Origin of the sequence: Microvirga mediterraneensis (assembly GCF_013520865.1) — a bacterium.
GTDB classification, from domain to species: Bacteria; Pseudomonadota; Alphaproteobacteria; order Rhizobiales; family Beijerinckiaceae; genus Microvirga; species Microvirga mediterraneensis.
Genome location: NZ_JACDXJ010000001.1, coordinates 624,317 through 732,851 on the forward strand (window position 1 = coordinate 624,317; position 108,535 = coordinate 732,851).

Below are 108,535 nucleotides of genomic sequence, written 5' to 3' on the forward strand. Positions count from 1 at the left end.
ACCAGATCGACCCGGAGCGGCGCTGGCCGCGCAAGCGTTACCTGACGGCGCTCGTCCTGTCGGTGGCCGCCCTCGTGGGCCTGTCCCTGCTCGCGGCTTACGACCGGCGGATCGCCCTGATGTTCGTGGGCGCGGCCACCGGGTCCTTCGTGCTCCTGCGCCTCGTGGCCATGGGGATCATGGCGCTCGCCCGCCGTCTGCCGCGCCCCCGCCGTACCGCTCCCCGGCTGGCGCTCGCCAACATTCACCGGCCCGGCGCGCTCACGCCGTCGCTCGTGCTCTCGCTGGGCTTGGGCATCACGCTCCTCGTGACGCTCTCCGTCATCGACACCAACCTGACGCGCCAGCTCACCCAGAGCCTGCCGGAACGGGCGCCGAGCTTCTTCTTCCTCGACATCCCGAACCAGCAGGCGGACGCCTTCGAGGGCTTCCTGAAGGGCCAGGCCCCGGAGGCCCATATCGAGCGCGTGCCGATGATGCGCGGGCGCCTCGTGACCCTCGGCGGGCGGCCCGTGCCCGAGGTCAAGGCGCCCGAGGACATCTCCTGGGTGCTGGAGGGCGACCGGGGCATCACCTACGCCAACAAGCCGCCGGAAGGCTCGAAGGTGGTGCAGGGCGAGTGGTGGCCCGAAGACTACCGGGGCAAGCCGCTCGTCTCCTTCGACCGCAAGATCGCCGAGGGCCTGGGGCTGAAGATCGGCGACGAGATCACCGTCAACGTGCTCGGGCGCAACATCGGCGCCACCATCGCCAACCTGCGCGAGATCGAGTGGCGCTCCATGGGCATCAACTTCGTCATGGTGTTCTCGCCCAACGCCTTCGCGGGCGCGCCGCACACGCATCTGGCCACCGTCACGTTCCCGAACGGCTCGGACGCGGCGCTGGACGCCCGCATCCTGCGCAGCTCCGCCCAGACCTATCCCATGGTCACGAGCGTGCGGGTGAAGGATGCCCTGGAGGCGGTGAACGACGTGGTCTCGCAGCTCGTCATGGCGATCCGTGGCGCGAGCTCCATCGCGCTGATCGCAAGCCTCCTGGTCCTGGCCGGGGCGCTGGCGGCCGGCCACCGGGCGCGCCTCTACGATGCGGTGGTGCTGAAGACCCTGGGCGCGACCCGGGCCCGGCTGATCGCGGCCTACGCGCTCGAATACGGTCTCCTCGGCCTCGCCACGGCTTTGTTCGGGCTCCTGGCCGGAACGTCGGCGGCTTATTTCATCATCACCCGCGTGATGTCCCTAAGCTTTACCTTAGACTTGTCGGGAGCCGTCCTGGCCTCTGCGCTCGCGGTTCTGGTGAGCGTGGGTCTAGGCCTCATGGGAACGTGGCGGATCCTAAGTCAAAAACCGGCGCTCTACTTAAGAAACCTTTAACGCTCCCTTGTCGCAAGAGCGGTATGAAAGAGTGCGCGAAACGGAATGAGGAGCAGCATCAACTCTGCTCCTCGTTTTTTCTTCCATCACGAAGATTTGAAGCTTGGCGTTGCCCCTTGCGCAACGCAGGCCGCCCCCTCATATTTTGCATGTCGCCGGATTCACGCGGCGGCCGAGGGCTGATTTTCGGCCATTCGAGGGAACACGGAACACCGCGAGAAAGGACTCCGATGCAACCGTATGAGCAAAACCAAAACGCCTATGGCACCGGCTTTGCCCGGACGGCGGCACAGGTCGACCAGGGCCTGCGCGCCTTCATGCTCGGCGTCTACAACAACATGGTCCTGGGCCTTGCCATCTCGGCTCTGGTCGCCCTTGGCATCAACATGCTCGCCACGACGAGCGATCCGTCTCAGGCGGTCGCCCGGATGGGTGGCGTCGGCCTGACCCAGTTCGGCGCGACGCTGTATGGCTCGCCCCTGATGTGGCTCGTGGCGCTGGCGCCCCTGGCCTTCATCTTCTTCTTCTCGTTCCGCATGGAGCGGATGACGGCGGCGGCGGCCCGCGGCACCTTCTTCGCCTTCGCGGCGGTGATGGGCGCCTCGCTCTCGACGCTTCTCATCCGCTACACGGGCGCGAGCGTCGTGCAGGTGTTCTTCATCACGGCCGCGGCCTTCGGCTCGCTGTCGCTCTGGGGCTACACCACGAACCGTAGCCTGTCGGGCATGGGCTCGTTCCTGATCATGGGTCTCGTCGGCCTGATCCTGGCCTCGATCGTGAACATCTTCGTCGCGTCGAGCGCCCTGCAGTTCGGCATTTCCGTGATCGGCGTCCTGATCTTCGCAGGCCTGACCGCCTACGACACGCAGAAGCTGAAGGAGATGTATCTCTACGGCAACTTCGACTCTGAAGCCGCCGGCAAGGCCTCCGTGTTCGGCGCCCTGACGCTGTATCTCGACTTCATCAACATGTTCCAGTTCCTCCTCGCTCTCGTGGGCAACCGCAACGAGTAAGGACGAACGGATCGGACGATCCCGAGCCCCGGCCGAAAGGCCGGGGCTTTTGTTTGTGATCACCCCTGCGCCGAGCGATACCCGAACCAGGCGCTCGCGACGGCAGCGGCGGCGCAGATGAGGGTCACCAGCCCGAACCCGCCAATCATGGCCGTGCCATAGACGTCCGCCGAAGTGTCGGCGGGCAGCCCGGCCATCGGCGGCCTTGCGCCGAAGCTCGCTTGGGCGAAGAGATCCGCCATGTCCGGCCTCGCCCATGCGGCGGCCCGGCGGAATCCCAGGGTGGCGACGATTCCGAGGCCCGCGACGGCGATGAGGCCGGCGACGCGCGAGATCGCGTTGTTGACCCCGGAAGCCACGCCGATGCGCGCGTCGGGCACGGCGTTCATCACCGTCGTCGAGAGCGGCGCGACCGTGATGCCCATGCCCAGTCCCATGACGGTCATGACAGGGACGACCGCGACCCAATAGCCGCCATGCAGGACGGCCGGGGCCAGGAGCGCGAAGCTCAGGCCCGTGACCAGCGGCCCCACGGTCAAAAGGAGCCGGGTGCCGAACCGGTCGGCCAGGGCGCCGCCGAGCCGGGACAGCACGGCCATCACCAGGGTGAAGGGCAGGAACACCGAGCCCGCCTTGGCGGCCGAATAGCCATGGGCCTCGATCAGCGCGGTCGGCAGGAAGAACAAGGCGCCGCCGAGGGCGAAATAGAGCAGCAGCGTCAGGGCGTTGACGTTGGCGAAGGCGGGGGCGCGAAACAGGTCGAGCGGCATCATGGGGGCGGCGCAGCGCTTCTCGTGGCGCAGGAACAGGCCGAGGAGCGCCAGGCCGGCGAAGATCAGCAGGATGGCGACGATCCGGTGGCTGCCCTGATCGCCGAGCGCCGTCAGCCCATAGGCGACGAGGCCGAGCGCCAGGACGGCAAGGACGCCGCCGCGCCAGTCCATGGCCGTCCCGCCGGAGACGGGACTTTCCGGCACCTGCCGCCAGCACAGCCAGAGCGCCAGCACGGCGACGGGCCCATTGATCCAGAAGATCGCCTGCCAGGGGCCGATATCGATGAGCCAGCCGCCGAGGATCGGCCCGAGGGCCGCCGCGATGGCGGAGGCGGCCGCCCAGGTGCCGATGGCCCGACCCCGCGCCTCTTTCGGAAAATGGGCGCTGATCAGAGCAAGCGATCCCGGCACCAGCAGGGCGCCGCCGATGCCCTGGAAGGTCCGGGCCGCGATCAGCATCCCGGCCGACCCGGACAGCCCGCACCACAGGGAGGTCAGGCCGAAGCACGCGATGCCGATCATGAACACCCGCCTGAGCCCATAGGCATCCCCGGCCGCACCGCCCAGCAGCAGGAAGGCGGAGAGCGTCAGCGCATAGGCATTGGTGATCCACTGCATTTCCGACAGGGAGGCCTGCAGGCTCTCGCGCATCTGCGGGATCGCCACGGTCACGATGGCCCCGTCGGCGAAGACCATGCTGGAGGCCAGGATGGCGGTCCAGACCACGATGGTTTGCGTCCTGCCCGGACTGAACTCGCTCATGCTCGGCCTTTCGGAGGCTCCATCATGGCAAGGCACGAGAGAGGTGGAAAGACAGCCTTCTCCAACCGGAATGCTGTTCCCTGCCTGTCCCGAATTGATCTAGAAATTCCCCATGAGCATTCTCGTCCGCCCGTCCGCCGAATCCGATCTCGATGCCCTCACGGCCATCTATGCCCATGCGGTGACGCATGGCACGGCCTCCTTCGAGCTCGACCCGCCCGACCGGGCCGAGATGGCGCGCCGCCGGGCCGCGGTCCTCGAGGGCGGCTATCCCTATCTGGTGGCGGAAAAGGACGGCGCGATCCTCGGATATGCCTATGCGGGCGCCTACCGGACGCGACCGGCCTATCGCTCGACCGTGGAGGATTCGATCTATGTCGCCCCGTCCGCCCAGGGTCAGGGCGTCGGGCGCCTGCTGCTCGCGGCGCTGATCGAGGAATGCGAGGCGCGGGATTTCCGCCTCATGGTGGCGGTCATCGGCGACGAGGAATCGAGGGGCTCCATCGGGTTGCACCGCAGCCTGGGCTTCGAGCCCGTCGGCATCCTCAAGGGCATCGGCTACAAGCACGGGCGCTGGCTTTCCACCGTGCTGATGCAGCGCCCCCTCGGACGCGGCACGACCGAGCCGCCGACGCAGCCCATCGCCTGAGATCGTCGATGATAGGGACGATCGTTCGTCTGCCGAAGACGGGTTTATGGCAGAATCCCGATTTCCTGCGGCTATGGGGAGCACAGACCCTTTCAGCCATCGGCGCGCGGTTCACCCGTGAGGGGCTGCCGATCATCGCCGCCCTGACGCTTGACGCTTCCGCAACGGATCTCGGCCTGCTCGTGGCCTTGAGCCTTTTGCCGGGCGTCCTGCTCAGCCCGTTCATCGGGGCTTGGATCGACCGTACGCGGCGTCGGCGCGTGCTTATCATGGCGGATCTCCTGAGGGCGGCTGCCCTCGCGACGCTTCCAGTCATGGCCTGGCTCGACGCCATCACGATCGGGCACGTGATGGGCGTATCGGCGGCTGTGGCTCTGTTGTCCATTTTTTTCCAGACAGCGGACAACGCCTATCTGCCGACCCTGGTGGACCGCGATCAGCTTCTCGAAGGCAACGCGAAACTCGCCACCACCGACTCGCTGGCGGAAATCGCCGGTCCTGCTCTGGCGGGAACTGCGATTCAGTGGCTCACCGCGCCCGTTGCGATCCTGTTCGATGCTCTCTCATATCTCTGGTCGGCCTTGCTGTTGGCCTCCATCAAGCGGCCGGAGCCACCTCTCGTCACCGGAGAGCATGCACCCGATCTGTGGCGCGAAACGAGGGAGGGCCTTCGCTTCGTGTTCGGGCATCCGGTCCTCAGACCTTTGACGCTGTGCTCCGCCAGCCTCTCGTTCTTCCTGAGTTTCTTTGCGCCGCTTTATGTGCTGTTCGCGGTACGCGACCTGAGCATTCAGCCAGGGATCCTGGGCTTCATCGTGGCGCTGGGCGGGATCAGCGCCTTGATCGGGGCGCAGTTCGCGGCCTGGGCCGGACAGCGCTTTGGCTTACGCAATCTGCTGATCGGGTCTCTGCTGATCTACAGCCTCATGATCTGTTTCATTCCGTTGGCCCAGGGTCCTCTGTGGGTGGCCGTTGCATCCTTGTGCATCGCACAGCTCCTGAGCGATGGTCTCTATGTGGTCTTCGCCACGAACGCGACCGTCTTGCGCCAGAAGATGACGCCAGACGCTTTGCGCGGGCGGGAAGCCGGAACACTGCATCTGCTGACGGGTGGCCTTGGCTTGATGGCCGCCTTAGGCGCCGGCTTTGCGGCCGATTGGGTCGGGATCCGAGCGGTCCTGTGGGTCGGAGCCCTCGGGGTGGTCGCATCGACCCTCTGGCTTCTGGCCCTGCCTAAGCACCTTGAGCCCTAAGCCGACACGACCTTCGGCTTGTCGAGCACCCGCAGCACGCGGGCGAGCTCGTGACCGCGCTTGAGGATCAGGCCCGTGGAGACGATGACCGAATAGGCTCCCTGTTTCTTGGCGAGCTTCGGGTCCTTCTCGATCCGGTAGAGGGGCATTTCGGACGTGCGCCGGAAGATGGAAAAGACGGCCTTGTCGGGCAGAAAGTCGATGGCGTAATCGCGCCATTCGCCGGCCGCCACCATGCGGCCGTAGAGATTGAGAATGGCCTGCAACTCGGCTCGGTCGAAGGACACCTGTCTCGGCGCGGCGGGGAAAGGAACGATGTGGGCCTGACCCTGCATCGAGCCGCCGCGCAACGGCTCCGCGATGTCACCTTCGCTCATGAAGCCTCCCATGTCTCGTTTTCATGGCCTGATGATGGGCTTCGGCGGCTAAGGGATCAACCCATGACGACACAATGAATCACGGGTTCTTCAGCAAATCTTATTCCTGCCCCAATCGCGCCGTGATGGAGCCGCACTGAATGCCGTTAATGCTCAAGTTGCCTCGACGGCCCGGCTCATCGAACGGCTTGGACACGTCAGCCCCCCAGCCCTCTGAGTCGGACGAAGGGCCGGGCCACCTCGAGGCACAGGGCTGCCTTCATGGCAGCCTTTTCTCTGTTCTGAAGGGCTTTGCGATGGTCCAGATCGCAAAGCCCTCTTTTTTGGTGAACGGGTGCTTTAATTCGCTCCCGACTGGCGCGACGCTCGCCACGTCATGGCCGGCTTTGTGTCGGCCATCCCGATTGCTTGAAGCGTCGTGCCTTTCCGATCGAGATCACCGGCACAAGGCCGAGGATGGCGTCAGCGGGTCGGAATGACCTCAGAACCCCGACAGGACGAGCTTGCCCCGCGTGCGGTTGCTCTCGACGAGGGCATGCGCGCGCTTGAGGTTGGCGGCGTTGATCGGCCCGATGACCTCGGCCAATGTCGTCCTGATGGTGCCTGCGTCCACGAGGCGGGACGCCTCGTTGAGGATCTCGTGCTGCCGCTCCATGTCGGCGGTCTGGAAGGTCGAGCGGGTGAACATGGATTCCCAGTGAATCGACACGCTCTTGCCCTTCATGAGGCTGATGTCGGGAGGCATCTTCGGATCGTCGATGAGGGCGAAACGGCCTTGCGGCGCAAGGGCTTTCGCGATCTCGGCGAAATGGTTCTCCGTGTGGGTGATCGAGAACGCGAAGGCCGGCGCGCCGATGCCCAGGGCCTCCACCTGCGCGGCGAGCGGCTTGCCATGATCGATCACGTGATGGGCGCCGAGCTTACCCACCCAGGCCTGCGTGTCCGGCCGCGACGCGGTGGCGATCACGGTGAGATCCGTGAGCTGGCGCGCGAGCTGGACCGCGATGGAGCCGACGCCGCCGGCGGCTCCCACGATCAGGATGGCGTTGGCGGCACCTTTCACGGGGCGCTTGACCTCCAGCCTGTCGAACAGGGTCTCCCAGGCGGTCAGGGTGGTCAGCGGCAGGGCGGCCGCCTCCTCGAAGCCGAGGGATTTAGGCTTCGCGCCAACGAGCCGCTCGTCCACCACATGGAATTCCGCATTGGTGCCCTGCCGCGTGATGGCGCCGGCGTAGAACCCCTCGTCGCCTTCCCTGAACAGAGAACCCTCCCGCCCCGTCCCTCGCACGATCCCGGCCGCGTCGAAGCCCAGGACCTTCCAGCCGCCCGGCTCGGGCTGCGCCCGCATGCGGACCTTCGTGTCGACCGGGTTCAGGGACACCGCCCTGATCTCGACGAGCAGGTCGCGCGATCCGGGTTCGGGTCGGGGCAGGTCGATGTCGACGAGGGAGGCGTCCTGATCGATGGCAAGGGATTGCTGGTAACCGACGGCGCGCATGGCGTGTCTCCTGTTCGCGCATCGTACGGAAAGGCGGATCCGGTTTTCTGGTCCTGGCGATGCGCATTCAAAAACCCGGCATCGGATGAATCCCAAAGTGGAAATCACTTCTGGTCCGATGCTTTTGGGATCATACTTGGGCATAGTGTCCGAAGCCGCAAGAACGCACAAAAACAGCCCATAGTGTCGAAAAGGATACCGTGATGCCGCAGAGGGCGCCGAGAATGCAGGGCTGCTCCGTCGAGAGGACGATGAGCCTGATCGACGGCAAGTGGAAGATCATCGTGCTCTACAAGCTCCTGCGCGGAACCTTGCGCTTCAACGAGCTGCGCCGGCTCATCCCTTCCATCACGCAGCGCATGCTCACCCACCAGTTGCGCGAGCTGGAGGCCGACGGCCTCATCGTGCGAACCGTCTATGCCCAGGTGCCGCCCCGGGTCGAATACACCCTCTCCGGGCGCGGCCGGTCGCTGGAGCCGGTGCTGACGGCCATGAAGGAATGGGGCGACGCGAATCTGTCGTCGGAGGGGGCAGAGGCAGCGTAAAGTGGCTGTGCGATGCAACAACTTTACCCTACTTTGTTCAGAACCTCATGCTTGTGTTGCGGAACCTGCCGCACTGTGGCAACGCTCCCGCGACCAGATATGTGAGAGGATGCGCGCATGAAGCTGGAAACCCCTACCGGCGGAAGCGAGTTGACGGCACAAGCCGTCGCCGTGCTGGAAAAAGGCCATAAGGCCATTCCGCCCACCTTCGTGCGCGATCTCTATGGGCGCGTCCCGTCCGAGGATCTCGCGTCCTACTCGCCGAAGACGCTGGCGGATCTCGCCGCGGAAGCCTTCGAGCACCTCAAGGCCTCCCGGACCTCCGACGGGGCGGATATCCGGCTCTTTGATTTCGAGATTGAGCGCGAGGGCCGGCGCCAGGACGTGACGGTGCTGGAAATCGTCAACGACAACATGCCTTTCCTGCTCGATTCGACCCTCGCCGAGGTCGTCGACGAGGGCTACGAGCCGCTGCTCGTCGCCCACCCGATCCTGGCGGTGGAGCGGGATGCGGGCGGCGCCCTCGTGCGCCTCGTGGGCGAGGCCACGGCCGCCCTGCGGCTCGGCGTGAAGCGCGAGAGCTTCATCCATATCCACCTGCCGCGCCTCGACGATCCCGAGACCCGCACGCGCCTGATCGAGGCCATGCGCCTCGTTCACAGGGACGTTTCCGTCGCGGTCCACGACTGGCCGGGCATGCGCTCCCGGATCGCCGAGATCGTCCACGATTACCGCCTCAATCCTCCCCCGCTGCCGGAGGACGAGGTGAAGGAAGCCATCGCGTTCCTCGACTGGATCGCGCGGGACAACTTCACGTTCCTCGGCTTGCGCGAATACCGCCTGCCGTCCGGCGACACGGCGGCCAATCCCGTCGAGGGCTCGGGCCTGGGTCTCCTGCGCGATCCGTCCGTGCGCGTGCTGCGCCGCGGCCGCGAGCTGGTTGCGATGACGCCGGAAATCCGCGCCTTCCTGGCGCGTCCGAAAGCGCTCATCATCACCAAGGCGAACGTGAAATCGCGCGTCCATCGCCGGGCGCATCTCGATTATGTCGGCGTCAAGCTGTTCGACGACAGCGGGCATCTGCGCGGCGAGCTGCGCATCGTGGGCCTGTTCACGGCGAGCGCCTACACCAACACCACCGGTGAGGTGCCCTATCTGCGCCACAAGGTGGCGAAGATCGTGGCGCGCGCGGGCTTCGACCCAGCGAGCTATGCGGGCCGCGCTCTCCTCAACGTGCTCGAAAGCTATCCGCGCGACGAGCTGTTCCAGATCGACGAGGACACCCTCTACCACTTCGCCATCGAGATCATGAACCTGTCGGAGCGTCCGCGGGTCAGGGCGCTCGCCCGCGTGGACGAGTTCGACCGTTTCGTCTCGGTGCTCGTCTTCGTGCCCAAGGACCGCTACGACACGCAGGCGCGCCAGCGCATCGGCCAGTTCCTGGCCGGCATCTATGGCGGCCGCGTCTCCGCCTCTTATCCGGATTATCCGGAGGGCCCGCTCGCCCGCACCCATTACATCATCGGCCGCGACGAGGGCGAGACCCCGGACGTGCCGCGCGAGGTCCTCGAGAAGGGCATTTCCGCCATCGTGCGCACCTGGAGCGACGCACTGCGCGATGCGCTCGACGAGAGCGTCGGCGGCGCCCGGGCCAGGGCCCTGGCGTCCCGCTACGGCGAAGCCTTCAGCGCGGCCTACCGCGAAGCCTTCGGGGCCGAGCAGGCCATCGCCGACATCGCCCTCCTGGAGCAGCTCTCGGAGGCCAGGCCCCGCGCCGTCGACCTCTATCGTCGCGAGGCCGACGACGAGACCCGCGTGAACCTGAAACTGTTCTCGCTCAACATGTCGCTGCCGCTGTCGGAGCGCGTGCCGCTTCTGGAGAATCTCGGCTTCCGGGTCGTCAACGAGCGAACCTACCGGGTCGCGTTCTCGGACGCGCACCGGGTGTGGCTCCATGACATGACCCTGGAACGCGCCTCCGGCGGAGCGATCAAGATCGACGAGATCCAGGCCCTCGTCGAGGCGGCGCTCCTCGCGCTCTTCCGGGGACTGGCGGAATCGGACGGCTACAACCGCCTCGTCCTGGAAGCGGGCCTCGGCTGGCGCGACGTCGCCATGGTGCGGGCCTTCGGCCGCTACCTGCGCCAGATCCAGGTCACCTACGCACAGGACTACATCGCCGAGACGCTCTCCCGCCACGGTACGATCACGGCCGATCTCGTCAAGCTGTTCTACGCGCGCTTCGACCCACGCAAGGACGAGGGACGCGCGGCCGCCGAGGCCGCCATCCGCGAGCGCATCGAGGACCAGCTGAAGGAAGTCACGAGCCTCGACGACGATCGGATCCTGCGCCGCTTCGTCAACCTGATCGAAGCCGCGATCCGCACCAACTTCTTCCAGCTCGAAGAGAACGGCCTGCCGCGCCAGACCATCGCGTTCAAGTTCGAATGCGCCCGCGTGGAAGGCCTGGCCCTGCCGAAGCCGCTCTACGAGATCTTCGTCTATTCGCCCCGCGTCGAAGGCGTGCACCTGCGCTTCGGCAAGGTGGCGCGCGGAGGCCTGCGCTGGTCCGACCGCCCGCAGGATTTCCGTACGGAAGTGCTGGGTCTGGTCAAGGCGCAGCAGGTCAAGAATGCCGTCATCGTGCCGGTGGGCGCCAAGGGCGGATTCGTGCCCAAGCACCTGCCGCCCGCGAGCGACCGGCAGGCCTGGCTGGCGGAAGGCACCGAGAGCTACCGCATCTTCGTGCGCACTATGCTGCAGCTCACCGACAACATCGTCGGCGACAGCATCGTTCCCCCGCGCGACACCGTGCGCCACGACGGCGACGATCCCTATCTCGTGGTCGCAGCCGACAAGGGCACGGCCACCTTCTCCGACGTCGCCAACGCGCTCTCCATCGAGAAGGGCCACTGGCTCGGCGACGCCTTCGCGTCCGGCGGAAGCCAGGGCTACGACCACAAGAAGATGGGCATCACGGCCCGCGGCGCCTGGGAAGCGGTGAAGCGCCACTTCCGCGAGATGGACGTCGACATCCAGACCACGTCCGTGACGGTGGCGGGCGTCGGCGACATGTCGGGCGACGTGTTCGGCAACGGCATGCTGCTGTCGCGGGCGCTCAAGCTAGTGGCCGCCTTCGACCACCGTGACATCTTCATCGATCCGAACCCGGATCCGGAAGCCGCCTATCTGGAGCGCGAGCGGCTGTTCAATCTGCCCCGGTCGAGCTGGCAGGATTACGACAAGGCGCTGATCTCGAAAGGCGGCGGCGTGTTCCCGCGCAATGCGAAGTCGATTCCGCTCTCGGACGAGATGCGCGCGCTCCTCGACATCGACAAGCCGCAGGCGAATCCCGTCGAGGTGATGAACGCGATCCTGAAAAGCCGTGTCGACCTGCTCTGGTTCGGCGGCATCGGCACCTATATCCGCTCCTCCAGCGAGACGGACGAGCAGGTGGGCGACCGCGCCAACGACGCGATCCGCATCACCGGCCCGGAGGTGCGCGCCAAGGTGATCGGCGAGGGTGCCAATCTCGGCATGACCCAGCGCGGGCGCATCGAGGCGGCGCAGAGCGGCGTACGCCTCAACACGGATGCCATTGACAATTCGGCGGGCGTCAACACCTCCGACGTGGAGGTGAACATCAAGATCGCGCTCACGACGCCGGAGCGTGACGGACGCCTCACGGAGGAACAGCGCAACGCGCTGCTCGCCGACATGACCGAGGACGTCGCCGCCCTCGTGCTGCGCAACAACTACCTCCAGACCCTGGCGCTCTCGCTCTCCGAGCAGCGCGGCGCCGCCGATCTCGGCTTCGCCCGCCGGCTCATGCACATGCTGGAGGCTCAAGGGCGCCTCAACCGCACCGTCGAGAACCTGCCCGACGACAACAACCTGACGGAGCGCGCCCGCCGGGGCGAGGCGCTCACCCGGCCGGAGCTCGCGGTGCTGCTCGCCTATGCCAAGCTGGCGCTGCACGACGAGCTGCTCGAGAGCCCGGTGCCGGACGATCCCTATCTCGGCAAGGAGCTCGACCGCTACTTCCCGGCCGAGATGCGCGAACGCTTCCCGGATGCGATCGCCACCCACCGCCTGCGCCGCGAGATCATCGCGACGCAGCTCGCCAATGCCATCATCAACCGGGGCGGACCGACCATCGTGGCCCGCCTCGTGGACCAGACCGGCGCGGACGCCCCGACCATCGCGGCGGCCTATGCGGCCACCCGCGATTCCTTCGGCCTCACCGAGATGAACGTCGCCATCGACGCGCTCGACGGGATCGTGCCCGGCGCGATGCAGCTGCATCTCTACGGAGAATTGCAGGATTTGCTGATGAACCGGATCGTCTGGTTCATCCGCAACGTGGACTTCGTGAACCATTCCCTCGACGAGATCATCGGCACCTACCGAGCCGGGATCGCCGAGGTGGAGCGCAGCCTCACCGACACGCTCTCGCCCGAGGCGCAGGAGGCGTGGCACGCGCGCACGAAGGCGCTGGTGGATGCGGGAACGCCGGAAGAGCTGGCACGCCGCATCGCGGCTTTGCCCGACCTCGTGGCCGCGCCGGACATCGTGCAGACCGCGCAGAAGACCGGCAAGCCCGTCAGCGACATCGCCTGCACCCACTTCGCCCTCGAAGCGTCGTTCCGGCTCGGAGCGCTCATCGGGGCCGCGCAGGAGATCACCGTCAGCGATTACTTCGACCGGCTGGCCCTCGACCGGGCCATCGACAGCATCGCCTATGCCCATCGCGGCCTGACGGCCGAGGTCGCGTCGCAGGATGCATCCGGCGCCGAGGCCGTGCGGGCCTGGAGCGACAAGCGCGGCGCCGACGTCAACCGCATCCGCACGGCGGTCGACGGCATCGTCTCGTCGGGCCTGACCCTGTCGAAGATCACCGTCGCGGCAAGCCTCCTCGGCGATCTCGCGCGGATGAGCTGAGGCGCCGGTCCGGACCCTGAAAGGCCCGGCGCTTCATGCAAACGGGATCACCGGCACGAGGCCGGTGATGACGAGGGAGGTTTGATTCCACGCGGAACAAACCCCTCTCGCCATTCGTCTCAATCACGGCAGAAGCCCGGGAGGTGCCGCATGCCTCGCCTGTTCACCGGCATCGAGATCCCGGCCGAGATCGGCCTCGCCCTTTCGGGCTTTCGCGGCGGCCTTCCCGGCGCGCGCTGGGTCGACCCAGAGAATTATCACCTCACCCTGCGCTTCATCGGCGACATCGACGAGCGCATGGCGGACGACGTCACGTCGATCCTCGGCGAGCGGCGCCAGCGCGCTCCGCTCGTCATCACCATCGACGGGCTCGACACCTTCGGGGGTGGGAAGCCCCGCGCGGTCTTCGCCCGGGTGGCCGGCAGCGGCGAGCTGAACGAGCTGCAGGCCGAACAGGAACGTCTCGTGCGTCAGGCCGGCCTGCCGCCCGAGACGCGCCGATTCACTCCGCACGTGACCCTGGCGCGGCTTCGCAACGTCTCGCCCGGCGACGTGGCGGATTACATCGCCACCCGGGGACATTTCCCGAAGCTGACCTTTACGTCCGACCGCTTCGTTCTTTACTCGTCCCGGGCTTCGGTGGGCGGCGGGCCCTACATCGTCGAGGCGGCCTACCCCTTAAGCTAGCTCGACGGTTCCGGCGGATTCCGTTACGTCTCGCCCATGGCTTCGCTCATCTTCATTACCCACCCCGAAGTGGTCATCGACCCCGCCCGGCCCATTCCCGAATGGCCCCTGAACGCCACCGGTCGCGCCCGCATGGAGCGCTTCGTGGAGTTGCTTGCGGACCGGGACGTATCCGCCGTCTATGCCAGCACCGAGCGCAAGGCCATGGACGGCGCCGCCATCGTGGCGGAGGCCCTCGGCCTGTCCTACGAGGCGGACGAGGATTTGGGCGAGAACGACCGGTCGGCCACCGGCTACATCGCGCCGCCGGAATTCTGGGACGTGGTGCGCGAGTTCTTCGGCCGCCCGCACGAGAGCATCCGCGGCTGGGAACGCGCCGTCGACGCGCAGACCCGCATCGTGAACGCCATCCAGCGGATCCTGCGCGAGGACGAGACCTCTGACGACATCGTCGTCGTCTCCCACGGGGCGGTCGGATGCCTGCTGACGGCGCATCTGCAGAAGGTCGAGATCGGCCGGGAAAGCCGCCCGCAGCATCCCGGCGGCGGCTGCTTCATCGTCATCGACCGCGATTCGTTCACGCTGACCCGGGACTGGCGGGCCATCGAGGACGGGTTCGCCGATTGAGCGAAGCCTCAGCGTCATTCCCGGCCGCCGGAGCGGGAATGATGTCAGGGCTCGAGTTCCTTGAAACCGCGCCGCCGTGCGTCATCGTCAAAGCATCGAACGCAAAAGGGGAGCCGGGAAAAGCGGATCCACTTTTGCGCACGACGCGTTAAGATTGTCCTGTCCCCACGATGAAGCGCGCCGATGCCCCGCCTGACCGAATCAGAACGTTCCGAACTCCTGCCGGCCCTCGACGGTTGGGCGATGGTGGAGGGCCGCGATGCGATTACCAAGCGTTTCGTCTTCGACGGCTTCAACGCGGCCTTCGGCTGGATGACCCGCGTGGCCCTCGTGGCCGAGGCCATGAACCACCATCCGGAATGGTCGAACACCTACAACCGGGTCGAGGTGACGCTCTCCACCCATGACGCCAAGGGCCTGACGCGCCGCGACATCGAACTGGCGCAGCGCATGGACCAGATGGCCGCTGGACTGGTGAAGGAGAGGCCATGACCGGGATGCGCATCCGCACGGGGGGCTGCGCCTGCGGGCAGCTGACCTTCACGACGCGAGGCGAGCCGAAGCGCGTGGGGCTCTGCCATTGCATGACCTGCCGCAAGATCAGCGGCTCACCCTTCAGCGCCTTCGTGATCTTCGCGGCCGATCAGGTCACGATCTCGGGCGAGTTCCGGGGCTGGTCGGCGACCCCGGCCGTCGAGGACTGCTTCTGCCCCGTCTGCGGCTCGCAGGTCTTCGACCGGGATTGCGACAGCGAAATCGAAATCAGGCTCGGCTCGTTCGACGAGCCCAATCTCTTCACGCCGACCTACGAGTCCTGGGCCAAGCGCCGGGAGCATTGGCTCCGCACCCCGGATCTCGAGAGCTTTCCCGAGAACCGGAGCGAAGGATCCTGAACGCCGTTATTTCGGCTGCATGCGCAGGGCTCCGTCGAGGCGGATGCCCTCGCCGTTGAGCATGTCGTTCTCGATGATGGCCTTCACCAGGGTCGCATATTCCTCCGGCCGCCCGAGGCGGGAGGGGAACGGCACGTTGGCCTCGAGCGCCTTGCGGTAATCCTCCGCGATGCCCTCGAAGAGAGGCGTGTGGAACAGGCCGGGCATGATCGTCATCACCCGGATGCCGAAGCCCGACAGGTCGCGGGCGACGGGAAGCGTCAGCCCGAGCACGCCGCCCTTGGAGGCCGCATAGGCGGCCTGCCCGATCTGGCCGTCCTGGGCGGCCACCGAGGACGTGTTGACGATGACCCCGCGCCCGCCGTCGGGCGTGACCGGATCCAGCCCTGCCATGGCCGTGGCGCATTTGGCGATCATCGCATAGGTGCCGATCAGGTTGATCTCGACCGCGCGGCGGAAGCTCGCCACGTCGTGGGCGATCAGCTCGCCGGTCTCGCGCTTCTTCGTGACCGTGCGCCGGCCCGGCGCGATCCCTGCGCAATTGACCAGGATGCGCTCGGTGCCGTTGGCGGCGCGCGCCGCGGCCAGCGCCGAATCGATGGAGGCCTCGTCGGTGACGTCCGCCTTGCAGAACACGGCGCCGATCTCGCGGGCAACCTCCTCGCCGCGCTCGGCGTTCATATCCAGGATGGCGACCTTCGCGCCGTTCGCGGCCAGCATGCGCGCGGTCGCCTCGCCGAGGCCGGAGGCCCCTCCGGTCACGACGGCCGCCATCAATTTGTCGAGCTTCATGGCTTTTCTCCCTGCATCCGGAGACGTCTTAAGCTATCCTCGACGTCACGGGAACGCACAGGATCGTAAGGAGCAGTTGATATGAGCGCACCCATCATGAAGCCTTTCACCAAGGCCGAGATGGAGGCCATACGCCAGGAGACCCGGGACGAGGAAGGCCTGAAGCGCCGGTTCTGGGCCAAGCTGAAGCGGGTTGCCGGCAAGATCCCCTTCGCCGAGGACCTCGTGGCCGCCTTCTTCTGCGCCACCGACCCGTCGACTCCGCGCCGTGTGAAGCTGATTCTCTTCGGAGCGATCGCCTATTTCGTCTTCCCCGCCGACGCGATCTCCGACTTCCTGCCGCTGCTGGGCTTCGCCGATGACGCAGCTGTTCTGGCCGCCGCGATCACCCAAGTGGCTGGTTCCATTACGGAAGAGCACAGGGAAAAGGCGCGCGAAGCCCTGGCGGATACACCGGATCAGGCTTAGCTTTCGCGATTTAGGATCTTATTCCAAAGAAAGAATATTGACTTATTGCAATGTTATTATAGATAGATTACTAAGATCTTGTTGCGTTGAAGTCATTTCCATCTCCTGGCAATTGCAAGACGGGTAAGCTTTATTCGTCCACCTCAGGGTCGCTTCGGCGACCCTTTTTATTGGGCCGCCGTTCAGGCAAGCGGGCCAGTCTGGCCTTGCCGCCACGTTTCGACGCATCGCCAACCCACCGGCGTAGCCTTAACGGAGATGGTGAAAAGTTCTTAACCATCCGCCTGTATGGTCCGCTCCATGATTACTGCATCTTTCCAGCGCGGCATCGCCGCGGGCATCCTTTCCGCCCTGTTCGTCATCGGAACCGGGCCTGCCGCTCTGGCACAGCCCCAGCGTGGGCAGCAATCGACACGACCGGCGCCCGCGAAACCGGCCGCCAAGCCTGCTCCCGCGGCGAAGACCAGCCCGGCGAAACCCGCCGCCGCAGCGGGCGCCGGGGCAGCCGCGGGCGCGGGTGCCGCGAAGGCGACGCAGGCTGCCACGGGTCCGGGCGGCGCCTCGCTCCTCACCTCCTATGGCGATTGGGGCGTCTACACGGCCCAGACCGGCCGCTCGAAGATCTGCTACGCGCTCAGCCAGCCCAAGGACCGGCTGCCGAAGAACCTGAGCCGGGATCCCGCCTATCTCTTCGTATCCTTCCGCCCGGCGGAGAACGTGAAGAACGAGGTCGCCCTCGTGCTCGGCTTCGCGGCCAAAGAGAACGGACAGGCGGAGGCCGCCGTGGGCAATGCCTCCTATGCCCTGATCACCAAAGCGACCAATGCCTGGCTCAAGAACCCCGCCGAGGAGGGCCAGGCCATCGCCACCATGGCGCGGAGCGGAACCGTGACCGTGAAGACCCAATCGGCCCGCGGCTCCAGCCTGACCGACCGCTATTCCCTGAACGGCTTCGGCAAGGCCCTGGAGCACGCCCGCAAGGAATGCGCGTCCTAAGTCCTGCGTTCGGTTGAAAATCGGCGCCTCAATGAGCATGTTCCGGGCTAAAGCATCGGACCCAAAAGTGGATTCCACTTTTGGGATGCATTCGATGCTCTGCTTTTTGAAGAGCGCATTGTTCTAGCGGAAAACCGGGGCCACTTTTCCGCACAATGCGCTTGCGCTCGGAATTTTGCTTTTGAGGCTCACGGTTTCGGCGCAATCGTGCTATAAGGCACGCCAAATCCCAACAACGAGGCACGAGATTTCCCATGGCGACGGTGCTCGACATCGCCAAGCGCAACCCCAATGCGGCCCCCGTGGCCGTGAGCGATGCCGCGCGCGCGGCCGGGTTCATCGAAAAGACCGCTGAGGTGACAGTGGCGGCGGGAGCCGCCCCCGGCGGCGCTTCGCTCGTCGGCCTCACCCGCGACCAGCTCAAGGATTCGCTGGCCGCCATCGGCGTGCCCGAGCGCGAGCTCAAGATGCGCGTCGCCCAGCTCTGGCACTGGATCTATTTCCGGGGCGCCAGGGATTTTTCCGAAATGACCAACGTGGGCAAGGAGCTGCGCGCCAAGCTCAGCGCCGCCTATACGCTCGCCCGCCCGCAGGTGGTCTCCGAGCAGGTCTCGAAGGACGGCACCCGCAAATGGCTGATCCGCATGCCCTCGACCGGCCCGCTCGACAAGGGCGCCGAGATCGAGTGCGTGTATATTCCGGAAGTCGACCGGGGCACGCTCTGCGTGTCGAGCCAGGTCGGCTGCACGCTCACCTGCTCCTTCTGCCATACGGGCACCCAGCGCCTCGTGCGCAACCTGACCTCGGCCGAGATCGTGGCGCAGCTCATCGTGGCCCGCGATTCCATCGGCGACTGGCCTGACGCCACGCCGCCGGAAGGTGCCTTCGTTCCCACCGACGGCGGACGCTTCGTGTCCAACATCGTGTTCATGGGCATGGGCGAGCCGCTCTACAATATCGGCGACGTGATTGCCGCCATCGACGTGATGTCGGACGGCGAGGGTCTAACCCTGTCGCGCCGCCGCATCACCGTGTCCACTTCCGGCGTCGTGCCGCAGATGGAGCGCCTCGGCGCGGAAGCCAATACCATGCTGGCCATCTCGCTCCATGCGGTGCGGGACGAGCTGCGCGACGAGCTGGTGCCGATCAACCGCAAGTACGACATCAAGCAGCTGCTCGACGCCTGCCGGGCCTATCCGGGCCTGTCGAACGCACGCCGCATCACGTTCGAATACGTGATGCTCAAAGGCGTAAACGATTCGGACGCGGACGCCCGCGAGCTTGTGCGTCTGCTCAAGGGCATTCCGGCGAAGATCAACCTGATCCCGTTCAATCCCTGGCCCGGCTCGAAATACGAGTGCTCGGATTGGGAGCGGATCGAGCGCTTCTCCGAAATCGTCTACCGGGCCGGCTATGCCTCTCCGGTGCGCACTCCCCGCGGCCGCGACATCCTGGCCGCCTGCGGCCAGCTCAAGAGCGAGACCGAAAAGCTGCGCGCCCGCGCCCGCATGATGGCCGAACAGGGCATCGGGGCGGAAGGCGTGTATGCGGTGGGGAACGGGGAGTAGGGCATCCAGGCCAGGAACATGTTATAGACCCCCGGCATGATCCGCTGGCTTCTCCTCATCCCCTTCGCCCTGCTCATCGCCATCGGCGCGAGCGGCACCTTTTTCCTCATCGCCAGCATCGTCGATCCTGTGATGGCGATGCTGACGGGCGACACGGTCTTCGTCGGGTTCTGGTCCCTGCTGGACGCCGTGTTCTCGGCGGACGATCCCGGGCCCATCGTGGCGGACGCGTTCCTGGCCGTGGGCCGGATCGTGTTCACGCTGCTCGTCTTCCCGCCCCTCATGATCGCCATCGTCAGCGAGGTGCTGGGGATGCGCAGCCTCCTCTGGTACACGCTCGCCACCGGAATCCTGACGGCCGCCGTGCCGTGGATCCTGCGCGGCGCCGCGCGGGTCGGCTCGCCGGCGGAGCTCCATGTGAGCCTCGTCCTCGGCCTCACCGGCGCCGTGGCGGGTTTCGTCTATTGGGCGATCGTCGGAGGGCGCGAGCCCAAGCGTCCCGCGCCTACCGCGCCGACGCCGTCAGGATCTTGATGGCGAAGGCCGAGAACAGGCCGGCGAAGGAATAATCGATCCCCCGCATCAGCTTCGGGTGCCCGCGCAGGAGCGCGACGACCTTGTCGGCCCCCAGGATCAGGAGCGCGCCCATGGGGGCGGTGAGCACGATGAAATAGAGGCCGAGGAACAAAAGCTTGTCGGCCGCGTGCGGATCGGCCGGGTCGACGAATTGCGGCAGGAAGGTCACGAAGAACAGGACGACCTTCGGGTTCGTGAGATTGATTCCCACGCCCATGCAGAAGGTTTTCCAGAACGAAATCTCCGCCCGCCCCTCCTCCTTCACGTGCAGGGCCGAGCCGTTGCGCACCGCGTCGAACGCCATCCAGAGCAGGTACAGGGCGCCGACGATCTTCAGCACCGTGAAGGCCGTGACGGAGGCCGCCAGCAGGGCCGAGAGGCCCAGCGCCGCCAGCAGCGTATGCACGCCGCAGCCCGCCATCGCGCCCAGCATCGACGCCATGCCGGCCCTGCGCCCGCCCGCCATGGTCTTCGCCAGGAACAGGCTCATGTCCGGCCCTGGTGTGATGAACAGGAGGGTCGCGGCGAGGGTATAGGTGAGCAGGGTACCGATGTCGGGCAGGAAGGCCATGAGACGAATCCGAACGGTGCAACGGCCGGATCATGCCTCAATCCCATGTGCACGGCCACCGAAAAGCCGCTTGTTGAAAGGCCGCCTCTGCTCCATCTGTTGATCCCGGCAAAGGTTCGTGGAACCATATCGCGAGAAGGACAGTCATGAAGGCCCTGCTTTTACCCACCCGGATCCGCGTCGCCCTCACGGGCGTGCTTCTGGCGTTCGGGCTGTCCGCCTGCGGAATCAACAATGTGCCGACCCTGCAGGAGCAGGCCAAGGCCGCCTGGAGCGAGGTGCAGAACCAGTACCAGCGCCGCGCCGACCTGATCCCCAACCTGGTCGAGACCGTGAAGGGCTTCGCCCAGCAGGAGCGCGAAGTCCTGACCCAGGTGACGGAGGCGCGCGCGAAGGCCACGCAAATCAAGGTCGACGCCTCCACGGTCACCGACCCGGAGAAGTTCCGGCAGTTCCAGGAGGCCCAGAACCAGCTCTCCGGCGCCCTCGGCCGCCTGCTCGCCACCGTGGAGCGTTACCCGGAGCTGAAATCCAACGCCAATTTCCTGGCCCTGCAATCCCAGCTCGAAGGCACGGAGAACCGCATCGCGGTGGCGCGGCGCGACTACATCGCGACCGTGCAGGCCTACAACACGGAGCTGCGCACGATCCCCGGCCGCTGGATCGCCGCCATCGTCTATCCCGACGCCAAGCCCATGGAGACGTTCACGGCCACCGCCGGCTCCGACCGGCCACCCGAGGTGAAGTTCTAAGGGGATGAGAGGCACCCGGTCTTTCGCGTCCGTCCTTGTGAGCGAGAGAGTTCAGGCGCTCTTCATCGCGTCGCTCCTTCTCATCCTCCTCGCCACCTTCCCGGCGCTCGCACAGACGTTCCCGCCCCTCAACGGCCGGGTGGTCGATGCGGCCAATCTCCTGAAGCCCGAGGAGCGGGCGGCCCTCGAGGCTAAGCTGAAGGCCCATGAGGACAAGACCAGCGACCAGGTGGTGGTCGCCACCGTGCGCTCCCTCGAGGGCTACCCGGTCGAGGACTACGCCAACCGCCTGTTCCGGCACTGGCAGCTCGGGCAGAAGAAGAACAACAACGGCGTCCTGCTTCTGGTCGCACCGCAGGAGCGGAAGGTCCGCATCGAGGTCGGATACGGCCTCGAAGGGGCGCTGACCGACGCGCTCTCCAAGGTCATCATCACGACCGCCATCGCGCCCCAGTTCCAGAAGGGCAATTTCGCCGGCGGCATCGATGCGGGCGTCGACGCCATGCTGTCGATCCTCACCGGCGATGCGGAGGAATGGCACCGCAGGGCCGAGGTGCGCGAGGACAACACCACGGGCATCGACCCCTTCGTCGCCTTCGTCATCCTCGTGATCCTGTTCTTCCTGATCTCGCGGATGATGGGCGCGGGCCGCGCGGGCGGCGTCAGGCGGGGACGCCGCGGTCCCTGGATCGTCACGCCCGGCGGGTGGTCGGGGGGAAGCGGATGGTCCGGCGGAGGAGGAGGCTGGTCCGGTGGAGGCGGGTTCTCGGGCGGCGGAGGCTCGTCGGGTGGCGGCGGCGCCTCGGGGAGCTGGTAGATGATGTCACCCGACGATCAGGCGCGCCTCGCCCAGGCGATCAGCGACGTGGAGGACGACACCTCCGGCGAGGTCGTGGTCGTTCTGGCCGAGCAGGCGGGCCATTACCGCGAGATCCCGCTCCTCTGGGCTCTTCTCGCGGCTCTTGTCACGCCCTGGCCGCTGATCTGGCTCACGGCGATCAGCACGTCGCGGATCTTCCTGATCCAGCTCGCGGTGGGGCTGGCGTTGAGCCTCGTCCTCTCGTGGCCCAGGCTGCGCTATGCCCTGGTGCCGCGCTCCATCAAGCGGACGCAAGGCCATGAGGCGGCCTCGCGCGAGTTCCTGCGCCGGGGGCTCACCCGCACCCGGGAGAAGACCGGCGTGCTGATCTACCTGGCGCTCGCCGAGCATCACGCGGAGATCCTCGCCGATACGGGGATCTCGGACCGGGTCGATGCGGAGATCTGGGCCGACATCGTGGCCGACCTGACCGGCGCGATCGGGGACGGGCGCATGACGGAAGGGCTCCTCGACGCGATCCGGCGCACCGGCGCGATCCTGGCCGAACATGCCCCTCCCCGCCTCGACGACGTGGACGAGCTGCCGAACAAGGTGATCGTGCTGATGTAGTTACAGGCCCGGGCCCTTCGCGGCCCCCAGGATGATTCCCGGGCGGGTCGCATCGGTGCTCTGGAGCAGCACCACATAGGTATCCCCGCCGCTGCGGGCGGTCTCGACCGGCACCTCGAACCGGGCCGAGCCGCCGAGCCATTCGCCGACACGGTTCAGGCCGCGCACCACATTGGCATAGGTGATCGTCTTGCCCCGGTTCTCGCCGCGCTCGATCGGCACCGTCTGCGCCTTCAGGACGGGCAGGACCCATAATTCGGCCGCCCGCTGCGCCGTGTCCGGGGTCTCCTCGACGAGGATCGTGACCCGGCCGTTCTGCTCATGGACGGTGACGTTCACCGGCAGGGTCTTGCGGCCCTTCGAGGTCGCCTGGATGGCCTTCTCGATCTGGCCCCGGTCGGAGCCGATGCAGGATTTCTTGCCGTTGACGATCATCTGCGGCGTGAAGACCTGCCGGTCGCTGCGGGAATGGGCATAGGCCTTCTGCCGCTCCGTAAAGGCCACGTGGGCGAGCGTGTCCTTCCAGCCGAGATAATCCCAGTAATTCACCGGCAGGGACAGGGCGATGATGTCGGGCTGGCGGGAATACTCGACCAGGAGCTCGTCCGCCGGCGGGCAGGAGGAGCAGCCCTGGCTCGTGAACAGCTCGACGACCGCGCGCGGCGGCTCCGCCAGAGCAGGCTGAAGGAGAGCGGCCAGACCTAGGGCTGCCAAAGTCAGTGTCAAACGGGACGCCATGGTGACGCTATCGAACACGAAATCGACCTTGAGGGAAACTCACGTTACGTTGAGCGTCAGCCGAGACGGGATCTAAGCCGATGCTTTGGCCGGAACGCGCCAGCGGCGGTGCATCCACAGCCATTGCTCGGGATATTCCCGCACCCATTCCTCCACCACGGCGGTCATGGCCTGCATGGCACCCTGCACGTTGATCTGCCCGTCGGGATCGCGGGGCAGATCGAGCGGCGGCGTGAGCTGCAGGCGGAACCGGTGGTTGGGAAGGCGGACGACCCGCACGCCGTGGACCGGGCAGTCGAAGCGGCGCGCGAACTTGCCGAGGATGGGATTCACCAGGGCCGGGCGGCCCATGAAGTTCACGATCACCCCGCGGGTGAAGTGCTGGTCGATGAGCATGCCGAGATGGCCGCCCTTCTCCAAGGCGCCCTGCATGGCGAAGGCCGCGCCCTGGCGGGCCGCCTCCAGGTTGCCCATGGTTTCGCTGCGGATCTCGTGCAGGACGCGGGCGATGGCCGGATCGTTGGGCGCGCGGAACACCGCCGTGGTGTCGAGCCCGAAGCGCGCCGCGCAGATGGCGGGCAGTTCCCAATTGGCGAGATGGGCCGAGAAGATGATCCCGGGCTTGCCGTCGTCCCGCAAGGAAAGGAAGTGATCGATGCCGTCGACCTCGGTGCGGCCGGGCATCGTGCTGTCCGGGTCGAAATCGAACAGGCGACCGAGATGCGGATATTCGCCCCCCGTGCGACCGAGATTGTCCCAGGCCGCGAGCGCCAAGGCCTTCACCTCGGCCTCGGACTTCTCCGGATAGGCCGCGCGGATATTGGCGAGCGCCGTCCTGTGCGCGCGCAGCAGCGGGCCGAAGGTGCGGGTGAGCGCAGCCCCCACGCCTCCCGAGCGCTCCGGGCCCAGCAGCCGCGAAAAGGCGAAGACGCCGCGCACGACGCCGACCATGACCGTTCCGATCAGTCGCGAGACGAGGTTGCGGGAGCGGTGGGGTTGGCGCACGTTTGTTCGGTTCCTGGCATGAAGAGCCGGCGGAAGTCCCGGCTTGAAAAAGAAAAGGCCCCGCGTCTTTTTCGCGGGGAGCCCGTTTCGTCAAGATCTGTGATGACGCGGCCGGGTAGACCGGGTCAGAACGTCACGATCACCTTGCCGAAGACCTTGCGGCCTTCGAGCCGCTCGAGACCCTTCTGGAACTCGTCGAGCGGGAAGACGGCGTCGATGACCGGGGTCATGCCGTCCGCCATCTTGCCGAGCGACTGCGCGATGTTCTCGATCCGGCAGCCGAAGGAGCCGAAGATCCGGTATTGCTGCTGGAAGAGCTGCATCAGGTTCATGGTGGTGGAGACGCCCGAGGTCGAGCCGCAGGTGACCAGGCGCCCGCCGCGCTTGAGGCACAGGAGCGAGCCGTTCCAGGTCTCGGCGCCCACATGCTCGAACACCACATCGACGCCCTTGCGCTTAGTGAGGCGGCGCACCTCGCCCTCGAAGCGCTCGGTGCGGTAGTTGATCACGTAATCGGCACCGAGCGCCCTGGCCTTCTCGCCCTTCTCGTCGTCGCCGACCGTCGTGTAGACCGTGCAGCCGATGGCCTTGGCCATCTTGATCGCCGCCGTGCCGATGCCCGAGCCGCCCGCGTGGACGAGGATCGACTCGCCCGGCTCCAGCTTGGCGTTGTCGAACAGCATGTGCTGCACGGTGCCGAAGCCGATGGGCGCGCAGGCGGCCTGCTCGAAGGAGACGCCCTGGGGCACCGGGATCACGAGACGCTCGGGGCGGTTGATCAGCTCGCGGGCGAAGCCGTCGATATGAAAGCCCATGATGCCGGCGACGTTCTCGCACAGATTGTCCCAGCCCTTGCGGCAGGCGGGGCAATGGCCGCAGGTCTCGGCCCCGTACATGGTCACCGGATCGCCTGCCTTGAAGCGCGTGACGCCCTCGCCCACCGCGGCGATCTCGCCTGACGCCTCGACGCCCACGGCCTGCGGCATCTTCCGCTTGGCGAAGGCCATGCCGCGAAAGCCCCAGACGTCGAGGAAGTTGAGCGCGAGCGCCTTGACCCGGACCTGCACCTCGCCGGCGGCGGGCGGCGGAGGCGGCTCCATCTCGGTGATGCGAAGGTCACGGTCGCCGAAGAGCTGAAGGGAGCGCATGAAAACCAATCCTGGTCGTGTGACGGCCTGCATCTCAAGGTGCAGGGTCACAGAGAAATTCTTTTCGGCGGCTTAAAGGGCGACGAGGCCGATGACAAGTTTTGTGTGATTCCCTGACAGAGGGCACGCTTGCATCATGATTTATTATTACATATACAATCAGAGGGTGTCAGAATATGGCTCCTACGGCTCGACTCACACAGAAGGCCACGGACCCTTCCATTGCAGATAGCTATGAAAAGACTTGCCGCTCTTGCTCTAGTTTTTGTTCTGGGCGGCTGCGTTAGCGCGCGGCAACTGCCAGACGACGCGAATCCTGCTCTCATGGTCGGAGAGGCAGCTTATCTCACGACTCGATGCCCTAAACTCAAGCAGGAGCGCCAGATGGATGCCCTCGTCGTTGCCTGCCTTTTGAATAAGGCTAATGGCATCGATTGCCCTACTGCCATGACGCGACACCTGGAGACAGATCTTCTGAAGGGCATGGTAAAGGCCAAACAGGAATTCGCTTCCATACCCGACGCACAAGTTTGCCGCACCGCCACTGAGCGCTACGGCAAGAACGGCTCGCGTTTCAAGAACATGCTCATCCCGAAATAATGCCGCTGATCGCCTATCTCGGTGGCGAAAACGTCTGACGATCCTTGATGTCGTGCCATTCCTAGCGGGCTGCAAGGGATGATGATCTTTACCGATGCACGCCGAGCATCGAGGTCAGGCCGCCGTCGATCGGCAGCACCGTGCCGGTGATGTAGGCGGCGGGCTCGGACATGAGGAAGGCGGCGAGGCCCGCGATCTCCTCGGGCTTGGCGAAGCGTCCGGCCGGGATCTGCTTTTCCATGTTCTCGCGATAGGCCGCGTAGGGCGCCATCATGTCCGTGTCGATGAAGCCGGGGGCGATCACGTTGACCGTGACGCCGCGCTTGGCGGTCTCGACGGACAGCGTGCGGCAATAGGAGATCAGCGCGCCCTTGGAGGCCGCGTAGGCGGCATTGCCGGGATTACCCTGAAGGGCCGCCACTGAGCCGATGGCCACGATACGGCCGGCCTTGGCGCGGATCATGCCGCGCATGAGGGCCTTGGCGATCCGGGTGAAGGACCAGAAGTTCACCTGCATGGCGGCTTCGGCCTTGTCCTGCTGCATCATGGCGGCAAGCGCGTCGTAGGGCTGGCCGGCATTGTGCACCAGGCCGAAGAGGCTCTCGCCCTCGACGGTCTCGCAGAAGGCCTCGAGAGCCGCCTTGTCGGCGAGATCGACCTCATGCGCCTGGATGCTCCGGCCCGGATGGGTCTGCATCAGCTCGCCGGCCAGGGCCTTCGCGGCATCACCCGAAGAGCGGTAGGTGAAATCCACATCGTGGCCGGCGGCGGCGAGCGCCCGCACGATGGCGGCACCGACACCCTTGCCGCCGCCCGTCACCAGAACCCGGGTCATGGTTCAAGCCCCTTTCGGCTCGGCCCCGAAGACGAGGCAGGTGTTCTGGCCGCCGAACCCGAAGGAGTTCGACAGCACGTAGTCGACCTTCGCGTCGCGGGCCACGTTCGGCACCACGTCGAGCGGGATCGCCGGATCGGGTACCTGATAGTTGATGGTCGGCGGAATGCGGCCCGTGGCCATGGTCAGGAGCGACATCACCGCCTCGACCGCGCCTGCGGCCGTGAGCGTGTGGCCGATCATCGACTTGTTCGAGGAGATCGGAAGGCCCGCCATGCGCTCGCCGAACACGGCGGTGCAGCTCATGGCCTCCATCTTGTCGTTCTCCGGCGTCGAGGTGCCATGGGCGTTGATGTAGTCGATGTCCTCAGGGGAAACGCCCGCGTCGTCCAGGGCCTGGCGGATCGCCGTGATGGCCGGCATGCCGTCCGGCGAGGACCGGGTGCGATGGAAGCCGTCGCCCTTCTCGCCGCAGCCGAGCACATAGCCCAGGATGGTGGCGCCGCGCGCCTTCGCGCTCTCCGCGTTTTCCAGCACGAGGGCGGCCCCGCCCTCGCCCATGACGAAACCGTCCCGGTTCTTGGAGAACGGCTTCGAGGCCGCTTCCGGGTTCTCGTTCTGGGTCGAGAGCGCCGAGAGCAGGGAGAAGCGGATGAGGGATTCCGGGTTCACGGATCCGTCCGTGCCGATGCACAGGGCCGCGTCGGCCTCGCCGCGGCGGATCGCCTCGACGCCGAGCTGGATCGCCGTGGCACCGGACGAGCAGGCGGTCGAGAGCGAGATCGGCGAACCCCGGGTGCCGAAGCGGTCGGCGACCCGATCGGCCACCGTGCCGAAGATGAAGAGGTCGTGCCAAGGCTTGAAGCGGCCGGACCCCGCGGCCTTCAGGAGGTCCTTGTAGGTGACGTCTCCATCCTGACCCGAGGCCTCGGCCAAGGCCATGCGCTGTGGCCATTCCATCTCGACCGGAGGCACCGCGATGAACAGCGCCCCGGGGAAATCCTCCCGGGCGAGGCCGGACTGGCCGACGGCTTCCTCGGCCGCCAGCATGGCGAGGCGCTCGGACAGCATGGGGGCGCAGAAGGGCTCCACGTCGACATGGTCGATGGTGCCTGCGATCGTGGTGCGCAGGCCGTCCGTCGGGAAGCGGTTGATGCGGTGAATGCCGGATTTGCCGGCCGTGAGAGCCGCCCAGGTGTCGTCCTTGCCCTGGCCGAGGGACGTGACCACGCCCATGCCGGTGACGGCGACGAGCGGACGGCCCTGTCTGTCGCGGAGTGCCATTGCCTTCTCCTCAAGCCTTGGTGAGCCGGACGGCGCCTTCGCCGCGCCAATGGCCGACGGAGGTCACGAGAGCCTCGCCGGCCTTGCCCTCCGCGATCAGCCCGGCGGCGAGCGCCACCCCGGTGGGAGCCTGCGCCTCGATGGTGTGGCCGACGAGGGCGCCGGTGGCCTGAACGGCCGCGCCGGGCGCGATGTCCTTCAGGGCCGCCTGCTCTTCTTCCGTGATGCCCTTGATGCCGGTGGCGCCGGACAGGACCACGTCGGGTTTGGCTCCGAGCTGCGTCGACAGGGCGTGGAGCGCCGACTCGACGCTGCCCGCCCGGCGGCGGGACCGGTCGGACGCCACGCCCGCCACGGCTGCGAGCGGCCTGGCGCCGCGCGCTTCCGCATGCTCGCGGGATTCGAGCACCAGGAAGCAGGCTCCGGAACCGAGGATCATGCCGCCGCCTTCGGCGGGACGCTCCCAGACGGACGCGTAGGGCTTCTTCCAGAGGAAGCCGCCCATCTCGTAGATCAGGAGCACATCGGCCCGCTCGGCATTGTAGGCGCCGCCGACGAGGAAGATGTCGTCCTGTCCCGAGGCGATCCGCTCTCGGGCGATACGCAGCGCGTCGACGCCGCTCGATTCCTCGCCCATGAAGGTGCGCGAGGCGCCCGTCACGCCGTGGACGATGGAAATGTTGCCGGCCAGGAGGTTGGACAGCTGGGCCAGGAACAGGGTTGGGCGCAGGTCGCCCATCAGGCGCTCGTTGAGGAAGACGCCCGGATCTTGAGCCTGCCGCAGTCCCGTGAGGATCTGCCCGTCGACCGCGTAATCCCGCTCGCCGCCGCCGGCGGAGACGATGAGCTGCATCCGGCCCTTCAGGGCCGCGTCGTCCTTCGCGCCGGCCGCGTCCAGGGCGAGGCCCGCCGCGTAACAGCCGAGCCTCTGCCAGGCCTCCATCTGCCGCTGGTCGGATTTCTTCGGGATCTGCCGGTCCCATTCCAGGGCCACGACCGGATGGACCGGAAAGGGCTCGAAGGTCTCGACATTCGTGTTCGGGGCGCCGCCGGCCGCGAGCGCCGCCAGATGCGCCTCCAGGCCCTCTCCGGCGCTGGACACGAGGCCTATTCCCGTGATGACCACATCCCGCATCAGACCGTCTCCTCCAGAAGGCCGATGCGGCGCGCCTGGGCGCGCATCTGGCCGTCCATGCCCTCGGGGAAAGGCATGATCCTGAACCGCAGCTCCGCATCGCAGATCGGCTTGCCCTCGGCCAGGATCTTGGCCTTGGTCACGGCATAGCCCGAACCCTCATGCTCCAGCTGGGCCTGGATCGTCAGCACCGTACCCGGTCCGACGAAGGTGCGAAAGCGGGCCTTGTCGACGGCCATGAGGAACGGCATGTGGGTGAAGCCCATGAGGCCGAGCACGAGATAACCGGAGGCCTGGGCCATGGTCTCGGTCAGGAGCACGCCGGGCACGAGCGGATGGCCGGGAAAATGCCCTTCGAAGACGGGGCTTTCCATAGGGACCGTGGAGGTCACCTCGATCCGCTTCGTCTCGCGGTCGAGGCCCGTTACCCGGTCGATCATTTCAAAATATTCGAGGCGCATCCCGATCCCGTACCATGTCGCTCCCGGCGGGTGAAACAGGAAAGGAATCCATGAGGCAGAGCCGCTGATGGATCGCCTCTTCGAGCCGGCCCTCAGGCCGGCCCGCCGGGATGGCTTGCTTGTCTTTCAGGCGTTTTACGCCTGCTTGGCGGCCACGAGGGCGTCGATGCGCGCCACGAGGTTCTTCAGGACGAAGTATTCCTCGGCCGGAGCCTTGCCCTCGTTCACTTCCTGCGTCCACTGCTCCAGCGGCAGCTTGATCCCGAAGGCCTTGTCGATGGCGAAGGCGATGTCGAGGAAGGCGAGGGAGTCGATGCCGAGGTCCTCGATGGCGTGGCTCTCGGGGGTAATCTGCTCGCGCGGGATATCGGCGGTCTCTGAAATGATGCCGGCGACGGTCTCGAAGGTGGACGACATGACGCCGCTCTCCTGAACTGCTTGTTGGTCTCAACGATCCAGCGCCGGCAAGCTTCTCTTAGCCCGGTGTCCAGCCGCTCTTTTCGTCAAGGAGGGTTGTTTCGAAACGCACCCCTTACACGACCGGCCGCAGACCGGCAACCGATTGGTTGCATTCCTCGACCTCCGGCCCGAGCCGGAGGCTTCCTTTCCGCCTGCGGCAACTACTTAAGGGCCATGCGATTGATTATTCGGCCCTCATCGCCGATAAGGGCCGCCTTCGGACGCAACCCGAATGATCTTACATTGACGACAGATTGCTTGGATCGACGTGTTCAACCGGTTCCTCAAGCCTGAAATCCGCTATGCCCGCCGCATGGCCCGCATCGCGCGCTGGGACCGGCCCGTCGAGGGCCTGGCCGGGCGCCTGCGCGCCTGGGCCCATATGCTCGTCGCCGATCACGGGGTTTTCCGCCTCCTCTACCTCAACAAGCACCGGGTGACCGACCGCCTGTGGCGCTCGGCCCAGCCCGCCCCGCATCAGATTGCCGCCCTCAAGGCGGAGGGCGTGCGCACGATCATCAACCTGCGCGGCGGCCGCGAGCACGGCTCCTGGCAGCTCCAGAAGGAGGCCTGCGAGCGGCTCGGCATCCATCTGGAAGAGTTCGTCGTCCGCTCCCGTGGGGCGCCGGACCGGGAAACCCTGCTGTCCGCCAAGGAATTCTTCGACAGGATCGAGTACCCGGCCGTCCTGCACTGCAAATCGGGCGCCGACCGGGCGGGCTTCGTCGCCGCCCTCTACCTCGTCGTCTACGAGGGCAAGTCCATCGACGAGGCCCAGCGCCAGCTCTCCATGCGCTTCGGCCATTTCCGCTTCTCGAAGACGGGCATTCTCGACGAATTCTTCGATCTCTATCGCCGCGAGGGCGAGGCGAAGGGCATTCCGTTCCTGACCTGGATCGAAACGCAATACGACGCCGAGACCCTGGAGCGGAACTTCCGCCCGAGCTTCTGGTCGAGCCTCCTCGTCGACAGGATCATGCGCCGGGAATAAGCGCCCGAAGGTCAGGCGCCGCGATCTCGTGGAACTCCCCCCGCCATCACCGGGCCCGTCCCGGTGATCTCGATCGGAAAAGCGCAGCCTTTCACACAATCGGGATAGCCGGCACGAGGGCGGCTATGACGTGGCGTGGGCAGGTCCTACGACACCGCCAGACTGGGCTCCTCGTCGTCGGAGAGCTGCAGGCGGTGGAGGCGGGCATAGGCGCCCTTCCTGGCGATCAGGGCCTCGTGCGAGCCGGTTTCGGCGATGCGTCCGCTTTCCATCACGACGATCTTCTCCGCGTTGCGCACGGTCGAGAGGCGGTGGGCGATGACCAGGGTGGTGCGGCCCTTCATGAGGCGCCGGATGGCGTCCTGGACCAGGCGCTCCGATTCGGAATCGAGGGCGCTCGTCGCCTCGTCGAGCAGCAGAATCGGAGCGTCCTTCAGGAACGCGCGGGCGAGCGAGATGCGCTGGCGCTCGCCGCCTGACAGGCGCCCGCCGCCGGGGCCGACCGAGGGATCGTATCCGTCCGGCTGCTTGAGGATGAATTCGTGGGCCGCGGCCGCCTTGGCGGCGGCAACGATCTCCTCCTCGGTCGCATCCGGCCGCCCGAAGGCGATGTTGGCCCGGATCGTATCGTCGAAGAGAATCACGTCCTGGCTCACCACCGCGACGGCACGGCGCAGGCTGGCCAGGGTCACGTCCCGCACGTCCTGCCCATCGATCAGGACGGCGCCCTGGTTGACGTCGTAGAGGCGCGGCACGAGGGACAGGAGGGTCGATTTGCCCGAGCCGGAGCGGCCCACCAGGGCGGTGGTCTGTCCGGCCTCGGCCACAAGGTCGACGTGGTCGAGCGCCACCGCCTCGCCGTCGTAGGAGAAGGTAAGGTTCGAGAAGCGGATCTCGCCGCCTTCGAGCACAAGCGGCCTGGCTCCGGGCCTGTCCTGGATTCGGGGCGTCTCGTCCATCACAGTGAAGGTCCGGTGGAGCGCCGCCGCCGCCTCCTGTACGATGGCGTTCAGGTTGCCGAGCGCCCGAATCGGCTGCGCGGCCATGACGAGGGCGCTGACGAAGCCGGTGAAATCGCCGACCGTGCTGTCGCCGGACATGATCCGGTGGCCGATCAGCATGAGCACGAGAGCGACGGCGACGCCGCCGCCGGTCTCGAGGATGGGATCCATCCGCCCGCGGGCATTGGCCGCCTTCATCTTGAGGTCGCGCACGTCGTCGAAGGTGCGGGCGGCCTTGGCCTTGAGATAGCGCTCGAGCCCATAGGTCTTGGCGATTCGCGTCCCGGCCAGACTCTCGGTGATGAGGCTCGCCATCATGCCCGTCTGTTCCTGGGTCGTGACGGCGACCCGGCGCAGCTTGCGGCCGATCTGGTTCACCGGATAGGCGAAGAAGGGTGCGATGACGGCCGCCACCAGGGTCAGGACCGGGTCGATCCAGAGCATTGCGGCAACGAGCGCGATGATCGTCGTGACCTCGCGCAGGAAAACCGTCGAGAGACGGGTGAGCGCCTCCCGGATGAAGGCGAAATCCGTGGTGAATCGCTGGGTCAGGGCCGCCGGGCTCTCGCGCCCGATCTGAGCGAGATCGGCCTCGATAAGATGGCCGTAGAGCGCCGTCTGCATGTCGGCCTCGATCCGCGTCACCACCTTGTTGGTGAGGATCGTCAGGGCGAGCAGCGAGAAACCCTTCACGGACGTGACGGCGATCACGAAGAGCGGCGCCAGCAGGATGGCCTGCGCATCCTTGGTTTCGAAGGCGTCGAAGGCCGCCTTGATCAGAACCGGGTAGAATCCCGTAGCGATCGACACCAGGGCCACCAGCAGGAGAACCAGGGTGAGGGTCTTCGCGTGCGGACGCATCCAGTCGCGCCACAGGCGGCTGATCAAGGGAAGGGTGTCGCCCCGAAGGAGGCTCTTGCGGGCCATGCTCTGCCTTAAGGAAGTTTCTTCTATCGGACGGCTCGCGGTTAGCACGCAAAGGCCCTGGGCGGCAAATTCCTCGCGGTCTGGCCATCGGCGGGCGCGGCCCTGTCGCGCGCGGCTAAAGGCTGCTCCTCCCTCTCGACAGGGCCGCCGATCCGTGGCTGCATGACGCAATCGTCGCACTGGATTCCGTCATGACATTCGAGACCTGGCTCGCCTTCACGGCCGCCTCCGCCGTGCTGCTCGTCATTCCCGGGCCGACCATCCTGCTGGTCGTGTCCTATGCCCTCGGGCAGGGCTGGCGCCCCGCCCTGCCTATGGCGGTCGGAGTCGCCCTGGGCGATTTCACCGCCATGACCCTGTCGCTCCTCGGCCTCGGCGCGCTGCTGGCCGCCTCGGCCACCCTGTTCACGGCCCTCAAATGGGCAGGCGCCGCCTATCTCGTGTGGCTCGGAATCAAGCTCTGGCGGGCCGGCGGAGCGCTCGACGCCAAGCCGCGTACCGATGCGACATCAGCGCTCAAGATGCTGGGTCATGCCTGGCTCGTCACGGCGCTCAACCCGAAGAGCCTGACCTTCTTCATCGCCTTCCTGCCGCAGTTCATCGATCCGAAACTCGCGCTTCTGCCCCAGGTCGTCGTTTTCGCCGCGACCTTCCTGATCCTCGCCTTCGCGAACGTGATCACCTACGCGCTCATCGCGTCGCGGGCGCGCAGCGTCGTGCAGAGCCCCCGGACCATGCGGGTGATCAACCGGACCGGCGGCAGCCTCCTGATCGGGGCCGGCGTCGCGACGGTGGCGTTGCGGGCCGGGCAGGGGTGAGCAGCGGTCAGGACTTCCGACCGCCTCGTTTCACACGGCCTTGAGGTGCCGAATCGGCCGGCCAGGGGCGATCATTTCGGCGGCCGCGATGATGCCCTGGGCGTCGATGCCGAAATGACGGTAGAGGTCCCTGATCGTGCCGGTCTGGCCGAAATGCTCGACACCGAGCGAGCGCGTGCGGTGGCCCATGACCGAGCCCATCCAGGCGAGCGTGGCCGGATGCCCGTCGATTACCGTCACCAGCCCGCAATGAGGCGGCACGTCGGCGAGCAGGCGCTCCACATGGGACCTCGCATGGACGAGCCCGCGCTCGCGGGCGCGCTGCGCGGCCGTCCAGCCGGCATTGAGCCGGTCGGCGGAGGTAATCGCGAGCAGGCCGATATCGCGCCGGTCCTCGGCCATGAGCCCCACGGCCTCGATGGCCTCCGGCGCGACCGCCCCCGTATAGGCGACCACCACCTGGGCGTTCGGCCCGGGCTTCCTGAGCCAATAGGCCCCGGCCATGACGTCTTCGGCCAGCTCGGCCGTCATCGCGCGCTGCGGCTGCTCGAGGCTGCGGGTCGACAGACGCAAGTAAACCGAGCCGCCGGTCTCGTCGCGCAGCCAGGTCGTCTCGTTCGGCTCCCCCTCGCCGTCGCGCTGCATGTAGTCGAAGGCCCAGCGCATGATCACGGCCAGCTCGTCGACGAAGGCCGGCTCGAAGGAGGCGAGCCCGTCCTGCGCCATGCCCACCAGCGGCGTGCCGATGGATTGATGCGCCCCGCCCTCCGGCGCCAGCGTCACGCCGGACGGCGTGGCGACGATCATGAAGCGGGCGTCCTGATAGCAGGCGTAGTTCAGGGCATCGGCGCCGCGGTAGATGAAGGGATCGTAGAGGGTGCCGATGGGCAGGATCCGCTCGCCGAAGAGCGAATGCGACAGCCCGAGCGCCGAGAGCACGATGAACAGGTTCATCTCGGCGATGCCGAGCTCGATATGCTGGCCCTTGGGTGAGAATTCCCAATTGTAGGTCGAGGGAATCCGCTCCTTCTTGAAGGTGTCGACCAGGCTTTCGCGGGCGAACAGGCCGCGCCGGTTCACCCAGGCGCCGAGATTGGTCGAGACCGTCACGTCCGGCGCCGTGGTGACGACGCGCGACGCCAGCGCGTGGTCGGAGCGGGCGAGCTCGTTGAGGATGAGCCCGAAGCCCTGCTGGGTCGACATGGCGGGATTGGCCGGGAAGGTCAGCGTCTCGGGGACCGGCACCTGCGGGGCGGTGTAGCGCCGCGTGCCCTTCTGGATGAACGGCACCTCGCTCAGGAAACGCTCGATCTCGGCCTGCGGAACCTCGAGTCCCTCGAACTTGTCCCATTCATGGCCCGGGCGGACCCCCTGGGTGGCGCGCCAGGCTTCCATCTGGGAGGGTGTCAGCATGCCGGAATGGTTGTCCTTGTGACCGGCGAGCGGCAGGCCAAAGCCCTTGATCGTATAGGCCAGGAAGCACACCGGTCGGTCGTGCTGCCGGGCTTTCTCGAAGGCGTCGAGCAGGCTCGGCAGGTCGTGCCCGCCGAGATTGGACATGAGCCGCGCCAGCTCCTCGCCCGAGCGATTCTCGATGAGGCGGGTGACCGGCCCCTGGTCGCCGAGATCGTCCAGAAGGCGCTTCCTCCAGGCTGCACCGCCTTGGTATGTCAGGGCCGAGTAGAGCTGGTTGGGGCAGGAATCGATCCAGGCCCGCAGGCGGTCGCCGCCGGGCTCCTTGAACGCCTCCTGCATCAGGGAGCCGTGCTTGAGGATCACCACGTCCCAGCCGAAATTGCGGAACAGGGCCTCGAAGCGCTCCCACAGGCCCTCGCGAATCACCGCGTCGAGGCTCTGGCGGTTGTAGTCGATGATCCACCACGTGTTACGGATGCCGTGCTTCCAGCCCTCCAGCAGGGCCTCGAAGATGTTGCCCTCGTCCATCTCGGCATCGCCCACGAGCGAGATCATGCGGCCCTCGGGCTTGTCCTCGGCCCAGCCATGGGCCTTCACGTAATCCTGCACCAAGCTGGCGAACAGCGTCTGGGCGACGCCCAAACCCACCGAACCGGTGGAGAAATCCACGTCGTCGATGTCCTTCGTGCGGGACGGATAGGATTGCGCGCCCTTGTAGCCCCGGAAGTTCTCCAGCTTCTCGCGGGTCTGGCGGCCGAAGAGATACTGGATCGCGTGGTAGATCGGGCTGGCATGGGGCTTCACCGCCACCCGGTCCTCGGGCTTCAGCACCGAAAAATAGAGGGCGGTCAGAATCGTCGAGAGGGAAGCGGAAGACGCCTGATGCCCGCCGATCTTCAGCCCGTCCGCGTTGGCGCGCAGGTGGTTGGCGTTGTGGATCGTCCAGGTCGAGAGCCAGAGCACCTTGCGCTCGAGGTCCTTCAAGATTTCAAGGTGCTTTGCATCAGCCATCGTGTTCTCCCAGGTTAAGTCGGATGCTGCATCCCCGCCCCAAGGCAGAAGTAGAACGGCATCAGGCTTCACTCGTGTTCAATCGTTATCAGAGGGGCTGCGCGACCGCTATTGAGACGGAAGACGCATGGCCCCTCAGGGCTCCTCGTCCTCATCCGCAAAGTCGCCGCCGAGCCGGAGTCCCTCGATCCAGGTTTCGCCCTTCCGCTTGATCACCCGCCGCGGAGGAACTCCGCCATAGCGTGAGATGGCATCGGCCAAAGGTTCGGAATGCGTCACGAGCCAGACCTGTGTGCGCTTCGACGCCGCGACGATCATGCGCGCGAGCGGCTCCAGCAGATCGGGATGCAGGCTCGTCTCTGGCTCGTTCAAGGCAATGAAGGGCGGGAGCCGATAAGATAGGAGAGCTCCCGCCAGCGCCAGGAAATGCAGCGTGCCGTCCGACAATTCGGAGGCCTGGAAGACGCGCTTCGGATATTCAGGAAAGATCACGCCAAAAGTGGCGAAGCGGTCAGGTTCAGGGATGACGAGACGCGCCCCGGGAAAGGCATCGTCGAAGGCCTGATCGAGATCGATGGTGTCCTGGCGGATATGGGCCAAGGTCGCGAAGACCGCCGCGAGATTCGCGCCGTCGGAGGCCAAAGTCGGGGATGTCACGGCCAGGGCGGGCCTTCGCAGGGGTGAGGCCGCGTCCGTGCGGAATCCATGGAAGAACCGCCACTCCAGCATCGTCCTGCGGGCAAGATGCAGATCGGGGAAGGCTGCTGCATCCTGAAGCGAGCCGAGCGCCGTTTCGGAGGGAAGGATCTCGGAACCCAACGGCCGCTTCATGCCGGCCTCGTCGAGGCAATGCCCTCTGGGACCGCGGCGTTCGAGCAGGGTTCTCGAACGGCCTCGTGCCTCATGGGTGAGGGTCTCCGCCTTGATCTGCGGTTCAAGGGCGAAGCCCGCGCCCAGGAGCTCGACCAATCCGGTCTCGACCCCATATTCCAGATCGTAATCGTCGCCTTCGCCCCTCAGGCTCACGCCGAGCCTGACGCGTACCGGGTCCCTGGCGCTCCTCGTGCCTGCCCAATAAACCGAATCGAACCCGCCTTCCGCTGCGAGATCCCGCGTGAGCGTGCCGGCGGCGGCCGATTGCAGGAGCTGCAACGCGCGGTAAAGGTTCGTCTTGCCCGTCCCGTTCGCGCCGACGAAGACGGACAGCGGCTCAACCGGAAAGCGGATGAGCCGGAGCGAGCGGTACCCGGCGGCAAAGACGTCTTGAATCGCAAGCATGAGGCTTAAGGGACGGAAGGAACAGGCAAGGTGAAGCGCCATCTTGGGCCGCGTCCCGAAGAGATGCAACCTTGTTCAAAGGCATCGCCACCGCCAAAACGAAAAGCCCGCCTTGCGGCGGGCCTTCGTGTCACTCTCATTTCTGAGAGAAATTGGAGCGGGCGAAGGGATTCGAACCCTCGACCCCAACCTTGGCAAGGTTGTGCTCTACCCCTGAGCTACACCCGCGCTCCGCGATGCCGTGGCATCGTTGCGAGGCCCGTGATGTGCCCCAAAACGTGGCGTATTGCAAGAGGGGTAGGCCGATCTTTTCGCGGCAGCCCTTGAGCCTGCTTCATCGGGTCGCTAGAACCCCGGCAGGTTTGGAGGATCGCCTTGGCCCATCTCTCTCCCCGGGAACTCCTGGATCGCCTGTCCTCGCTCGGCATCGCGGCCGAGACGGTGGAGCACGAGCCCGTCTTCACGGTGGCCGAATCGGCATCCGTCAAGGAGCGGATCCCGGGTGCCCATTCCAAGAACCTGTTCGTGAAGGATAAGAAGGGCCGCTTCTTCCTGATTTCCGCCAAGCACGACACGGCCATCGACCTCAAGCGCACCCATGAGGCCATCGGGGCCTCCGGCCGCCTCTCCTTCGGCTCGGCCGAGCAGCTGCGCGCCCTTTTGGGTGTCGAGCCCGGCTCGGTCACGGCCTTCGCGGTCGTGAACGATACGGAAGGCAAGGTCACGATGGTGCTCGATGCCAACCTCATGGACCATGAGCGGGTGAACTTTCACCCCCTGGTCAATTCCATGACCACCGGAGTCTCGCGGGAGGATCTGGTGACCTTCCTGCGGGCCACGGGGCACGATCCGCTGATCCTGCGCCTGCCGGAACCGCCGGCGGAATTGCCAGACGAGACTTAAGCTCCCATGTAAGGAGCGGCCCTGTTCACGACTCTCACCTTTCGAGGATCGCATGTTGTCCGATACCCCTGTTCCCTCCTCCGACGACCTCGTGAAGGACACCACCACGGCGAATTTCCGCCAGGATGTGCTGGCCGAGTCCATGCAGCAGCCGGTGCTGGTCGATTTCTGGGCCCCCTGGTGCGGCCCCTGCAAGCAGCTCACCCCCATCCTCGAAAAGGCCGTGCGGGCAGCAGGCGGCAAGGTGAAGCTCGTCAAGATGAATATCGACGAGCATCCGCAGATCGCCGGCCAGCTCGGAGTGCAGTCGATCCCGGCCGTCTTCGCCTTCCAGCGCGGCCAGCCGGTGGACGGCTTCATGGGCGCTCTGCCCGAGAGCCAGATCAAGAGCTTCATCGAGCGTCTCGTCGGACCGCTCGGGCCCGGCGCGGCCGAGGAGATCCTGGGCGAGGCCGACCGTTTGGCGGCCGAGGGCGATATCGGCGGGGCGGCCGAGCTCTATTCCGCCGTGCTGGCCCAGGACCCGGAAAACGTCGCGGCGCTTGCCGCTCTCGTGAAGCTGCATGTGGAGGTGAGCGACCTGGAAGGCGCCAAGCGCTTTCTCGCGATGGCGCCGGCGGCGAAAGCCAACGATCCGGCCCTGGCCGGCGCGCGGGCGGCCATCGAGCTCGCCGAGCAGGCAGGCTCCCTCGGCGACCTCGCGGATCTCCAGCGCAAGGTCGAGGCCGACCCGATGGACCATCAGGCCCGCTTCGATCTGGCCGTGGGCCTGAACGCCCTCGGGCGGCGCGAAGAAGCTGCCAACCACCTCCTTGAAATCGTCCGCCGCGACCGCAATTGGAACGATGACGGCGCACGCAAGCAGCTCGTCCAGTTCTTCGAGGCCTGGGGCCCGATGGACGCGATGACGCTGGCAGGGCGGCGGAGGCTCTCCTCGCTCCTGTTCTCTTGATGCGATCCGACAGGTTTTAGGAGATCGGGATGGGAATGAACGCGGTATACCGAGGGCCGGAGGATTGCCCGTCGGTCATTCCCGTCTTTCCGCTTCCCGGCGCCCTTCTCCTGCCGCGCGGGCAGATGCCGCTCAACATCTTCGAGCCGCGTTACCTCGCGATGGTCGACGAGGCGCTGAAGACCGACCGCGTCATCGGCATGGTGCAGCCCGATGCGGACAACGACCCGCAGGCGAGCGTGCCGAAACTCTACCGTGTCGGCTGCGCCGGCCGCATCACGCAGCTCGCCGAGACCGGCGACGGACGGTATCTCATCACGCTCATCGGCATCGCGCGTTTCCGCATCGAGGAGGAGCTGCCGCTGATGAACCTGTTCCGCCGGTGCCGGGTGACGTTCGAGCCTTTCGCCAGCGATTTCACCGCCCGCTCCGGCGAGAACGACGTGGACCGGGCGGGTGTGGTCAAGGCCCTGCGCGACTTCGTCAACGCGGTGCATGTGAAGGTCGACTGGCGCGGCATCGAGGAAGCTCCCAACGAGGCCCTCGTGAACGCCCTGTGCATGATGAGCCCGTTCGGCGTGCGTGAGAAACAGGCGCTGCTCGAAGCCCCCGACCTGAAGAGCCGGGCGGAGGTGCTCATCGCCCTGACCGAGATCGAGCTCGCCCGCGGCGGCGCCGGCACCGACTCGACCCTGCAATAGGAAGACCCCGATGGTTCCGGATTCCTCTCAGCCCGAAACGTCCCAACCCGTGGAGGCGACGCGGATCGATCCCAAGCTCCTGGAGCTTCTCGTCTGCCCGCTCACCAAGGAAACCCTCGAATACGACGCCGCCCGCCAGGAGCTGATCAGCCGCCGCGCCAGGCTCGCCTACCCGATCCGCGACGGCATCCCGATCATGCTGCCGGAAGAGGCGCGGCAATTGGCGGACTGAGCGAGGCGCTCCGCTGTCATCTCCGGCGGTCCGCAGGACCGGGAAGGGGATCCATGGCGTTGGGCCTGATCGTGGATTCCCCTCCGCTGCGCTTCGGCCGGGAATGACACCGGGGAGGCGACGACACTTACGTAGTTTGCTTCGATATCGCATCCGCCAGCGCCAATGTCCGCCTCGCCATCTCGGCATGAAGCCGCTCGACCATGCGGCCGTTGAGGCTGATGGCGCCCTTGGCCCTGTTCTCCGGCTGCTCGAAGGCTGCGGCGATCGTCCGCGCGCTCTCGATCTCATGTTCCGACGGCGCGAAGATCGCATTGGCTGTGCCGATCTGGTCCGGATGAATCACGGTCTTGCCGTCGAAGCCGCAATCGCGGCCCTGTTCGCATTCGGCGCGAAATCCGCTTTCATCGGACAGGGTGTTGTAGACCCCGTCGAGAATGTCGACGCCATGCGCCCGCGCGGCGGCGAGCGCCGTCATCAGCCAGGGCAGCATCGCGGCGCGCCCGGGCAGCAGGCGGCTGCGGGCGTCCTTGGCGAGATCGTTGGTGCCCATGACGAAGCAGGACAGGCGCGTGTCGACGTCGTGCGCCGCGCTCGCGATGGATTCCGCCCGGAGAATGGCAAGTGGCGTCTCGATCATGGCCCAGATCCGGGTGCGCTCCGCAGCGCCGAGCTTGCGCAGGCGCAGCCCCACCGCCGCGAGCGTTTCGGCCGAGGACACCTTCGGCACGAGGATCGCGTCGGGCGCGGCCGAGACGGCGGCCGCGAGATCGGCCTCTCCCCAGGGCGTCTCGAGGGCATTGATGCGAATCACCACTTCCCGCCGGCCATAACCTCCGGCCTGAACGGCCGCGCAGACATGCTCGCGCGCCTGCGCCTTCAAGTCGGGCGCGACCGCGTCCTCCAGGTCGAAGATCACCACGTCGGCTGCCAGCGTCTTCGCCTTCTCGATGGCGCGGGCATTGGATCCGGGCATGTAGAGGGCGCTGCGGCGCGGGCGAATCGGGATCATGGCTTGCTCCTCCTGCGGCCCATCGGTTTTAGGGGCGCTGCCTTGGGAAGAACAGGGGCATTCCCGGTCCGGGAGCAACGCTCTACAGATGAGGCCGAGGAGGCGACGAGCCATGTGGGTTGCGGGAATCGATGGCTGCCGAGCCGGGTGGATCGCGGTTCTGATGCGAGTGGACGATCCGGGCATCCACCGAATCGTGACGGCACCGACCTTCGAGGCCATCGCCGATGCGCCGGAGCGGCCCGCAATCATCGCCGTGGACATGCCTGTCGGCCTGCCGGACCGGACGGAAGGATCGGGCCGCCTGCCGGAGCGGCTGATTCGCCCCCTGCTCGGCGAGCGGCAATCCTCCGTCTTCGCCATTCCCTCGCGCCGCGCCGTGGAAACAACCGATTACGGAGAGGCCTGCGGGGTAGCCGCCGCCACCTCCGATCCGCCGCGAAAGGTGTCGCGGCAAGGCTTTGCCCTCTTCCAGAAGATTCGCGAGATCGATGCGCTGCTGCGGGCCCGGCCTGATCTGGTCTCCCGCGTCCATGAGGTCCATCCCGAACTCGCCTTCTGGGCGCTGAACGGTGGACGGGCGCTCGACCGGCCTAAGAAGGTGAAGGGGACGCCCTACGGGCCCGGCATGGCGCTTCGCAGCGACCTGCTGAGGCGATCCGGGCTTTGTCCCGGCAGCCTGATCGATGCGCCGCCGCCGCGTGGCGCCGCCCAGGACGACCTGCTCGATGCGCTTGCGGGGTTGACCGTGGCGCTGGATCTCGCGAGAGGTGGAGGACTGTCTTTTCCCGATCCGCCCGGCCGTGATGCGCACGGCCTGCCGGTCGCCATCTGGACGCTCCGCGAGCAGCCACAAGGTTGAGCCATGCCCATCACCCGCGCCGAGATCGAAGCGGCCCATGCCCGCATCGCCCCTCATATCCGCCGGACGCCCGTCCTGAACATGGCACACGCCTTCGGCCATGACGGGTCGGTGAGCCTGAAGCTCGAATTCCTGCAGCACGCGGGCTCGTTCAAGACCCGTGGCGCCTTCAACACCCTGCTGTCCAAGGACGTCCCCGCAGTGGGCGTCGCGGCCGCGTCCGGCGGCAATCACGGGGCGGCCGTGGCCTATGCGGCGAAGCAGCTGGGCGTGAAGGCACGCATCTTCGTGCCGGAGATCTCGAGCCCGGCCAAGATCGCCGTCATCCGCTCGCACGGAGCCGAGGTGGTGATCGGCGGCGCGCGCTATGCGGATGCTCAAGCCGCCTGCGATCTCTACGTGGAGGAGAGCGGGGCCCTGCGCGTCCATCCCTTCGGGGCCGAGAGCACCATGATCGGCCAGGGCACGGCCGCCCTCGAATGGGAGCAGGATGCGCCTGGCCTCGACACGGTCCTCGTGGCGGTCGGCGGCGGCGGTCTCATCAGCGGCGTGGCGAGCTGGTGGGCCGGGCGCGTGAAGGTGGTGGGCGTGGAGCCGGAAGGATCGCGCGCGCTCCATGCCTCGCTCGAAGCCGGACGGCCCGTCGACGTGGACGTGGATTCGGTCGCGGCCGATTCGCTCGGCGCGAAGAACACCGGCGATCTGGTCTATTCCATCTGCCGGGATACGGTGGATCACGTGGCGCTCGTCACGGACGCAGCGATCCGCGATGCGCAACGGATGCTGTGGCGCGATTATCGCATCGCATCCGAGCCCGGCGGCGCGGCCGCACTGGCGGCTCTCGTTTCGGGCGCCTATAAACCCCGCTCGGGCGAGCGCGTCGGCGTGCTTCTCTGCGGCGCCAATGTCGAGCTCGCCAAACTGGCCGAGATTACCCATCCTTGAAAGGAAGGACGCCCATGTTTCCCCAACGTCTGACCGATGGCTACCGCGCGTTCCTCGACGATCGCTTTCCGCGCGAGAAGAACCGCTTCGAGACCCTGGCCGAGAAAGGCCAGTCGCCGGAAGTGATGGTGATCGGCTGCTGCGACAGCCGCGTCTCCCCGGAGGTGATCTTCGATGCGAGCCCCGGCGAGCTGTTCGTGGTGCGCAACGTGGCGAACCTGGTGCCGCCGTTCGAGACGGGCGGCGATTACCACGGCACCTCGGCGGCGCTCGAATTCGCCGTGCAGGCGCTGCGCGTGAAGCATATCGTCGTGCTCGGCCATGCCCGCTGCGGCGGCATCCGGGCCTTTGCCGACGACACGGCCCCCCTGTCACCGGGCGATTTCATCGGCCGCTGGATGAACCTGATCAAGCCCGCGGGCGAGCGTCTGGGCCCGCATGGCGGCGATCTCGACAGCTACCTGCCCCGTCTCGAACTCGCCGCCATCGAGAACAGCCTGCAGAATCTCATGACGTTCCCTTGTGTGCGGATCCTCGTGGAGCGCGGCAAGCTCCAGCTCCACGGCGCCTATTTCGGAGTGGCGACCGGGGTTCTGCTCGTGCGCGATCCGGACACGGGAGAGTTCAAGCCGGCCGTCGAGGGTGCGCCGGGACCCGTCTCGGCATTCCGAGCGCAAGAGGTCCGGGAATAGAAGCCCTGCGGGGCGACAGGGCGTTCCTGCGGCCACCGATTGCCGGGTCACGCGGGACCTCTATATTCCCATGCCATGCTGAGCGGCATGGCTGGCCTGAGAACTATTCCTGGTTTGGCGCCGTTACCAAGACAGGATGGTATGATGTTGATGATCCTTCGAACGGCGCTGCTGAACTCTCTCGGCCTTTTCCTGCGGGATCCCTCTGGGAGTTCCCGGATCGGCGCCCGTGCACGGTAATCTGAGAACGGCGCCGGCCGATTTCCTCGCGGGCGGCGGGGAAATGTCGGCCCTGATGGAAAAATTCGACTGGGCCGGCACATCCATCGGATCCATGGATGTATGGCCCCAGAGCCTGCGAACCACCATCAGCATCATGCTGCGTTCGCCGATCCCCATGGTCCTTCTGTGGGGGCCGGACGGGATCATGATCTACAACGACGCCTACACGGTCTTCGCCGGCGGACGGCATCCCCGCCTCCTCGGCTCCAAGGTCCTGGAGGGCTGGGCGGAAGTGGCGGATTTCAACGCTCATGTGATGCGCGTGGGGATGGCTGGCGGCACGCTCTCCTACCGGGACCAGGAACTCACGCTCTACCGCAACAACGTCCCCGAACAGGTCTGGATGAACCTGGACTACAGTCCCGTCATCGACGAGACCGGCAAGCCCGGCGGCGTTCTCGCCATCGTGGTCGAGACGACCGAGCGGGTGCTCGCCGAGCGGCGGATCATGGCGGAGAAGGACCGCCTGCGCGAACTCTTTCACCAGGCACCCGGATTCATGGTCATCTATCGCGGATCCAACCACGTGGTGGAACTCGTCAACGAGGCCTATTACGAGCTGGTCGGCCGTCGCGAGATCATCGGCAAGCCGCTCGTGGAAGCCTTGCCCGAGGTGGCCGATCAAGGCTTCATCGAACTCCTCGACAACGTGTATCGAACGCGAGAGCCTTTCGTCGGCCATGGCATTTCGGTCTATCTGCAGCGCGATGCCTCGAAGGGTCCTGAAGAGCGCTTTGTCGATTTCGTCTATCAGCCGATCCGCGACGGCGATGGGCAGATCACCGGCATCTTCGCAGAAGGCAGCGACGTGACCGAGCGCGTCCGTTCCGAAGAGCACCAGCGGCTACTGCTCAACGAACTGAACCATCGCGTCAAGAACACCCTGGCGACGGTGCAGTCGATCACCTCGCAGACCTTGCGCATGGCAGGCTCGACGAAAGCCGCCCAGGAGGCGATCGAAGCCCGCCTGTTCGCACTCTCGCGCGTCCATGACGTGCTCACGCGCGAGAACTGGGACGGGGCGTGGATCAAGGAGGTGGTCCGGCACGCGATGCAACCGTTCCAGGCAACCGGTCACAGCCGCATCCACTATCACGGGCACGACGTCAGGCTCCCGCCCAACACGACCCTGGCTCTCGCCATGGTGCTCCAGGAACTCGCGACCAACGCGGTCAAATACGGTTCCTTGTCGAACGAGACGGGCGAGGTCCGAATCAGCTGGCACGTGGACCGTTCCCGTGAGTTGCCCCACCTTCTGCTGACCTGGGAGGAAACCGGGGGACCACCCGTCGCTCCGCCCTCCCGCCGAGGCTTCGGCACGCGGCTCATCGAGCGCAGCCTGGCGCAAGGGCATCTCGCTGGAGAGGCCAAGATCGATTTTTCCGAAAGCGGCGTCCTGTGCATCATCGACGCGCCGCTCATCGCGGCTCACGAGGAGCCGGCGCAGCTCACGATCTCAGAGGCTCGCTCGTAAAGCTTTCGCTTCATCCTGCGGGATACGGAAACAAACGAAAACAAGAAGGCCGCCCGGAGGCGGCCTTTCCGAAGAGATTGAACCGAGCTTACGCCGCCTGCTTCTTCGCCTTCAGCAGGCCGCGATTGGCCATGGCCTCGGCGATCTGCACGGCGTTGAGCGCCGCGCCCTTGCGCAGGTTGTCGGAGACGCACCAGAAGGACAGGCCGTTCTCGACCGTGATGTCCTCGCGGATGCGGGAGATGTAGGTGGCGTCTTCGCCGGCCGCCTCGTGGGGCGTGATGTAGCCGCCGGGCTCGCGCTTATCGACCACCATGATGCCGGGCGACGAGCGCAGGATGTCACGCGCCTCGTCGGCCGTGATGGCGTTCTCGAACTCCACGTTGACGGCTTCCGAGTGGCTGATGAAGACCGGGACGCGCACGCAGGTGGCGGTGAGCTTGATCTTGGGGTCGAGAATCTTCTTGGTCTCGGCCATCATCTTCCACTCTTCCTTCGTGTACCCGTCCTCCATGAACACGTCGATGTGCGGGATCAGGTTGAAGGCGATGCGCTTGGGGAACTTCTTCTCCTGCACGTCCTGCAGGGAATAGAGCGCCTTGGTCTGGCGGTCGAGCTCGTCCATGCCGTCCTTGCCGGCGCCGGAAACAGACTGGTAGGTGGCGACGACCACGCGCTTGATGGTGGCGCGGTCGTGGAGCGGCTTCAGGGCCACGACAAGCTGGGCGGTGGAGCAGTTCGGGTTGGCGACGATGCCCTTCTTGATGTCGCGCAGCGCCTCGGCATTCACCTCCGGCACCACCAGCGGCACCTCGGGGTCGTAGCGCCAGGCCGAGGAGTTGTCGATCACGACCGCGCCCTGTGCGGCGATCCGGGGCGACCATTCCTTGGAGACCTCGCCGCCGGCGGACATGAGGCACAGATCGACGTCGGAGAAATCGTAGGTGTCGAGGGTTTTCGTCTTGAGCGTCTTGTCGCCGTAGGAAACCTCCGACCCCTGGCTGCGGCGGGAGGCCAGCGCCACCACCTCATCGGCCGGGAAGGCCCGCTCGGCGAGAATGCTCAGCATCTCGCGGCCCACATTGCCGGTCGCACCGACGACCGCGATCTTGAAACCCATTGATCTTCTCCTGTTGTCGCTCTCCCCGGAAGTATGAAAACCCTATTCGGGTGCTGCCTCTCGCCCCGACGGGAGAGAGGACCGGGGACGACGAGGCTTATTCGGCCGTCGTTTTCACGGCCGTCGTGGCGGTTTTCGTTTTGCTCGTCGTCAGGGTGAGCATCGCCATTGCCATCGTCCATCCAAAAGCCCGACAGGGCTTCGATACGCTGCCAGCAACACACCAAAGACACGCTTTCGTCAAGCATTTCCTCGGTCTCGCAGGCCTTCAATCGTCCGTCAGCACACCCGTGGAGAGATTGAAGCGGTAGAACACCTTGTCCATCCGCTCGGCGCCCAGACGCTCGTAGAACGCCTGGGCCCGCGTGTTGGTGCCCTCGGTCGTCAGGTCGATGCGGGAGAGGCCGAGGGCCCGGGCGTGATCGGCCAGCCAGCGCATGAGCCCGGCGCCCACCGCCTGCCCGCGGGCGTGATCTTCCACGAACAGTTCCTTGACGAAGAGGAGGCCGGACAGCCTGAAGCCGGGGCGCAGCACCGCGAAGCAGGCGAGACCCACCGCACGGCCGTGCTGGAAGGCCAGGGCATAACGCGTGCCCTCCGCCTCCCGCATGGAGCGCTCGACCATGGCCAAGGTCGGCTCGAGGGGGCGGGCCGCGTCAGCGCCGACGTAGTGCAGGTCCAAAGCCCGAACCAGGGCGGCCACCTCAGGGCATCCTCCAGGGTAGCCAAGCGAATCACGATCGGGGGCATTACGGCACACGGGGCGGTTAGGCTTCTGTTTACCTTGCTTAGCAAAACCTTTCGAACCCTGGCCAGTGTCACGGTAGAACATGTTGATGACGTGATCAGCTGGGTTGATTGGTTCAAGCGATGCCGCGGGCGGTTTATGCCGAATGGGATGAGGACGACGTCGCCGACTGGGTCGACGAACGTCCCGCTCGTCGCCTGCGCCGGAAGCCCCTGGGCTGGCTGCGCGTCGTCCTGATGTCGTCCTGCAGCATTGCGGGACTGGTCTATTTCGCCCTGGAGCAGGAGCAGACGGCCCGCCCAGCTGGGCGCCAGCAGGAGGTTCCCTCCTCGGTCCTGGTCGCGCCCGCGCCGGCCTGGAGACCCCTGCCGTCCTCTCCGGCGCCCTACGCGCTCGCAGGCTCGGCAGGCGCCGTCGCATCGGAAGCGCGCGAACATGCGAACGGGGCCCGGGAGGACACCCTGGTCCTCGGGCGTTTCGGCGACTTCCGCTATGCGCAGGTGGCTCTCGTGCAGGGCACCGCCGAGACGGCCGGGAGCTTCTATATCGACATTGTCCGCCGGGCGGCACGCGCGGGCCTCGCCGTGGCGCACCAGGGCCAGAGCCGCATGATCGAGACCAAGTTCGGTCCCGTGGAGACGGCCCCTCTCGTCCTGGCGAGCAAGGGCGAACAGGCCTGTCAGGCCTTCCGCCTGCCGGATGCGGCCGCCGAATTCGCCTTTCAGGGCTGGCTGTGTGGATCCTCGGCGCCGGACGAGGCGCAGCTTGCCTGCTTCATCGACGGAATCGCCCTGGCGGGCGGCACGAACCCTTCCCTGAAAGCCGTCTTCGCCAGGGCCGAGCGCAGTCGCACGGAGGGCTGCGGGCCAGGCGCGCGCACGGCCTCGACGACGGTCAAGCCTCCGGCCCGACCGTGATCGCCACCCGGTGCATGACGTTGCAGCCGTAGCCGTTCGGATTCCAGTTGGCCGCGCGGAAGGGCTGAGCACGGCCCTGTGAATCCGTTGCCCGGGCAAAGATCTCGTAAGCACCGTCGCCGGCCAGGGGCAGCGATACGTGCCAGCGCACCCAGTCGTAGCGGTTGCGCGGCGGGGTCATCGCGGCTTCGATCCAGGTCGCGCCGCCGTCGATGGTCACGTCGACACGAGCCACCGTGTCATCGCCCGCCCAGGCGGCGCCTCGCACCTCGATGGAGCGGGTGCCTTCCCGGTAGCGCGCCCCATCGGCCGGCGCGGTGACGATGCTGCGCACGGGCATCGATTCGAGGATCCGGGTTTCCACGCCCCGCCCGTCCGCCCCCGGGGCCAGGGGATGGACCGGCAGCCGGTAGGACAGGCCGGTCATGCCCGGCCCATCGTGCTCGCGGTCGCGGATCCAGATCCGCGTCAACCACTTCTGGCTCAAGGAGCCCGGCCAGCCGGGCACGACGAGACGAAGAGGACCGCCATGAATGAACGGCAGGGGCTCGCCGTTCATGGCCCAGACCAGGAGCGTGTGCTCCTCGAGGGCCTTGGCGATGGGCATGCCGCGCGACATGGCCTGCTGCTCGCGGCTTCCGTTCTTGTCGGGATCGGCGCCGAAATGGCCCGTGAACAGGGCGGTATCCTTCAGGCCCGCCGCGCGCAGCACGTCGCCCAGCGAGACGCCCGTCCATTCGGCGCAGCCGGCGCCGCCATTCGTCCAGGCATTGCCTTCAGCCTTGGGCTCGAAGAAGGAACGCCCGTTGCCGCCGCATTCGAGCACCATGCGGAAGGTCTTGTGCGGAAACAGGCTCTTCAGCTCCGCCAGGGTCAGGCGAAGCGGATGCTCCACCTCGCCGTCGACGGTGAAAGTCCAGGCCTCGGGATCGTCCGCAGGCCGGGGCAGAAGGCCGTTGTTGCGCACGAAGAACCGCGCGACCGGCGTCGTCTCGTCGTCGAGCAACTCTTCGGGCGTTTCGGCCACCAGCGGAGTCTCGCCCAGAAGGCTCAGACCCTTTTTTGCCGATAGTGCGAAACCAACCTCGGGTTTATCCTGCATCGGCTGTCGTCCTCCTCACCTCGCGGTGAACGTCACGCTTCGACGGAACCATTTTATCGGCGTCGCCTTGTTCTGACAGTATTTGCTTGTGTTGACGGCGCACAACAGAAGGTCAATGCGCCATTCTTGGAGGTTTACCCATGCGCCGCATCGCACTTTTGGGTCTGGCTTCAGTGGCTGCGCTCGCGTCCCTTTCGGTGGTGGCTGATGCGCAGACCCGGAATCGTCCCCTTGTCCTCAGGGTCCAGCCTCGCAGCTTCCTGGACCCGGGCCCGGCAGTTCCCGTCGGATCGATCAATCCGGGAATCAGCGGCTATGGGCAAACGCAGGCCTACCTGCTCAGCCCGGACTATGCTCCGAACCGTGGTCGTTTCGGCCTCGACCTTCTGCCCGACCCGATCACCAACGGACCCTTCGTCGGCTCGCGCAATCCGTTCCCGAGCTACAGCACTCCCACCGTCGAATCGACCGGTTCGATCCGCTGACCTCTCCACGAATGAGCCCCGGATCGCTCCGGGGCTTTTTTCATTTCTTACGAGAGAGCCTCGAGTTCCTTGACGATGGCGTCGCCCACGTCCTGGGTGCCGACCGCGTTCGTGCCGGGAGCCGCGATGTCCTTCGTGCGAGTGCCGGAGGCGAGCACGTTGGCGATCGCCTTGTCCAGGCGATCCGCCTCGTCGAGCAGGCCGAAGGAATAGCGCAGGGCCATGCCGAAGGAGCCGATCATCGCGATGGGGTTGGCCAGTCCCTTGCCGGCGATGTCCGGCGCGGAGCCGTGCACGGGCTCGTAGAGCGCCTTGCGCTGGCCGGTGACCGGATCCTCGGCGCCGAGCGAAGCGGAAGGCAGCATGCCGAGCGAGCCGGTGAGCATCGCGGCGATGTCCGACAGGATGTCGCCGAAGAGGTTGTCGGTGACGATCACGTCGAACTGCTTCGGCCAGCGCACGAGCTGCATGGCGCAGTTGTCGGCGAGCACGTGCTCGAGCTCGACGTCCGAGAACTCGCCCTTGTGGATGCGGGTGACGACCTGGCGCCAGAACACGCCGGTCTTCATCACGTTGAACTTCTCGGCCGAGGAGACCTTGTTGCGGCGCTTCTTGGCGAGATCGAAGGCGACGCGCGCGATGCGCTCAACCTCGTGCGTGTGGTAGATCTGCGTGTCGACGGCGCGCTGGGATCCGTCCTCCAGGGTCACGATCTCCTTCGGCTCGCCGAAATAGACGCCGCCCGTGAGCTCGCGCACGATCATGATGTCGAGGCCTTCCACCACCTCGCGCTTGAGCGAGGAGGCATCGGCCAGGGCCGGGTAGCAGATCGCCGGACGCAGGTTGGCGAAGAGGCCGAGATCCTTGCGCAGGCGCAGCAGGCCGGCTTCGGGCCGCACCGCATAAGGCACGCTGTCCCATTTCGCGCCACCGACGGCGCCGAAGAGCACCGCATCGGCCTGTTGAGCGCGATCCATGGCGGCTTCGGAGATCGCTGCGCCGTGCGCGTCATAGGCCGCGCCGCCGACGAGATCCGTCTCGGTCTCGAAGCCGACGCCGCGCTTGCGGAACCAGCCCACGATCTTCTCGACCTCTCGCATGACCTCCGGACCGATGCCGTCGCCGGGGAGAAGGAGAAGCTTGTGCGTTGCCATGGGAGGGCCCCTGTTCTGTCTTGATCGAATGCAGGGCTCTTAGAGCATCGGACCTGAAAGTGGAATCCACTTTTGGATCAATCCGGTGCTCGAACCGCACACTGGCGCATCGTTTATTGCGGAAAACCGGGCCTGCTTTTCCAGACGATGCGCGAAAGACCGAATGCGCCTTGGCAAGCTTTTGTCACGCCGCCCCTCAGGCGGAGGCGTCCCGGCCGTTCTCGGCCCGCCGGTCCCTCGGCGTCCTGACGACCGTCACCGAACACGGCGCCTCCGCTACGACGCTGGAGGAAACGCTGCCGAGATAGCGCCTGAGCGCCGAGGAAGCGCGCGCGCCAATCACGATGTGGTCGACATTGTTGCGGCGGGCGTAATCGACGAGAGCAGAGGCCGGATCGGGCGCCTCCAGGACGCTGCAGGTGATCCGCTCCGGGGGAATGTCCAGGGACGCGCCCCAGTGGCGGAGCTGGACGAGACGCTGGACATGGAGGCTGTTGCCATCCTGGTCCTCCAGGATGTCGACGGCGATGCGGGAGGTCTTCAGGATGTTGACGCAGGCGATGCGCGCCTCGCCTTCGATAGACAGGATGCGGCCGACCATCCGGCGCAGGGCTTCGGCGAGATCCTCGTTTCCCGGGGAGAGATCCACGGCGGCCAGGACGATGGGCGCCCGCGACAGGTGACCGGCGATATCGGGCGTCTCGAGCGGCTGCGCCTTGCGCGCCTTCAGCCAGCGCCGGAAGGTTTTGACGCCGCCGTCCCGCTCCAGCCGCTCGGCCCGGCCGGTGAGCGGAACCTGTTCGGAGTTCTCCAGGTCGAGGGCGAGCAAAGCTGCCGTCGCATAGCGGTCGTCCGGATCGACCTCCAGGCAGCGCAGGATCACCTCCTGCAGCCAGCCCGGGCAATCGGGATTGAGCGCCCGGGGCGGCACCGGATCGCGCCACAGGCGACGGCGGATCTCGCCGCCGCGCGGGTTGCCGAAGGGTCGTTCGCCCGTGACGAAGACATACATCATCACACCAAGCGCGAAGAGATCGCTGCGCGGATCGGCCCGATCCTGCAGCACCTGCTCGGGCGCCATGTAGGGCGTGGTCCCGAAGGGCTCGCGGAACTCCTCGGCCAGGAGGTCGGGCAGGTATTCGTGCCGGGCGAAGCCGTAATCGATCAGGACCGCCTCGCCGCCGTCCCGGATCATCACGTTGCTCGGCTTGATGTCGAGATGGATCACGTGCTGGCGATGCAGGTCGTGCAGGGCATGCGCCACCCTGGCCCCGATGGCGGCGACCTCGGCCCAGGGCAGAGGCGCCTCGTCGAGCCGGCTTTTGAGCGATTCGCCGGGGATGCGCTCCATGACGATGTAGGGCATGGGATCGAGCGGTCCGGTCGCCACGAAGCGGGGCACGTGCGGACCCGACAGGCGCGGCATGATCATCTGCTCGGTCTCGAAGCACACGATGGGCAGCGGGTCGTCGCTGTCGATCAGCATCGGGATCTTCATGATCAGCGGTGTCGGATCGCCTTCGCGGCTCACCGCCCAGAGCTGCGCCATGCCGCCGGTGCCGAGATTCTCCCGCAGCTCGAACCCGTCGATCACCATGCCGGGGTTCAGGCGCCAGCGCATGCGTCAGCGGCCCTGTTCGAGGCGAAGCGCCAGCTTCTCCGGCAGGCCCGCCTCGCGCACCTTCCGGGCGGCAGTCGCCGTGTCGTAGGGCACGCGCAGATAGCGCAGGGTCTGGCGGCCGGTGTCGAAGACCGCGTAGTTCGCCGCCGCGACCCCGTCCCGCGGCTGCCCGACGGCGCCGATCACCGCGAGCCAGGTGCGGGTCGGCAGGAGCGGAATGTCGTTGTTGGCGACGGGCGCGAATGCCCCGACCTTGGCGGTGGTGCTCATGTGATAGAGCATCGGCACATGCACATGCCCACAGAAGGTGATGTGGGCGTCCACCCGGCTGAAATGCCGGACCGCCTCCATGAGCCCCGACATGTAGTCCCAGCTGCGGGGGGCATAGCCGTTGGCGTGGACGTAGAGGACATTTCCCTCCTCGTGGGTGAGGGGAAGAGCGGCCAGGAACCGACGCTGCTCCGACCCGAGCTGATTGCGGGTCCAGCGGATCGCCTCCTGGGCGACGCTGTTCATGTCCTGGTCGGAGCCGTCGATGGCCGCGTCGTGATTGCCGAGAAGCGCCACGGCGCCCCGGTCCACGAGCCCTCTGACCGTATCGACCACCCAGGCCGGATCGGCTCCGTAGCCGACATAGTCGCCGAGAAAGACGAAGCGGTCGACATGGAGCAGGCGCGCATGGGCGAGACAGGCCGACAGAGCCTCGCGGTTGCCGTGGATGTCGGTGAGAAGCGCGATGAGCATGGAGTTCAGTACAATCCCAAACTCATCCCGCCGCAACTGGCCGATAAGGACCATTGGGGTGAATGAGTATCACCCCCGCAGCGCCTCCAGCACCTTGCCGCCGGGCCGGCCGCGCGGCTCGAGGCCGATGCGGCGCTCCACGTCCTTGATGGCCTCGCGGGTCTTGGCGCCGATCTTGCCATCCGGTTCGCCCACATCGTAGCCGCGGGCGGTCAGGAGTTGCTGCAATTCGCGGCGCTGGGCGCGCGACAGGGGCGGATCGTCGGTCGGCCAGGCGGCCTGGATGCCGGGCAGGCCCTTCAGACGGTCGCCCAGCAGCGCGATGGCGAGACCGTAGGACTCGGCCGCGTTGTAGGAATAGACCGCGTCGAAGTTCTTGGTGACGAGGAAGGCCGGGCCGTTGATTCCGGCCGGGATGATGATGCCGGCCGCGTAATTGCCCGACAGGGGACGCCCGTCGACGCGGCGCACGCCCATGGCGGCCCAGGTGGCGAGCGGTTTCTTGTTCTTGCGCCCGGCGAGACCCTGGTTGAAGTTCTGCGGCAGGCGCACCTCGTAGCCCCAGGGCAGGCCGTTCACCCAGCCGGCCTTCTTGAGGAAGTTCGCCGTCGAGTGAACCGCGTCCGGCACGGAATTCATGATGTCGCGACGCCCATCCCCGTCGCCGTCGACGGCGAGGCGCTGGAAGGTCGAGGGCATGAACTGGGTATGGCCGAAGGCGCCGGCCCAGGAGCCGCGCAGGTTGGCCGGATTGATGTCACCGTCCTGAACGATCTTCAGGGTCGCCATCAGCTCGCCCTTGAAATACTCGTTGCGGCGCGGCGCATAGCAGACGAGCGTCGACAGGGACTGAATCAGCGGACGCCCGCCGATATCCTTGCCGAAATTGGACTCCACGCCCCACACGCCCGCGATCGCATGGCGATCGACGCCGAAGCGCGCCTCGGCGGAGGCGAGCGCCTGGCCCCATTGGCGCATGGCGGTGCGGCCGTCCTGCACCCGCTCCTCGTCGACGAGCGCCGAAAGGTAATCCCAGATCGGCGTCTTGAACTCAGGCTGGTTGCTCATGAGGTCGAGGATCGTGAGATCCGGCGTGACCCCGCGGGTGGCGACATCGAAGGCCTGGCCGGAAATGCCCTTGGCGGCCGCCTGCGAGCGCAGGCCGGACAGGCACGAGCTGAAATTCGCCTGGGCCGAGGCCGGGGCGGCCATCGTCAGGGAAGCGAGACCGAGGAGCGCGGGAACAATGATGCGTTTCATGCCCGCGACCTTGCAGGCAATTTGGTTAATCTTATGGAAACGGAGCGGCGGCTCACGGATTCGTTAGAACCTGCTATTCGCACCCTTCAACCGAGGTCCGGATCGGGCAGATCCGTCTGGATCCAACGGTCGCTGACGTGGATGTCGGTGGTTTCGAGCCGGCCGGGACCGAGATTGACGAATTTGTGCGGAATGCCCGCCGGCCCGAAGACGATCTGGCCCGCCTCGCACTCGAAGCGCTCGTCGCCGACCGTGAAGAGAGCCCGACCCTCACGGATGATGAAGATCTCGTCGTAGGGATGGACGTGCCATTTCGGCCCGACGCCCACCTCTTCGGTCGCATAGAAGAGCACGGTGGCGCCGGTGCCGAGGGTATGGCCCTCGACACGGCCCTTCCAGAGTTCTGGATGCGAGGCCCAGTCGCGACGATCGAGAACGCGTGGCTTCCTGTCTGCCATAGGTCATTCGTCCGTAACGGGTCTCCTGAGAGAATTTAGGCCCAGGCGCGCTCGGCGAGCTTCTGCTCGAAGCTGTCGATGGCCTTGCCCTTCTCCATGGTCAGGCCGATGCCGTCGAGGCCGTTGAGCATGCAGTGCTTCTTGAACGGGTCGATGTCGAACTTGACCGTGCCGCCGTCGGGACCGCGGATCTCCTGGTTCTCCAAGTCGATGGTCAGGGTCGCGTTGGCGCCGCGCTCCGCATCGTCGAAGAGCTTCTCCAGGTCTTCCGGCGAGACCTTGATGGGCAGGATGCCGTTCTGGAAGCAGTTGTTGTAGAAGATGTCCGCGAAGCTGGTGGAGATCACGCAGCGGATGCCGAAATCGAGCAGGGCCCAGGGGGCATGCTCGCGGGAGGAGCCGCAGCCGAAATTGTCGCCCGCCACCAGGATTTGGGCATTGCGGTAGGCGGGCTGGTTGAGCACGAAATCCGGATTCTCAGAACCGTCCTCGCGATAGCGCATCTCCGAGAAGAGACCCGTGCCGAGCCCGGTGCGCTTGATCGTCTTCAGGTACTGCTTGGGGATGATCATATCGGTGTCGATATTGATGATCCGCAGCGGCGCCGCGACGCTTTCCAGCACGGTGAACTTGTCCATGGTCCTCATATCCCTGAAGGCGGCAGCCGGGCCGCTGTCGGGTGCCTCATATCAAAGGGTTGCGAGGACCGCTAGGCCAACGATGGTCGCGGCGCGCAAAGAATTGTCGCCCAGCGAGCCTTTGACGCAATTTTATAAGGGCTACAAGGCCGCCGCCTCGATGGCTTCCATATCATCGTCGGAGAGACCGAAATGGTGGCCGATCTCGTGCACCAGCACGTGGGTGACAAGGGTGCCCAGGCTCTCCTCGTGTTCGGCCCAGTAGTCGAGGATCGGTCGGCGGTAGAGCCAGACCATGTTAGGGAACTGGCCCGTCTGCATCATGGCCCCGCCCTGCGCGAGGCCGAGGCCTCGGAACAGGCCAAGCAGGTCGAAAGGCGTCTCGCAGCCCATCTCCCGCTGGGTCTCGTCGTCGGGAAAATCCTCGACCCGGATCACGACGCCCTCGCAAAGGCGGCGGAACTCCTCCGGCAGGCGGGCATAGGCGTCCCGCGCCAGGATTTCGAGATCGTCGAGGGTGGGGGCTTGGAGGTTGGCCCATTCGGTCATGAGGTCAGAGGATCCTCAGCTGGACGAGTAACCATAAGGCGAGGATCACCACGCCCACGAGAGAGAGCGCTCGCCCGATGCGACGGCCCCAGAGCTCGATCGGGTCGGTTCCGCCATCCTCGCCCGTCCCGATGGCGTCCCTGGCGCCGAAATGCTCGCCGGCACGCCGTCCCATGCGGGCGAGCGCCGAGGAGCCGAGGGTGTCCGTATCCCGCTGGACGCGCTCCAGCGCCTCGCGGGCCGCGTCGGTTTCGCGGGCTTCCCGGTCCCGGTCGCTCATGAATCCCTCCTCCGGCTCCCTTACCGTTGCTTTACCATGGCGATTGCATCGCCGCTTCGCAACGGAACGTCTCGCACGCTTGGCCGTTAACAGGCCCGAACTGTCAACTGCTCATGAGGCAACAATGCGTAAGGTGTTTGGTATCCTGGCTGCGGCCGGGCTGGTGGTTCTCAGTGCCGGTGCGGCGTCGGCCCAGGGCGTGGATGTGCGGATCGGCCCTTCGGGCGTCCGTGTCGCGCAGGAACGGCATTACGGCCACGGTTATCGCGACGGCTATCGCGAGCGGGTGGTCGAGCGCCGCGTGGTGCGTCCGGTCCGGTCCCGCACCGTCTGCCGCACGGTCATGGAAGAGCGCGTCCGTCGGAACGGCGTGGTCGTCCGTCGTCCGGTCGAGCGCTGCCGCCAGGTCATCGCGGGCCGCCGGGGCTATATCGACTAAGCTTCGGGCTTTTGTCATGAAAAAGGCCGCGACTTACACGAGTCGCGGCCTTTTCGTTTCGCGTCAGATTAAGATCAGCCGAAGCTGCGAATGTCCACGAACCGGCCGGCGATCGCCGCGGCTGCCGCCATGGCGGGCGACACGAGATGGGTACGGCCCTTGAAGCCCTGACGGCCTTCGAAGTTGCGGTTCGACGTGGAGGCGCAGCGCTCGTGCGGCGCGAGGCGGTCGGCGTTCATGGCGAGGCACATGGAGCAGCCGGGCTCGCGCCAGTCGAAGCCGGCTTCCTTGAAGATCTTGTCCAGTCCCTCGGCCTCGGCCTGCATCTTCACGATGCCGGAACCCGGCACGATCATGGCGCTGACGCTTTCGGCCACGCGCTTGCCCTCGACAACCTTGGCCACCGCCCGCAGGTCCTCGATGCGGCCATTGGTGCAGGAGCCGATGAAGACGCGGTCGAGGGCGATGTCGGTGATCTTCGTGCCCGGCGTGAGGCCCATATATTCCAGCGCCCGCCACTTGGAGCGGCGCTTGTTCTCGTCCTGGATATCGTCCGGGTTCGGCACCACGCCGGCAACCGACACCACGTCCTCAGGCGACGTGCCCCAGGTGACGATGGGCGGCAGGTTGGCGGCGTCGAGACGGATCTCGCTGTCGAAGAAGGCGCCCTCGTCCGTGCGCAAGCTGTCCCAGTACCGCACGGCCGCGTCCCAGGCCTCGCCCTTCGGGGCCTTGGGGCGGTCCTTCAGATAGGCATAGGTCTTCTCGTCGGGGGCCACCATGCCGGCGCGGGCTCCACCTTCGATCGACATGTTGCAGATCGTCATGCGGCCTTCCATCGACAGTGACCGGATGGCCTCGCCCGCATATTCGATCACGTGGCCGGTGCCGCCGGCGGTGCCGATCTCGCCGATGATCGCCAGGATGATGTCCTTCGCCGTGACGCCGGGGGGCAGCTGCCCGTCCACGGTCACGCGCATGTTCTTGGCCTTCTTCTGGATCAGCGTCTGCGTGGCGAGCACGTGCTCGACCTCCGAGGTGCCGATGCCGTGGGCGAGCGACCCGAAGGCGCCATGGGTCGAGGTGTGGCTGTCGCCGCACACGATGGTCATGCCTGGAAGCGTAAAGCCCTGCTCCGGGCCCACCACGTGGACGATGCCCTGGCGGGTGTCGAGCTCGTTGTAGTACTCGACGCCGAATTCCTTGGCGTTCTGGGCGAGGGCGGCAACCTGCGTCGCGGCCTCGGGATCCTCGATGCCCTGGGAGCGGTCGGAGGTCGGCACGTTGTGATCGACCACCGCCAGGGTCTTCTGCGGCTGGCGCACCTTGCGGCCGGTCATGCGCAGGCCCTCGAAGGCCTGCGGGCTGGTCACTTCATGGACGAGGTGACGGTCGATGTAGAGAAGGCACGTCCCGTCATCCTGCTGATCGACGACGTGGTCGTCCCAGATCTTGTCATAGAGGGTGTGGGGCTTGGCCATAGGTCTCTTCCAACGGTCGAAAATGTGGTCTGGCGTGTTTAGCGGCCTGTGGCGCGAACGGGAAGATGTCCTGAGCGCACACGGCCTTGAAACGATCGCATAGCAGAAGGCGGCAGGCGCGCAATTATATTTTTGTCGCGCTTGGATCTCGTGGGATCTGGGAGGACCGCCTCAGCAAAAAGGCGCGGTTTCGAGCCGCGCCTTCGTGAATTCTGCCGATGAGACGGGCCTTACTCGGCGGCAGCCGGGGCTCCGGTCTTCTTCTCGACGCGCTCGGCGATACGGGCCGACTTACCGCGACGGTCGCGCAGGTAGTAAAGCTTGGCGCGGCGGACGGCGCCACGGCGCACGACCTTGATGGAGTCGACGTTCGGCGAGTAGACCGGGAACACGCGCTCCACGCCCTCACCGTAGGAAATCTTGCGGACCGTGAAGCTCTCCTGGAGGCCGGCGCCGGAACGGGCGATGCAGACGCCTTCATAGGCCTGCACGCGGGTGCGCTCGCCTTCCTTCACCTTCACGTTGACGATGACGGTATCGCCGGGCTGGAAGTCGGGAATGGTCTTTGCGAGCTTGGCAATCTGCTCCTGCTCGAGCTGCTGAATGAGGTTCATCGTTGTACTCCTGCCGTTGCGTGGCCCTGAGCGATCTCAAAACCCGCGGGATTTCGGCGTCCTGTTTTAAGTTGAGGCCGCGCCTATACAGGAGATCGGGAGGATTGTCGAGCCTTTCACGAGGCCGGCGCTGGCGACGGCTCCCGAGGGGCAATCCCGGCGAACAGGTACCGCTCGAACCAGTCCGGAAAGGCGCGGGCGAGCGCCCGGGGGCCCTCCACCTCGAGCCCCCTCCGCTGCGCCTCGGCGAAGCTCACGTCGCCCCGCCACCAGGCGACCAGAACGGGAAGGCCGGCGCGGACGCATAGCCGCTCGGGAAAACCGGGATTCTGCGTGCAGAGCGAGACCTCGGAGGCCTTCAGCAGCAGGAAATGCGGCTGGCGCCGCCCCTCGATCTCGAAGCGGACGACCATGGGGTCCGGCGGCAGGGCCTCCGGGCGGACCCGCCGCTGCATGTCCACGAGGAGCGGCTCGAGGTCCAGGTCCTCGGTCTCGGGATGACGCGGCAGCCAGCGCTGGCCCCAGGTGCCGAGGGCGCCGACGATGCCCATCAGCTCCCGGCCCGCTTCCGTCAGCGCATATTCGGGCCCATGCTCGCCCTCGATGCGGGTCACAGCCCCCACACGGACCAGCTCCTGCAGCCGCTCCGACAGCATGGTGCGGGAGATGCGCGGGATGCCGCGGCGGATATCGTTGAAGCGCCTGCTGCCGCACAGCAATTCGCGCGCCACGAGAAGGGTCCAGCGCCCGCCGATGGCCTCATGGGCGCGGGCCACGGAACAGAACTGACCGTAATCTGCCATGGACCATGAGCTAGCATGATCGCGGGCACGGCAGAAGTCCGGATTCCGGACCTGACAGGCGCTTTGCCTGGGCCTACAAGGCGGAGGTTCCCGGACAAGAGCCCATGACAGATCATTCCCCCACCATCCTCGACCATATCGGCAACACCTCCCTCATCGCCCTGCGCAACATCCGCCCGGCCGGCGGCGCCCGCATCCTGCTGAAGCTGGAGGACGAGAACCCGACCGGCAGCATGAAGGACCGGATGGCGCTCGCCATGATCGAGGCCGCGGAGGCGGACGGGCGCCTCGGGCCGGGAGGCGCGGTGGTCGAATATACCGGCGGCAGCACCGGCGTGTCCCTGTCGCTGGTCTGCGCCGTGAAGGGGTATCCGCTCGATATCGTAACCTCGGATGCCTTCGCGCAGGAGAAGCGCGACCACATGGAGCTTCTCGGCGCGGCGCTGCACATCGTGCCGAGCGAGAGCGGGCGCATGACCGAGAAGCTGACGAAGGACATGATCGAGGAGGCCCGCCTCATCGCCGGGGCGAAGGGCTCGTTCTGGACCGACCAGATGAGGAACCGCGACCAGATCGCCGCCTATCACCGGATGGCCGACGAGATCTGGCGGCAGACGGAGGGCCGGATCGACGGCTTCGTGCAGAGCGTCGGAACGGCCGCCTCCCTGCGCGGCATCGCCGAGGGGCTGCGGCGCCACCGCGAGGCGATCCGGATCGTCGCCGTCGAGCCGGCGGAATCGCCCGTCCTGTCGGGCGGCCCTTCGGGCGCGCACAAGATCGACGGCATCGGCGCAGGCTATGTGGTGCCGCTCTGGCAGGAAGACGTCGCCGACGCCATCGAGCGGGTTTCGACCGAGGAGGCCACCGCGATGGCATTCCGGCTCGCCCGCGAGGAGGGCCTGTTCGCCGGCACGTCGACCGGCGCCAATGTGATCGCGGCCTTGCGTCTCGCCGAACAATTGGGACCGGACGCCACGATCGTCACGGTCATGTGCGACACGGGCATGAAATACCTGAAGACGTTCGGGGCAAGGCTCGCGGCAAGAAGCCTGCCCGCGTGACGATCACAGCCGCTCCAGGAACTCGACCACGATGCCGTCCGGATCCTTGCAGAATGCCACCTTGCGGATCAGTTCGGCATTCGCCGCCTTGCGCGGCGGCACGGTGAATTCCACGCCGGCGGAACGAAGCTTTTCATAGATCGCCTCGACGTCGTCGACCCGGAAGGTGATGTGGCGGATGCCGGCCTCGGTGACGGGCACCTCGCGGGCCGGCACCTGGATCGATGCGGCCGGCTCGACGATTTCGAGCATGACGCCGCCGGTCTCGAGAAACGCGATGCGCCCGCCCTCGCCCGTGCGCTTGACCAGGATCTCCTTCAGCCCCAGCAGGCCGCAATAGAACCCGATGGTTCTGTCGAGATTGCTGCTGGTCATGCCCACATGCTCGAACCCCTGCACCATCGACGTCTCTCCTGTGCAGCTCATCACACGCTCGTCTAACGCTGAGCTGCCATGAGAAGGAACATGGGGCGCTCGCGTTCGTCCGCCCAGTCGGGTCGCGCGGCGATCTGCGCAGGCGTCGGCGCCCATTCCTCCACGTGGACAATCGTGAAGCCGAGGCGGATGAGGAGGTTCACATAGGTCCCGAGGGTGCGGTGCTGCTTGATCACGCCCTCGGCGAGCCAATTCGTGCGGCGCGGGCCTTCCTCGTGATAGCGGTCGACCGGCCATGTCTTGCGGCCGTCCGGGCCGACGGACCAGCCTGCCGGGATCGGCGCCGTCACGATCGGATGTTCGACGGAGAAAACGAATGTCGAACCGGGCGACAGCGCACGATACAGCTCGGTCAGGAGACCCGGCAGATTCTCGATGTAGTGCAGGGCGAGCGAGCTGTAGGCGAAATCGAACGTTTCGGTCCCGAGATCGAGCCATTCGAGATCGGCCCGGCGATAGACGATCCCGGGATCGGACGTCAGGACGGCCGCCCGGGCCAGCATGCGTTCCGAGACATCGAGGCCGAGCACCCGCTCCGCGCCATGGTCACGGGCCCAGCGGCAGAACCAGCCATAGCCGCACCCGAGATCGACGACCCGGCGACCGCCGAGATCCGGAAGAAGCGCACGCAGCGAGGGCCATTCCGCCGCGCCGGACAGCCCCTCTTGGGACCGCTCCAAACGGCTGTAATTCTCGAAGAAATCGGGATCGTCGTAGATGTTCTGTGTCGGCATGGGCGACTCCCGGCTCGATTGTTTACTCCAGCAGGTCCGGGCGACGTTCCCGCGTGATGCGCTCCGATTCCTCGCGGCGCCAGCGCTCGATCATGGCATGATTGCCGGAGAGCAGCACGTCGGGAATAGGCCGGCCCTCCCATTCGCGCGGCCGCGTATAGTGCGGATATTCGAGACGGTTCGCCTCGAAGCTCTCCTCGGTGCCGGAAGCCTCCTTGCCCATGACGCCGGGCAACAGCCGCACGCAGGCATCGAGCACGATCATCGCGGCCATCTCGCCGCCGGAGAGCACGTAATCGCCGATGGAGATTTCCTGCAGGCCGCGCCCCTCGATCACCCGCTCGTCCACGCCCTCGAAGCGGCCGCAGACGATGACCACGCCGGGACCGGCCGCGAGCTCGCGCACATAGCCTTGGGTCAGCGGCTTGCCGCGCGGACTCATGAGCAGCTTGGGGCGCGGATCCTCGGCCGGAACATGGGCGTCGATGGCGGAAGCCAGCACGTCGCAGCGGATCACCATGCCGGGACCGCCGCCCGCCGGCGTGTCGTCCACCGTGCGGTGACGGCCGAGGCCATGGTCGCGGATGTTCTTCGCCGCGAGCGACCACACGCCCCGCGCGAGCGCGTCGCCCGACAGTGACATGCCGAGCGGACCTGGGAACATATCGGGATAAAGAGTGAGAATGGTGGCGGAAAAGCTCACGCCTCGTCCTCGGATTCGGGTGCGGATTTCGCCGGCTCGAACAGGTCGTCAGGCGGATTGGCCACGATGCGCTTGCCGGTCAGATCGATCGTCGGCACGAACGCCTTGGTGAACGGCAGCAGCGCCGTCGGGCCTTTTTGCGCGGGCGCGATTTCGAGAAGATCGCCGCCGCCGTAATTGGGCACATCGATCACGGTGCCGATGATCTCGCCCGCCTCGTTGGACACGGCGAGGCCGATCAGGTCCGCGAGCAGGAATTCGTCTTCCTCGCCGGGCGGCGGAAGCTTGTCGCGCTCCACATAGAGCTGCACGCGGTTGAGCGCTTCGGAGGCCTCGCGCGTCGTCACGCCGTCGACGATGGCAACGAGCAGATCGGGCGCGGCGCCGGGAGCGGGCCGCACATTCTTGAGGGAATAGGTTTTGCCGTTGGATGCGATCAGCGGCTTGTAACCGGCGATCGCCTGCGGATCGCCCGTATGGGATTTCAGCCGCACTTCGCCCTTGAGGCCATGGGCGCGGCCGAACTCGCCCACGAGGACGAGGTCGTTTCGCTGTGACAGAGAAAGCCCTCCTCCCCCTTGTGGGGAGGAGATGGAGGTGGGGATGTGAGCGCCACCTTCTGATTTCTTGGCGCCAGCACCCCCACCCCTGCCCCTCCCCACAAGGGGGAGGGGTGAGGTGGAGCGCTGTTGGAAACGCTCCTTCTTCATAGGACTTAAGCGGCCTCGCCGCCGGCAGCCTCGGCCGCAGCGGCCTTCTCGGCGGCGCGCTCCTGGGCCTTCTTGCCCGGAACGGCCTTCTGCGGGTTGTTGCGGGCCGGACGCTTCAGGAGGCCGGCGGCATCGAGGAAGCGCAGGACGCGGTCGGTCGGCTGGGCGCCCTTGGCGAGCCAAGCCTGGATCTTCTCGGTTTCGAGAACGACGCGGCCGGCATCATCCTTCGGCTTCATCGGGTCGTAGGTACCGACCTTCTCGATGAAGCGGCCATCGCGCGGGGAGCGCGAATCGGCCACGACGATGCGGTAGTAGGGACGCTTCTTCGCACCACCACGGGTGAGACGGATCTTCAGGGACATGGGATACTCCTTTTGGTGTCCTGTGATCAAACTTGCCTTCATGCCGTCCCCACCGTAGCGGGGACAACGAAACCTATTTCTTCTTCCCGAACGGGAAACCGCCGATGCCGGGAAGCCCCGGGATCTTGCCGGCGCCGAGACCCGGCAGGCCGGGCACACCCTTGGGCATGGGCGGAAGGCCGCCCGCGCCGCCGGGGAAGTCGGGCAGCTTGCCGCCCATCTGCTTCTGCAGCGCCTCGATCTGCTCCGGCGTCGGCTGGGGCATGCCACCCATACCTCCGCCGCCGCCGCCGATGCCGAACATCTTGCCGAGCGCGCCGGCCATGCCCTTGCCCTTGCCGCCGCCCATCATCTTCATGACATCGGCCATCTGGCGGTGCATCTTCAAGAGCTTGTTGATCTCCTCGATCTTGGCGCCCGCACCGGCCGCGATGCGCTTCTTGCGCGAGGCCTTGAGGATGCCGGGGTTGCGGCGTTCGGCCGGGGTCATGGAATCGATGATGGCGCGCTGGCGCTTGATGATTCGGTCGTCGAGATTGGCGTTCTCGAGCTGCGACTTCATCTTGGCGACGCCCGGCAGCATGCCCATCATGCCGGAGAGGCCGCCGATCTTCTCCATCTGGGCGAGTTGATCGCGCAGGTCTTCCAGGTCGAACTTGCCCTTGCGCATCTTCTCGGCCATGCGCTGGGCCTGCGCCTGGTCGAAATTTTCGGCAGCCTTCTCGACCAGCGAGACGATGTCGCCCATGCCGAGGATGCGGTTGGCGACGCGGCTCGGGTGGAACTCCTCCAGCGCATCGACCTTCTCGCCCGTACCGATGAGCTTGATCGGCTTGCCGGTGACGGCGCGCATGGACAACGCCGCACCGCCGCGGGCATCGCCGTCCATGCGGGTCAGCACGATGCCGGTGACGCCGAGACGCTCGTCGAAGGCGCGCGCGGTGTTGACCGCGTCCTGGCCGGTGAGCGCATCGGCCACGAGGAGCACCTCGTGCGGGTTGGTGGCGGCGCGCACGTCCGCCGCCTCCACCATGAGGGCCTCGTCCACGGTCACGCGGCCGGCGGTGTCGAGCATCACCACGTCGTAGCCGCCGAGGCGGGCGGCCTCCATGGCGCGGCGGGCGATCTGCACGGCCGACTGGCCGGCCACGATGGGCAGCGTGTCGACGCCGACCTGCTTGCCGAGCACCGCGAGCTGTTCTTGTGCCGCCGGGCGGCGGGTGTCGAGGGACGCCATGAGCACGCGGCGGTTCTCGCGGTCCTTCAGGCGCCGGGCGATCTTGGCCGTAGTGGTCGTCTTACCGGAACCCTGGAGGCCGACCATGAGGATGCCGACGGGCGGAACCGCGTTGAGGCTGATCACCTCAGCGTCCGCGCCCAGCATCTCCACCAGCTGGTCGTGGACGATCTTGACCACCTGCTGGCCGGGCGAAACCGACTTGACCACCTCCGCGCCGACCGCGCGGGCGCGCACCTTGTCCGTGAAGGAGCGGACGACCTCGAGCGCCACGTCGGCCTCGAGCAGGGCGCGGCGGACCTCGCGCAGGGCCGCGTTGACGTCCTCCTCGGTGAGCGCGCCACGGCGCGTCAGCGCGTTGAGGATATTGGAAAGCTTGTCGGAAAGGCCTTCGAACATGATCACTCAATTCCTTTTGCGATGAGTGGTACATCGCGATCCGCGATGGCCTTTTCAAAGTGGCGGATGGCCGCCTCGAACTTGTCGCGGCAGCCCGGATTGCAGAAGCCGACGACCTCGCCGCGATAGCGGGTGAGCGAATCCGCCGCGATCGGCTTTCCCGACCACGGGCAGGTCTCGTTGACCGCGTCCTCGATGCGCAATGTGTCGTCCGACATCGCTTCCACCTTCCTTCATATGCCCCCTCACAGCCTCATCCCCGGGAGGACCGTCAGGTCCGTCTCGAAGGACGAGGCGCCTCCGGCGCCCGCTGAACCCTCCTTCGAGACGCAGCCTTCGGCTGCTCCTCAGGATGAGGGCCGTGCGAGAGAAACCCCAAAGAGAAACGCGCCCGAGGGCGCATCGCGCTGTCGGACGTTGACCTCCAGCCTCTCGGGCTGGTCGGCGGCTCATAAGGGCTCGCTCTACAGATTTGCGGTCAGCGCTTAAGGGAAAAAGGCAGCGGAGTCAAGGAAAGGGCTAGACTGCCTTACTTTCCAATAGCTTGGCTTCGAATCACATCAGAGTAACAGGACTGGGCTAAAATGCCTCAACATTTAATCCTTTACTAACTATATGATTCTATTACATGTTTGGTATGGATGCGACATACAATTTAAACGGCGGCTTTAAGCCAACCATCAAGCGCTTCGCTGACCTTGATGGTCCTGACTTCTTTCCAACACCTGCCTGGGCAACTTACGCTCTCATCGACAATGAGAAATTCGATGGAGATATTTGGGAATGCGCTTGTGGTGACGGCGCTATGTCTAAAGTCTTACAGAAAACGGGCAATCGTGTTTTCAGCTCTGACCTCTACGATAGAGGTTATGGCGAAGTCGGTCATGATTTTGCTACGACTGACCGGGTTTTTGATAATGTCATTACTAACCCGCCTTACAACAGCGCTGAAAAATTTGTTCGAAGTGGTATCGAGCATTCTCGCAAAAAGTTTGCGCTATTGCTTCGATTAGCTTTTCTGGAAGGTGCTAATCGCCAGAAGACCATATTCTCCCGAAACCCTCCTAGTAGAGTTTGGGTATTCAGCGAGAGGATTACATTCTACCCTCGTGGTGCCGTCCAAAAAGGAACTGGCACCACGGCATATGCATGGTTTGTTTGGGACAAACTCGCGCCACCTAAAACAGAATTAAAGTGGCTCGAGCCGGGATATAAGCGGCGCTATTCTGGAACTTGACTCAGAAACTGCCGCCCACGTTGTGTAATTTTAATTCCATCACCAGTGTACTCTGCAAGGCCTTTGAAAAAGATGCTTGTAGAGCTCTCACGGTGAGAAACAAGATTCCGCACAATTTGGGAGAAGCGGCTGTCATTGCGCCCATCTAAAATTGTGGCATCTTCTCCTTCTGGTTCAAACTCGTTAGTCAAGACATCTATCAACTTAGATGTCGCAATAAATCCACCCTCAGCTTCCGCTGCCCGCAGAGCAGGAATATACAAATCTCGCTCCCGAATACGGACACGAATAGAACCTGACATGAGACGCCTCCCTATATGGCGAAGGTTCAGATGGGGACGGGCCGAAAAATTAAAAGAGGTTGTAGAAATTTTTTCTACAACCTGGAAGTTGTGCGATGGACCGCCGTACCCTTATGAAAGCGCTAGGCCTTCCTATCATCGCCGCGGCCAGCGCCCTGGGCTGGATGAAGGCGGCCCGCGCAACGAACCGGTACTATCAGGGGCCGGTCACCGACCATTTCGACGGGGTGCGGTTCTTCCTGGCCGACCAGCCGCAGGACAAGGGATTCCTGGAGCTGGCCCGCTGGCAACTCGGGGGCGGGCGAAAAGGCTGGCCGGAGAGTTTTCCGAGCCCGTTCCAGGACAAGCCCCCGGCCGAGGTCCAGGGCCTGCGCACGGCGCTGATCGGCCACGCGTCGTTCCTGGTCCAGGTGGCGGGGCTCAACATCCTGATCGACCCGGTGTTTTCAGAGAGAGCGAGCCCGGTTTCCTTCGCCGGCCCCAAGCGGGTCAACCCGCCGGGCATCGCCTATCGGGACCTGCCGCCGATCCATGCGGTGCTGATCACCCACAACCATTACGACCATCTCGACACCGGAACCCTCGGCCGTCTGTGGCAGCAGCATCGCCCGAAATTCATCGCGCCCCTCGGCAACGACGCGGTGATCCAGGCCGAGCACCCCGAGATCCCGGTCGAGACACGGGACTGGGGCGGCGGCGTCGATCTCGGCCACGGCGTCACGGCCCATATCGAGCCCGCCTATCACTGGTCGGCGCGGGGCATCAACGACCGGCGCATGGCGCTCTGGTGCGCCTATGTGCTCACCACGCCGGCCGGTACGATCTACCATATTGGCGATACCGGCTTCGGCGACGGCAAGATTTTTCACGCCGTCCGCGAGCGCTTCGGCAGGCCGCGCCTCGCGCACCTGCCGATAGGGGCCTATGAGCCGCGCTGGTTCATGGAGCCGCAGCACATGAACCCGGAGGATGCCGTGAAGGTGCTGCGGATCATCGAGGCCGAGCAGGCGCTCGGCCACCATTGGGGCACGTTCCGGCTCACCAACGAAGGCGTCGACGAGCCGCCACAGGAACTGGCCGCAGCCCTCCTGGCGGCCGAGATTCCGGAGGGCCTGTTCAGGCCTCTGCGGCCCGGGGAGGCGTGGATGCCGTCAGAGTGAGAAGCGGCCCTTCCAGCGCCCGAGGATCGTCCACGAGGCAGGCCGCACCGGCCTCCGACAGCTCCTGCCGGGATCCGTAACCCCATGTGATCCCGATGGCCGCGACGCCGTTGGCCCTGGCGCCGATGACGTCATGCTTCCGGTCGCCGATCATGACGGCGCGCGCAGGATCGAAACGCTCCTCATCGAGGATGTACCGGATCAGCTCGCGCTTGTCGGCATTCCGGTTATCGGGTTCCGAGCCGTAGATCTCGCTGAAGAACCGGGACAGGTCGAAATGATCGAGGATCCGCCGCGCGAACACACGAAGCTTCGACGTCGCGACAAAGAGGCGGACATCCTTCTCCCGAAGGTCCTGGAGCAGGGCCGGGATGCCGGCATAGACCTCGTTCTCGTACAGCCCGACATCACCGTACCGTTCGCGATAGAAGCGCACGGCGTCCGGCACCTCGTCGGCTCCGCCCAAAAGCTCCGTGAAACCCGCGACCAGCGGCGGGCCGATCATCCAGGTCAGCTCGTCCGCGTCCGGCACGGGACGGCCCAGCCGTTCGAGCGCGTACTGGACCGAGCGGGTGATGCCCGCCTTCGGGTCCGTCAGGGTGCCGTCGAGGTCGAAGAGAGCGATCATTGCTTCGGCTGAACGTAGATATTCACCTCGAAATCGGTGTCCTGCGAATCGGTGAAGTCGCTCACGTATTCCTCGATGAAGGCATCCTTGGCGACGATCTCCTTGAGGTCGAGATAGGCCGTGATCGTCTCGTAGGTGCCGTCGATCTCGTCATAGGCGTCCTTGTGCACGAAGCGGAAGGACTTCCCCTCCGGGGTCTTGCCGAACTTGATCTCGGGGGTCAGCTCGGTCTTGCCTTCGGGGACCTGGGCGATGGGGACCATCGCTTCGTATTTGAAACCGTTGTCGTCCGTATCGACGAAGATCGTCAGCGGCCGTCCCGCCGGGGTGATCCCGGCCTTCTTCAGTTCGCCATCGATCTTGGCGAAGGCGTTCTTGAGGTTGGCGAAGGCTTCGTCCCAGGTGCTGGTGCCCGAGATCATCACGGTCGGCTTTGAAACCAGGACACCCTCCTCCACGCCGGTCGGGTCGCTCGGATTCGGAAACAGGGTCGTGCGGCCGGCCTGCTGGGCCGGTGCCGGGGTGGCGGGAGCGGCCGGCGCAGGAGTCGTGGGGGCCGGTTGCGCGGTCGCGGGCGCCTGAGGGGCCGCGGGCGTCTGGGGTTCGGCCGGAGCGGGGCTCGGGGTGCTCTGAGCCTGCGGCGCGGACTGAGACGTTGCCGGAGGCACAGCCGGAGCTGCGGGAGCCGCCGAAGGAGCCGGAGCCGGGGCTTGTCCGGTCGCCGGAGGCGTCTGGGCGAAGGCGACGCCCGAGCCGAGGGCGAGAACGAGAAGAAGACCTGAAGAGCGCAGCCGCATGGGAAAAACGCCTCACCCGCGAATCAAAATGGGATATCGGGCAGCACCATAGGGGGGATTTGCTGCAGCCGCGAGGCCGTCGGCGGGATCCTGTGGAGGACGGATTGCAGCAGGCCGTCATTCTCGGTTTCCCGGTCCTGACGATATTGCCGCAGCCGGACGCGATCCCCCTCGCGATTTTCGGGATTTTCGGTCATACACACCCCCATGAACGCCCTTTCGAACAGCCGTTTCCTGAAAATGAACGGTCTCGGCAACGAGATCACCGTGCTCGACCTGCGCGGCTCCGCCCATCGGGTGAGCGCGGCGGAAGCGCGCGCCATCGCGGCCGATCCGCGCTCGCGCTTCGATCAGCTCATGGTGCTGCACGACCCCGTCACCCCGGGCACCGACGCCTATCTGCGCATCTACAACACGGACGGCTCGGAATCCGGCGCCTGCGGCAACGGCACCCGCTGCGTCGCCTGGGCGATGACGACGGATCCGGTCATGAGCCGCCCGGTCGAGGGCGACCTTGTGCTCGAGACCAAGGCGGGATTGCTGCCGGTGGAGCGCGTCTCGGACAGGGTCTTCACCGTCGACATGGGCCCGCCGCGCCTCGCCTGGAACGAGATTCCCCTGCGCGATCCCTATCCGGACACCCGCACGATCGCCGTCGAGACCCGGCTCCCGGAAGCCCCGGAGCTGCAGGGCCCCTCGGCCGTCAGCATGGGCAATCCGCATGCCATCTTCTGGGTCGAGGACGCTGAGGCCTATGACCTCGCGGCCATCGGTCCGGCCTTCGAGCACGATCCGGTCTTTCCGGAGCGGGCCAACATCTCCTTCGCTCAGGTCACCGGCCCCGACCACATCATCCTGCGCGTGTGGGAACGCGGCGCCGGCGCCACCCGCGCCTGCGGCTCGGCCGCCTGCGCGGCCCTCGTGGCGGCCGCCCGCAAGGGGCTTACCGGCCGCAAGGCCGTGGTGACGCTCCCCGGAGGCGACCTCGTCATCGAATGGCGCGAGAGCGACGGCCATGTGCTCATGACCGGCCCGACCGAGCTGGAACACGAGGGCACCTTCTCGCCCGCCCTGTTCGCCGAGGTGGCCTGATGGCGGTCGAAGTCGTCACCTTCGGCTGCCGGCTCAACACCTACGAGTCGGAGGCCATGCAGCGCCACGCGGAGGAAGCGGGGCTCGGCGAGATCATCATCGTCAACACCTGCGCTGTCACCGGAGAGGCGACCCGCCAGGCACGCCAGTCGATCCGCAAGCTCGCCCGCGAGAAGCCGAATGCCCGCATCGTCGTGACGGGCTGCGCCGCGCAGGTGGAGCCCGAGACCTTCGCGGCCATGCCGGAAGTGTCCCAGGTCGTCGGCAACCATGAGAAGATGAAGGCCGAGACCTGGGCGGGCCTGCGCGATTTCGGCGTGGGTGCCTCCGAGAAGGTTCTCGTCGACGACATCATGGCCGTGAAGGAAACGGCCGTGCACCTCATCGACGGGATGCGCGGGCGCACCCGTGCCTTCGTGCAGGTGCAGAACGGTTGCGACCATCGCTGCACCTTCTGCATCATTCCCTACGGACGCGGCAATTCCCGCTCGGTGCCCATGGGCGCGGTGGTGGAACAGGTGCGAACCCTTGTGGAGCATGGCTCCCGCGAGGTTGTGCTGACCGGCGTCGACATCACCAGCTACGGCAAGGACCTGCCCGGCGAGCCGAAGCTCGGCACCCTGGTGAAGGGCCTTCTGCGCCATGTGCCGGACCTGGAGAGGCTGCGCATCTCGTCCATCGATTCCGTGGAAGCGGACGACGACCTTCTCGACGTGATCGCCACCGAGTCCCGCCTGATGCCGCATCTGCATCTCTCGCTGCAGGCGGGCGACGACATGATCCTGAAGCGCATGAAGCGCCGCCACCTGCGCGCCGATGCCATCGCGTTCTGCGAGCAGGTGAAGCGCCTGCGTCCCGACATGGTCTTCGGCGCCGACATCATCGCGGGTTTCCCGACCGAGACCGAGGAGATGTTCGCCCGCTCCCTCGACATCGTCGAGGAATGCGGCCTGACCCATCTCCACGTCTTCCCTTTCTCGCCCCGTCCCGGCACGCCCGCCGCCCGCATGCCGCAAGTGGCGCGCGACGCGGTGAAGGACCGGGCGCGGCGCCTGCGCGAGAAGGGCGAGGCGGCCTTGCTGAAGCACCTCGCCGGGGAAGTCGGGGCGCGGCGCAACGTACTGGTCGAGACCAACCGGCTCGGCCGCACGGAGGGCTTCACCCTTGTGCGTTTCGCCGGCGAAGTGACGCCGGGCACCATCGTGCCCACAATCATCGCCGGGCACGACGGCAAGGACCTGCTGGCGGCTTAATCTGCGCCGCCACAGATCCCCACCCGCTCCCGCATATGCTCCGGCACCGGCGCCTCGACCGTGATCGGCGGCTTCTTCGGGTAGAGCGGCACGCTCACACTGCGGGCATGCAGGTGAAGGCCTGGCCCGTGAAAACGCGGGGCGGTGCCGTAGATCGGATCGCCGAGAATCGGGAAATTCATCGCCGCGCAATGGACCCGCAGCTGATGGGTGCGGCCGGTGATGGGGCGAAGTTCGAGGAGGGACAGGGCCTCGCCTCGCCCCAGCACCCGCCATTTCGTCAGCGAAGGCTGTCCCTTCGGGTCCACCTTCATCCACCAGCCGCGATCCGGCGATTTCGGCGCAAGCGGCAGATCGATCTCGCCCTCGTCCTCGTGCGGCCCGCTCTCGACCACGGCCCAGTACACTTTGTCGACTTCGCCCTTGCGGAAAAGCTCGTTGAGGCGGGCGATGGCCTTGGGGTGGCGGCCGAGCACGAGGCAGCCGGACGTGTCCTTGTCGAGGCGGTGCGCGGCTTCCGGGCGGCGCGGCAAACCGAAGCGGAGGGTGTCCAAGTGATGAAACAGGGTCTCGCCGCCCTTGGGGCCGGGATGCACCGGCAGGCCGGCGGGCTTGTCGATCACGAGCATCAAGGCATCGCGATACAGCAAACGGTTGACTATCTCTTCCGCATTCATGATGCCTCCGCTATCGAGGCAACTGCGTTAAATCAAGCACAGCGTTCATAAGGCAAAGCGACACTCATGGCCGAAACGAAGCCCGACAAGCCCGGATTTTTCTCCCGTCTGTTCGGGCGCAAGGCTGAAGAAGCCCCCGTCGCGCCGGCGCCGGAAACCCCGCAGGCCGGCGGCGAGCCGGAGGCGATGCCTTCTCCGCCCGCAGCGGCCGCGGACGATCTCACGGCCGCCCCTCCGAGCGTGACCACCGCCTCCCCGGATACGCCGGCGGAGGACAAGGTGCCGCCGGAGCTGGCAGGCGCCAATCTCCAGCCCGTGGAGGGGCTGGACCCCGAGGGTACCAGCCCGCAGGAGCCGCTTCCGCGCATCGTCACCGAGACGGGCCCCGAGCTGCGCGCCGACATCGCGGCGGCCGATTTGCCCGCCTTCGAACCTGCCCCCGCCGAGGTCCTTCCCGTTCCCGAATCGAAGCCCGCCGCTTCCCGCGGCTGGTGGCAGCGCCTGACGGACGGGATGCGCCGCACCTCGTCCTCCCTGTCGGAGAGCGTGACCGGGCTTTTCACCAAGAGAAAGCTCGACGACGCCACCCTGGAGGAACTGGAGGACGCCTTGGTCCAGGCCGATCTCGGCGTGCCCACGGCCATGAAGATCACCGAGGCGATCGCGTCGGGCCGCTACAACAAGGAAATCTCGCCCCAGGAGGTGAAGACCATTCTCGCGGGCGAGGTCGAGAAGGCGCTCCAGCCCGTCGCCCAGGCGCTCTCCATCGACCGGTCCAAGAAGCCTTTCGTCATCCTCATGGTCGGCGTGAACGGGGCGGGGAAGACCACGACTATCGGCAAGCTCTCCCAGAAGTTCCGCCAGCAGGGCCTGACGGTGATGCTGGCGGCCGGCGACACGTTCCGGGCCGCCGCCATCGAGCAGCTGAAGGTCTGGGGCGAACGGGTCGGCGCGCCGGTGCTGGCCCGCGACCAAGGCGCCGATGCGGCAGGTCTTGCCTATGACGCCCTGCAGGAGGCGAAGGCCAACGGCACGGACGTGCTCCTCATCGACACGGCCGGCCGCCTGCAGAACAAGGCCGGTCTCATGGCCGAACTCGAAAAGATCGTGCGCGTGGTGAAGAAATTCGACCCGAGCGCCCCGCACGCCACCCTCCTCGTCCTCGACGCGACGGTGGGCCAGAACGCCATCAGCCAGGTCGAGCTGTTCCAGAAGGCAGCCGGAGTCACGGGCCTCGTCATGACCAAGCTCGACGGCACGGCGCGAGGTGGCATTCTTGTGGCATTGGCTGCCAAATTCGGCCTGCCAGTTCATTTCATTGGCGTCGGCGAAGGCGTCGAGGACCTGGAGCCATTCACCGCACGGGATTTCGCAAAGGCCATCGCCGGGTTAGAAGCAACCTCATGACAGACGAAAAGCGCCTCCCTCCCCTCCTCAAGCTCGCCCTCGAACTCGGGCCGCTCGCCCTGTTCTTCCTCGGCAATGCCTATGGGGACCGATTCGGCTTCGCGGAGAACCACCGCATCTTCGCCGCCACCGGGATCTTCATCGTGGCGACGGTGATCGCCCTGGGGATCAGCTACGCGCTGACCCGCAAGCTGCCGATCATGCCCCTGGTGTCGGGCATCGTCGTGGTGGTCTTCGGCGGGCTGACCCTGTTCCTGCAGGACGAGACCTTCATCAAGCTCAAGCCCACCATCGTGAACACGATGTTCGGGATCGTGCTGCTCGGCGGCCTCTATTTCCGCAAGCCCCTGCTCCAGATCGTGCTCGACAGCATGTTCGAACTCGACGAGGAGGGCTGGCGCAAGCTGACCCTGCGCTGGGCCCTGTTCTTCTTCGCCCTCGCGGCCCTGAACGAGATCGTCTGGCGCACGCAGACCACGGATTTCTGGGTCAGCTTCAAGGTCTTCGGCATCATGCCGCTCACCATCGCCTTCGCCCTGGCGCAGACGCCCCTGCTGCTGCGGCACGAGATCAAGAAGGCCGGAGAGGCTTGACGGCCCTCCGGCCCTGAAGACCGGTTCTTAGACATTTTCCGCGAGACCGGCTAAGCCGCAAGGGCATGTCGCTCATCCGTTCCTCGCTTCTGGTCGGCCTCGGCTCGATGGCCTCGCGCGTCCTCGGCTTCGCCCGGGACATGCTGTTCGCGCAGGCGCTGGGCGCAGGCCCGGTGGCGGATGCGTTCCTGGCCGCCTTCCGCCTGCCCAATCTGGTGCGCCGGATCGTCGGCGAGGGCGGGCTCAATCCTGCCCTGATCCCGGCCCTGAGCGCCCTGGAGCCCGAAGACGCGGCGGCGACGGCCGGCGACGTGCTGAGCGTGTTCGGACTGGCCCTGCTCGGCCTCACGGCCCTCGTGGAAATCGGCGCCGGGCTGCTTGCCTTCGTGCTCGCGCCGGGCCTGCACGACGACGGCGAAACCCTGGCGCTGGTCGCGCTCTATACGCGCCTCTCCTTCCCCATCGTCCTGTCCGTGACGCTCGCCTCCATCGGGGCCGCGCTCCTGAACATGCGCGGGCGCTTCGCCGCGACCGCCCTCGCGCCGCTCGCGGTCAATGGCGGTCTGATCCTTGTGCTGATCGGGATGGAAGCCGGCCTGTCCCTGCCGCTTGCCGAAAAAGCCGCGTGGCTGGCCCTGGCGTCGAGCCTCGCCGGCCTGATCCAGCTCGCCCTCGTGGCCATGGCCCTGGGGAGGGGCGAGACCCCGCTGATCCGCTTCCGGAAACCGCGCTGGTCCCCGCTCCTGAGGAATCTCCTGCTCGCGGGCTTTCCCGTGCTCGTCGCGAGCGGCGCCATGCAGATCTTCATCCTGGCCGCCACCCAGATCGCCTCGTTCTGGCCCTCCGGCGTGTCCTGGCTCTACTATGCCGAGCGTGTCATGCAGCTGCCCCTCGGCCTGATGGCCGCGCTCGGCTCGGGCCTGCTCCTGCCGGAACTCGCCCGCCGCCATCGCGCCGGAGAGACCCGGGCCGTCGTGGCGGCGCAGAACCGGGCCCTGGAGGTGGCGCTGCTGCTTGCCCTGCCGGCCAGCGCGGCTCTGATCGTCCTTGCCCGCCCCATGAGCAGCGTGCTGTTCGAGCGGGGCGCGTTCCAATCCTCCGACGCCGAGGGCACGGCGCTCGTCCTGATGGCCCTGAGCGCGGGCCTCCCCTTCGCGACGGCCGCCAAGGTGCTGAGCCAGACCCTCTTCGCCCGCGGCTCCCTCAAGGTGGTTCTCGCGGCGGCGATGCTCGGCCTCGCCCTCACCGTCGCGGCCTCCCTGCTGCTCGCCTGGCCGTTGGGCCCGACAGGGATCGCGCTCGGCGTGAGCGCCGGGTGCGGCGGCCATGCGGCGGCCGTTGTCCTGGGCCTCAATCGAATTGGTCTCTGGGCGCCGGATCGGGCCCTGGCCACCCGGACCATGCGGATCGTCCTGGCGGTCCTCGCCATGAGCCTGGGTCTCGTGGGCGCGGGCTCCCTTCTCCCGCAGGCGGGAGCCGCGTCCCTGGCGACCCTCTGCCTGGGCGGGCTCGCGCTTTACGCGCTCGCCGCCTGGGCCACGGGCGCCGTCACCCGCGACGATTGGGCCGCGCTGACGAAAAAAGCGTGAGAACCCTTGCATCGTGGCGCGGCCCTGTCATAACGCGCGCCTCGAAGGAGCATCGTCGCGGCGACCGGGTTCCGGTCCGTCGCGGAACGATGCGGAACTTTAGACAATCTGGGGCGGTCGGCGGTTCGGCCTTGCGCGTGCACCCCGTGGGAGTTCAAGACGATGGCGCAGTTCAAGGAGCTGGTGTTCTCGGGCGTTCAGCCCACCGGCAATCTCCACCTCGGGAATTATCTGGGTGCCATCAAGCGCTTCGTCGCCATGCAGGAGACCTATGACTGCATCTATTGCGTCGTGGACATGCATGCGATCACCGTGCCGCAGAACCCGGCCGACCTGACCCGCCAGATCCGCGAGGTGACGGCCGCGTTCCTCGCCGCCGGCATCGACCCTAAACGGCACATCGTCTTCAACCAGTCCCAGGTGCCCCAGCACGCGGAACTGGCCTGGGTGTTCAACTGCGTGGCCCGCCTCGGCTGGCTCAACCGCATGACCCAGTTCAAGGACAAGGCGGGCAAGGACCGGGAGAATGCCTCGGTCGGCCTCTATGCCTATCCGAGCCTGATGGCCGCCGACATCCTGGTCTACCGCGCCACCCATGTGCCGGTGGGCGAGGACCAGAAGCAGCATCTGGAGCTGACCCGCGACATCGCCCAGAAATTCAACAACGACTGGGCCGAATCGATTGCAGCGCACGGCTTCGGCGACGCGTTCTTCCCCCTGACCGAGCCCATGATCCAGGGGCCCGCCACCCGGGTCATGTCCCTGCGCGACGGCTCGAAGAAGATGTCGAAATCGGACCCGTCCGACTATTCTCGCATCAACCTGACGGACGATGCCGACACCATCGCCCAGAAGGTGCGCAAGGCGAAGACCGATCCCGAGCCGCTGCCGAGCGAGGTCGAAGGCCTGAAGGCCCGCCCCGAGGCGGAAAACCTCGTGGCGATCTACGCGGCCCTCATGGACACCACGCCCGACGAGGTGCTGCGCCAGCACGGCGGCTCCCAGTTTTCCGGCTTCAAAGCCGCCCTCGTGGACGTGGCGGTGACGAAGCTCTCGCCCGTCGCCGACGAGATGCGCCGCCTCATGGCCGATCCCGGCCATATCGATGCGGTGCTGGCCGACGGCTCGGCCCGCGCCCGCGCCCTGGCCTCCGTGACCATGGACGCGGTCAAGGACATCGTGGGCTTCGTGCGCGCGCGCTGATGCCTGGAATTCGCGCAGGGACCGGGCTTGCTCTTGTCGTAGCGGCAGGGCAGCATCTTTCGTGATGCAGGAGAGCAGGCTGTGAGCGGCAAGCGCCGATCCTACGAATCCGGCCACCGGCCCAAATTCATGGTGGTGGTCGACCAGACGCCGGAATGCGCCCGGGCGGTGCATTTCGCCTCCCGGCGCACGGCCCGTACGGGAGCGAGCATGATCATGCTGGCGGTCGTGGACCCGCCCGACAATTTCGAATGGCTCGGCGTCGGCGAGGCCATGATCGAGGAAGCGAGCGAGGAGGCCCAGAAGCGGCTCGACGCCGCCGCCCGCGAGGCCCGCAGCGCCGCAGGCGTCGAGCCGGAACAGGTGATCCGGATCGGCAACCGGGCCGACGAGATCATCAAGCTCATCAACGAGGACGAGGACATCTCCTTCTTGGTCCTCGCAGCGGGCAGCGCCAAGGACGGGCCGGGCCCCCTGGTCTCCACCCTGGCCGGCAAGGCCGCCGCCTCCTTCCCGGTCCCCATCGTCATCGTGCCGGGCAGCCTGACGGACGAGGAAATCGACGCGCTGGCGGGGTAACGGTTCGTCATCCCGGACGGAGCGTCGGCGAAGATCCGGGATCGCCCGCAGGATAAGTCGCTTTGCTCGTCCATCGATCCCGTGTTCTGCTGCGCAGCCCCGGGAAGACGTCTGCGTCCGTATTCTTCCCTTGGAATCGGCCTCATCCCATTCCACATTGAGGCTGGAATCTGTTAGAACGATTCTAACACCCCCACTCGGCCGGCCTTGAACCGGCGCAGAGGACGACAGAAGCGATGTTCATCCAGACCGAAGCGACTCCTAATCCCGCCACCCTGAAATTCCTGCCCGGCCGCGTGGTCATGCCCGAAGGCACCTTCGAAGCGAAGACGCCCGAAGCCGGCGAAGTCTCCCCCCTGGCCCAGCGGCTCTTCGCGGTGCCGGGCGTCACGGGCGTGTTCTTCGGCTACGATTTCGTCACCGTGACCAAGGCGGACGGGGAGTGGCAGCACCTGAAGCCCGCCATTCTCGGCGCGATCATGGAGCATTTCATGACCGGCGCGCCGCTCTTCGCCAACGGCTACGGCGCTAGCCAAGAGGACGGCGAGGAGTTCTTCGACGATGCCGACGCCGCTACGGTCGAGACCATCAAGGAGCTGCTCGAGACCCGCATCCGCCCGGCGGTGGCGGGCGACGGCGGCGACATCACGTTCCGCGGCTTCAAGGACGGCACCGTGTACCTCGTCATGAAGGGCGCGTGCTCGGGCTGCCCGTCCTCGACCGCCACCCTGCGTCACGGCATCCAGAACCTGCTGCGCCACTTCCTGCCGGACGTGCGCGAGGTGCAGGCCGTTTGATCCGATCTTAAGAATTCCGTTAGGAAAGCGCGGCTTTGTTCAGCCGCGCTTTTTCTTTGGAGACCGTCCGTTGCCCGCCCTGTCCGACATCGCCCTGGACCAGCTCTTCCGCGAAGCCCGCACCCATCGCTGGTGGGAGGATCGCGCGATCCCGGACGCGACCCTGCGCGAGATCGCCGACCTCGCCAAGCTGGGGCCGACGAGCGCCAATTCCACGCCCGGCCGCTTCGTCTTCGTGGTGTCGCGGGAGGCCAAGGAGAGGCTCAGGCCTCATCTCGACGAGGGTAATGTGCGCCAGACCATGAGCGCGCCCGCCACCGTGATCGTGGCCTACGACACCGAATTCTATGAGAAGCTCGCCACCCTCGCGCCGAACAGCCCCGATGCGCGCAGCTGGTTCGCCGGCAAGCCGGAGGCCATCGAGCGGACGGGTTTCCAGGGCTCGTGCCTCCAGGGCGCCTATCTCGTCATGGCGGCCCGGGCGCTCGGGCTCGATTGCGGGCCCATGGGCGGCTTCTCCCGCCACGGGGTCGACGAAGCCTTCTTCCCCGACGGCCGGTTCAAGTCGAATTTTCTCGTCAATCTCGGCTACGGCATCGCCGAAAAGCTCCATCCGCGCCAGCCGCGCCTCGCCTTCGAGGAGTTCTGCGCCATCGCGTGAGGCTCGAGGCCTCCGCTCTCATGGGTTCCACTTGCCGATGGCGCCCAACGCGATGGCCAGGGAGGCGATCTGCATCGCGTTCGTGAAGGTGCCGTCGGCCGCCAGCCGGGCGGCATCCCGGACCGGCACCCGCACCACCCTGATCTGCTCCGTCGGGTCGTTCAGCCTCGTGCCGGACGGGCGTGCGCCCAGCGCCAGCACCGTGTGACAGAAATTCGTGTGCGTAGCGGGATTGGGCGAGTGCTTGCCGAAGGAGCGCCATTGCTCCGCGACATAGCCCGTCTCCTCTTCGAGCTCGCGGGCCGCCGCTGCCGTCACGGACGGGTCCTCCCGGTCGATCGCCCCGGCCGGCACCTCGAGGGTGATGCCCCCGAAGGCATGGCGATATTGCTCGACCAGGATGAGTTGGTCCTCGTCGTCGATGGCTACGACGTGAACCCAATCGGGATATTCGAGCACGTAATAGGGCGTGATCTCCGTGCCGTCGGCGGTCACGCAATCGTCGGCCCGCAGTTTGAGCCAGCGGTCGCGAATCACGTCGCGCGAGCTTTGCACGGTCCAGGGCTTGAGGTCTGGCGAAGAAGAAGGGGATCCGGTTGTCATGGGCGGATCATGGCACCGGCCCTTCCACACGTTCAAGCCGAAACGCTCCCTTGCCCGGGAGGAACCATGAAACCGGGTTTCTCCGGGTCGTTTCATGCTCTAAAGGATCTTGCAGACCTGACGGAGACGAATGTTGCGAGTCCTTGCCATCGATACGGCCCTCGGCGCCTGCTCGGCCTGCATCGTCGAGGCCGGCGAGCCCGTGCCGCTGGCCGCCGAATCCATCCCCATGGATCGCGGCCACGCGGAAGCCCTGATGCCGCTCCTCGACCGGCTCTCCGCCCAGGTGGAGGGCGGCTTCGAGAGCCTGGACCGGGTCGCCGTCACGGTCGGGCCGGGCAGCTATACGGGCCTGAGGGTCGGCATCAGCGCCGCCCGCGGCATCGGCCTGGCGGCCGGGATCCCGGTCGTCGGGGTCGCGACCCTGTCGGCCTTCCTCGCCCCGATGATGGTCGGCGACCGGCGCGGGCTCTTCACCGCCGCCATCGACGCCAAGCACGGCCATATCTACATCCAGGCCATCGCGCCGGGCGGACGCACGATCATCCCGCCGGGCCTCATGACCTATCGCGAGGCCATCCGGCTCCTCGGCTCCGGCCCGATCCTGGTCTCCGGCTCCGCCTCGGCCATGCTGGCCGCGGAGGCGCGCGCCCAGGGGGTCGAAGCCCATATCGGTGACGTGTCGGGCTTTCCCGACATCGCCTGGGTGGCCCGCCTCGGGGCCCTGGCCGATCCGACCCAGGCGCTGCCGAAGCCGCTTTACCTGCGCGAGCCCGACGCCAAGCCGCAGGACGGGGCCCGAATCGCCAGGCAGTAAGACGTTTCGCCGTGAGCATCCTCGACCGCTTCCTCCACCCGCCCGCCCCCCGCGTCGAAGCCGTCGGGACCGAGGCCGCCGCCCGGCTCTCGGCCATCCATGCCTCGGCCTTCGCGCGGGCCTGGAGCCCGCTGGATTTCGAGCGCCTGCTGGGGGAGCGCGGCGTCGTGGCCGATGGGCTGTTTCTTGGACGTACGGCAAGACCCGTCGGCTTCGTCCTGTCGCGGATCGTCCTCGACGAGGCGGAGATCATCACGGTCGCTGTCGCCCCGGAGGCCCGGGGCAAGGGCCATGCCCGCCCGCTCCTCGCCCATCATCTCGACGCGCTCGCCCGGCGGGGCGTCGCGAGAGTGCATCTGGAAGTCGAGGAGGGCAACGCGCCCGCCATCGCCCTCTACCGGCGCGCCGGTTTCCAGGACGTCGGCCGGCGGGAAGGCTATTATCGAAAAGCCGACGGGACGAAGGCTGCGGCACTCACCATGGCTTTGAGCCTATAGCCCGCTCCGCTCCCCTCGCCTATAAGTCCTCCAAGGAGCGAGTAAGCCTTGGTCACACGAAACAGCACCTCCGCCAAACCACGCCGGTCGGATGCCATCGAACGCGCCTGCCGCGACAAGGGCCTGCGCATGACGGGCCAGCGCCGGATCATCGCGCGGGTTCTCGATTCCGCCGAGGACCATCCCGACGTGGTGGAGCTGCACCGGCGCGCCGCCGCGGTGGACGACCGGATCTCTCTCTCCACGGTCTACCGCACGGTCAAATTGTTCGAGACCGAGGGCATCCTGGACCGGCTCGACTTCCGCGACGGGCGCTCGCGCTACGAGCAGGCGGCACGGGAGCACCACGACCACCTCATCAATCTCGAGACGGGCGACGTGATCGAGTTCCGCTCCGAGGAGATCGAGGCGCTGCAGAACGAGATCGCCAGGCGGCTCGGCTACAAGGTCGTCTATCACCGGCTCGAGCTCTATGCGGTGCCGCTGGACAAGGACGACGCGTGACGACACCCGGCGGTGCCATACGGCTTCTGCTGCTCGGCCTGTGCAGCCTCGTGCTCGTGCCGCTGCAGATGCTGGCCCTCCGCCTCAGTTGGTCGGCGTTGCTGCATGTCCTGCCCGTGTGGTTTCACAGGATCCTGATGCGGCTCTTCAACGTGCGGGTGATCGAGCGGGGAACCCCGCCGGGCCGGATGCCCACCATCGTGCTGGCGAACCATGTCTCCTGGCTCGACATTCCGGTGATCGGCTCGCTCCATCCGCTCTCGTTCATCGCCAAGTCGGAGATCGAGACCTGGCCGGTGGTGGGCCTGCTGGCGCGGCTTCAGCGCTCGGTCTTCATCGACCGTGAGCGCCGCAAGGCCACTGCGGAGGTGAACGACGCCCTCGCCCACCGGCTGGTGAAGGGCGAGGCGATCGTGCTGTTCGCGGAAGGCACCACCGGCGACGGCAACCGCCTCCTGCCCTTCCGCTCCTCCCTCGTGGGCGCGGCCCAGACGGCCCTCATGCACGACAGCGTCGAGCATGTTTATCTCCAGCCGCTCGCCATCTCCTACGTCCGCCGAAACGGCCTGCCGGTGACCCGGCGCGAGCGCCCTTTCATCGCCTGGTACGGCGACATGGACCTCGGCCCCCATCTCAAGATGTTCATCCGGGGCGTCCCGCTCGACGTGGTGGTCACCTGGGGCGAGCCGATCCCCTTCAACGGCAACCGCAAGCAGGCTACGGCCTCCGCAGAGGCCGAGGTGCGCCGGGCGCTCAAGGCCTGATTTTGCCGGCCATGACGTGATGGGCGTCACCCCCGCCCCGCCTCGGCGACATGCGCCCTCGCCTCCTCCAGCAGCCACTCCCGAAAGGCCGCGAGGGCCGGCCGGTCGGCGGTGGCTTCCGGGCAGACCACGTAATACTGATAGGATCCCTTCACCTGCTGCGGAAACGGCTGAACGAGGCGCCCGGCCTGCAGGTAATCGCCGATCAGCACATTGGTCGCGAGCGCCACGCCCTGCCCGGAGGCTGCGGCCTGGAGGCAGAGATAGGTATGCGGAAAATGCGGGCCGCGGGAGGTGTCGACGCCGGTGACGCCGACGGCGGCGAGCCAGCGATCCCAGGTGGTATAGTCGGGGATGCTGTAGACGCTCTCGTGCAGCAGGGTGTGGTGGCGCAGATCCGCCGGCTCATTCAGGGGTCGCTCGGGATCGCCCAGCAGGGACGCGCTGCAGACGGCGAAGAAATACTCCTCCATCAGCAGGTCCGAGCGGAGCCCCGGATAGTTTCCCCGGCCGAAGCGGATCGCCACATCCACATCCTCGCGGGCAAAGTCCGTCAGCCGCGTATCGACGGAGACCCTCACCTCCAGGTCGGGATGCTGCTCCTTCAGAGAACCCAATCGCGGAATCAGCCAGCCTGATGCGAAGCTCGGCATGGAGCTCACCGTGATCACGTTCGACCGGTCGGAGCGCAGGGCCTGGGCCGTCGCGTTGTCGAGCCGGTCGAGGATGTCCGACAGGGAGGCGGCATAATGCTCGCCGAGCGGCGTCAACGCCACGCCGCGGCTCGGCTGGCGCAGGAAGAGAGGACGCCCGAGCCAGGCCTCCAGGGCTTTCACCTGCTGGCCCACGGCGCTCGCCGTGACGGCGATCTCGTCGCCCGCCTTCTCGAAATTCAGGTGCCGCGCCGCGGCCTCGAAGGCGCGTAGGGCATTGAGCGGGGGAAGGCGTCTGCGGGACATGGCGGATCCGGGAACTGCCCAAGTTTTCCTTGGGCACAGAGCAAGAACTTCTCGTTTGCCTGCAACCTACCATGGGAGCACATTCACCTCAATGGAACGCCGTTGAAGGAGACCCACCATGGCGATCGGATATGCCGCAGGAAATCTTGGGCTTAGCGCCACCCGCCGCGAACGCAGGAAGGGGCTGCTGCAGCTTCTGCTCAGGGTTGAAGCTTGGCTCGATGCACGCAGGGACGCCAGGGCTTTGTACGCGATGGATGATCGGGAACTCGCCGATATCGGGTTGTCGCGAACCGATGTAGAGGTCTTGAATGTGGCCTCCTGGCAGGACCGCCTGCCCGCCCCCTTCAGCCGATGATCGCCCGAAAGACACCCCGATGAAGCTCTATTCCGGTCCCGTCAGCCTCTTCTCCCGCAAGGTCGAGATTGCCCTTCACGAGAAGGGGCTGCCCTTCGAGCAGATCCTGGTGCCGTTCACGCAGACCGGAGGCTACAGCCCCAGGAACCCGGACGTGCTGGCCATCAACCCCAAGGGACAGGTCCCGGTCCTCGTTGACGGAGACCTGTCCGTCTACGATTCGACCGTGATCCTCGAATACCTGGACGAGGCCTATCCCGAGCCAGCCCTCCACCCGAAGACCCCGGAGGACCGCGCCCGGTGCCGGCTCTTCGACGTGTTCGGCGACGAGGTCATGCTGGCCCCCCTGCGCTCCCTGATGCACCGCACCGAGCCGAAGCCCGACAATATGCAGCGCTGGGACGCACAGGAAGCGAAGGCCCGGGAGGCCGAACCGGTTCTCGCCGGCCATTTCGCCGAGATCGACCGCGCGCTCCGGGGCAAGGACTATCTCTGCGGCGCCTTCTCGGCCGCCGACATCGCCGTGTTCATGGCGGTCTTCTGGACCCGCCGCCTGGGCGGTCCGTCCCTGAGGGAACACGAGGCCCTGGCCGCTTGGTACGAAAGGCTTTGCGCGCGCCCGGCTTTTGCCAGGGTCATCGCGGAAATCCGCGCGGCGGATGCGGAGCTGTCGGCTCCGGTCGAAGGAGCGTTCCGGGAGTGAAGCCCCCGGGCGCATCGTGCGTCCCGAAGTCCGCCTTTCCCTCACACGCCCGTTCGCCCGAACCAGATGCTGAACAGGGCCGCCAGCGAGACGAGCGCCAGGAAGCCGTTGAAGGCGATGAGCAGGAAGGGCGGAAGGCGCTGCACGTCGGGCTGCGGCGGCTGCGATCCGGTGAAGACCTGGCGCCAGACGGCGGCCGCGAAGCAGAAGGCGCTGAACAGGATCAGGATCGAGCCCGTGGACACCGTCATCCAGCCCGGCACCACCCCCTCCAGGAGCTTCTTCGCCCCGATGCCGGAGGCGAGCGACGCCAGGCCTGTCCGCACCCAGGCGGCATAGGTACGCTCGGCCGCGAAAACCGTTCGGTTGGCGGCGAGTTCCGTGCGCCGGTCGGCGCTGTCCTTCATCTGCACGCTGGCCTTGGCGGTCGTTCGGGCCGCCGCCTGCGTGTGCTCGGCCGCTTCCTGTGTCTGCTCGGCAGCTTCCTGTGCATGCTCGGCGCTGCGCTTGAGCTTTTCGTCGGCTGGCTGTGTCGTCATCCGTCCTCCTTTCATGTGGAGGCACAACGCTGGCGCTCGTGAAATAGTTGAACAAACGCGCAAATTCGATATGTTAATACATATTGCATCCGCGATATGGTCGAAAGAAATTGATTGATTGGATTTGGCTTCTGGCGCTCCCCATTGCCGTCATCATGGTCCTGCCGACCTCGACCGCTCGCAGCCGTGTGTCCCGTTACGTGCTCTATACCGGCAGGTTTCTGACGATCGGCGCTTGGCTGCCGCTGCTATCAGCCGTCATCCTCGGATGGGCCGGCGACAATCCGATCGGGCTGGGGCTCCTGGCCGTTCTCGGCAGCGGGCTCGGCCTGCTCTTGATCGGCTGCGGCACGTTATTGCGTCAGTAGGCATCGGTCCGGGTGCGATGCACCCGGAGGCCTCGTGGAAGCCGGCTCCCGCTCACAAACGTCTCAGCGCCACCGTCTCGATCCGGTGGCTGGGACCCTTCTTCAGGATCAGGCTCGCCCGCTGGCGGGTCGGCACGATGTTTTCCTGCAGGTTCACCAGGTTGATGCGGTTCCACAAGCCCTCCGCGATGGCGATGGCGTCCGCTTCCGCGAGCTCCGCATAGCGCCGGAAATAGGACAGCGGGTCCCGGAATGCGGTGTGGCGCAGGCGCAGGAACCGGTTCACGTACCAGCGGTGCAGGTCGGCCTCGTCGGCGTCGATATAGACCGAGAAATCGAAGAAGTCGGACACGAAGGGAATGGCCGTGCCGTCCTTGGGCATGCGCGCCGGCTGAAGCACGTTGAGCCCTTCGACGATGAGGATGTCCGGGCGGTCGACATTCGTCTCCTCGCCGGACACCACGTCATAGACCAGATGCGAATAGAGCGGCGCCTTCACGTTGCGCTTGCCGGCCTTGATGTCGGCGAGGAAATGCAGGAGCTTTCCCGTGTCGTAGCTCTCCGGAAAACCCTTGCGCTCCATGAGGTTGAGCCGGGTCAGCTCGGCATTGGGCAGGAGGAACCCGTCCGTGGTGACGAGATCGACCTTGGGCGTGTTGGGCCAGCGGGCGAGAAGAGCCTTCAGCACGCGGGCCGTGGTCGACTTGCCGACCGCCACCGAGCCCGCCACGCCGATGATGTAGGGCACCTTCTCCTGTTGCTCGGCCAGGAGGAAGCGCTGGGTCGCCTTGAACAAACCTTGCGTCGCCGCGACGTACAGCGACAGGAGACGGGAGAGCGGCAGGTAGATCGCCGCCACCTCGTCGAGCGAGATCGGATCGTTGAGGGATTGCAGCTGAACCACCTCGTCGGCGGTCAGCGTCATGGGCGCGTCGGCGCGCAACCGAGCCCATTCGTCGCGCGAGAAGGTGCGATAGGGCGAGAGGCCGTCGTCGTCCTCGGCGGCGGACACCAGGTTGGGCTGGTCCATGCGAACCACCTCTTTCCAATTTTAGGTCTTGCGCGCGGCCTTCTCCGCAAGACCCGATTGCGCCGTGCGGCGCTCCAGTTCGGCCATAACGTCACTTAGAGGAATATCGGCGCCCTGCAACACGACCAAAAGGTGATACAGGACGTCCGCCGCCTCGGCCGTGAGGTTTTGCCGGTCGCCCTGAACGGCCGCGATGGCGGCTTCCACCGCCTCCTCGCCCAGCTTCTTGGCCGCCTTGGCGGGCCCGCCGGCAATGAGCTTGGCCGTATAGGATTCGGTCGCCGGCGCGGCGGCGCGCTCGGCCACGGTTCGGGCGAGATCGTCGAGGGTGAAGGGGGTCATGGTTGGACTAGCCCGGTAATGTGACGACGAGAGGACCGTTACGGGTGGCGACGACCGTGTGCTCGTATTGTACCGTCAGTGCGCGCGGCTCGCTGAGCAAGGTCCATTCATCATCGCCGTCCGTCGCCCAGTTGGCACCCAGCGACAGGAAGGGCTCCACCGTGAAGACGAGGCCCTCGTTCATGATCCGGCGCTCGGAGCGGTCCGGCCAGGTGGGAATTTCCCCCGGCTCTTCATGAAGGGAATGGCCGATGCCATGGCTCGCCAGATTGCGGACCAGGGTATAGCCGTTCTTCTCCGCGAATGTTCCGATGGCCTGGCCGATCCCGGCGATCGGCCTGTCGGCGCCGACCTGGCGCAGGCCGACCCACATGGCACGCCGCCCGTCCCGGCAGAGTTTCTTGACGGCGTTCGTCGTCGGCGGAACGGAGAAAGAAGCGCCGGTATCGGCATAGATTCCGTTCTTTTCCGCCGAGATATCGATGTTGACGAGGTCCCCCGCCTCGATCCGGCGCGATCCGGGAATGCCATGGGCGATCTCTTCGTTCACGCTGATGCAGGTCGCGCCGGGAAAATCGTAGACGAGTTCCGGGCCGGACCGGGCGCCGGCCTTGTCGAGCAGCCGGCGGCCGATCCTGTCGAGCTCCGCCGTCGTCATGCCCGGCTCGAGGGAAGCCGCCATGGCCTCAAGGGTGTTGGCGACGATCCTGCCGATCTCCTTGAGCTTATCCAGATCGTCCTCGTTGGAGATCGTCATGGGCCAAATTCCTTCATGCTGTCTGGAGCTGCGGTGGGCGTCGCAACCGCATCACTGCCGGTTAGCAGGGCTCTGCGCCGGCTCGTCGAGCCGCATCTTCAGACCCTTCCCGGCCATGTAGCCCTTGGCTTCCGAAATCGTGTGGGTGCCGAAATGGAAGATGGAAGCCGCGAGCACGGCGCTGGCATGACCCTTCTCGACGCCGTCGACGAGGTGATCGAGGTTGCCGACGCCTCCCGAGGCGATCACCGGCACCGAGACCGCATCCGCGATGGCGCGCACCAGCGCCAAGTCGTAGCCGCCCTTGGTGCCGTCCCGGTCCATGGAGGTGACCAGAAGCTCCCCTGCCCCCAGCTCCGCCACCTGACGGGCGAACGCGATGGCATCGATCCCCGTGGCGGTACGGCCGCCATGGGTGAAGATCTCCCAACGCGGCTCCTCGCCCTCCCCCGACACCTTCTTGGCGTCGATGGCGACGACAATGCATTGGCTGCCGAATTTTTGCGCAGCCTCGCGCACGAAGTCCGGGTTCTTGACGGCCGCCGTGTTGATCGAGACCTTGTCGGCGCCCGCGAGCAGGAGCTTGCGGATGTCGTCGACCGTGCGCACGCCGCCGCCCACGGTGAGCGGCATGAAGCAGGCCTCGGCCGTGCGCCGCACCGCATCGAGCAGGATCCCTCTCGCCTCGTGGCTCGCGGTGATGTCGAGGAAGCAGAGTTCATCGGCGCCGGCCGCGTCATAGGCCTTGGCGGCTTCCACGGGATCGCCAGCGTCGACGAGGTCGACGAACTGCACGCCCTTCACGACGCGCCCGTCCTTCACGTCGAGGCAGGGAATGAGACGGACTTTGAGCATGGATCACTCTTACATCACCTTCCCCTTGAGGGGGAAGGTCGGACCGCGAGGTCCGGGACGGGGTGGATGCGCGGCGCTTGCAGAACGAGGTGTCTCCACCCCACCCCGCCGCTGCTCGCGCAGCGTCGACCCTCCCCCTCAAGGGGAGGATGTAACCGGTACTCTTCTCAGCAGCGCCAGCGCTTCCTCCGGATCGATGCGCCCGTCATAGAGGGCCCGGCCGGAGATGGCGCCGTTCAGAACCGCGCAGTCGGGCTGGGTGAGGCGCTCGATGTCGGCCATGGAGGCGAGGCCGCCCGACGCGATGACCGGGATCGAGACGGCGCGGGCCAGCCCCAGGGTCATGGGGAAGTTGAGGCCCTTTAGGATGCCGTCGCGGGCGATGTCCGTGTAGATGATGGCGGCCACGCCCGCATCCTCGAATCTCCGGCCGAGTTCCTCCGCCGACAGGGTCGAGGTCTGCGCCCAGCCCTCCACGGCGACGAGCCCGTCCTTGGCGTCGATGCCGACCGCGATCTTGCCCGGATGGCGGCGCGCGGCCTCCCGCACGAAGGCCGGATCGCGCACGGCGGCCGTACCGATGATGACGCGGGACACGCCCTTGCCGAGCCAGCCGTCCACGGTCTTCATGTCGCGGATGCCGCCGCCGAGCTGCACCGGGATCGTGACGCGATTCAGGATGGTCTCGACGGCGGAGGCGTTCATCGGCTTTCCCGCGAAGGCCCCGTCGAGGTCGACCACGTGCAGCCATTCGAAGCCCTGGGCCTCGAAGGTGGCCGCCTGGTCGGCCGGATCGTCGTTGAACACGGTCGCCTGGTCCATGTCGCCCTGAATGAGGCGGACGCAGCGGCCTTCCTTCAAATCGATCGCGGGATAAAGAATCACGGGCGCCACCTTAGAAAATTGGCGATGAGCTTGAGGCCGAGCGCCTGGCTCTTCTCGGGATGAAATTGGGTGCCGACGATATTGTCCCGCCCGACGATGGCCGTCACCGGCCCGCCGTAATCCGTGGTGGCGACCACGTCGTCCGGGTTCGCCGGCGAGAGCGCATAGGAATGCACGAAATAGGCATGCAGCCCGTCCGGCCCGGTGGGAATGCCCTCCAGAAGCGGGTGCGGCTTCGCCACTTCAAGCGTATTCCAGCCCATATGCGGGATCTTGAGGGACGGATCGCTCGGCACGATGGGCTTCACGTCGCCATGGATCCAGTCGAGCCCATAGCTCGTCGTATGCTCCAGCCCCCGGGTCGCCATGAGCTGCATGCCGACGCAGATGCCGAGGAAGGGCCGCTTGTCCTCATGGACGCGTCGCTGCAGCGCCGCCACCATGCCGGGCACGGCATCGAGGCCGCGGCGGCAATCGGCGAAGGCGCCCACACCCGGCAGCACGATCCGGTCCGCCTGGGCGACGAGGGCCGGGTCGGACGAGACGGCAATGGAGAGATCGAGCTCCGCCTCGCGCGCCGCCCGCTCGAAAGCCTTGGCAGCGGAGTGCAGGTTGCCGGATCCGTAATCGATGATGACGACGCTCACCGGGGACGCTCCGCATCGGGAAAGAGGCCGATGACCGGTTCGGGCCGCCGGGCGGTGGACAGGACGGCCGAGACGGTCGCGGGACGGGGCGGAGCGGACGGCCGGGCTTCGAGCCGGCGGGCGAAGGCCTGGGCCTCCGCGTCGTCCTGGTCCTCCGCCGTGACCGCGTCGACCATGGCCATGCCGTTTCGCGCGAGGGTCCAACGCCGCAGGCTGTTGGCCTCGAGCCCGATCAGGGCCTGGAGCAGCAGCTGCGCGACGGAGCCCGCGAGCGGATGCACGTCGAGCAGGGTCAGGAGGCCGCCGAAGGCGAAGACGACGATCAGCACGCCGATGCCGGCGAGCCAGAGCCGGTGGTAGAAGAACCAAAAAAAGGTGAAGAAGAAGGCGCCCCAGGAGAAGGCATCCTTCACGAGCTCCGATTCCTCAAGGGCCGTCGGATCGCCCGGCCGCGCGTCGCGCGGGAGGTGCAGGGTATAGGTGGTCATGGCGACGTTTCCTCAAGTCCCGTCCGGTGAGGTGACGCTGGCGTGCCCGCCGGACAAGGGTCTTGGTTAGAACTTAGAGCGTACCCTTGGTGGAGGGAACGCGGCCTTCTTCCCTTGGGTCCAGCGCCACGGCCTGACGCAAGGCCCGTGCCAACCCCTTGAAGCAGCTCTCGGCGATATGGTGGCTGTTCTCCCCGTAGAGCGTCTCCACGTGGAGCGTCAGCCCGGCATTGATGGCGAAGGCCTGGTGGAACTCGCGCACCAACTCGGTGTCGAAAACGCCGATCTTCTCCGTCGGGAACGTGGTCCGGAAGACCAGGAAGGGACGGCCGGAGATGTCGAGGGCGACACGCGTCAAGGTCTCGTCCATCGGAAGATGGATGTCGGCGTAGCGCGAGATGCCCTTTTTATCGCCAAGCGCCTGCAGGATCGCCTGACCGAGCGCGATGCCCGTATCCTCGGTCGTATGATGCTGGTCCACATGCAGGTCGCCGGTCACCTTCACGCTCAGGTCGAAGAGACCGTGTCGGGCGAACAGTTCGAGCATATGGTCGAGGAAGCCGACCCCCGTGGAGATCTCGGCCTTGCCGGTGCCATCGAGGGCAATCGACACGGCGACATCGGTCTCGGCGGTGCGACGGCTGACGCTCGCGGAGCGCATCATTAAAATCCTTTGCGGAAGCAGAGACGGGCCTTCTAGCAAGCTGCGGCGAGAAATGCCACCCGCGTTGCTTTTGGCCGATGAATGATTAAGTCAGGCCTCAGGCGCCTGACAAACCCCACCCCTTCCTTCGAGACGGCCCGATGGCCTCCTCAGGATGAGGCCCATGGTGCGTCCGTCAGGCGCGCATTGCTTACGACGAATTTTCCTCTGCCGGAGCCTCTGCCTTGTCCGAAGACGCCACCCCCCGCAGCATGCACGCCACCACGATCCTCATGGTCCGCAAGGGCGGCCGCGTCGTCATCGGCGGCGACGGGCAGGTCAGTCTCGGCCAGACCATCGTGAAGGGCAACGCGCGCAAGGTCCGCCGCCTGTCCAAGGGCGGGGTCATCGGCGGCTTTGCCGGATCGACGGCCGATGCCTTCACCCTGTTCGAGCGCCTCGAGGCCAAGCTCGAGCAATATCCGGGCCAGCTCACCCGCGCCTGCGTCGAGCTCACGAAGGACTGGCGCACGGACCGCTACCTGCGCCGCCTGGAGGCGATGATGCTCGTGGCCGACAAGGAGGTGGGCCTGCTGCTTTCCGGCGCGGGCGACGTGCTGGAGCCGGAGAACGGCATCATGGCTATCGGATCCGGCGGCAATTATGCCCTGGCCGCCGCGCGGGCCCTGGCCGATTCCGACATGGATGCGGAGGCCATCGTGCGCCGGTCCTTGGCGATTGCGGCCGAGATCTGCGTCTATACCAATGGCAACATCGTCATCGAGACATTGGACGTCGCATGAATCCCCACGTGTCATCCCCGGCGGCCGCAAAGCGGCGGCAAGGGAATTCAGACACGGAAGCCCTGATTGTGGATCCCCGTCCCCTCCAGCAGCTGACGCTGCCTTCGGCCGGGGACGACACCGGAAGATGAAGTCATGACCACGTTTTCTCCCCGCGAAATCGTTTCCGAACTCGACCGCTACATCGTCGGCCAGAACGACGCCAAGCGCGCGGTCGCGATTGCCCTGCGCAACCGCTGGCGCCGGCAGCAGTTGGAAGGCCATCTTCGCGAAGAGGTGGCGCCGAAGAACATCCTGATGATCGGGCCGACCGGTTGCGGCAAGACCGAGATCTCCCGCCGCCTCGCCAAGCTTGCGAACGCACCCTTCCTCAAGGTCGAGGCGACCAAGTTCACGGAAGTGGGCTATGTGGGCCGCGATGTGGAGCAGATCGTGCGCGATCTCGTGGAGATCGGCATCGGTCTCGTGAAGGAGGAGCGCCGTCGGCAGGTGCAGGCGAAGGCGCATGTGGCCGCGGAGGAGCGCGTGCTCGACGCGCTCGTCGGCTCGACCGCGAGCGCCGCCACGCGCGATGCGTTCCGGCGCAAGCTGCGCGCCAACGAGCTCGACGACAAGGAGATTGAGATCGAGCTGCAATCGGGCGGCGGTCAGGGGATGCCGATGTTCGAGATTCCCGGCATGCCCGGAGCTTCGGTCGGCGCGATCAACCTCTCCGACATGTTCGGCAAGGCCTTCGGCGGACAACGCAAGACGCGGCGCACCACCGTGCGGGAGGCCTACGAGCCGCTGGTGACGGAAGAGGCCGACAAGATGCTCGACCAGGACGCCATCGTCCAGGAAGCCCTGCGCCAAGTGGAGAACAACGGCATCGTGTTCCTCGACGAGATCGACAAGATCGCCGGCCGCGAGGGCCGCACGGGCGCCGACGTTTCCCGCGAAGGCGTGCAGCGCGATCTGCTGCCGCTGATCGAAGGCACCACCGTGTCGACCAAGCATGGGCCTGTGAAGACCGACCATATCCTCTTCATCGCGTCCGGCGCGTTCCACGTGTCGAAGCCGTCCGACCTGCTGCCCGAACTTCAGGGCCGCCTGCCGATCCGCGTCGAGCTTTCGCCGCTGACCGTGGAGGATTTCAAGCGCATCCTCACGGAAACGGAGGCGAGCCTCATCAAGCAATCGGTTGCGCTGATGCAGACGGAAGGCGTGAGCCTCGTCTTCACGGACGACGCCATCGATGCCTTGGCGCAGGTGGCCGTCGACGTGAACAACTCGGTCGAGAACATCGGCGCGCGCCGCCTGCAGACGGTGCTGGAGCGCGTGCTCGACGACGTCTCGTTCACCGCGCCCGATCGCTCGGGCGAAACGGTGACCGTCGATGCCGCCTATGTGCGCGGCGAGGTGGAATCGCTGGCGAAGAACACGGATCTGAGCCGGTTCATTCTATGATCGCACACTCCATGTCATGGCCGGCCTTGTGCCGACCATCCCGATAAGGTGAAGCGCCGCGTTTCATGCAATCGGGATCATCGGGACAAGCCCGGTGATGACGACGTGGAACCAGCGTCCCGATTCGCGACTTGCATCGGGATGAATCCGGACCTGCAGGACCTGAAGGAGAAGGCGCTGACGATCCATCGGCGCCTCTGCGAGGTCTATGGCTGTCCGATCCCCTACTTTCATTCCCTCGATCCCGTCAGCGAGCTGATCTCCTCGCTTCTGTCCCATCGCACCCGCAACGCGGATTCGGGCCGCGCCTTCAAGGCGCTGAAAGGCCGTTATGCGGATTGGCGCGCCATGATGAACGCGCCGACGGCCGAAGTGGAGGAGACGATCCAGGGCGTCACGTGGCCCGAGCAGAAGGCGCCGCGCCTGCAAGCGGTGCTGCACGCCATCGAGGAGCGGCATGGCAGCCTTTCGCTCGATTTCCTCGACACCATGCCGGTCGACGAGGCGAGGGCGTGGCTCGAGAGCATTCCTGGGATCGGACCGAAGACGAGTGCGGCTGTGCTGTCGTTCTCGAAGCTGCGGAAGGCCGCCCTGCCGGTCGACAGCCATCATCACCGCGTCGCGCAGCGCACGGGCCTGATCCCGCAATCGACGGCGGTCGGACCATCCCATGCGGTGCTCGCCGCCCTGCTTCCCGACGATTGGGACGCACAACAGGTTTACGACCACCACGAAGTCATGATGCTGCACGGGCAACGCTGCTGCTTCTTCAAGAACCCGGCCTGCGAACGCTGCGCGGTCCTTGGTCTGTGTCCGACGGGACAGGGACGGATGGAGGGAAGACCAACCGTGATGCGGCAGCCCGAGACGGGGCCGGACCTTCACTCCTCACGTGCCCGCGAGCGATAGAGCGGGTTCCTCGAAAGCGGAACCATTCAAGGCTTCCTCGCGTTTTCTTCCCATCCTGGTAGGAGCCGGCCATGCGAAAACTCATCTTCGCCGCTTTGGCCACAGCCGTGCTCGTTCCGGCATCGTTGTTCGCCGGTTCAGCCTCCGCGCAAGTGGCGCCGTTTTCAAAGTTCCAGCAGCTCATCGATCACAATCAGATCACGATTGCCTATGCCGCTCGCGGCGGCCGTGGCGGTGGGGGGCGCGTTCATGGCGCCTCCATGAGAAGGCCGGTCGGCATGCATGCCGGTGGCTACCGGGGCTATCGCGGCAATGTAGCCCGTGCTGGCATGTATCGGGGTAACATGGCTCGCGGCGGGGTATATCGGGGCAATGTTGCGCGGGCAGGAGCCTATCGCGGCGTCGCGACCCGCTCCTATGCGGGGCGATACCATAACGGTCGCTATTATAACCGGCCCTATGCCGCCTATGGACGTCCCTATTATCGCGGCGCGTATTACGGCGGATACTATCGGCCGTATTATGGTGGCTCTTACTACCCCTACGGCTACGGTGCTGCAGCGGCAACGGGCGCTCTGATCGGCGGCGCCATCGCATCGCAGCCCACGGTGACGGGAAGCGTCGGGTCGAATGACTCCGCTTATTGTGCGCAGCGTTACAGATCGTACAATCCGGCAACCGGCACATTTACCGGTTATGATGGACGGCAGCATTCCTGCCCATAGCGACCTTTTTTATTCAGCAGAGCGAGACGGGCTGAAAAAGCCCGTCTTTTCTTTCGGCTGCTTTCGCATCTCGCCTTACAGGAAAAGACCCTCTTCTACGATCAGGAACCCTCACGTTCCCGCGAGACATGGCCCAAAATTCCTAAACCGAGGAACGACCTCCGGGCCGCGGGCGTTCGCCTCCAACGATTGGAGGAGTTATCCCATGCGTAAGTTTGTTATGGCCGCCTTGGCCACGGCGGCCCTTGGTACCTTCGGCCTTGCCGCTCCGGCGTCCGCCGCCGAGGCGCAGACGGCTCCCGTCAAGGAGCTCGTCGCCGCTATGAAGAAAGGCGAGGTTCAATCCGATTACGTGCAATATCGCCGTCATTACCGCGGCGGCCCGCGCTACGTGGAACGCCGTTACTACGCACCGCGTCGGTACTACGGAGATCGCTATTATTATCGCCGTGATCGCGGCAACGCCCTGGCGGCCGGCGCCCTGGGTCTCGCGACCGGCGCCATCATCGGCGGTGCCATCGCCCAGTCGCAGGCTCAGGCCGCTCCGACCTACGTGGCTCCGGGTGGCAGCGCGGCCGGCTACTGCGCCCAGCGCTTCAAGTCTTACGACCCGGCATCGGGCACCTATCTCGGCTACGATGGCCTGCGCCATCCCTGCCCGTAACTTGAGCAAAGCATGGATGAACGAAGCGGGCCTGGCGGCCCGCTTCTTTTTTGGAGATTACTTCGCCGCGATGACGGCGATCTCGACCTTGAAGGCCGGAGCGGCGAGCTTCGCCTCGACGGTGGCGCGGGCAGGCGCGTTGCCGGCCGGGACCCAAGCGTCCCACACGGCGTTCATCTCCTGGAACGTACCCATGTCGGTGAGCCAGATATTGGCCATCAGGATCTTCGACTTGTCGGTTCCGGCTTCGGCCAGGAGACTGTCGATGATCGAGAGGATTTCCTTCGTCTGCTCGGTGACGCTTTGCCCGGCGCTCTGGCTGGCGACCTGGCCGGCGAGATAGACCGTGTTGCCGTGAACGACCGCGCCGCTCATGCGCGGGCCTGGCTTGATGCGTTGAATCGTCATGACGTGCCTCTTTCCAGTCGATGAGGCTGCCCTTTTGGCCGCCCGGGAGCGAAGCGTAAAGGGCCGGCGGCCAAATTATGTGGATCGCTCAGACGCGCCGGCAATCCGGGAACCGGGCCGCCTCGCGGTCGTTCATGGCTTACTTGTGATGCGTATCGAGAATCGTTTCGTTCGAACAAGGTGCATCATGTCAAAGAAACTTCTCTTGAGCTTCGGTATCGCGGCCTCCCTGGCGTGCTCCTCCTACGCTCTCGCCAAGGACCAGCCGAATCAGGCCTTCATCAAGAAGGCGATCGAGGGCAACCTCGGCGAGGTCGCCGTGGGTCAGCTCGCCCAGCAGAAGGGCGCCAGCGACGCGGTCAAGAATTTCGGTCGCCAGCTCGAGACGGATCATTCCGCCGCGAACCAGAAGGCCATGTCCGTGGCAAACACCCTCAACGTGACGCCGCCGACCGAGCCGGGCAAGGAGCAGAAGGCGGTCTACCAGAAGCTCTCGAAGCTCTCGGGCGCCGCCTTCGACCGCGAGTTCATCAAGGAAGCGGTGGCTGACCACAAGAAGGATGTCGCGGAGTACGAGAAGGAATCCAAGCGGCAGAACGATCCTGCAGCCTCCTACGCGGGCGAGACCCTGCCGACGCTGCAGAACCATCTGCAAACGGCGCAATCCTTGTCGTCCGCGAAGACGCAATAGGAAGCCGGCACTTCAAGCATCGGACGTGACATCAAACCGGCGTCCGCTGCTTCAGTAGAGCGTGGTCTTCTGCCGTTCGGGCAGGGCTTTATCGTAAGCCTCGCCGTCGAAACGCTCGGGGCTCAGGGCCGCGAGAATCTGGCCCGCGCTCGGCAACGAGCCGCGCGCCACATGCTTGTCCGGGTTCCACAGCTCCGACCGCAGGATCGCGCGGGCGCATTGGAAGAACACGGCATCGACCGTGATCGCGATCACGGATTTCGGCGCCTTGCCGTCGATGGCGAAGCTCTCGAGCAGGGCAGGCTCCACCGAGATCACCGCACGGCCGTTGACGCGCAGGGTCTCGCCGATGCCGGGAATCAGGAACAGCAGTGCGACGTTCGGATCGCGCACGATATTGCGCAGGGAATCGACCCGGTTGTTGCCGCGCCGGTCGGGCAGGAGCAGGGTCTTCTCGTCCCGCACCCGTACGAAGCCGGGCCCGTCGCCGCGCGGCGAGCAATCGAGCCCCTCCGGCCCGCTTGTGGCCAGCGCCACGAAGGGCGCGACCTCGATGAGGGCCCGGTACTCGGGCACGATCCGGTCCGTCTCCTTCAGGAGCGAGCCCTTGCTGACCTCGCCGTAGAGCGATTCGAGTTCGGGCAGGGTGGTGATGATGTCGGGCATGTCTCGCGGGGCGGTCCAGGGATCGTGATTTGACAATCCGTACCTTGGTGCAAGTGCATGGTTGCAGGCAAGCCTGAAAGCCGATGCGGCTTGGCCTTTGTGAAAGGCTTGGCCTTTGTGAAAGACGCGTATGAAAATCCTTCCAGGCAAATCTGCCCCTGAACCGCTCGGCTCCGAGATCGCGATCCGGACGCGGGAGATCCGCCTGTTCACGGGCCTCGTGCTCGGCGCATTCCTGCTCACCCATTTTTCCAATCACGCCCTCGGCCTCGTCTCGGTCGAAGCGATGGAAGCCGGGCGCGTCTGGTTCAACCGCCTGTGGCGAAGCCCGGCCGGAACCGTGCTCCTCTACGGGTCGGTGCTCACGCATTTCCTTTTGGCCCTGCTGGCGCTCTACCGGCGCCGGAGCCTGCGCATGCCGTTCCGCGAGGCGGCTCAGCTGATCCTGGGCCTGAGCCTCCCGTTCCTCCTCGTCGCCCACGTGGTCGGGACACGGGTCGAATGGGCCCTGACCGGACACGATTCCGGCTATCCGGAAGTGGTTCGCAGCATCTGGATCCTCAATCCCGCCATCGGCGCGCGACAAGCCCTGGCCCTCGTGATCGCCTGGCTGCACGGATGCCTCGGGGTCTATTTCTGGCTGCGTCCGAAACCCTGGTTTCCACGCTCTGCGCTGATCCTTTACACGGGCGCGCTCCTCGTTCCGGTCCTGGCGCTGCTCGGCTTCGCGGAGGCGGGGCGGAGCATCGAGGAGGCACCGGATCGGTTCGGCTCCCTGCCGGTTCCTCCCGCGTCCGATCTCCTGCCGATGATCGGGCCCGGCCTTTACGTGGCTTTCGGGGGAATGATCGCCGCGACGCTGGCCGCCCGCCTCGTCCGCAGCCTGCGCCTGTGGTCGCGGCGGGTGCGGATCGTCTATCCGGGCGATCAGGTCGTGACCGTGCCTCTCGGCTTCAGCGTACTGGAGGCGAGCCGCATCGCCGGCATTCCGCATCTGTCGGTCTGCGGCGGGCGCGGGCGCTGCTCCACCTGCCGGGTGCGGGTGCTCGAAGGCGACCCGCACCAGCCGCCGCCCACCGCGCAGGAACGCGGCACGCTGGCGCGCATCAAGGCGGGACCCAATGTGCGCCTCGCCTGCCAGTTCCGGCCGACCCACGATGTCTCGGTGGTGCCGATCCTGTCGACGGGACGCAACGGCGTGGCCTCGCTCGTGCGCGGCGGCCGGGCCCAGGGGCAGGAGCAGGAGATCGCCGTTCTGTTCTGCGACCTGCGCGGTTTCACGAGCCTCGCGGAGCGGCGCCTGCCCTTCGACACGGTCTTCATCCTCAACCGCTATTTCGAGGCGGTGGGCGAATCCGTCGAGGATGCGGGCGGCTATATCGACAAGTTCATCGGCGACGGGGTTCTCGCCCTCTTCGGCCTCAAGTCCACGCCGCAGCAGGCCGCCCGGCAGGCTCTCGACGCGGCGCTCCGGATCAAGGCGGCGCTCAAGCATCTCAATGAGGAATACGAGAGCGAATTCGAGCAGCCCCTGAAGATCGCCATGGGCCTCCATGCCGGCCCCGCCATCGTCGGACAGATGGGCTACGGCCAGGCCACCAGCCTCACCGCCGTGGGCGACACGATCAACGCCGCCAGCCGCCTGGAAGGCCTCGCCAAGGAGCTCGACGTGGAACTCGTCGTCTCCGAAGACCTCGCCACCCGCGCCGGCCTCGACCTCTCCAGCCGCGACAGGCAGATCGTCCAGATCAGAGGACGCGCGGCGCCCCTGGGGAGCTGGATCATTCCAGAGGCGGGGAGTTTGGGGCGGTGAGGCAAAGGAGCAGGATCTTTCGGCGGTGAAGGTTTGCTCACCCGGGCGCCCACGCCTCGATCAGGCATTAAAAAAGCGCGGCTTTCGCCGCGCTTTCCTTTGCCTGAAATGTCGAGCGATCTTACTCGCCGGCAGCCTTCTGCTGGTCGCGCTGGGCGCGCTCGGCGTCCCGCTCGGCCTTGAGCTGCTCGGTGATGTCCTCGCCGGTCTCCTGGTTGACGACCTTCATGGAGAGACGGACCTTGCCGCGCTCATCCATGCCGAGGAACTTCACCTTCACCTTGTCGCCTTCCTTGACCACGTCGGTGACCTTGCCGACGCGGTTCTTGGCCAGCTCCGAGATGTGCACGAGGCCGTCGCGGGAACCGAAGAAGTTCACGAAGGCGCCGAACTCCATCACCTTCACGACCGTGCCGTCATAGATCACGTTGACCTCGGGCTCGGCCACGATGGAGCGGATCCAGTTGTAGGCGGCCTTGATCGACTTGCCGTCGGCGGACGCGATCTTGATGAGACCGTCGTCATTGATGTCGATCTTCGCGCCGGTCTTCTCCACGATCTCGCGGATGACCTTGCCGCCCGAACCGATGACTTCGCGGATCTTGTCGACCGGGATCTGCATGGTCTCGATGCGCGGGGCGTGCTCGCCGAGTTCGGCGCGCGGAGCCGTCAGGGCCTTGTTCATCTCGGCCAGGATGTGACCGCGACCGTCCTTGGCCTGATCGAGCGCGACGCGCATGATCTCCTCGGTGATGCCGGCGATCTTGATGTCCATCTGGAGCGAGGTGATGCCCTGGTCGGTGCCCGCCACCTTGAAGTCCATGTCGCCGAGATGATCCTCGTCGCCGAGAATGTCGGACAGGACCGCGAAGCGCTCGCCCTCGAGGATGAGGCCCATGGCGATGCCCGCCACCGGACGGCGCAGGGGAACGCCCGCATCCATCAACGACAGAGAGCCGCCGCAGACGGACGCCATCGACGAGGAGCCGTTCGACTCGGTGATCTCCGACACGACGCGGATCGTGTAGGGGAACTCGTGGGACGGCGGCAGCATCGGATGGATGGCGCGCCAGGCGAGCTTGCCGTGGCCGATTTCGCGGCGGCCGGGCGAGCCCATGCGGCCCGTCTCACCGACGGAATAGGGCGGGAAGTTGTAGTGCAGCAGGAAGGTTTCCTTGCGGGTGCCCTCCAGCTCGTCGATGAACTGCTCGTCCTCGCCGGTGCCGAGCGTGGTCACGACCAGCGCCTGGGTCTCGCCGCGGGTGAACACGGCCGAACCGTGGGTGCGGGGCAGCACGCCGACTTCCGACAGGATCGGACGGACCGTCTTGAGGTCGCGGCCGTCGATACGGGTGCCGGTGTCGAGGATGTTCCAGCGCACGACCTTGGCCTGGGCTTCCTTGAAGACAGCTTTAACCTTCTCGGGGTCGAACTTGGCTTCGCCGTCGGCCGGGACCAAGGCGTCCATCACCTTCGCCTTCACGGCGTCGACGGCGGCGTAGCGGTCCTGCTTCCGGGTGATCTTGTAGGCTTCGCGCAGGTCGGCCTCGGCGATGGCGAGAACCGCCTGCTCGACCTCGGACACGTCGGCCGGCTGGTAGTCGCGCGGCTCCTTGGCGGCCTTCTCGGCAAGACGGATGATCGCCTCGATGACCGGCTGGAAATGCTTGTGGCCGAACATCACGGCGCCGAGCATCACGTCCTCGGGGAGTTCCTTCGCCTCGGACTCGACCATGAGCACGGCGTCGGCGGTGCCGGCGACCACGAGGTCGAGAGACGATTGCTCCATTTCCTGGATCGGCGGGTTCAGCTTGTACTGGCCGCCGATATAGCCGACGCGGGCGGCGCCCACGGGGCCCATGAAGGGAACGCCCGAGAGGGTCAGCGCGGCGGAAGCCGCCACCATGGCGACGATGTCCGGATCATTCTCGAGATCGTGCGAGAGCACGGTCACGACGACCTGGGTGTCGTTCTTGTAGCCCTCGACGAAGAGGGGGCGGATCGGACGGTCGATCAGGCGGGAGACCAGGGTCTCCTTCTCGGTCGGACGGCCTTCGCGCTTGAAATAGCCGCCGGGAATGCGGCCGGCCGCGTAGGTGCGCTCCTGGTAGTTCACCGTGAGCGGGAAGAAGTCGACGCCGGCCTTCGGCTCCTTGGCCGAGACGACGGTGGCGAGAACGGTGGTTTCACCGTAGGTGGCGACGACGGCGCCGTCGGCCTGGCGGGCCATCTTGCCCGTTTCGAGCACGAGCTTGCGCCCGGCCCAGATCAGTTCTTCGCGTTGGATATCGAACATGGCATGTCTTTCATGACAGCGGGGCGGGGGCTCGATGCCATGAGCAAGACGGCAAGAGGCTCGTGCCGGCGGGGAAGCCCGCCTTACAAGCCCCTTGCGATCCTGCCATGGTCATCGTGTCTGCCGCCTCCTTAAGATACACCGGGCTTGCAGCCTCGCAGTGTTGGAGAAACCGTCCGGAGCCGGGCTCCGGACGGAAGTTTTCGGAAAGCTTAGCGGCGGATGCCGAGCTTCTCGATCAGCACCTTGTAGCGGTTCTCGTCCTTCTTCTTCAGATAGTCGAGAAGCGAGCGGCGCGACGACACGAGCTTCAGAAGGCCACGACGGGAGTGGTTGTCCTTGGCGTGGGTCTTGAAGTGACCGGTCAGATTGTTGATCCGCTCGGTCAGAATGGCGACCTGCACCTCGGGGGAGCCGGTGTCGCCAGCCTTCTGGGCGAATTCCTTAACGAGCGCGGTCTTGCGCTCAGCCGTAATCGACATCGTCAATCCTTTCAGGTTGGTTTTGTCAGGAGACCCTGGGCCTTCGGGGCTTCGGGTCCGGGGCATCCGGAAGGGCCGGGCCGGGATGTCGTCCAGCGCGGTCCGAGCTCGGACGCGTCTTTCGGATCGTTTCGTCCGAAAAGATGGCGCACCATACACGAAATGCGCCCGAGTGCCAGAGAAATCGTTTTTCCCAAGCAGGGCAATAAGATGCGCCGTCCGGGCAGGTTCCTGGCGGAACAAGTTTCGGAGGCCATGGTTGGTGACCACACACCCCCGAGACAGGAAGTTGACAGCATGGTTGCCACCACAGCCGATCTCGCGTCCTCCGAGACCGTGAAGAACATCTTCGTCACCGGCGTCCAGAACGCCCATGCCCTCGAGAAGGAGGCGCTCCAGCTCATGCGGCGCCAGGTCGAACGCTTCGAGAACTATCCGGAAATGTCGCAGATCCTGAGGACGCACATCGCCGAGACGGAAGGGCAGATCCGCCGCCTGGACGAGATCCTGCACACGTTCGGCGAGGACCGCTCGATCCTGAAGGACATGGCCACCCAGTTCATGGCCAACATGGCGGCGGCCGGCCATATGCCCATGGCCGACGAGGTCATCAAGAACACCTTCGCCAACCACGCCTTCGAGAATTTCGAGATCGCCGCCTATATGTCGCTGATCGCCATGGCCGAGGCCGCCGGGCACCAGCGGTTCGTTCCGGCGCTTGAGGAGACCCTGCGCGAGGAGCAGAAGACCGCCCAGCTGATCCGCGACCAGATCGTGCCGATCACGCAGAAATACCTGATGCGCGAGGCGGAGGGCCTGAAGGCGGACCGGTAAAAACTGAGGAGACCTCATCCCGGACGGCGAAAGCCGATCCGGGATCGTTTTCAGGACAAGGCACCATTCTCGTCCAGCGATCCCGGATTCCGCTTATGCGGCCCCAGGATGACGTGTTTTACAGCATCGGAGCCAAAAGTGGACCCACTTTTGGGATCGGATCCGATGCTTTTTCTTCTTCGCTGAGCATCGCTCTTAGCGGAAAACCGGGTCCACTTTTCCGCACGATGCTCTATCCCCCCAGGTTGAACACCCGGTGGGGCACAAGCTCGCCGCGCTCCACGTCGCCGACCGCGATGAGGATCCCGTTGCAGGTGGCGTAGACCTTGCCGGACAGGGGCGCCTCGCGACCGCGCAGGATGATAGACTGGCCGCGCATCAGGCGTCCCGCCATGTCCCGGCTCACTGCAATCGAGGGAATCTCGCCGAGCGCGATCTCCACCGGACGCAGGGCCGCCGGATCGGTCGCGACATCGTCCACAGTGACGGCATCGTGCTCGGTGAACGGGCCGACGCGGGTGCGCCGCAAGGCCGCGACGTGGCCGAGGCAGCCCAGGGCGCGGCCGAGATCGCGCGCAATGGCGCGCACGTAGGTGCCCTTGCCGCAATCGGCTTCGATCACGGAGCGGTTGCCCTCGTGATGGATCAGGGAGAGCCGGTCGATCTGCACCGTGCGCGGCTGCAGCTCCACGACTTCGCCGTCGCGGGCGAGGTCATAGGCGCGCTCGCCCTGGATCTTGATGGCGGAGAACCGGGGCGGCACCTGCTGAACCTGGCCGGTGAAGCGGGGCAGGAAGGCCTCGATCTCGTTCGGATCGGGCAGCCTGTCCGTGGTCTCGACCACGTCGCCCTCGGTGTCGTCCGTGGTCGTCTCCGAACCCCAGGCGACGGTGAACACGTAGGATTTACGCCCATCCATGACGAAGGGCACCGTCTTTGTGGCTTCGCCGAGGGCGATCGGCAGGATACCGGAGGCGAGCGGGTCGAGGGTGCCGGCATGGCCGGCCTTCTTGGCGGACAGACCGCGTTTGACCACCGCGACCGCATGGGTCGAGGTCATGCCGACGCCCTTGTCGAGGATGATCCATCCGTTGACGTCGCGCTTCTTCGGGCGGTCGCCGTGCGGCCGCCGTTGCGGGCGTTCTTCGTTCATGGTTCCTGCTCGCTCCCATCGTCGGAGATATCGGCTGCCGGCTTCGCCGTATCGCGCGCCACGCGCTCGGAGCGAAGCAGCAGATCGATCCGGGCGGCTTCGTCGAAGCTTTCGTCGCGGCGGAAGCGAAGGTCGGGGGCGAATTTCAGGTTGACGCGCCGGGCGACCTCCTGGCGCAGAACTTTCCTGTTCTTCTCCAAAGCGCGGATCACCGCATCCTCATCCTTGCCGCCGAGCGGCATGACATAGGCGGTGGCGAGCTTGAGATCGGGCGACATGCGCACTTCGGGAATGGTGATGACGTTCTTCGTCAGCACGTCGTCCTGCAGGTCGCCGCGGGAAAGGACCTCGGCCAAGGCGTGCCGCACGATCTCGGCGACGCGCTGCTGGCGCTGGGTAGGCCCTGTGGTTTGTTCGAAACGTTTAGCCATGTTTCCTCTCCGGGATTGGACCGGACCGGGATGCGAGGTGCCGTGGCCGCTCTGGCCGGTCACCTCAATTCAGCAGGACATTGTCCGTGAAAGCACGATCACCGGGACAAGCCCGGTGATCGCACATCGTTCAGGTGTCGAAGGCGCGAAGCGGATCAGAGCGTCCGCTTCACCTCTTCCACGCGATAGCACTCGATGAGATCGCCGACGCGCATGTCCTGGTAGTTCTCGAAGGACATGCCGCATTCCTGTCCCGAGGTGACCTCGCGGGCATCGTCCTTGAAGCGCTTGAGCTGCGAGAGCCGGCCTTCGTGGATGACCACGTTGTCGCGGATCAGGCGGACATGGGCGCCGCGCTGGACCACGCCGTCGAGGACGCGGCAGCCGGCGATCTTGCCGACCTTCGAGACGTTGAACACCTCGAGGACCTGGGCTTCGCCGAGCCGCTCCTCGCGCAGGGTCGGAGCGAGCAGGCCGGACATGGCCGCCTTCACGTCATCCACGAGGTCGTAGATGATGTTGTAGTAGCGGATCTCGATGCCGGCACGCTCGGCTGCCTCGCGCGCTTCCTTGTGGGCTCGCACGTTGAAGGCAAGGATGATGGCGCCCGAGGCTTCTGCCAGGGTGACATCGGATTCCGAGATGCCGCCGACGCCCGCCTGGACGATGCGAGCCGCAACTTCCTCGTTGCCCACCTTCTCGAGAGCACCCACGATCGCTTCGGCCGAGCCCTGCACGTCCGCCCGGACCACGAGCGGGAACTCCTTGCGGCCCGCTCCGGCCTTGAGGTCGCGCATCATGTCGACGAGCGTGCGCCCGGCCGTACCCATACGGGCCGCCTGACGCTCGCGCTTCTGGCGGGTCCGGTACTCGGTGACCTCGCGGGCACGGGCCTCGGACTCGACCACCGCGACGCGGTCGCCGGCCTCGGGGGTGCCGTTGAAGCCCAACACCTCGACGGGGACCGAGGGACCGGCCTCCTTCACGTTGGCGCCCAGATCGTTGATCAGCGCGCGCACGCGGCCCCATTCGGCACCGGCCACGACGATGTCGCCGGTATGGAGCGTGCCGCGCTGGACGAGCACGGTGGCCACGGGACCACGGCCGCGATCGAGCTTCGCCTCGATGACGGTACCTTCGGCCGACCGCTCGGCATTGGCCTTGAGCTCGAGGATTTCGGCCTGGAGCTGGAGGCCCTCGAGCAGGGTTTCGAGACCCTGGCCGGTCTTGGCCGACACTTCGAACTCGAGCGTCTCGCCGCCCATCGATTCCACCACGATGGAATGCTGCAGCAGCTCGGTGCGGACCCGCTGCGGGTTAGCGTCGGGCTTGTCCACCTTGTTGATCGCCACGATCAGCGGCACGCCGGCCGCCTGCGCGTGATTGATCGCCTCGATCGTCTGCGGCATGACGCCGTCATCGGCCGCCACCACCAGCACGACGATGTCCGTCACCTTGGCGCCGCGGGCGCGCATGGCCGTGAAGGCCGCGTGGCCGGGCGTATCGATGAAGGTGATCTTGCCGCCGAGCGGCGAGGTCACCTGGTAGGCGCCGATATGCTGCGTGATGCCGCCGGCTTCGCCGGAGACCACGTTGGTCTTGCGGATCGCGTCAAGCAGCGAGGTCTTGCCGTGGTCGACGTGGCCCATGATGGTCACGACCGGGGGACGGGACGAGAGGTTGTCGTCCGTATCCGGTGTGTCGAAGAGACCTTCCTCGACATCCGCTTCCGCGACGCGCTTCACCGTGTGGCCGAGCTCCTCAGCGACGAGCTGCGCGGTATCGGCGTCGATCACGTCGGTGATCTTGTGCATCTGTCCCTGCTTCATCAGGAACTTGATCACGTCCACGGCGCGCTCCGACATGCGGTTGGCGAGTTCCTGGATGGTGATCGTCTCGGGGATCGTCACCTCGCGGGCGATCTTTTCCTTCTGCTCCACCTGGCGGTGGCCCATGAGCCGCTGGTTGCGGCGACGGAAGGAGGCGAGCGAGCGGGTGCGCTCGTCCTCGCCCGAGGTCGCGTTGGCCAGGGTCAGGCGGCCGCGGCGCTTTTCCTCGCCGGGGGCCGTCTTGGGCGTCTTCGGCAAGGCCGCGGGCTTGGCCGCGACGCCGGGACGGCGAATGGTGCGTGCGCCCTCCTCGTCATCCATCACCGCTGCGCGAGCGGCAACGGGCGGAGCCGTGCGTACGTTCGGCTTCGCGGTTTCCGGCTCGGGCGCGACCGGCGCGGCAGGACGCGCCATATGGTTCAGGCTCGGCGGACGGCCGCCCGTGGTGCCGACGCCGGGACGCTGGAAGCCGCCAGGGCGGGGACCGTCGGAACGGGGTCCGGAGGGACGCGGGCCGTCGAACCGCCCGGCAGGCCGGGGGCCATCCGAGCGCGGCCGGTCGGAGCGATCCGGACGCGGGGCATCGGAGCGCGGGGCAGGCGCACGTCCGGCCGACGCCGGCGCAGCAGCCTGGCGCGGGGCCTCCTCGCCGAGACGGCGGCGGGCCTCTTCCTCGGCGCGGCGCTTGCGCTCCTCGTCCTGACGACGACGCTCCTCTTCCTCGTGCTTGCGGGCCTCGGCCGCTTCGCGCTCCTTGGCCTCGGCGGCCTCGCGCTCGGTGCGGCGGGCGGCCTCTTCCGCTTGGCGGCGGCGATCTTCCTCGTCGCGCCGACGGGCATCGGCAAGCGCGTTCATGCGCGCATCGCGCTCCTGCTCGGAGAGCGTCTGGAGCACCATGCCGCCGGACCGGGGAGTATTCGGAGCGCTGCGCTGCGGGCGGGCGCCTTGGGCGGGCGCCGCCGGCTTCGGAGCCGGAGCGGCCGGCTTGGGCGCGCTGACGGGCGCCGCGGCCTGTTGCGGCGCGGGCCTTTCCTCTTTGGCCCCGCTACCGGGGCCGACAGCAGGGCGACGCTTGACCGTCTCCACCACGACCGATTTGGAGCGGCCATGGGAGAAGCTCTGGCGCACCGTGCCTTGCTCGACAGGGCGCTTCAGGGACAGCGTCTTGGACGACACATGGAGAGTCTTGTCGCCCTGGTTTTTCGTATCAGTCATTCCGCCTCAGTTCCTGCGGGTTTCATAGTCGTGGGTTCGCCGGTCCCGTTTCCGAGGCCAGTTTGATCGGCCTCGATGCCGCCGAAGGAGCGGTAACGATGCCAGCGGTTCAGAAAGCCGTCGCTCCCAGCGCCCGCGACGAGGGCAGCATGTATCACATGTGACCGGCCTAATGCCAAATCCAATTCGTCAATCGACAGATCTTGGATGACCGGAAAGCTAGATATTGCCTCGCCGAGGCGTTTTCGCAACTGGTTCGCCAATTTTCTTCGCCCATCTTCGGCCGCCTCTGCGGCATGAATAAGGGCAACGATGGGCTTATCCGTGATGGCCGACTCAACCTTGAAGAAGCCGGTGATCACCGTACCGGCCTTGTTGGCGAGGGCCAAGCCCTGGCGCAGGTCGTCCCGGAGCATGCGGCCGATATCCTGGGCCAGGGTCGGCGAGGCCTTGGCCTCAGTTTTGAAGGATCGGGAAAAGAGGCGACGTTTAGCCGCCTCTTCCACCATGTCGGCCCGGGCCGTGACCCAGACGCCGCGGCCCGGCAGCTTGTGCCGGAGATCGGGCACGACCTGATGGTCGGGCCCAAGGACAAAGCGGATCAGTTCCGCGGGGCTTTTCGCCTCGCGGGTGACGATGCAGGTGCGCTCCGGTTCATGCCGCGGCACAGGTGCTGA

Annotated in this window: 120 protein-coding genes and 1 tRNA gene (1 of these 121 only partly in view); 58 read left to right on the plus strand and 63 right to left on the minus strand. The window is 66.2% G+C overall.

The features are described 5' to 3' along the window. Together H0S73_RS02865 and H0S73_RS02870 are read left to right on the plus strand one after the other, a co-directional pair. Positions 1-1,370, plus strand: the 3' portion of a protein-coding gene (locus H0S73_RS02865; protein ID WP_181050740.1) for an ABC transporter permease. Its footprint begins 1,219 nt before the window's first position; 1,370 of the gene's 2,589 nt are visible here — the last part of the coding sequence; its start codon lies off the left edge, out of view; the stop codon is at positions 1,368-1,370. A gap of 230 nt (positions 1,371-1,600) precedes the next feature. Continuing rightward, positions 1,601-2,383: a Bax inhibitor-1/YccA family protein gene (locus H0S73_RS02870; RefSeq protein ID WP_181050741.1), complete on the plus strand. Its 783-nt coding sequence runs from the start codon at positions 1,601-1,603 to the stop codon at positions 2,381-2,383. A gap of 59 nt (positions 2,384-2,442) precedes the next feature. On the opposite strand, the gene H0S73_RS02875 is transcribed toward H0S73_RS02870, so the two are convergent. Beyond that, entirely contained in the window at positions 2,443-3,918 is a 1,476-nt protein-coding gene (locus H0S73_RS02875) for an MFS transporter (RefSeq protein WP_181050742.1), read from the minus strand. A 112-nt stretch (positions 3,919-4,030) separates the two neighbouring features. On the opposite strand from H0S73_RS02875, the gene H0S73_RS02880 reads away from it, so the two are divergent. Continuing rightward, on the plus strand, positions 4,031-4,567 hold the full coding sequence (locus H0S73_RS02880; RefSeq protein WP_181050743.1) for a GNAT family N-acetyltransferase: 537 nt from the start codon (positions 4,031-4,033) through the stop codon (positions 4,565-4,567). Between the two features lie 8 nt (positions 4,568-4,575). Then, positions 4,576-5,820 (plus strand): MFS transporter, encoded by a 1,245-nt coding sequence (locus H0S73_RS02885; protein WP_181050744.1) that lies wholly within the window; start codon positions 4,576-4,578, stop codon positions 5,818-5,820. Here H0S73_RS02885 and H0S73_RS02890 read toward each other — a convergent pair. Further along, complete coding sequence (locus H0S73_RS02890; RefSeq protein WP_181050745.1) at positions 5,817-6,197, minus strand: DUF2794 domain-containing protein; 381 nt, start codon at positions 6,195-6,197, stop codon at positions 5,817-5,819. The genes H0S73_RS02885 and H0S73_RS02890 overlap by 4 nt on opposite strands. Before the next feature lie 481 nt (positions 6,198-6,678). Beyond that, positions 6,679-7,695 carry a zinc-binding alcohol dehydrogenase family protein gene (locus H0S73_RS02895; protein WP_181050746.1) on the minus strand — a complete coding sequence of 339 codons (1,017 nt, stop codon included), beginning with the start codon at positions 7,693-7,695 and terminating at the stop codon, positions 6,679-6,681. A gap of 203 nt (positions 7,696-7,898) precedes the next feature. Between H0S73_RS02895 and H0S73_RS02900 the strand changes: the two genes are divergently transcribed. The 6 genes from H0S73_RS02900 (at position 7,899) to H0S73_RS02925 (ending at position 15,388) form a co-directional block, all read left to right on the plus strand. After that, positions 7,899-8,240 (plus strand): winged helix-turn-helix transcriptional regulator, encoded by a 342-nt coding sequence (locus tag H0S73_RS02900; protein ID WP_181050747.1) that lies wholly within the window; start codon positions 7,899-7,901, stop codon positions 8,238-8,240. A gap of 117 nt (positions 8,241-8,357) precedes the next feature. After that, a complete protein-coding gene (locus H0S73_RS02905; protein WP_181050748.1) occupies positions 8,358-13,181 on the plus strand; it encodes an NAD-glutamate dehydrogenase in 4,824 nt (1,607 codons plus the stop codon). Between the two features lie 150 nt (positions 13,182-13,331). Then, on the plus strand, positions 13,332-13,868 hold the full coding sequence (gene thpR / locus H0S73_RS02910; protein ID WP_181050749.1) for an RNA 2',3'-cyclic phosphodiesterase: 537 nt from the start codon (positions 13,332-13,334) through the stop codon (positions 13,866-13,868). A gap of 36 nt (positions 13,869-13,904) precedes the next feature. Further along, on the plus strand, positions 13,905-14,495 hold the full coding sequence (locus H0S73_RS02915) for a histidine phosphatase family protein (protein ID WP_181050750.1): 591 nt from the start codon (positions 13,905-13,907) through the stop codon (positions 14,493-14,495). A 183-nt stretch (positions 14,496-14,678) separates the two neighbouring features. Further along, complete coding sequence (locus tag H0S73_RS02920; RefSeq protein WP_181050751.1) at positions 14,679-14,987, plus strand: 4a-hydroxytetrahydrobiopterin dehydratase; 309 nt, start codon at positions 14,679-14,681, stop codon at positions 14,985-14,987. Next, positions 14,984-15,388: a GFA family protein gene (locus tag H0S73_RS02925; protein WP_181050752.1), complete on the plus strand. Its 405-nt coding sequence runs from the start codon at positions 14,984-14,986 to the stop codon at positions 15,386-15,388. Before H0S73_RS02920 ends, H0S73_RS02925 begins: the two co-directional genes overlap by 4 nt. 6 nt (positions 15,389-15,394) lie before the next feature. Here the strand turns inward: H0S73_RS02925 and H0S73_RS02930 are convergent, their stop codons facing one another. Then, positions 15,395-16,180, minus strand: coding sequence for an SDR family NAD(P)-dependent oxidoreductase (locus tag H0S73_RS02930; protein ID WP_181050753.1), 786 nt, complete (start codon positions 16,178-16,180; stop codon positions 15,395-15,397). Positions 16,181-16,261: 81 nt separating this feature from the next. Here H0S73_RS02930 and H0S73_RS02935 point away from each other — a divergent pair, with 81 nt between their 5' ends. From H0S73_RS02935 to H0S73_RS02950, 4 genes are all read left to right on the plus strand, one after another. Next, entirely contained in the window at positions 16,262-16,648 is a 387-nt protein-coding gene (locus tag H0S73_RS02935; protein ID WP_425488171.1) for a YkvA family protein, read from the plus strand. Positions 16,649-16,948: 300 nt separating this feature from the next. Next, a complete protein-coding gene (locus tag H0S73_RS02940; RefSeq protein ID WP_181050754.1) occupies positions 16,949-17,644 on the plus strand; it encodes a hypothetical protein in 696 nt (231 codons plus the stop codon). Positions 17,645-17,898: 254 nt separating this feature from the next. Next, positions 17,899-19,212 carry a dual-specificity RNA methyltransferase RlmN gene (gene rlmN / locus H0S73_RS02945; protein WP_202049769.1) on the plus strand — a complete coding sequence of 438 codons (1,314 nt, stop codon included), beginning with the start codon at positions 17,899-17,901 and terminating at the stop codon, positions 19,210-19,212. Between the two features lie 36 nt (positions 19,213-19,248). Further along, entirely contained in the window at positions 19,249-19,746 is a 498-nt protein-coding gene (locus tag H0S73_RS02950; protein WP_181050755.1) for a hypothetical protein, read from the plus strand. Here the strand turns inward: H0S73_RS02950 and H0S73_RS02955 are convergent. Continuing rightward, positions 19,718-20,359: a LysE family translocator gene (locus H0S73_RS02955; protein ID WP_181050756.1), complete on the minus strand. Its 642-nt coding sequence runs from the start codon at positions 20,357-20,359 to the stop codon at positions 19,718-19,720. The two genes, H0S73_RS02950 and H0S73_RS02955, sit on opposite strands and share 29 nt — an antisense overlap. A 146-nt stretch (positions 20,360-20,505) precedes the next feature. On the opposite strand from H0S73_RS02955, the gene H0S73_RS02960 reads away from it, so the two are divergent. Genes H0S73_RS02960 through H0S73_RS02970 form a run of 3 tightly spaced genes read left to right on the plus strand, consistent with a single transcriptional unit; the run spans position 20,506 to position 22,540 of the window. Then, the gene (locus H0S73_RS02960; protein WP_181050757.1) at positions 20,506-21,111 is read left to right on the plus strand and encodes a LemA family protein; all 606 of its coding nucleotides are present in this window, start codon (positions 20,506-20,508) and stop codon (positions 21,109-21,111) included. A gap of 4 nt (positions 21,112-21,115) precedes the next feature. Further along, the gene (locus tag H0S73_RS02965) at positions 21,116-21,928 is read left to right on the plus strand and encodes a TPM domain-containing protein (protein ID WP_181050758.1); all 813 of its coding nucleotides are present in this window, start codon (positions 21,116-21,118) and stop codon (positions 21,926-21,928) included. Continuing rightward, positions 21,929-22,540 (plus strand): TPM domain-containing protein, encoded by a 612-nt coding sequence (locus H0S73_RS02970; RefSeq protein ID WP_181050759.1) that lies wholly within the window; start codon positions 21,929-21,931, stop codon positions 22,538-22,540. It abuts the gene before it with no gap. Here H0S73_RS02970 and H0S73_RS02975 read toward each other — a convergent pair whose 3' ends face one another. The 3 genes from H0S73_RS02975 to H0S73_RS02985 form a co-directional block, all read right to left on the minus strand. After that, the gene (locus H0S73_RS02975; RefSeq protein WP_181050760.1) at positions 22,541-23,296 is read right to left on the minus strand and encodes a DUF1223 domain-containing protein; all 756 of its coding nucleotides are present in this window, start codon (positions 23,294-23,296) and stop codon (positions 22,541-22,543) included. A gap of 54 nt (positions 23,297-23,350) precedes the next feature. Further along, positions 23,351-24,283, minus strand: a complete 933-nt coding sequence (locus tag H0S73_RS02980; RefSeq protein ID WP_343058200.1) for a lipid A biosynthesis lauroyl acyltransferase — start codon at positions 24,281-24,283, stop codon at positions 23,351-23,353. A gap of 125 nt (positions 24,284-24,408) precedes the next feature. Beyond that, complete coding sequence (locus H0S73_RS02985) at positions 24,409-25,431, minus strand: zinc-binding dehydrogenase (RefSeq protein WP_181050761.1); 1,023 nt, start codon at positions 25,429-25,431, stop codon at positions 24,409-24,411. Positions 25,432-25,665: 234 nt separating this feature from the next. Here H0S73_RS02985 and H0S73_RS02990 point away from each other — a divergent pair, with 234 nt between their 5' ends. After that, complete coding sequence (locus H0S73_RS02990; RefSeq protein WP_181050762.1) at positions 25,666-26,031, plus strand: hypothetical protein; 366 nt, start codon at positions 25,666-25,668, stop codon at positions 26,029-26,031. 88 nt (positions 26,032-26,119) lie between these two features. On the opposite strand, the gene H0S73_RS02995 is transcribed toward H0S73_RS02990, so the two are convergent. The 5 genes from H0S73_RS02995 to H0S73_RS03015 all read right to left on the minus strand — a co-directional run bounded on the left by H0S73_RS02995 (position 26,120) and on the right by H0S73_RS03015 (position 30,163). Next, on the minus strand, positions 26,120-26,866 hold the full coding sequence (locus H0S73_RS02995; RefSeq protein WP_181050763.1) for an SDR family oxidoreductase: 747 nt from the start codon (positions 26,864-26,866) through the stop codon (positions 26,120-26,122). Between the two features lie 3 nt (positions 26,867-26,869). Beyond that, the gene (locus tag H0S73_RS03000) at positions 26,870-28,150 is read right to left on the minus strand and encodes a beta-ketoacyl-ACP synthase (protein WP_181050764.1); all 1,281 of its coding nucleotides are present in this window, start codon (positions 28,148-28,150) and stop codon (positions 26,870-26,872) included. Between the two features lie 10 nt (positions 28,151-28,160). Continuing rightward, positions 28,161-29,285 carry a beta-ketoacyl-ACP synthase gene (locus H0S73_RS03005; protein ID WP_181050765.1) on the minus strand — a complete coding sequence of 375 codons (1,125 nt, stop codon included), beginning with the start codon at positions 29,283-29,285 and terminating at the stop codon, positions 28,161-28,163. Further along, entirely contained in the window at positions 29,285-29,746 is a 462-nt protein-coding gene (locus H0S73_RS03010; RefSeq protein WP_181050766.1) for a 3-hydroxyacyl-ACP dehydratase FabZ family protein, read from the minus strand. The genes H0S73_RS03005 and H0S73_RS03010 overlap by 1 nt, the downstream gene beginning before the upstream one ends. A gap of 135 nt (positions 29,747-29,881) precedes the next feature. After that, complete coding sequence (locus H0S73_RS03015; protein ID WP_009490841.1) at positions 29,882-30,163, minus strand: acyl carrier protein; 282 nt, start codon at positions 30,161-30,163, stop codon at positions 29,882-29,884. A gap of 310 nt (positions 30,164-30,473) precedes the next feature. On the opposite strand from H0S73_RS03015, the gene H0S73_RS03020 reads away from it, so the two are divergent. Continuing rightward, positions 30,474-31,196: a fused DSP-PTPase phosphatase/NAD kinase-like protein gene (locus H0S73_RS03020; protein WP_181050767.1), complete on the plus strand. Its 723-nt coding sequence runs from the start codon at positions 30,474-30,476 to the stop codon at positions 31,194-31,196. 146 nt (positions 31,197-31,342) lie between these two features. Here H0S73_RS03020 and H0S73_RS03025 read toward each other — a convergent pair whose 3' ends face one another. Next, entirely contained in the window at positions 31,343-33,124 is a 1,782-nt protein-coding gene (locus H0S73_RS03025) for an ABC transporter ATP-binding protein (protein ID WP_181050768.1), read from the minus strand. Between the two features lie 191 nt (positions 33,125-33,315). On the opposite strand from H0S73_RS03025, the gene H0S73_RS03030 reads away from it, so the two are divergent. Next, the gene (locus H0S73_RS03030; protein WP_181050769.1) at positions 33,316-33,942 is read left to right on the plus strand and encodes a LysE family translocator; all 627 of its coding nucleotides are present in this window, start codon (positions 33,316-33,318) and stop codon (positions 33,940-33,942) included. A gap of 30 nt (positions 33,943-33,972) precedes the next feature. Here H0S73_RS03030 and H0S73_RS03035 read toward each other — a convergent pair whose 3' ends face one another. From H0S73_RS03035 to H0S73_RS03045, 3 genes are all read right to left on the minus strand, one after another. Next, positions 33,973-36,369 carry a transketolase-like TK C-terminal-containing protein gene (locus H0S73_RS03035; RefSeq protein WP_181050770.1) on the minus strand — a complete coding sequence of 799 codons (2,397 nt, stop codon included), beginning with the start codon at positions 36,367-36,369 and terminating at the stop codon, positions 33,973-33,975. A 135-nt stretch (positions 36,370-36,504) separates the two neighbouring features. Beyond that, entirely contained in the window at positions 36,505-37,647 is a 1,143-nt protein-coding gene (locus tag H0S73_RS03040) for an AAA family ATPase (protein ID WP_181050771.1), read from the minus strand. Positions 37,648-37,800: 153 nt separating this feature from the next. Next, positions 37,801-37,875, minus strand: a tRNA-Gly gene (locus H0S73_RS03045). Positions 37,876-38,022: 147 nt separating this feature from the next. Between H0S73_RS03045 and H0S73_RS03050 the strand changes: the two genes are divergently transcribed. The 4 genes from H0S73_RS03050 to H0S73_RS03065 are packed head-to-tail and all read left to right on the plus strand — an operon-like array spanning position 38,023 to position 40,435. After that, a complete protein-coding gene (locus H0S73_RS03050) occupies positions 38,023-38,550 on the plus strand; it encodes a prolyl-tRNA synthetase associated domain-containing protein (RefSeq protein WP_181050772.1) in 528 nt (175 codons plus the stop codon). 52 nt (positions 38,551-38,602) lie between these two features. Beyond that, complete coding sequence (gene trxA / locus H0S73_RS03055) at positions 38,603-39,502, plus strand: thioredoxin (protein ID WP_181050773.1); 900 nt, start codon at positions 38,603-38,605, stop codon at positions 39,500-39,502. Positions 39,503-39,531: 29 nt separating this feature from the next. Continuing rightward, positions 39,532-40,203 carry an LON peptidase substrate-binding domain-containing protein gene (locus H0S73_RS03060; protein ID WP_181050774.1) on the plus strand — a complete coding sequence of 224 codons (672 nt, stop codon included), beginning with the start codon at positions 39,532-39,534 and terminating at the stop codon, positions 40,201-40,203. A gap of 10 nt (positions 40,204-40,213) precedes the next feature. Further along, positions 40,214-40,435 carry a Trm112 family protein gene (locus H0S73_RS03065; RefSeq protein ID WP_181050775.1) on the plus strand — a complete coding sequence of 74 codons (222 nt, stop codon included), beginning with the start codon at positions 40,214-40,216 and terminating at the stop codon, positions 40,433-40,435. Between the two features lie 127 nt (positions 40,436-40,562). Here the strand turns inward: H0S73_RS03065 and H0S73_RS03070 are convergent, their stop codons facing one another. Continuing rightward, positions 40,563-41,447, minus strand: a complete 885-nt coding sequence (locus tag H0S73_RS03070) for an HpcH/HpaI aldolase/citrate lyase family protein (protein ID WP_181050776.1) — start codon at positions 41,445-41,447, stop codon at positions 40,563-40,565. Between the two features lie 112 nt (positions 41,448-41,559). On the opposite strand from H0S73_RS03070, the gene H0S73_RS03075 reads away from it, so the two are divergent. From H0S73_RS03075 to H0S73_RS03090, 4 genes are all read left to right on the plus strand, one after another. After that, positions 41,560-42,309: a DUF429 domain-containing protein gene (locus H0S73_RS03075; RefSeq protein ID WP_181050777.1), complete on the plus strand. Its 750-nt coding sequence runs from the start codon at positions 41,560-41,562 to the stop codon at positions 42,307-42,309. A 3-nt stretch (positions 42,310-42,312) separates the two neighbouring features. Next, entirely contained in the window at positions 42,313-43,254 is a 942-nt protein-coding gene (locus H0S73_RS03080; RefSeq protein WP_181050778.1) for a threonine/serine dehydratase, read from the plus strand. A 14-nt stretch (positions 43,255-43,268) separates the two neighbouring features. Beyond that, complete coding sequence (locus tag H0S73_RS03085; protein WP_181050779.1) at positions 43,269-43,946, plus strand: carbonic anhydrase; 678 nt, start codon at positions 43,269-43,271, stop codon at positions 43,944-43,946. Between the two features lie 229 nt (positions 43,947-44,175). After that, positions 44,176-45,702: an HWE histidine kinase domain-containing protein gene (locus H0S73_RS03090; protein ID WP_181050780.1), complete on the plus strand. Its 1,527-nt coding sequence runs from the start codon at positions 44,176-44,178 to the stop codon at positions 45,700-45,702. Between the two features lie 88 nt (positions 45,703-45,790). Here H0S73_RS03090 and H0S73_RS03095 read toward each other — a convergent pair whose 3' ends face one another. Together H0S73_RS03095 and H0S73_RS03100 are read right to left on the minus strand one after the other, a co-directional pair. Further along, positions 45,791-46,822: an aspartate-semialdehyde dehydrogenase gene (locus H0S73_RS03095; RefSeq protein WP_181050781.1), complete on the minus strand. Its 1,032-nt coding sequence runs from the start codon at positions 46,820-46,822 to the stop codon at positions 45,791-45,793. A gap of 268 nt (positions 46,823-47,090) precedes the next feature. Beyond that, positions 47,091-47,525, minus strand: a complete 435-nt coding sequence (locus H0S73_RS03100) for a GNAT family N-acetyltransferase (protein ID WP_181050782.1) — start codon at positions 47,523-47,525, stop codon at positions 47,091-47,093. A gap of 167 nt (positions 47,526-47,692) precedes the next feature. Here H0S73_RS03100 and H0S73_RS03105 point away from each other — a divergent pair, with 167 nt between their 5' ends. Next, complete coding sequence (locus tag H0S73_RS03105) at positions 47,693-48,487, plus strand: hypothetical protein (protein WP_181050783.1); 795 nt, start codon at positions 47,693-47,695, stop codon at positions 48,485-48,487. Here H0S73_RS03105 and H0S73_RS03110 read toward each other — a convergent pair. After that, complete coding sequence (locus tag H0S73_RS03110) at positions 48,465-49,589, minus strand: sulfite oxidase (RefSeq protein ID WP_181050784.1); 1,125 nt, start codon at positions 49,587-49,589, stop codon at positions 48,465-48,467. The genes H0S73_RS03105 and H0S73_RS03110 overlap by 23 nt on opposite strands. Before the next feature lie 140 nt (positions 49,590-49,729). Here H0S73_RS03110 and H0S73_RS03115 point away from each other — a divergent pair, with 140 nt between their 5' ends. Continuing rightward, positions 49,730-50,074, plus strand: a complete 345-nt coding sequence (locus H0S73_RS03115; RefSeq protein WP_181050785.1) for a hypothetical protein — start codon at positions 49,730-49,732, stop codon at positions 50,072-50,074. A 47-nt stretch (positions 50,075-50,121) separates the two neighbouring features. Here H0S73_RS03115 and leuB read toward each other — a convergent pair whose 3' ends face one another. The 8 genes from leuB to H0S73_RS03155 form a co-directional block, all read right to left on the minus strand. Next, positions 50,122-51,228: a 3-isopropylmalate dehydrogenase gene (leuB, locus tag H0S73_RS03120; protein ID WP_181050786.1), complete on the minus strand. Its 1,107-nt coding sequence runs from the start codon at positions 51,226-51,228 to the stop codon at positions 50,122-50,124. Positions 51,229-51,424: 196 nt separating this feature from the next. Next, positions 51,425-52,849 carry a serine/threonine protein kinase gene (locus H0S73_RS03125; RefSeq protein ID WP_181050787.1) on the minus strand — a complete coding sequence of 475 codons (1,425 nt, stop codon included), beginning with the start codon at positions 52,847-52,849 and terminating at the stop codon, positions 51,425-51,427. 3 nt (positions 52,850-52,852) lie between these two features. Continuing rightward, positions 52,853-53,593 (minus strand): metallophosphoesterase family protein, encoded by a 741-nt coding sequence (locus H0S73_RS03130; RefSeq protein WP_181050788.1) that lies wholly within the window; start codon positions 53,591-53,593, stop codon positions 52,853-52,855. Positions 53,594-53,662: 69 nt separating this feature from the next. Then, positions 53,663-54,853 carry a lytic murein transglycosylase gene (locus H0S73_RS03135; protein WP_181050789.1) on the minus strand — a complete coding sequence of 397 codons (1,191 nt, stop codon included), beginning with the start codon at positions 54,851-54,853 and terminating at the stop codon, positions 53,663-53,665. 86 nt (positions 54,854-54,939) lie between these two features. Continuing rightward, the gene (locus tag H0S73_RS03140) at positions 54,940-55,311 is read right to left on the minus strand and encodes a cupin domain-containing protein (RefSeq protein ID WP_181050790.1); all 372 of its coding nucleotides are present in this window, start codon (positions 55,309-55,311) and stop codon (positions 54,940-54,942) included. A 35-nt stretch (positions 55,312-55,346) separates the two neighbouring features. Beyond that, complete coding sequence (gene leuD, locus H0S73_RS03145; protein ID WP_181050791.1) at positions 55,347-55,949, minus strand: 3-isopropylmalate dehydratase small subunit; 603 nt, start codon at positions 55,947-55,949, stop codon at positions 55,347-55,349. A gap of 141 nt (positions 55,950-56,090) precedes the next feature. Further along, positions 56,091-56,498 carry a metallopeptidase family protein gene (locus tag H0S73_RS03150; RefSeq protein WP_181050792.1) on the minus strand — a complete coding sequence of 136 codons (408 nt, stop codon included), beginning with the start codon at positions 56,496-56,498 and terminating at the stop codon, positions 56,091-56,093. A 4-nt stretch (positions 56,499-56,502) separates the two neighbouring features. After that, a complete protein-coding gene (locus H0S73_RS03155) occupies positions 56,503-56,778 on the minus strand; it encodes a hypothetical protein (protein WP_181050793.1) in 276 nt (91 codons plus the stop codon). Positions 56,779-56,902: 124 nt separating this feature from the next. On the opposite strand from H0S73_RS03155, the gene H0S73_RS03160 reads away from it, so the two are divergent. Beyond that, entirely contained in the window at positions 56,903-57,217 is a 315-nt protein-coding gene (locus H0S73_RS03160) for a hypothetical protein (protein WP_181050794.1), read from the plus strand. Positions 57,218-57,291: 74 nt separating this feature from the next. On the opposite strand, the gene leuC is transcribed toward H0S73_RS03160, so the two are convergent. The 3 genes from leuC to H0S73_RS03175 form a co-directional block, all read right to left on the minus strand. Next, entirely contained in the window at positions 57,292-58,698 is a 1,407-nt protein-coding gene (leuC, locus tag H0S73_RS03165) for a 3-isopropylmalate dehydratase large subunit (protein WP_181050795.1), read from the minus strand. Positions 58,699-58,928: 230 nt separating this feature from the next. Next, entirely contained in the window at positions 58,929-59,312 is a 384-nt protein-coding gene (gene rplS / locus H0S73_RS03170; RefSeq protein WP_181050796.1) for a 50S ribosomal protein L19, read from the minus strand. A gap of 116 nt (positions 59,313-59,428) precedes the next feature. Continuing rightward, entirely contained in the window at positions 59,429-60,115 is a 687-nt protein-coding gene (locus H0S73_RS03175; protein ID WP_181050797.1) for a winged helix-turn-helix transcriptional regulator, read from the minus strand. Positions 60,116-60,219: 104 nt separating this feature from the next. On the opposite strand from H0S73_RS03175, the gene H0S73_RS03180 reads away from it, so the two are divergent. Beyond that, positions 60,220-61,176 (plus strand): PLP-dependent cysteine synthase family protein, encoded by a 957-nt coding sequence (locus tag H0S73_RS03180; protein ID WP_181050798.1) that lies wholly within the window; start codon positions 60,220-60,222, stop codon positions 61,174-61,176. A 3-nt stretch (positions 61,177-61,179) separates the two neighbouring features. Here the strand turns inward: H0S73_RS03180 and H0S73_RS03185 are convergent, their stop codons facing one another. The 7 genes from H0S73_RS03185 to H0S73_RS03215 form a co-directional block, all read right to left on the minus strand. After that, positions 61,180-61,578, minus strand: a complete 399-nt coding sequence (locus H0S73_RS03185) for a VOC family protein (RefSeq protein WP_181054220.1) — start codon at positions 61,576-61,578, stop codon at positions 61,180-61,182. A gap of 35 nt (positions 61,579-61,613) precedes the next feature. Continuing rightward, positions 61,614-62,345 (minus strand): class I SAM-dependent methyltransferase, encoded by a 732-nt coding sequence (locus H0S73_RS03190; protein WP_181050799.1) that lies wholly within the window; start codon positions 62,343-62,345, stop codon positions 61,614-61,616. 22 nt (positions 62,346-62,367) lie between these two features. Next, a complete protein-coding gene (trmD, locus tag H0S73_RS03195) occupies positions 62,368-63,048 on the minus strand; it encodes a tRNA (guanosine(37)-N1)-methyltransferase TrmD (RefSeq protein WP_181050800.1) in 681 nt (226 codons plus the stop codon). Beyond that, positions 63,045-63,710: a ribosome maturation factor RimM gene (rimM, locus tag H0S73_RS03200; protein WP_425488211.1), complete on the minus strand. Its 666-nt coding sequence runs from the start codon at positions 63,708-63,710 to the stop codon at positions 63,045-63,047. The genes trmD and rimM overlap by 4 nt, the downstream gene beginning before the upstream one ends. Positions 63,711-63,763: 53 nt before the next feature. Beyond that, positions 63,764-64,123, minus strand: coding sequence for a 30S ribosomal protein S16 (gene rpsP / locus H0S73_RS03205; protein WP_009490740.1), 360 nt, complete (start codon positions 64,121-64,123; stop codon positions 63,764-63,766). 73 nt (positions 64,124-64,196) lie between these two features. After that, positions 64,197-65,759 (minus strand): signal recognition particle protein, encoded by a 1,563-nt coding sequence (ffh, locus tag H0S73_RS03210; protein ID WP_181050802.1) that lies wholly within the window; start codon positions 65,757-65,759, stop codon positions 64,197-64,199. A 2-nt stretch (positions 65,760-65,761) separates the two neighbouring features. Further along, the gene (locus H0S73_RS03215) at positions 65,762-65,977 is read right to left on the minus strand and encodes an eL24 family ribosomal protein (RefSeq protein ID WP_170316042.1); all 216 of its coding nucleotides are present in this window, start codon (positions 65,975-65,977) and stop codon (positions 65,762-65,764) included. A gap of 410 nt (positions 65,978-66,387) precedes the next feature. Here H0S73_RS03215 and H0S73_RS03220 point away from each other — a divergent pair, with 410 nt between their 5' ends. Beyond that, positions 66,388-66,996: a hypothetical protein gene (locus H0S73_RS03220; protein WP_246388709.1), complete on the plus strand. Its 609-nt coding sequence runs from the start codon at positions 66,388-66,390 to the stop codon at positions 66,994-66,996. Here the strand turns inward: H0S73_RS03220 and H0S73_RS03225 are convergent. Next, a complete protein-coding gene (locus tag H0S73_RS03225; RefSeq protein ID WP_181050803.1) occupies positions 66,981-67,298 on the minus strand; it encodes a hypothetical protein in 318 nt (105 codons plus the stop codon). The genes H0S73_RS03220 and H0S73_RS03225 overlap by 16 nt on opposite strands. 95 nt (positions 67,299-67,393) lie before the next feature. Here H0S73_RS03225 and H0S73_RS03230 point away from each other — a divergent pair, with 95 nt between their 5' ends. After that, complete coding sequence (locus tag H0S73_RS03230; protein ID WP_181050804.1) at positions 67,394-68,458, plus strand: MBL fold metallo-hydrolase; 1,065 nt, start codon at positions 67,394-67,396, stop codon at positions 68,456-68,458. Here the strand turns inward: H0S73_RS03230 and H0S73_RS03235 are convergent. The 3 genes from H0S73_RS03235 to H0S73_RS03245 are packed head-to-tail and all read right to left on the minus strand — an operon-like array spanning position 68,415 to position 70,080. Further along, positions 68,415-69,086 carry an HAD family hydrolase gene (locus tag H0S73_RS03235; protein WP_181050805.1) on the minus strand — a complete coding sequence of 224 codons (672 nt, stop codon included), beginning with the start codon at positions 69,084-69,086 and terminating at the stop codon, positions 68,415-68,417. The genes H0S73_RS03230 and H0S73_RS03235 overlap by 44 nt on opposite strands. Beyond that, positions 69,083-69,883, minus strand: coding sequence for a GyrI-like domain-containing protein (locus H0S73_RS03240; RefSeq protein WP_181050806.1), 801 nt, complete (start codon positions 69,881-69,883; stop codon positions 69,083-69,085). The genes H0S73_RS03235 and H0S73_RS03240 overlap by 4 nt, the downstream gene beginning before the upstream one ends. A 23-nt stretch (positions 69,884-69,906) precedes the next feature. Then, a complete protein-coding gene (locus H0S73_RS03245) occupies positions 69,907-70,080 on the minus strand; it encodes a hypothetical protein (protein ID WP_181050807.1) in 174 nt (57 codons plus the stop codon). A gap of 10 nt (positions 70,081-70,090) precedes the next feature. Between H0S73_RS03245 and dapF the strand changes: the two genes are divergently transcribed. Further along, complete coding sequence (dapF, locus tag H0S73_RS03250) at positions 70,091-70,975, plus strand: diaminopimelate epimerase (protein ID WP_181050808.1); 885 nt, start codon at positions 70,091-70,093, stop codon at positions 70,973-70,975. Then, positions 70,975-72,228: a tRNA (N(6)-L-threonylcarbamoyladenosine(37)-C(2))-methylthiotransferase MtaB gene (gene mtaB / locus H0S73_RS03255; protein WP_181050809.1), complete on the plus strand. Its 1,254-nt coding sequence runs from the start codon at positions 70,975-70,977 to the stop codon at positions 72,226-72,228. Before dapF ends, mtaB begins: the two co-directional genes overlap by 1 nt. On the opposite strand, the gene H0S73_RS03260 is transcribed toward mtaB, so the two are convergent. Further along, positions 72,225-72,905, minus strand: coding sequence for an RluA family pseudouridine synthase (locus H0S73_RS03260; protein ID WP_181050810.1), 681 nt, complete (start codon positions 72,903-72,905; stop codon positions 72,225-72,227). The two genes, mtaB and H0S73_RS03260, sit on opposite strands and share 4 nt — an antisense overlap. Positions 72,906-72,971: 66 nt before the next feature. Between H0S73_RS03260 and ftsY the strand changes: the two genes are divergently transcribed. The 7 genes from ftsY (at position 72,972) to H0S73_RS03295 (ending at position 79,734) form a co-directional block, all read left to right on the plus strand. Beyond that, the gene (gene ftsY / locus H0S73_RS03265; RefSeq protein ID WP_181050811.1) at positions 72,972-74,312 is read left to right on the plus strand and encodes a signal recognition particle-docking protein FtsY; all 1,341 of its coding nucleotides are present in this window, start codon (positions 72,972-72,974) and stop codon (positions 74,310-74,312) included. After that, positions 74,309-74,905, plus strand: a complete 597-nt coding sequence (locus H0S73_RS03270; protein WP_181050812.1) for a septation protein A — start codon at positions 74,309-74,311, stop codon at positions 74,903-74,905. Before ftsY ends, H0S73_RS03270 begins: the two co-directional genes overlap by 4 nt. A 65-nt stretch (positions 74,906-74,970) precedes the next feature. Next, a complete protein-coding gene (gene murJ, locus H0S73_RS03275; protein WP_181050813.1) occupies positions 74,971-76,494 on the plus strand; it encodes a murein biosynthesis integral membrane protein MurJ in 1,524 nt (507 codons plus the stop codon). Positions 76,495-76,656: 162 nt separating this feature from the next. Continuing rightward, positions 76,657-77,697: a tryptophan--tRNA ligase gene (gene trpS / locus H0S73_RS03280; RefSeq protein WP_181050814.1), complete on the plus strand. Its 1,041-nt coding sequence runs from the start codon at positions 76,657-76,659 to the stop codon at positions 77,695-77,697. Between the two features lie 81 nt (positions 77,698-77,778). After that, a complete protein-coding gene (locus H0S73_RS03285; RefSeq protein WP_181050815.1) occupies positions 77,779-78,276 on the plus strand; it encodes a universal stress protein in 498 nt (165 codons plus the stop codon). Positions 78,277-78,512: 236 nt separating this feature from the next. After that, complete coding sequence (locus tag H0S73_RS03290; protein ID WP_181050816.1) at positions 78,513-79,073, plus strand: NifU family protein; 561 nt, start codon at positions 78,513-78,515, stop codon at positions 79,071-79,073. Between the two features lie 70 nt (positions 79,074-79,143). Continuing rightward, on the plus strand, positions 79,144-79,734 hold the full coding sequence (locus tag H0S73_RS03295; protein ID WP_181050817.1) for a malonic semialdehyde reductase: 591 nt from the start codon (positions 79,144-79,146) through the stop codon (positions 79,732-79,734). An 18-nt stretch (positions 79,735-79,752) separates the two neighbouring features. Here H0S73_RS03295 and H0S73_RS03300 read toward each other — a convergent pair whose 3' ends face one another. Then, on the minus strand, positions 79,753-80,337 hold the full coding sequence (locus H0S73_RS03300; protein ID WP_181050818.1) for an NUDIX hydrolase: 585 nt from the start codon (positions 80,335-80,337) through the stop codon (positions 79,753-79,755). Positions 80,338-80,470: 133 nt separating this feature from the next. On the opposite strand from H0S73_RS03300, the gene tsaB reads away from it, so the two are divergent. The 4 genes from tsaB to olsA are packed head-to-tail and all read left to right on the plus strand — an operon-like array spanning position 80,471 to position 82,919. After that, positions 80,471-81,154, plus strand: a complete 684-nt coding sequence (gene tsaB, locus H0S73_RS03305; RefSeq protein ID WP_181054222.1) for a tRNA (adenosine(37)-N6)-threonylcarbamoyltransferase complex dimerization subunit type 1 TsaB — start codon at positions 80,471-80,473, stop codon at positions 81,152-81,154. 11 nt (positions 81,155-81,165) lie between these two features. Beyond that, the gene (gene rimI / locus H0S73_RS25660) at positions 81,166-81,651 is read left to right on the plus strand and encodes a ribosomal protein S18-alanine N-acetyltransferase (RefSeq protein ID WP_181050819.1); all 486 of its coding nucleotides are present in this window, start codon (positions 81,166-81,168) and stop codon (positions 81,649-81,651) included. 48 nt (positions 81,652-81,699) lie between these two features. Further along, a complete protein-coding gene (locus H0S73_RS03315; protein WP_202049770.1) occupies positions 81,700-82,155 on the plus strand; it encodes a Fur family transcriptional regulator in 456 nt (151 codons plus the stop codon). Further along, positions 82,152-82,919, plus strand: coding sequence for a lyso-ornithine lipid O-acyltransferase (gene olsA, locus H0S73_RS03320; protein WP_181050820.1), 768 nt, complete (start codon positions 82,152-82,154; stop codon positions 82,917-82,919). The genes H0S73_RS03315 and olsA overlap by 4 nt, the downstream gene beginning before the upstream one ends. A 26-nt stretch (positions 82,920-82,945) precedes the next feature. Here the strand turns inward: olsA and H0S73_RS03325 are convergent, their stop codons facing one another. Further along, positions 82,946-83,878, minus strand: a complete 933-nt coding sequence (locus tag H0S73_RS03325; protein ID WP_181050821.1) for a transcriptional regulator GcvA — start codon at positions 83,876-83,878, stop codon at positions 82,946-82,948. A 118-nt stretch (positions 83,879-83,996) separates the two neighbouring features. Here H0S73_RS03325 and H0S73_RS03330 point away from each other — a divergent pair, with 118 nt between their 5' ends. Both H0S73_RS03330 and H0S73_RS03335 read left to right on the plus strand, forming a co-directional pair. After that, a complete protein-coding gene (locus H0S73_RS03330; protein WP_181050822.1) occupies positions 83,997-84,236 on the plus strand; it encodes a DUF1127 domain-containing protein in 240 nt (79 codons plus the stop codon). Positions 84,237-84,255: 19 nt separating this feature from the next. Then, entirely contained in the window at positions 84,256-84,939 is a 684-nt protein-coding gene (locus H0S73_RS03335) for a glutathione S-transferase family protein (RefSeq protein ID WP_181050823.1), read from the plus strand. Between the two features lie 41 nt (positions 84,940-84,980). Here H0S73_RS03335 and H0S73_RS03340 read toward each other — a convergent pair whose 3' ends face one another. Continuing rightward, positions 84,981-85,478, minus strand: coding sequence for a YidH family protein (locus tag H0S73_RS03340; RefSeq protein WP_181050824.1), 498 nt, complete (start codon positions 85,476-85,478; stop codon positions 84,981-84,983). Positions 85,479-85,588: 110 nt separating this feature from the next. Between H0S73_RS03340 and H0S73_RS03345 the strand changes: the two genes are divergently transcribed. Continuing rightward, a complete protein-coding gene (locus H0S73_RS03345; protein ID WP_181050825.1) occupies positions 85,589-85,846 on the plus strand; it encodes a hypothetical protein in 258 nt (85 codons plus the stop codon). A 52-nt stretch (positions 85,847-85,898) separates the two neighbouring features. Here H0S73_RS03345 and coaA read toward each other — a convergent pair whose 3' ends face one another. The 8 genes from coaA to hisB all read right to left on the minus strand — a co-directional run bounded on the left by coaA (position 85,899) and on the right by hisB (position 91,511). Further along, on the minus strand, positions 85,899-86,876 hold the full coding sequence (coaA, locus tag H0S73_RS03350) for a type I pantothenate kinase (RefSeq protein ID WP_181050826.1): 978 nt from the start codon (positions 86,874-86,876) through the stop codon (positions 85,899-85,901). Positions 86,877-86,897: 21 nt separating this feature from the next. Then, positions 86,898-87,218, minus strand: coding sequence for a phosphoribosyl-ATP diphosphatase (locus tag H0S73_RS03355; protein ID WP_181050827.1), 321 nt, complete (start codon positions 87,216-87,218; stop codon positions 86,898-86,900). 7 nt (positions 87,219-87,225) lie between these two features. Further along, the gene (map, locus tag H0S73_RS03360) at positions 87,226-87,975 is read right to left on the minus strand and encodes a type I methionyl aminopeptidase (protein ID WP_181050828.1); all 750 of its coding nucleotides are present in this window, start codon (positions 87,973-87,975) and stop codon (positions 87,226-87,228) included. A 51-nt stretch (positions 87,976-88,026) separates the two neighbouring features. Continuing rightward, the gene (gene hisF / locus H0S73_RS03365) at positions 88,027-88,830 is read right to left on the minus strand and encodes an imidazole glycerol phosphate synthase subunit HisF (RefSeq protein ID WP_181050829.1); all 804 of its coding nucleotides are present in this window, start codon (positions 88,828-88,830) and stop codon (positions 88,027-88,029) included. 138 nt (positions 88,831-88,968) lie between these two features. Then, complete coding sequence (gene hisA / locus H0S73_RS03370; RefSeq protein ID WP_181050830.1) at positions 88,969-89,724, minus strand: 1-(5-phosphoribosyl)-5-[(5-phosphoribosylamino)methylideneamino]imidazole-4-carboxamide isomerase; 756 nt, start codon at positions 89,722-89,724, stop codon at positions 88,969-88,971. Then, a complete protein-coding gene (gene hisH, locus H0S73_RS03375) occupies positions 89,712-90,362 on the minus strand; it encodes an imidazole glycerol phosphate synthase subunit HisH (protein WP_181050831.1) in 651 nt (216 codons plus the stop codon). The genes hisA and hisH overlap by 13 nt, the downstream gene beginning before the upstream one ends. Next, positions 90,359-90,850: a DUF2628 domain-containing protein gene (locus H0S73_RS03380; RefSeq protein ID WP_181050832.1), complete on the minus strand. Its 492-nt coding sequence runs from the start codon at positions 90,848-90,850 to the stop codon at positions 90,359-90,361. Before H0S73_RS03380 ends, hisH begins: the two co-directional genes overlap by 4 nt. Positions 90,851-90,923: 73 nt before the next feature. Beyond that, positions 90,924-91,511, minus strand: coding sequence for an imidazoleglycerol-phosphate dehydratase HisB (hisB, locus tag H0S73_RS03385; RefSeq protein WP_181050833.1), 588 nt, complete (start codon positions 91,509-91,511; stop codon positions 90,924-90,926). Between the two features lie 254 nt (positions 91,512-91,765). Between hisB and hslV the strand changes: the two genes are divergently transcribed. The 5 genes from hslV (at position 91,766) to H0S73_RS03410 (ending at position 96,040) form a co-directional block, all read left to right on the plus strand. Beyond that, positions 91,766-92,296: an ATP-dependent protease subunit HslV gene (gene hslV / locus H0S73_RS03390; protein WP_181054224.1), complete on the plus strand. Its 531-nt coding sequence runs from the start codon at positions 91,766-91,768 to the stop codon at positions 92,294-92,296. Between the two features lie 135 nt (positions 92,297-92,431). Then, positions 92,432-93,742 (plus strand): ATP-dependent protease ATPase subunit HslU, encoded by a 1,311-nt coding sequence (gene hslU, locus H0S73_RS03395; RefSeq protein WP_181050834.1) that lies wholly within the window; start codon positions 92,432-92,434, stop codon positions 93,740-93,742. 141 nt (positions 93,743-93,883) lie between these two features. Continuing rightward, positions 93,884-94,651 carry an endonuclease III domain-containing protein gene (locus H0S73_RS03400; RefSeq protein ID WP_181054225.1) on the plus strand — a complete coding sequence of 256 codons (768 nt, stop codon included), beginning with the start codon at positions 93,884-93,886 and terminating at the stop codon, positions 94,649-94,651. A gap of 71 nt (positions 94,652-94,722) precedes the next feature. After that, positions 94,723-95,376 carry a BA14K family protein gene (locus H0S73_RS25665; RefSeq protein WP_246388710.1) on the plus strand — a complete coding sequence of 218 codons (654 nt, stop codon included), beginning with the start codon at positions 94,723-94,725 and terminating at the stop codon, positions 95,374-95,376. 205 nt (positions 95,377-95,581) lie between these two features. Further along, positions 95,582-96,040, plus strand: coding sequence for a BA14K family protein (locus H0S73_RS03410; protein ID WP_181050835.1), 459 nt, complete (start codon positions 95,582-95,584; stop codon positions 96,038-96,040). A gap of 57 nt (positions 96,041-96,097) precedes the next feature. Here H0S73_RS03410 and H0S73_RS03415 read toward each other — a convergent pair whose 3' ends face one another. Continuing rightward, the gene (locus H0S73_RS03415) at positions 96,098-96,448 is read right to left on the minus strand and encodes a RidA family protein (protein ID WP_181050836.1); all 351 of its coding nucleotides are present in this window, start codon (positions 96,446-96,448) and stop codon (positions 96,098-96,100) included. Positions 96,449-96,635: 187 nt separating this feature from the next. Between H0S73_RS03415 and H0S73_RS03420 the strand changes: the two genes are divergently transcribed. Beyond that, entirely contained in the window at positions 96,636-97,139 is a 504-nt protein-coding gene (locus H0S73_RS03420; protein ID WP_181050837.1) for a DUF4142 domain-containing protein, read from the plus strand. Between the two features lie 51 nt (positions 97,140-97,190). Here the strand turns inward: H0S73_RS03420 and H0S73_RS03425 are convergent, their stop codons facing one another. Continuing rightward, a complete protein-coding gene (locus H0S73_RS03425) occupies positions 97,191-97,805 on the minus strand; it encodes a pyridoxamine 5'-phosphate oxidase family protein (protein ID WP_181050838.1) in 615 nt (204 codons plus the stop codon). Positions 97,806-97,935: 130 nt separating this feature from the next. Here H0S73_RS03425 and H0S73_RS03430 point away from each other — a divergent pair, with 130 nt between their 5' ends. Further along, entirely contained in the window at positions 97,936-99,618 is a 1,683-nt protein-coding gene (locus H0S73_RS03430; RefSeq protein ID WP_181050839.1) for an adenylate/guanylate cyclase domain-containing protein, read from the plus strand. A gap of 121 nt (positions 99,619-99,739) precedes the next feature. On the opposite strand, the gene pnp is transcribed toward H0S73_RS03430, so the two are convergent. Together pnp and rpsO are read right to left on the minus strand one after the other, a co-directional pair. Next, on the minus strand, positions 99,740-101,914 hold the full coding sequence (gene pnp / locus H0S73_RS03435; protein ID WP_181050840.1) for a polyribonucleotide nucleotidyltransferase: 2,175 nt from the start codon (positions 101,912-101,914) through the stop codon (positions 99,740-99,742). Between the two features lie 212 nt (positions 101,915-102,126). Further along, entirely contained in the window at positions 102,127-102,396 is a 270-nt protein-coding gene (rpsO, locus tag H0S73_RS03440) for a 30S ribosomal protein S15 (protein WP_181050841.1), read from the minus strand. Between the two features lie 297 nt (positions 102,397-102,693). Between rpsO and H0S73_RS03445 the strand changes: the two genes are divergently transcribed. After that, the gene (locus H0S73_RS03445) at positions 102,694-103,230 is read left to right on the plus strand and encodes a ferritin-like domain-containing protein (protein ID WP_181050842.1); all 537 of its coding nucleotides are present in this window, start codon (positions 102,694-102,696) and stop codon (positions 103,228-103,230) included. A 232-nt stretch (positions 103,231-103,462) separates the two neighbouring features. Here H0S73_RS03445 and truB read toward each other — a convergent pair whose 3' ends face one another. From truB to H0S73_RS03465, 4 genes are all read right to left on the minus strand, one after another. Continuing rightward, on the minus strand, positions 103,463-104,383 hold the full coding sequence (gene truB / locus H0S73_RS03450; RefSeq protein ID WP_181050843.1) for a tRNA pseudouridine(55) synthase TruB: 921 nt from the start codon (positions 104,381-104,383) through the stop codon (positions 103,463-103,465). Continuing rightward, entirely contained in the window at positions 104,380-104,814 is a 435-nt protein-coding gene (gene rbfA / locus H0S73_RS03455) for a 30S ribosome-binding factor RbfA (protein ID WP_181050844.1), read from the minus strand. Before rbfA ends, truB begins: the two co-directional genes overlap by 4 nt. Before the next feature lie 155 nt (positions 104,815-104,969). Then, entirely contained in the window at positions 104,970-107,858 is a 2,889-nt protein-coding gene (gene infB / locus H0S73_RS03460; RefSeq protein WP_181050845.1) for a translation initiation factor IF-2, read from the minus strand. After that, positions 107,855-108,526: an RNA-binding protein gene (locus H0S73_RS03465; protein WP_181050846.1), complete on the minus strand. Its 672-nt coding sequence runs from the start codon at positions 108,524-108,526 to the stop codon at positions 107,855-107,857. The genes infB and H0S73_RS03465 overlap by 4 nt, the downstream gene beginning before the upstream one ends. Between the last annotated feature and the right edge of the window lie 9 nt (positions 108,527-108,535).

What these genes read in the sequence shown, in the direction of transcription:
- H0S73_RS02870 (WP_181050741.1), top strand. Translation starts at nt 1,601, where the DNA reads ATGCAACCGTATGAGCAAAACCAAAACGCCTATGGCACCGGCTTTGCC.
- H0S73_RS02875 (WP_181050742.1), bottom strand. Translation starts at nt 3,918, where the DNA reads ATGAGCGAGTTCAGTCCGGGCAGGACGCAAACCATCGTGGTCTGGACC.
- H0S73_RS02880 (WP_181050743.1), top strand. Translation starts at nt 4,031, where the DNA reads ATGAGCATTCTCGTCCGCCCGTCCGCCGAATCCGATCTCGATGCCCTC.
- H0S73_RS02885 (WP_181050744.1), top strand. Translation starts at nt 4,576, where the DNA reads ATGATAGGGACGATCGTTCGTCTGCCGAAGACGGGTTTATGGCAGAAT.
- H0S73_RS02890 (WP_181050745.1), bottom strand. Translation starts at nt 6,197, where the DNA reads ATGAGCGAAGGTGACATCGCGGAGCCGTTGCGCGGCGGCTCGATGCAG.
- H0S73_RS02895 (WP_181050746.1), bottom strand. Translation starts at nt 7,695, where the DNA reads ATGCGCGCCGTCGGTTACCAGCAATCCCTTGCCATCGATCAGGACGCC.
- H0S73_RS02900 (WP_181050747.1), top strand. Translation starts at nt 7,899, where the DNA reads ATGCCGCAGAGGGCGCCGAGAATGCAGGGCTGCTCCGTCGAGAGGACG.
- H0S73_RS02905 (WP_181050748.1), top strand. Translation starts at nt 8,358, where the DNA reads ATGAAGCTGGAAACCCCTACCGGCGGAAGCGAGTTGACGGCACAAGCC.
- thpR (WP_181050749.1), top strand. Translation starts at nt 13,332, where the DNA reads ATGCCTCGCCTGTTCACCGGCATCGAGATCCCGGCCGAGATCGGCCTC.
- H0S73_RS02915 (WP_181050750.1), top strand. Translation starts at nt 13,905, where the DNA reads ATGGCTTCGCTCATCTTCATTACCCACCCCGAAGTGGTCATCGACCCC.
- H0S73_RS02920 (WP_181050751.1), top strand. Translation starts at nt 14,679, where the DNA reads ATGCCCCGCCTGACCGAATCAGAACGTTCCGAACTCCTGCCGGCCCTC.
- H0S73_RS02925 (WP_181050752.1), top strand. Translation starts at nt 14,984, where the DNA reads ATGACCGGGATGCGCATCCGCACGGGGGGCTGCGCCTGCGGGCAGCTG.
- H0S73_RS02930 (WP_181050753.1), bottom strand. Translation starts at nt 16,180, where the DNA reads ATGAAGCTCGACAAATTGATGGCGGCCGTCGTGACCGGAGGGGCCTCC.
- H0S73_RS02935 (WP_425488171.1), top strand. Translation starts at nt 16,262, where the DNA reads ATGAGCGCACCCATCATGAAGCCTTTCACCAAGGCCGAGATGGAGGCC.
- H0S73_RS02940 (WP_181050754.1), top strand. Translation starts at nt 16,949, where the DNA reads ATGATTACTGCATCTTTCCAGCGCGGCATCGCCGCGGGCATCCTTTCC.
- rlmN (WP_202049769.1), top strand. Translation starts at nt 17,899, where the DNA reads ATGGCGACGGTGCTCGACATCGCCAAGCGCAACCCCAATGCGGCCCCC.
- H0S73_RS02950 (WP_181050755.1), top strand. Translation starts at nt 19,249, where the DNA reads ATGATCCGCTGGCTTCTCCTCATCCCCTTCGCCCTGCTCATCGCCATC.
- H0S73_RS02955 (WP_181050756.1), bottom strand. Translation starts at nt 20,359, where the DNA reads ATGGCCTTCCTGCCCGACATCGGTACCCTGCTCACCTATACCCTCGCC.
- H0S73_RS02960 (WP_181050757.1), top strand. Translation starts at nt 20,506, where the DNA reads ATGAAGGCCCTGCTTTTACCCACCCGGATCCGCGTCGCCCTCACGGGC.
- H0S73_RS02965 (WP_181050758.1), top strand. Translation starts at nt 21,116, where the DNA reads ATGAGAGGCACCCGGTCTTTCGCGTCCGTCCTTGTGAGCGAGAGAGTT.
- H0S73_RS02970 (WP_181050759.1), top strand. Translation starts at nt 21,929, where the DNA reads ATGATGTCACCCGACGATCAGGCGCGCCTCGCCCAGGCGATCAGCGAC.
- H0S73_RS02985 (WP_181050761.1), bottom strand. Translation starts at nt 25,431, where the DNA reads ATGCGCTCCCTTCAGCTCTTCGGCGACCGTGACCTTCGCATCACCGAG.
- H0S73_RS02990 (WP_181050762.1), top strand. Translation starts at nt 25,666, where the DNA reads ATGAAAAGACTTGCCGCTCTTGCTCTAGTTTTTGTTCTGGGCGGCTGC.
- H0S73_RS02995 (WP_181050763.1), bottom strand. Translation starts at nt 26,866, where the DNA reads ATGACCCGGGTTCTGGTGACGGGCGGCGGCAAGGGTGTCGGTGCCGCC.
- H0S73_RS03000 (WP_181050764.1), bottom strand. Translation starts at nt 28,150, where the DNA reads ATGGCACTCCGCGACAGACAGGGCCGTCCGCTCGTCGCCGTCACCGGC.
- H0S73_RS03005 (WP_181050765.1), bottom strand. Translation starts at nt 29,285, where the DNA reads ATGCGGGATGTGGTCATCACGGGAATAGGCCTCGTGTCCAGCGCCGGA.
- H0S73_RS03010 (WP_181050766.1), bottom strand. Translation starts at nt 29,746, where the DNA reads ATGCGCCTCGAATATTTTGAAATGATCGACCGGGTAACGGGCCTCGAC.
- H0S73_RS03015 (WP_009490841.1), bottom strand. Translation starts at nt 30,163, where the DNA reads ATGTCGTCCACCTTCGAGACCGTCGCCGGCATCATTTCAGAGACCGCC.
- H0S73_RS03025 (WP_181050768.1), bottom strand. Translation starts at nt 33,124, where the DNA reads ATGGCCCGCAAGAGCCTCCTTCGGGGCGACACCCTTCCCTTGATCAGC.
- H0S73_RS03030 (WP_181050769.1), top strand. Translation starts at nt 33,316, where the DNA reads ATGACATTCGAGACCTGGCTCGCCTTCACGGCCGCCTCCGCCGTGCTG.
- H0S73_RS03035 (WP_181050770.1), bottom strand. Translation starts at nt 36,369, where the DNA reads ATGGCTGATGCAAAGCACCTTGAAATCTTGAAGGACCTCGAGCGCAAG.
- H0S73_RS03040 (WP_181050771.1), bottom strand. Translation starts at nt 37,647, where the DNA reads ATGCTTGCGATTCAAGACGTCTTTGCCGCCGGGTACCGCTCGCTCCGG.
- trxA (WP_181050773.1), top strand. Translation starts at nt 38,603, where the DNA reads ATGTTGTCCGATACCCCTGTTCCCTCCTCCGACGACCTCGTGAAGGAC.
- H0S73_RS03060 (WP_181050774.1), top strand. Translation starts at nt 39,532, where the DNA reads ATGGGAATGAACGCGGTATACCGAGGGCCGGAGGATTGCCCGTCGGTC.
- H0S73_RS03065 (WP_181050775.1), top strand. Translation starts at nt 40,214, where the DNA reads ATGGTTCCGGATTCCTCTCAGCCCGAAACGTCCCAACCCGTGGAGGCG.
- H0S73_RS03070 (WP_181050776.1), bottom strand. Translation starts at nt 41,447, where the DNA reads ATGATCCCGATTCGCCCGCGCCGCAGCGCCCTCTACATGCCCGGATCC.
- H0S73_RS03075 (WP_181050777.1), top strand. Translation starts at nt 41,560, where the DNA reads ATGTGGGTTGCGGGAATCGATGGCTGCCGAGCCGGGTGGATCGCGGTT.
- H0S73_RS03080 (WP_181050778.1), top strand. Translation starts at nt 42,313, where the DNA reads ATGCCCATCACCCGCGCCGAGATCGAAGCGGCCCATGCCCGCATCGCC.
- H0S73_RS03085 (WP_181050779.1), top strand. Translation starts at nt 43,269, where the DNA reads ATGTTTCCCCAACGTCTGACCGATGGCTACCGCGCGTTCCTCGACGAT.
- H0S73_RS03095 (WP_181050781.1), bottom strand. Translation starts at nt 46,822, where the DNA reads ATGGGTTTCAAGATCGCGGTCGTCGGTGCGACCGGCAATGTGGGCCGC.
- H0S73_RS03105 (WP_181050783.1), top strand. Translation starts at nt 47,693, where the DNA reads ATGCCGCGGGCGGTTTATGCCGAATGGGATGAGGACGACGTCGCCGAC.
- H0S73_RS03110 (WP_181050784.1), bottom strand. Translation starts at nt 49,589, where the DNA reads ATGCAGGATAAACCCGAGGTTGGTTTCGCACTATCGGCAAAAAAGGGT.
- H0S73_RS03115 (WP_181050785.1), top strand. Translation starts at nt 49,730, where the DNA reads ATGCGCCGCATCGCACTTTTGGGTCTGGCTTCAGTGGCTGCGCTCGCG.
- leuB (WP_181050786.1), bottom strand. Translation starts at nt 51,228, where the DNA reads ATGGCAACGCACAAGCTTCTCCTTCTCCCCGGCGACGGCATCGGTCCG.
- H0S73_RS03125 (WP_181050787.1), bottom strand. Translation starts at nt 52,849, where the DNA reads ATGCGCTGGCGCCTGAACCCCGGCATGGTGATCGACGGGTTCGAGCTG.
- H0S73_RS03130 (WP_181050788.1), bottom strand. Translation starts at nt 53,593, where the DNA reads ATGCTCATCGCGCTTCTCACCGACATCCACGGCAACCGCGAGGCTCTG.
- H0S73_RS03135 (WP_181050789.1), bottom strand. Translation starts at nt 54,853, where the DNA reads ATGAAACGCATCATTGTTCCCGCGCTCCTCGGTCTCGCTTCCCTGACG.
- H0S73_RS03140 (WP_181050790.1), bottom strand. Translation starts at nt 55,311, where the DNA reads ATGGCAGACAGGAAGCCACGCGTTCTCGATCGTCGCGACTGGGCCTCG.
- leuD (WP_181050791.1), bottom strand. Translation starts at nt 55,949, where the DNA reads ATGGACAAGTTCACCGTGCTGGAAAGCGTCGCGGCGCCGCTGCGGATC.
- H0S73_RS03150 (WP_181050792.1), bottom strand. Translation starts at nt 56,498, where the DNA reads ATGACCGAATGGGCCAACCTCCAAGCCCCCACCCTCGACGATCTCGAA.
- H0S73_RS03155 (WP_181050793.1), bottom strand. Translation starts at nt 56,778, where the DNA reads ATGAGCGACCGGGACCGGGAAGCCCGCGAAACCGACGCGGCCCGCGAG.
- H0S73_RS03160 (WP_181050794.1), top strand. Translation starts at nt 56,903, where the DNA reads ATGCGTAAGGTGTTTGGTATCCTGGCTGCGGCCGGGCTGGTGGTTCTC.
- leuC (WP_181050795.1), bottom strand. Translation starts at nt 58,698, where the DNA reads ATGGCCAAGCCCCACACCCTCTATGACAAGATCTGGGACGACCACGTC.
- rplS (WP_181050796.1), bottom strand. Translation starts at nt 59,312, where the DNA reads ATGAACCTCATTCAGCAGCTCGAGCAGGAGCAGATTGCCAAGCTCGCA.
- H0S73_RS03175 (WP_181050797.1), bottom strand. Translation starts at nt 60,115, where the DNA reads ATGGCAGATTACGGTCAGTTCTGTTCCGTGGCCCGCGCCCATGAGGCC.
- H0S73_RS03180 (WP_181050798.1), top strand. Translation starts at nt 60,220, where the DNA reads ATGACAGATCATTCCCCCACCATCCTCGACCATATCGGCAACACCTCC.
- H0S73_RS03185 (WP_181054220.1), bottom strand. Translation starts at nt 61,578, where the DNA reads ATGGTGCAGGGGTTCGAGCATGTGGGCATGACCAGCAGCAATCTCGAC.
- H0S73_RS03190 (WP_181050799.1), bottom strand. Translation starts at nt 62,345, where the DNA reads ATGCCGACACAGAACATCTACGACGATCCCGATTTCTTCGAGAATTAC.
- rpsP (WP_009490740.1), bottom strand. Translation starts at nt 64,123, where the DNA reads ATGTCCCTGAAGATCCGTCTCACCCGTGGTGGTGCGAAGAAGCGTCCC.
- ffh (WP_181050802.1), bottom strand. Translation starts at nt 65,759, where the DNA reads ATGTTCGAAGGCCTTTCCGACAAGCTTTCCAATATCCTCAACGCGCTG.
- H0S73_RS03215 (WP_170316042.1), bottom strand. Translation starts at nt 65,977, where the DNA reads ATGTCGGACGACACATTGCGCATCGAGGACGCGGTCAACGAGACCTGC.
- H0S73_RS03220 (WP_246388709.1), top strand. Translation starts at nt 66,388, where the DNA reads ATGTTTGGTATGGATGCGACATACAATTTAAACGGCGGCTTTAAGCCA.
- H0S73_RS03225 (WP_181050803.1), bottom strand. Translation starts at nt 67,298, where the DNA reads ATGTCAGGTTCTATTCGTGTCCGTATTCGGGAGCGAGATTTGTATATT.
- H0S73_RS03230 (WP_181050804.1), top strand. Translation starts at nt 67,394, where the DNA reads ATGGACCGCCGTACCCTTATGAAAGCGCTAGGCCTTCCTATCATCGCC.
- H0S73_RS03235 (WP_181050805.1), bottom strand. Translation starts at nt 69,086, where the DNA reads ATGATCGCTCTCTTCGACCTCGACGGCACCCTGACGGACCCGAAGGCG.
- H0S73_RS03240 (WP_181050806.1), bottom strand. Translation starts at nt 69,883, where the DNA reads ATGCGGCTGCGCTCTTCAGGTCTTCTTCTCGTTCTCGCCCTCGGCTCG.
- H0S73_RS03245 (WP_181050807.1), bottom strand. Translation starts at nt 70,080, where the DNA reads ATGACCGAAAATCCCGAAAATCGCGAGGGGGATCGCGTCCGGCTGCGG.
- dapF (WP_181050808.1), top strand. Translation starts at nt 70,091, where the DNA reads ATGAACGCCCTTTCGAACAGCCGTTTCCTGAAAATGAACGGTCTCGGC.
- mtaB (WP_181050809.1), top strand. Translation starts at nt 70,975, where the DNA reads ATGGCGGTCGAAGTCGTCACCTTCGGCTGCCGGCTCAACACCTACGAG.
- H0S73_RS03260 (WP_181050810.1), bottom strand. Translation starts at nt 72,905, where the DNA reads ATGAATGCGGAAGAGATAGTCAACCGTTTGCTGTATCGCGATGCCTTG.
- ftsY (WP_181050811.1), top strand. Translation starts at nt 72,972, where the DNA reads ATGGCCGAAACGAAGCCCGACAAGCCCGGATTTTTCTCCCGTCTGTTC.
- H0S73_RS03270 (WP_181050812.1), top strand. Translation starts at nt 74,309, where the DNA reads ATGACAGACGAAAAGCGCCTCCCTCCCCTCCTCAAGCTCGCCCTCGAA.
- murJ (WP_181050813.1), top strand. Translation starts at nt 74,971, where the DNA reads ATGTCGCTCATCCGTTCCTCGCTTCTGGTCGGCCTCGGCTCGATGGCC.
- trpS (WP_181050814.1), top strand. Translation starts at nt 76,657, where the DNA reads ATGGCGCAGTTCAAGGAGCTGGTGTTCTCGGGCGTTCAGCCCACCGGC.
- H0S73_RS03290 (WP_181050816.1), top strand. Translation starts at nt 78,513, where the DNA reads ATGTTCATCCAGACCGAAGCGACTCCTAATCCCGCCACCCTGAAATTC.
- H0S73_RS03300 (WP_181050818.1), bottom strand. Translation starts at nt 80,337, where the DNA reads ATGACAACCGGATCCCCTTCTTCTTCGCCAGACCTCAAGCCCTGGACC.
- H0S73_RS03325 (WP_181050821.1), bottom strand. Translation starts at nt 83,878, where the DNA reads ATGTCCCGCAGACGCCTTCCCCCGCTCAATGCCCTACGCGCCTTCGAG.
- H0S73_RS03330 (WP_181050822.1), top strand. Translation starts at nt 83,997, where the DNA reads ATGGCGATCGGATATGCCGCAGGAAATCTTGGGCTTAGCGCCACCCGC.
- H0S73_RS03335 (WP_181050823.1), top strand. Translation starts at nt 84,256, where the DNA reads ATGAAGCTCTATTCCGGTCCCGTCAGCCTCTTCTCCCGCAAGGTCGAG.
- H0S73_RS03340 (WP_181050824.1), bottom strand. Translation starts at nt 85,478, where the DNA reads ATGACGACACAGCCAGCCGACGAAAAGCTCAAGCGCAGCGCCGAGCAT.
- coaA (WP_181050826.1), bottom strand. Translation starts at nt 86,876, where the DNA reads ATGGACCAGCCCAACCTGGTGTCCGCCGCCGAGGACGACGACGGCCTC.
- H0S73_RS03355 (WP_181050827.1), bottom strand. Translation starts at nt 87,218, where the DNA reads ATGACCCCCTTCACCCTCGACGATCTCGCCCGAACCGTGGCCGAGCGC.
- map (WP_181050828.1), bottom strand. Translation starts at nt 87,975, where the DNA reads ATGACGATCTCCAACGAGGACGATCTGGATAAGCTCAAGGAGATCGGC.
- hisF (WP_181050829.1), bottom strand. Translation starts at nt 88,830, where the DNA reads ATGCTCAAAGTCCGTCTCATTCCCTGCCTCGACGTGAAGGACGGGCGC.
- H0S73_RS03380 (WP_181050832.1), bottom strand. Translation starts at nt 90,850, where the DNA reads ATGACCACCTATACCCTGCACCTCCCGCGCGACGCGCGGCCGGGCGAT.
- hisB (WP_181050833.1), bottom strand. Translation starts at nt 91,511, where the DNA reads ATGCGCTCCGCGAGCGTCAGCCGTCGCACCGCCGAGACCGATGTCGCC.
- hslV (WP_181054224.1), top strand. Translation starts at nt 91,766, where the DNA reads ATGCACGCCACCACGATCCTCATGGTCCGCAAGGGCGGCCGCGTCGTC.
- hslU (WP_181050834.1), top strand. Translation starts at nt 92,432, where the DNA reads ATGACCACGTTTTCTCCCCGCGAAATCGTTTCCGAACTCGACCGCTAC.
- H0S73_RS03400 (WP_181054225.1), top strand. Translation starts at nt 93,884, where the DNA reads ATGAATCCGGACCTGCAGGACCTGAAGGAGAAGGCGCTGACGATCCAT.
- H0S73_RS25665 (WP_246388710.1), top strand. Translation starts at nt 94,723, where the DNA reads ATGCGAAAACTCATCTTCGCCGCTTTGGCCACAGCCGTGCTCGTTCCG.
- H0S73_RS03410 (WP_181050835.1), top strand. Translation starts at nt 95,582, where the DNA reads ATGCGTAAGTTTGTTATGGCCGCCTTGGCCACGGCGGCCCTTGGTACC.
- H0S73_RS03415 (WP_181050836.1), bottom strand. Translation starts at nt 96,448, where the DNA reads ATGACGATTCAACGCATCAAGCCAGGCCCGCGCATGAGCGGCGCGGTC.
- H0S73_RS03420 (WP_181050837.1), top strand. Translation starts at nt 96,636, where the DNA reads ATGTCAAAGAAACTTCTCTTGAGCTTCGGTATCGCGGCCTCCCTGGCG.
- H0S73_RS03425 (WP_181050838.1), bottom strand. Translation starts at nt 97,805, where the DNA reads ATGCCCGACATCATCACCACCCTGCCCGAACTCGAATCGCTCTACGGC.
- H0S73_RS03430 (WP_181050839.1), top strand. Translation starts at nt 97,936, where the DNA reads ATGAAAATCCTTCCAGGCAAATCTGCCCCTGAACCGCTCGGCTCCGAG.
- pnp (WP_181050840.1), bottom strand. Translation starts at nt 101,914, where the DNA reads ATGTTCGATATCCAACGCGAAGAACTGATCTGGGCCGGGCGCAAGCTC.
- rpsO (WP_181050841.1), bottom strand. Translation starts at nt 102,396, where the DNA reads ATGTCGATTACGGCTGAGCGCAAGACCGCGCTCGTTAAGGAATTCGCC.
- H0S73_RS03445 (WP_181050842.1), top strand. Translation starts at nt 102,694, where the DNA reads ATGGTTGCCACCACAGCCGATCTCGCGTCCTCCGAGACCGTGAAGAAC.
- truB (WP_181050843.1), bottom strand. Translation starts at nt 104,383, where the DNA reads ATGAACGAAGAACGCCCGCAACGGCGGCCGCACGGCGACCGCCCGAAG.
- rbfA (WP_181050844.1), bottom strand. Translation starts at nt 104,814, where the DNA reads ATGGCTAAACGTTTCGAACAAACCACAGGGCCTACCCAGCGCCAGCAG.
- infB (WP_181050845.1), bottom strand. Translation starts at nt 107,858, where the DNA reads ATGACTGATACGAAAAACCAGGGCGACAAGACTCTCCATGTGTCGTCC.